This window comes from Kribbella sp. WER1 (genome assembly GCF_054189145.1).
Map to the genome: position 1 here is coordinate 57,672 of NZ_CM135186.1, position 113,377 is coordinate 171,048.

Below are 113,377 nucleotides of genomic sequence, written 5' to 3' on the forward strand. Positions count from 1 at the left end.
GCAGGCGCTGCGGGACTGGCAGTGGATGAACTGGCTGCCGCACGTCCAGGACCCCGAACGCCGGCAGGGCGCCGCGCCGTTCCGCCGGATCGCGGAGGACCCGCGGAAGCTGTCGCAGCTGCTGTCCGACGACCTGGCCGAGCGCGTCCAGTGGGCGACCGAATCGCGGCGCGGTTCGGTGAACTTCGAGGACCGGCGCAAGCTGACCCGTCGGCTGCTGGTGCTGCACGACACGTACGGCGACGTCTCGGCGGAGGTCCGTCCGGACGCCGACGACACGCTGGTCCCGGGTGAGCTCGGGGTGACCGTGCTGCACCTGGTCGCGGACCGGGTGCAGGAGCCGAGCGCGGTGACGATCCGGATCACGGTGTTCGGCGACGAGGTCCGGATCGAGGACCTGCGCGGGCAGTACCCGATGGTCGCCAGCGGTCAGGTGGACCAGCTGGACGCCGCGGTCGCCGAGGGCATCGCCCGCGAGCTGGCGCCGATGCGGCTGTCCGCGGAGTCGCTGGACCAGGACGGCCAGCACGACGACGTCGACTTCATGGGCCTGATCGGGATCCAGGACGTGGCCCGGCTCGACTTCGCGCACCTGTGGCAGCCGCGGTCGGAGCGGGCGTTCCTCCGGGTGCCGCTCGGCGTCGACGACAGCGGCGGCGTCGTCCAGGTGGACCTGAAGGAGTCGGCCCAGCTCGGTATGGGTCCGCACGGCCTCTGCGTCGGTGCGACCGGTTCCGGCAAGTCCGAAGTACTGCGGACGATGGTGATGGCGCTGATGGCCACGCACAGTCCGGAGGACCTGTCGTTCGTGCTGGTCGACTTCAAGGGTGGCGCGTCGTTCGCGCCGTTCGAGCGGGTGCCGCACGTGGCCGGCATCATCACGAACCTGCGGGACGACGCGAGCCTGATCGAGCGGGCGTACAAGAGCCTCGAGGGTGAGGTGCTGCGCCGGCAGCAGGTGCTGAAGGACGCGGGCAACATCGCCAACATCACCGACTACCGGCTGTACCGGCAGCAGCGGCCGGACATGGCGCCGTTGCCGCACCTGTTCGTGATCATCGACGAGTTCGGCGAGCTGCTGAACGAGCGGCCGGACTTCATCGACCTGTTCTTGTCGATCGGCCGGATCGGGCGGTCGATCGGCGTGCACCTGCTGCTGTCGAGCCAGCGCGTCGAGTCCGGCAAGCTGCGCGGACTCGAGACGTACCTGTCGTACCGGCTCGGTCTGCGGACGTTCTCCGAGGAGGAGAGCCGGACGGTGCTGGACAGTACGGACGCGTTCCACCTGCCGCCGCTGCCGGGCTTCGGGTTCCTCAAGGTCGACACGAGCGTGTACCAGCGGTTCCGCGCGGCGTACGTGTCCGGTGCGTACGTGCCGCCGAACGACGAGGTCGTCGAGGACGAGCACACGGACGTCCGGCCGCTCGAGATCCCGCCGTACCAGCTGTCCGAGGCGGAGGTGGACATGTCGAAGCCGATGGAGGCCACCGAGCGTACGACGGGGCCGACCGAGCTGAACGTGTTCGTCGACCAGGTCCGCAAGGCCGCGCAGCAGGTCCTGAAGATCTGGCTGCCGCCGCTGCCGACGGCCTGCACGCTCGACGGGCTGGCCGGGCGGACCGACTTCCTCGACGGCCGCGGCCTGCAGCTGTCCGTCCGGGCGCCGCAGATGCAGCCGCCGGTCGCGGTGGTCGACGACCCGGCCAACCAGCGGCAGTCGGTGTACCGACTGGACCTGACCCGGGCCGGCGGGCACGCCGCGATCGTCGGCGGCCCGCAGTCCGGCAAGACGACCGCGCTCCGCACGCTGGTCACCTCGCTGGCGCACACGCACACGCCGCAGGAGGTCGCGATCTACGCGCTCGACCTCGCCGGCGGCGGGATGCAGGCGCTGTCCGAGCTGCCGCACGTCGGTGGCGTCGCGCTGCGCACCGACCGGGAGCGGATCCGCCGTACCGTCGAAGAGGTCCGCGGCATGATCGACGAGCGCGAGCAGGTGTTCCGCAAGCACGGGCTCGACACCATGGAAGGCCTGCGCAAGGACCACGCCGCGGGGATGCTGCCGGAGCTGCCGGTGGCGGACGTGGTGCTGGTGATCGACAACTTCGGCGCGATCCGGACCACGTTCGACGAGCTGGACGAGCCGATCACCGACATCCTGCAGCGCGGCAGCAGCTACGGAGTGCACGTGGTGGCGTCGATGATGCGCTGGAACGACGTCCGGATGCAGAACCAGGCGATGTTCGGAACGATGCTCGAGTTGCGGCTGAACGACCCGTCCGACTCGAACATCGACCGCCGTCTGCAGGACGTACTGCGGAAGGCCGGTCCGGGCCGGATGCTGGTGCCGGGCAGCAAGCTGTTCGCGCAGTTCGCGCTGCCCCGGGTGGACGGCGTCGCCGACGACGAGAACCTGTCCGAGATCCTCGAGTCGCAGGCGGTGACGGTCCGGTCCACCTGGCAGGGCCCGCGGGCGCCGGAGGTCCGGATCCTCCCGCTGCAGTTGCCGCGCGCCCAGGTCGGCGACGACGTCCGGCGGCCGGCCGTCGTACCGATCGGTCTGGACGAGCGGGCGATGGCGCCGGTGTACCTGGACCTCGAGGGCCGCGACACCAACCTGGTCGTGTTCGGCGACAGCGCCTCCGGCAAGACCAACATCGTCCGGCTGATCGTCCAGCAGCTGGTCGAGCGGCACACGTCGGACCAGCTGGTGTTCGCGGTGCTCGACCCGCGGCGCGGGCTGCGCGAGTTCGTCCCGGAGCCGTACCTCGGTGGGTACGCGCCGACCGGGCGGGTCGCGGCCGGGCTCGCGGCGGGTGTGTCGCAGGAGCTGGCGAAGCGGATGCCGGACGACACGGGCGCGATCCCGGAGGCCGGGCAGGGCGGTCCGCGGATCGTCGTACTGGCCGACGACTACGACCTGCTGACGTCCGGCGGGCAGTCGCCGATGGACCCGTTCCTGCCGTACGTCGCGGCCGGCCGGGACATCCGGCTGCACTTCATCGTGACCCGGCGCGCGTCCGGGGCGTCGCGGCAGATGTACGAGCCGTTCCTGTCCGCGGTGATGGAGTCCGGCGCGGCCGGGCTGGTGCTGTCCGGCGACCGCAGCGAGGGACAGCTCTTCACCGGCGCGTACCCGGGCGACTACCCGCCCGGCCGCGGTTTGTTCGTACGACGAGGCGATGGACCCGAGCTGGTCCAGACGGCCCTGGCCGACGCGCCCCACCCCGCAAGCCGGACCGAAGGAGCGCTATGACCTACGACCTGGTGGCACTTGTCGACGGGCGGCCGTCGAGCGAGGACGTGCTGGCCGGACTGGCTGCCGCGGGGGAGGACCTCGGGGTCCGCGCGGTCAGCGGTGGCGCCGTCGTCCAGCTCTGCGGCGAGGACAACCTGCCGTTGGTGTCGATCGAGCTGCCGCTGCTGATCCAGGTGCCGGGCGAGGTCGAGCGGATGCTCGGTACGTCGGTCGGCGTTGTCGACACCCCCGCCTGGTGGGTGGAGATCCGGGCCACCTCGCACGACGGTGCCCGGGAGATCGCCCAGCAGTACGCGAGGACGTTGATCAAACGGCTCGGCGGCAAGGTGTGGACGTCCGAGGGTGTCCGGACCGCGGACGAGTTGCCGGCGAGCGCGACCGAGGGAACGAACTGAGATGCCGAACGACCTGATCTTCAGCCCGGGCGTCGACCTGATCACCGACAAGGTCGCCGTCGTCATGCAGGACCGCCCGGTGATCGGGATGTCCGCCTGGCTCAGCGACGCGCTGACGTCGGCGCGGATGGCGGACCGCGACGTACAGCTGGTGACCCCGAAGCACACGCACCTGACCTGGCCGGTGCGGTCCGCGCTGTTCACCGGCGTGTTCTCGACCTGGGTCGTGACCGGCAGCGACGGCGAGTACTTCGACGGCCTGAACGGCGTCCGGCTGAAATGGAACGGCGAGCAGTTCCTGGCCAAGGAGCCGGTGACCGCGGGTGAGCCGACCGAGGACATGCACCCGGACTACGGGGTCAACGAGGACGTGTTCGCGCACCTGCAGTTCACGGTCCGGGTCCGGCACAAGCCGGTCGACAACCTGATGCTGGGCGGTGTCGCGGAACGGCTGTTCACCTCCACGACCGGCAGTGGCCCGGCCGGGTGGTCCACCTCGGAGCCCGTGACGCAGCCGTGGAGCACGGAGGCGCTCACGGAGTACTGCCGGGACCGGGCGCCGAGCCCCACCTGGCTGGTCGTGTCGGGGCAGCCCGGCGACGAGTTCCGGCCGGCCGTCGGGACGCTGGAGGTCCGCCGGGTGAAGTCCGGCGTCGACGAGACGCTGACGCTGTCGGTCGCCCAGCCCGGGATGGACTTCCCGGACGTGAACAAGGTCGGCGAGTGGATCGACGACGTCGCCGACCACCTGGAGCTGATCTCCGCGATGGTGATCGGCGCGAACGGCGAGGCCGACGGGACGTACCGGCCGCGGTTCACCGGGATGGGCTGCCCGATCGGGATGGCCGCCGGCAACGAGGCCGTACAGGCGAACGGGCTGGACGCGATGCTCGCGCTCGAGCACGGACCCCGGGCGATGGCGATCGGCCCGGCGCACACGCCGGCCGTCTGGTACCCGATCGGCGACGGGCGGAACCCGCGCGACTGGGAGAAGTACACGAAGCTGATGCGCAGTCTCGTCCCGGCCGAGGCGCTGGCGGGCAAGGCGTGACGAACGACCAGGACAGGAGAAATCAGCGATGAGCACCTACAGCCGCGTGACGGTGATCGGTGAGCGCCGGCGGCTGGACGCCGTGCTGCCCGCCGACCAGCCGCTCGGCGTACTGCTCCCGGACCTGCTGCGGATGCTCGAGGAGCCGATGCAGCAGACCCCGCAGCGCCGGTTCCTCACCACCGCGACCGGAGTACTGGTACCGCCGGAGGGGACGCTGTCGTCGGCGCAGATCATCGACGGCACTGTGCTCCGGCTGGCGTCCGAGGGCGAGCTGCCCCCGCCGCCGACGGTGTACGACGTGACCGAGGAAGCCGTCGAGGACCTCAAGCGCCGGGGCGCCACGTTCAAGCCGAAGCACCGGCAGATCCTGGCCGGCGCCGGGCTGGTGTTCTCGATCATCGCCGGCGGCATCTCGCTGCTGGTCGCGGCGCCGCACGGCCTGACCTCGGCGATCCTGCTGGTGGTCGCGGCGATCTGTGCGTTCGTAGGGATCGCGCTCGGGCGCAGCAACAACAAGCTGGTCGCGATCCCGTTGGTCAGCGTCGCGACGGTGCTGCTGGCGCTCGCGGTCGGGTTCTGGGCGTTGCAGGCGGACTGGGAGATCGGTCTCGTCATCACGGTCGGTGCGTTGTGCCTGGCGTTCGGCCCGATGTTCTACGCCGCGGCCGGGGTGGCCGGCGGCGGGCTGGTCGCGGGTGCGACGTCGGTGCTGTTCGTCGCGGTCTGGATGGTCGGTGCCGGTACCGGACTGGCGATGGACCGGACCGGTGCGCTGGCCGGGCTGCTCGCCGTACTGCTGCTCGGGCTGTTGCCGCGGATGGCGCTGTCGTTGTCGGGGCTGTCGAGCCTGGACGACAAGCGGGCGTCGGGTGGCGAGATCATGCGCGGCGACGTCCAGAGCGCGCTGAACGCGGCGCACCTCGGGCTCGCGCTGGCGACCGTGCCGATCGCGATCTCGTCCGCGGTCGCCGGGATCATGCTGCTGAAGGCGGGCGGCCCGTGGGCGGTCGCGCTCGCGCTGGTGCTCGCGTTCCTGCTGGCGTCCCGGTCCCGGCTGTACCCGCTGGTGAGCGAGGTCGCGGTGCTGTTCGCGGCGGCGTTCACGATTGTGTCGGGGTGCGTGCTGATCGCCGCGGTGAACGGGCAGGGCGGGGCGTTCATCGCGCTCGGGCTGCTGGTCGTCGTTGCGATGGTCTGCGCGTTCGGTCTCAGTTTCACACCGGCGGAGTACGTCCGCGCGCGGCTCACGCAGCTGCTCGACTATCTTGAGGTGGGGGCCATCATCACGATGGTCCCGCTGGCGCTGGGAGTCTTCGGCGTCTACTCCAAGCTGCTGCACGCGTTCTGACGTTCGGATGGAATGACTGAATCGAACTGGCAGGGGGACATGCTGCGCCGGATGGCGGAGCAGTCTCCGGCCGATCACCCCGACCAGCCCGAGGCTGCCCAGGAACCCCCTGCGCAGCAGCCGCCTGCACAGCCTCCGCCTGCTCCGGCGCCCCCGCAACAGCCTTATCAACAGCAATATCCACCTCAGCAGTACCAGCAGCAGTACCCGCCGCCGGGCTACCAGCAGCCGCCGCCGTACCAGCACCAGTACCAGCCCCCGTACCAGCAGCAGTACCAGCCGCCGCCGTACGAGGAATACCCGCCGCAGGGCCAGCACAACCCCGGCCAGGTGCCCTACCAGGACTACTACGATCAGCTCCCGCCGGAGCCCTCCGGTGGCAACTGGTCGACGCCGCCGACCCCGCAGTCCGATCAGCTCGGGCGCCCGCAGGCCCCCGACGGCGACTCGGTGTTCCGCCGGTTCCGCCGGATCGCGTCCGAGGCGGCGTACGTCGTCGGCGGCTCCGGCCGGATGCGCCGCGACGTGAACCACCTGGCGACCGTCCGGCGCCCGATCGCGATCATGCGGCGCGTCGGCGTACTCAGCCCGATCACGAACGCCGGTACGTCGACCGTCAGCGCGCTGCTGTCCACGATGCTCAGCACCCAGCGCTCGGACCGGGTCGTCGTGGTCGACGCGGACCCGGCCGGTGCCGAGCTGTCCCGCCGGTTGGAGGTGAGCTTCGGAGCCGGCCCGGTCGAGGGCGTCTCGCTGGTCCGCAGCGACGCCACCGCCGAGGCGATCCGCGCGACGCTCGCCGAGGTCCAGGGGCAGGGTGCTCGCGACGTCGGCCTCGCGGTCGTCGACTGCCCGGGCAGCATGTACGACCCGATCGGCTCGGAGATGGCGGTGTCCGGCCACTGCGCGGTGCTCGTCGTACCGTCCGCGCAGCAGCTTGCGCAGTACTGCCTCGCCCAGCTCGACCAGCTGCCGCCGGAGGGCCAGGACGTCCTGCTGCACCGCGGCGTCATCGTGATCAGCGTGGTGGAGAACGTGCACCCGGGCTCGGTCGACTGGCTGGTGGAGGCGTTCCGGCAGCGCGGCTTGCAGCCGGTCGTGCTGCCGTACGACGCACACATCGTCACCGGCTGGCCGCTGCGCTCGGACCAGCTCCGTTCCGAGACCCGGGACGCGGTGCTCGAACTGGCGGCCCGGGTGGTCGGCACGGTCACCGGCGTTCCCAGCTGATTCACAGCAAACCCTCAAACGGCGGTGCAAGGTGAACCGTTCGGCGGTGCCGGTCGTTTGACCTGGTGTACTGCGTTCAACCACTTCGATCAGCAGGCTCCTGGAGGTCCAGATTCATGAGCGATGACACGACGGCACCAGCCACCACAGCAGCGGACGGCGGTCTGCGGGACCGCAGGACGGTGCTGCGCTGCGCGGCGATGGTCGCCCTGGCGGGTGCCGGCGCGCCGCTCCTCGCGGCCTGCGGTGGCAGCGACACCTCCGGGAGCGGCAGCACCGGCGGCACCGGCACCGGTACGGCGCCGTCCGCGACCGGCTCTGCGCCGAGCGCGAGCACGTCGTCCGGCGGCAGCGGTACGGTCCTCGGCCCGGTGTCCGACGTACCGGTCGGCGGGGGGAAGGTGTTCACCGACGCCAAGGTCGTGGTGACGCAGCCGACCGCCGGCACCTACAAGGGGTTCTCCGCGATCTGCACGCACCAGGGCAACCCGATCGGCTCGGTGCAGGACGGGCAGATCGTCTGCCCGTTCCACAACAGCCACTTCAGTATCACCGACGGCAGCGTGGTCAGCGGACCGGCGCCGTCGCCGCTGCCGGCCGTGAACGTGAAGGTCCAGGGCGGCAACATCGTCGAGTCCGCCTGACGCGTTGTCGGTGGACAGGGCGAAGGCCCGGTCACCGGGGGACCGGGCCTTCGGTCGAGTGGATCAGGACTGGTCGGAGGCCCCGACGTACAGCAGCTTGTTCGGCGAGCCGGTGCCCGGGTCACCCACCTTGTCCGCGGTCGAGTTGCCGACCAGCGCCTTCGCGACGTCGGCCGGGGTGGCGTCCGGGTGGTCGGCCAGGTAGAGCGCGACCCCGCCCGCGACGTGCGGCGTGGCCATCGACGTACCGCTCATCTTCGCGGTCGCGTCCGGGCCGGTGATGCCGACCGACGTGATGTCCACACCCGGCGCGAACAGGTCGACGCACTTGCCGTAGTTCGAGAACTCGGCACGCTTGTCCTGGTCGTCGGTGGCGCCGACCGTGATCGCCGACGGCTCCTTGGCCGGCGAGCTCTGGCAGGCGTCCGCGTTGTCGTTGCCGGCAGCAACGGCGTAGGTGACACCGGCGGCCACGGACGCCTTCACCGCGGCGTCCAGCGCGTCGTCCGCGCCGCCGCCGAGGCTCATGTTCGCGACCGCGGGCTTCTTCGCGTTCTTGGTGACCCAGTCGATGCCGGCCACCACGGACTCGGTCGAGCCGGAGCCCTTGCAGTCGAGCACCCGGACGGCGATCAGCTTCGCGGCCTTGGCCAGCCCGTACGTCGTACCGCCGATGGTGCCGGCCACGTGGCTGCCGTGACCCATGCAGTCGACGCCGTTCTGGCCGTCGCCGACCGTGTCGGTGCCGACCGACGCACGGTCGCCGAAGTCCTTGTGCTTGGCGTAGATCCCGGTGTCGATGATGTAGACGTTGACGTTCTTGGCGTCTGTGGACGGCTCGTACTTCTTGTCCAGCGGCAGGTCCCGCTGATCCGCGCGGTCCAGGCCCCACGGCGGGTCGTCCTGGGCGACGGTGATCTTCTGGTTCTGCTGGACGTACGCGACCCGGGTGTCGCCGGCCAGCTTCTTCGCCTGGTCCTCGGACATGTTCGCCGAGAAGCCCTTGAGCGAGGCGTCGTACTGGTCCTTGACCTTGACGTCGTAGCTCGCGGCCAGGCTCTGGGTGGCGACCCGGGTCTGGGCGCGGGTGTTCGCGTCCTTCAGGACGACGATGTAGCTGCCGGGGATCGCGTTCGGGGTGCCGACGCCGCGGATGCTCACCGGTGCGGACTGGGCCGCGTTGCTGCCGGTGGCCGCGGTGACGATTCCGGTGACGGCCAGCGCGGACGCTGCGACGACACCCAGTAGTGCGCGTGGTCTGCTGAAGGAAGGGGACATGGGCGGAACTCCCTCGAGTCAGCGCAAGGCCTTGTTGCCTCACGCAAAGGACCTGCACATCTACCCTTGTCCACCAGTAACGCAGCTCGCCCATCCCAGCCGGGGATAAATCTCGACTTATGAGCCAACCCGCAACGGGAACGCAATCTTCAGTTCGTTTGCCTGGCTTCGTGGTTGGCGTACTTCCTGACCGCGAAGCGGTACGCCTCCTCGATCAACGGCAGCAGCCGGTCCAGACCGGTGGGGTCGACGATCGCGACCCAGTACTGCGAGGCGTAGAACGGGTGTGGCATCAGGGTGTCGCGGGCGGTGTAGTCGTGGCCGGAGTCGAGAACCCAGTCGGCGTCGCGGTCGGTGGGCACCGGGCCGAAGAGCTCGGCGTACGTCGCCTTGGTGAGGCCGAGGTTCAGCCGCCAGGCGCCGGGCTCGTCGAGGTTCGACACCTTCTCGTAGTGGTCGCCGGTGACAATGGTGGCGAACGGTTGCTGCCGTTCGGGTGGCAGGTCGTTGGCGGGGTCGTACAGGTAGAAGAGGTCGTCCTGGGCCTCGAGCACCCGGACGCCGTCGTACTCGCGGATCGTCCGATCAATATCTGCGAATCTCATGCCTTCAAGTGTGTCATTGAAGTCGGAGTAGAAACTTTTGGACGATTCCGGATTTGTCGGCGGGCCGAACTAGGGTGGTTGGGTGGCTGATCCGTCCTCCTACCGTCCCGCTCCGGGATCGATTCCCGACTCGCCCGGCGTCTACCGTTTCAGCGACTCCGCCGGGCGGGTGATCTACGTCGGCAAGGCGAAGAACCTGCGCGCCCGGTTGTCGTCGTACTTCCAGGATCTGGTGAACCTGCATCCACGGACGCAGGCGATGGTGACGACCGCCTCCAAGGTCGAGTGGACGGTGGTCGCCACCGAGGTCGAGTCGCTGCAGCTGGAGTACTCCTGGATCAAGGAGTACGACCCGCGCTTCAACGTGAAGTACCGCGACGACAAGTCGTACCCGTGGCTCGCGATCACCCTCAACGAGGACTACCCGCGGGTGATGGTCGGCCGCGGCCAGAAGAAGAAGGGCGTGCGGTACTTCGGTCCGTACAGCCACGCCTGGGCGATCCGCGAGACCGTCGACCTGCTGCTCCGGGTGTTCCCGATGCGCTCGTGCAGCAAGGGCGTCTTCAACCGGCACCGCCAGATCGGCCGGCCCTGCCTGCTCGGGTACATCGGCAAGTGCGCGGCGCCCTGCACCGGTCAGGTGTCGCAGGAGGAGCACCGCAAGATCGTCGACGACTTCGCGGCGTTCCTGTCCGGGCAGACCGCGACGTACGTGCGCCGGCTGCAGAAGGAGATGCAGGCCGCGGCCGCGGAGCTGGAGTACGAGCGGGCCGCGAAGATCCGCGACGACCTGGCCGCACTCGACAAGGCGCTGGCGAAGAACGCGGTCGTCCTCGGCGACGGTACCGACACCGACGTGATCGCGCTCAGTGAGGACCCGCTCGAGGTCGCGGTGCAGATCTTCTACGTCCGCGGCGGCCGGATCCGCGGTGAGCGCGGCTGGATCGCCGACAAGGCCGACGGTACGGCGACCACCGGCGACCTCGTGTCCCGCTTCATCCAGCAGATGTACGCCGACGACTCGGTCGACGCGATCCCGCGCGAGATCCTGGTCCCGACGGTGCCGGACGACGCCGAGGCGCTGACCGAGTGGCTGGAAGGCATCCGCGGCGCGCGGGTGTCGATCCGGGTCCCGCAGCGCGGCGACAAGAAGGCGTTGATGGAGACCGTCGAGCGGAACGCGCTGCAGACGCTGACCATGCACAAGACCAAACGCGCCAGCGACCTGACCACCCGGAACCAGGCGCTGGAGGAGATCCAGGCGGCGCTCGACCTGCCGGAGGCGCCGCTGCGGCTGGAGTGCTACGACATCTCGAACCTGCAGGGCACCGAGGTGGTCGCGTCGATGGTGGTGTTCGAGGACGGCCTGCCGCGCAAGAGCGAGTACCGCCGGTTCGTGATCAAGGGCGTCGACGGCCAGAACGACGTCGCCTCGATCGCCGAGGTCCTGACCCGCCGCTTCAAACGCCTCCTCGACGAACGTGCCACGCACACCGAGGAGGACGACCCGTCGGCCACCCTCATCGACCCCGAGACCGGTCGCGCGAAGAAGTTCGCCTACGCGCCGGGGCTGGTCGTGGTCGACGGCGGACCGCCGCAGGTGGCGGCGGCCCGGCAGGCGATGGACGAGCTGGGCGTCGGCGACATCCCGGTCGTCGGCCTGGCCAAGCGGCTGGAAGAGGTGTGGGTCCCGGACGAGGAAGACCCGGTGATCTTCTCGCGCACCAGCGAGGGTCTGTACCTGCTGCAGCGCCTGCGCGACGAGGCGCACCGGTTCGCGATCACGCACCACCGCAGCCGGCGGTCGAAGTCGATGGTCGAGAGCACCCTCGACGAGGTTCCCGGACTGGGCGATGTGCGGCGGAAGACCTTGCTCCGGCATTTCGGGTCATTGAAGAAGTTGCGGGGCGCGACCATCGATGAGGTCGCCGATCTGCCCGGTTTCGGGCCGCGGCTGGCGGAGTCCGTCGTACTGGCGGTTAACGCTGCTGCAACGAAGGCGGAAACCGGCCGTGCTCCGGCGGTCAACACGGCGACAGGCGAGATACTGGGCGACGACGTCCCGGCGCCTGCCGAGGCGCCCGACGGGGATGCAGGGGAGAACTGAGAACTGATGGACGACACGGGCGGCAACCTGATCATCGTGTCCGGGATGTCGGGCGCGGGCCGGAGTTCGGTCGCTGACGTACTGGAGGACCTCGGCTGGTTCGTGGTGGACAACCTGCCGCCGATGTTCCTGACCACCATCGTCGAGCAGGTCGTCGGGACCGGCGCGGCACCGCGGCTCGCGGTCGTCGTCGACGTCCGGACCGGCCTGTTCTTCGACGAGCTGAGCTCCGCGATCCACGACCTGCGGCTGAAGGGGTACCGGCCGCTGACGCTGTTCCTGGAGGCGTCCGACGACGTGATCGTGCGCCGGCAGGAGAGCGTCCGCCGGCCGCACCCGTTGCAGGGCGAAGGCCGGCTGCTGGACGGCATCCAGCGCGAGCGTGAACTGCTCGGCGACATCCGGGCCGGCGCCGACCTGGTGATCGACACCTCCAGCCTGAACATCCACCAGCTGGCCGCGAAGATCGTGAACGCGTTCGGCGACGAGGAGAACGCCGAGCTGCGGGCGACCGTGGTGTCGTTCGGTTTCAAGTACGGCATCCCGGTGGACGCCGACGTGGTCGCCGACATGCGCTTCATCCCGAACCCGTACTGGCAGCCGGACCTGCGCCCGATGACCGGCCAGGACAAGCCTGTGTCAGACTTCGTGCTCGGCCATCCGCTGGCCCAGCAGTTCCTGCAGAACTACGTGGACGTGCTGGACACCCTGCGGACCGGCTACCTGAACGAGGGCAAGCGCTTCGTCACCGTCGCGATCGGCTGCACCGGGGGTAAGCACCGCAGCGTCGCGATGGCCGAGGAGATCGCCCGCAGGCTGCGCGAGAAGGGCTCACCGACGTTGGTAGTACACCGGGATCTAGGTCGCGAGTGAGCCGGACCGACTGGGACAGCCCTGCCCGCGGACAGCGCGGGCTGGGGCAGTCCGGCGTGCCCTCTGGGGCGCGACCCCCAGACCCCCTACGGGTCGTCGCTCTGGGTGGCGGACACGGGCTCGCGGCCTCGCTGTCCGCGCTCCGGCATGTGACCGATCAGCTGACCGCGGTCGTGACGGTCGCCGACAACGGCGGTTCGTCCGGGCGGCTGCGGCGCGAGCTGGGCGTGCTGCCGCCGGGCGACCTGCGGATGGCGCTTGCCGCGCTCTGCCGGGACGACGAGTGGGGGCGGACGTGGGCCGACGTATTGCAGCATCGCTTCCGCAGCAACGGTGAGTTGCACGACCACGCGGTCGGCAACCTGCTGATCGTCGCGCTGTGGGAGCTGCTCGGCGAAGCAGTCGACGGGCTCGACTGGGTCGCCCGGCTGCTTGGTGCGCAGGGCCGGGTGCTGCCGATGTCCGCCGTACCGCTGGACATCACGGCCCGCGTGCTCGGGCTGGACCCGGCGCACCCGGAGGCGATCACCGAGATCCGCGGCCAGGCCGAGGTGGCGTCCACCGACGGTCACGTGGTCGACGTCGCGCTCGACCCGGCCGACCCACCGGCCTGCCCGGAAGCGCTGATCGCGATCGCGGAAGCCGACTGGGTCGTGGTCGGTCCGGGGTCGTGGTTCACCTCGGTGATCCCGAACCTGCTGGTCCCCGAACTGTGCCGCGGCCTCGAGCAGACCAGCGCCCGTCGATTGCTGACGCTCAACCTCGGCGAGCAGAAGGGCGAGACCGACGGCTTCTCGCCCGAGACCCATCTCGAGGTCCTGGCCGGCCACGCCCCGGACCTCCGCATCGACGTCGTCCTCGCCGACGCCGGTCACGTGCCCGACCCCGAGTCACTGCGCCGTACCGCGCAGTCCCTCGGAGCCGAGCTCGTGATCGCCGACATCGCCGACGACGACCGCGACCTGCACCATGCCCCGGACAAGCTCGCCAAGGTCTACCGCGAGATCTTCAGCTAGTCCGCGTCACCGGCCCTGCGACTTGGGCTGGTTGACCTGGTCGTAGATCCGGCGGCCCTGGGCGTCGTACCCCTTGATTCGGGCCAGGATCTGCTGGCGCGGCATGTCCGTGGTGTGGTCGTAGGTGAAGAATCCGTCGGTGCCGACGAGCGCTTCGTGAGGTATCCCGTCGGTCATGTAGACCAGGACCCGAGTGACTCCGGGCGTCGTGATCCGCAGGCCGTTCTCTTCCGCCTGCGGCAGGTTGTGCGGGCTGTTCGGCAGCACCCCCGTCGTCGCGCTCCGCATGACCCCGGTCGGCTTGCCGTTGGCGCCGATCAGGCACTCCGACACGACCGACTTGTCCGGGGCCAGGAACATCACGGTGTTGGGCGCGGCCCCGCCGCTCTTCACGACGACCTTCCAGCGCGCGTCGAGCGGACCGCCCCTGCTCCACGGCTTCGTCCGGTCGGCCGCCTGCAGGAAGCTGCGGTCGTACGGCTGGCAGCGGGCGAGCAGGTCGGCATCGGACAGCGTGCTCTTCGGAGGAGCCGGAACGACCAACTTGCCGGTCTCGTCGTCGATGATCCGCCCGGTCCTCACGTCCAGCGTCAGCGTCATGCCGGGCGTCGGCGTACCGGCCGGGCCGTCGCCCTCGGTGCGGTTGGCGGACCAGGTGGTGATGCCGGCGATGATCACGCCGGCAGTCAGAACCGCTGTGGAAGCGGTGGCGATGCGGGTCCGGCGGACGGAGCGGCGGGCCTGCACGAGCAGGTTGTCGATGTCGGTGGTCGGCGGCTGGTCGGGATCGTCCGCGGCAGCGGCCAGCAGGCGTTCGATGTCGGTGCTCACGTGGCGCTCCGTTCGGGGTGGTCGAGGAGTTCGCGGAGGCGGGTGAGGGCGCGCGAAGTCTGGCTCTTGACGCCGCCGGTACCGATACCGAGGACGTCCGCGGTCTGTTCGAGGCTGAGGTCGGCGTAGTGCCGCAGGACGACGCAGGCGCGTTGGCTCGGCGGAAGCGCGGCGAGGGCTTCGACAACCAGCAGCCGGTCGTCGACGGCGCCGCCGGGGTGTGGCAGGTGAGCGGCCTCGTCGTCGGCGTCCACCAGCCGTTCGCGACGCCAAGGCCTCCGGGACTGGTCGAGCACCGCGGTCACCAGACACTTGTGCGCATACCCGTTGATCCCTTGCGTACGGTCGATCCGGTGCCAGCGCCGGTACACCTTCACCAACGCGTCCTGCGCGGCGTCCTCGGCGCGGTGCCAGTCACCACACATCAGGTACGCCGTACTCCGCAGCCGACGAATCGTCCCCGCCGCGAACTCGGTGAACTCCGCCTCGTCCGGTGCCTTCATGCCCCTCCTCCCAGGTTGTCGCCGAGGTAACGGGACCAGCCGCGCGGAAGGTTGCAACGTAACCGTGGCACCTGCCGCACGTTGCACCTCCGAGGGTCTTTGACAGCGGTGGGAGGATGCTTCTTATGGCGATGACAGCACAGGTGAAGTCCGAGCTGACCAGCATTCAGGTCACGAAACCGTGTTGCCGCAAGGCAGAGGTCTCGTCGATCCTGCGGTTCGCCGGCGGGCTGCACCTGGTGTCCGGGCGGATCGTCGTGGAGGCGGAGCTGGACAGTGGTGCCGCGGCCCGGCGGTTGCGGAAGGACATCGCCGAGATCTTCGGGCATCCGTCGGACGTCGTGGTGATCTCCCCGTCCGGTATTCGCAAGCAGACGAAGTACGTCGTGCGCGTGGTCCGCGACGGTGACGCGCTCGCGCGGCAGACCGGGCTGGTGGACAACCGCGGCCGTCCGGTCCGCGGGCTGCCGCCGGCGGTGGTGTCCGGTGCGTCCTGCGATGCGGTGGCGGCCTGGCGTGGGGCGTTCCTGGCGCACGGTTCGCTGACCGAGCCCGGCCGGTCGTCCTCGCTCGAGGTGACCTGCCCGGGGCCGGAGGCGGCGCTCGCACTGGTCGGCGCGGCCCGGCGGCTCGGGATCGGGTCGAAGGCGCGCGAGGTTCGCAACGTCGACCGGGTGGTGATCCGCGACGGCGACGCGATCGGGGCGCTGCTCACCCGGCTCGGTGCACACGAGTCCGTGCTGGCGTGGGAGGAACGCCGGATGCGCCGCGAAGTACGGGCGACCGCGAACCGGCTGGCGAACTTCGACGACGCGAACCTGCGCCGTTCGGCCCGCGCCGCGGTGGCCGCCGGCGCGCGGGTGGAGCGGGCGCTGGAGATTCTCGGCGACGACGTACCGGATCATCTGCAGGTGGCCGGCAAGCTCCGGCTGGAGCACAAGCAGGCGAGCCTCGAGGAGCTCGGCCAGCTGCACGAGCCGGCCCTCACCAAGGACGCCGTCGCGGGCCGGATCCGCCGCCTGCTGGCGATGGCCGACAAGCGTGCCGCGGACCTCGGCATCCCGAACACCGAGGCCAACCTGACCCCGGACATGCTCGACCCAGCCTGACCTGATCGTTATCTCCGCAGGCCTATGGGGCGCTTGCGATGTTGATTGGATCGGTGCAACGGGGGTTGCCATCCGATGAACAGGTGAGGACAACGATGGGTACCCAGGAAGAAGAAGCCGCCGCGCTGGCGGAGCTCGAGCGTGTACGGACCGAGAACGCGCTCAAGGAGATGCAGCGCGCGGAAGAGCTCCGGAAGCTCCAGGAGCAGCAGCAGAACAAGATGGTCGCCGACGGGCCGCAAGCCGTCGGCTGGCCGGACAACGAGGTGCAGGCGGCGCCGACCGGGCTGGACAAGGTAGCCGGCGCGCTGCGGGTCGGGAAGGCCGGCGATCTGGCGTTCGCGCACGATCTGCTGAGCAGCGGCCAGGCGCCGTTGGGTGCCGTCTCCAAGCCGGAGCAGGGCGCCGACGGGGCTCGGCAGCAGGCGTCCGGTGGACGCGCCGCCAACCCCGCACTGGGCCTCGGCTGAGCGTCCGCTCCGGCACCAGCTGGTCAACTGGTATTCACCACGCGGCAGGGGTCTGTTTCCGGGGCCTCGTCACGTGGGGGTGGTCTGCTCGGGCGACTACTGACCGGTCAGGGTGGTCTGATGTGGACGCTACCAGTTGGCCAGGTGGGCTGTTGGGCTAGTGTTCGGAATGTAGCGGCAGTGAAAAGCCAGTTCAGAGGAGACGCAGACCCGTGACCGTACGCGTAGGTATCAACGGCTTCGGCCGTATCGGCCGTAACTTCTTCCGCGCCGTGCAGGCGTCCGGTGCCGACATCGAGGTCGTCGCCGTCAACGACTTGACCGACAACCAGACCCTCGCTCACCTGCTGAAGTACGACTCGATCCTGGGCCGCTTCCCGGGTGAGGTCTCCGCCACCGACGACGAGATCACCGTGGCCGGCCACAGCTTCAAGGCCTTCGCCGAGCGCGACCCGGCCAACCTGAAGTGGTCGGACGTCGGCGCCGACGTGGTGATCGAGTCCACCGGTTTCTTCACCGACGCCACCAAGGCCAAGACGCACGCCGACAACGGCGCCAAGAAGGTCATCATCTCCGCCCCGGCGAAGAACGAGGACCTGACCGTCGTGATGGGCGTGAACCACGACCTGTACGACGCCGAGAAGCACACCGTGATCTCGAACGCGTCCTGCACGACGAACTGCCTGGCCCCGATGGCGAAGGCGATCCACGACGCGTTCACGATCGAGCAGGGTCTGATGACCACGATCCACGCGTACACCCAGGACCAGAACCTGCAGGACGGCCCGCACAAGGACCTGCGTCGCGCCCGCGCCGCGGCCCTGAACATCGTGCCGACCTCGACCGGTGCCGCGAAGGCGATCGGCCTGGTCCTGCCGGAGCTGAAGGGCAAGCTGGACGGGTACGCGCTGCGCGTCCCGACCCCGACCGGTTCGGCCACCGACCTGACCGTGAACGTCGGCCGTGAGACCTCGGTCGAGGAGGTCAACGCCGCGGTGAAGGCGGCCGCCGAGGGCCCGCTGAAGGGCTTCCTGAAGTACACCGAGGACGAGATCGTCTCCACCGACATCGTCACCGACCCGGCCTCCTGCATCTTCGACGCCGGCCTCACCAAGGTGCTCGGCAGCCAGGTCAAGGTCGTCGGCTGGTACGACAACGAGTGGGGCTACTCGAACCGCCTCGTCGACCTGGTCAACCACGTCGGCGCCTCGCTCTGACGTTCCGCTGATGCTCTGCGTCCGGGGAGGCTCGTTCCTCTCCGGACGCGGCGCCCGTTCACCCGAGGAAAGCTGACCGAGGAAGCTCAACTGTGAAGACCATCGAAGATCTCGGCGACCTGGCGGGCCAGCGGGTACTGGTCCGGTCCGACCTGAACGTGCCGATCAAGAACGAGGTGATCGGCGACGACGGCCGGATCCGCGCCTCGCTGCCGACCCTCGTCAAGCTGGCCAAGGCCGGCGCGAAGGTGATCGTCACCGCCCACCTCGGCCGCCCGAAGGGCACGCCGAACCCGGAGTTCACCCTGGCCCCGGTGGCCAAGCGGCTCGGCGAGCTGCTGCAGCCCGAGGGCATCACGGTGCACTTCGCCACCGACGTCACCGGTGACGCGGCCCAGTCGGCCGTGCAGGACCTGGACGAGGGTGAGGTGCTGCTGCTCGAGAACGTGCGGTACGACCCGCGCGAGGAGAGCAAGGACGAGGCCGAGCGGGCCTCGCTGGCCGAGGAACTCGCCGCGCTCGCGGACGTGTTCGTCAGCGACGGCTTCGGGGTCGTGCACCGCAAGCAGGCGAGCGTGTACGACGTCGCCCGCAAGCTCCCGCACGCGGCCGGCGGCCTGGTGCTCGCCGAGGTCGGCGTACTGAAGAAGCTCACCGAGGAGCCGGCCCGGCCGTACGTCGTGGTGCTCGGCGGCGCGAAGGTGTCGGACAAGCTCGCGGTGATCGACAACCTGCTGGCCAAGGCCGACAAGCTGCTGATCGGCGGCGGCATGGTCTTCACGTTCCTCAAGGCCCAGGGCCACGAGGTCGGCAAGAGCCTGCTCGAGGAGGACCAGCTCGACGTGGTCCGCGGGTACCTGAAGGAGGCCGGCGACAAGATCGTGCTGCCGACCGACATCGTGGTCGCGCCCGAGTTCAAGGCCGACTCCCCGGCGACCGTGGTGGCCGCCGACGCGATCCCGGCCGACCAGCTCGGCCTGGACATCGGCCCGGATTCCGGCCGGGCGTTCGCGGCCGAGGTCGGGACCGCGAAGACCGTGTTCTGGAACGGTCCGATGGGCGTTTTCGAGATGGCGGCGTTCGCCGGCGGAACCAAGGCCGTCGCACAGGCGTTGACCGAGGTGGACGGGCTGAGTGTCGTCGGCGGCGGTGACTCCGCGGCCGCCGTCCGGCAGCTAGGCTTCGCCGACGATGCGTTCGGCCACATCTCCACCGGTGGCGGCGCGTCGCTCGAATACCTGGAGGGCAAGGAGCTCCCGGGTCTCGCCGTACTGGAAGAGGACTGACAGAAATGGCAGACGCTGCCCGTACGCCACTCATGGCGGGCAACTGGAAGATGAACCTCAACCACGTTGAGGCCGTGCACCTGCTGCAGAAGCTGTCGTGGACGCTGCAGGACAAGAAGCACGACTTCGAGCGGGTCGAGGTGGCGGTGCTGCCGCCGTTCACCGACATCCGCAGCGTGCAGACGCTGGTCGACGGCGACCGGATGAAGATCAAGTACGGCGCCCAGGACGTGTCCACCAAGGACTCCGGGGCGTACACCGGCGAGATCTCGGCGTCGATGCTCACCAAGCTCGGCTGCACGTACGTGCTGACCGGGCACTCCGAGCGCCGGCAGTTCCACGCCGAGGACGACGCGACGGTGAACGCCAAGACCACGAAGGCGCTGGAGGCCGGGCTGGTCCCGATCGTCTGCGTCGGCGAGGGCCTGGAGATCCGCAAGGCCGGCGAGCAGGTTCCGTACACGCTGGCCCAGGTGGACGGCGCGCTGGCCGGGCTGAAGCAGGACGACGTCCGCAAGCTCGTGATCGCGTACGAGCCGGTCTGGGCGATCGGTACCGGTGAGGTCGCGACGCCGGAGGATGCGCAGGAGGTGATCTCCGCGATCCGGGGCCGGATCGAGGAGACGGTTTCACCGTCGGTCGCCGACTCGGTACGGATTCTTTACGGCGGATCGGTGAAGATGGCCAGTGCAGGTGGCATCATGGCCCAACCGGATGTCGACGGTTGCCTGGTCGGAGGCGCGAGCCTGCAGGCCGACGAGTTCGCCGGCATCTGCCGTTACCTGGACCTTCAGTTAGGCTACTCCTCGTGATTCTCGCTTTCTCGATCGTCGTGATCGTCTGCAGCCTGTTCCTGACGCTGCTGGTGCTGCTGCACAAAGGCCGCGGTGGCGGCCTCTCGGACCTGTTCGGTGGCGGTGTGTCGTCCAGCCTCGGCGGCTCGTCGGTCGCCGAGCGGAACCTGGACCGGATCACCATCGGTGTCGGTCTGGTCTGGTTCGCCGCCATCGTCGCGCTCGGCCTGCTCTACAAGCTCGGCTGAGGGGAGTAGGTTCCCGTGGCTGGTGGTGGCAGTGCGATTCGTGGCAGCCGGGTCGGTGCCGGGCCGATGGGCGAGGCGGAGCGCGGCGACACCGCGCCCCGGCAGCGCATCGTGTTCTTCTGTGCGAACGGGCACGAGACCGCGACCTGGTTCGCGGTCGAGGCGGCCATCCCGGAGGAGTGGGACTGTCCACGGTGCGGTCTGCCGACCAGCACCGATGTGAACAACCCGCCTCCGCCGCCGAAGATCGAGCCCTACAAGACTCATCTGGCCTATGTGAAGGAGCGCCGCTCCGAGCAGGAGGCCCAGGAGATCCTCGGTGAGGCGCTCGAGAAACTCCGTGCCCGCCGCGCGCGCGGCGAGGTCATCTACTAGCAGTACCGTGAAGGTCCGGCCCACCGCGGGTCCGGACCTTCACCCTTCCCGCTCCCCGTTTCAGTGGTGAACCTCTGAAACGGCCTTTGCCTGCTGCAGGCGGTGGGTGAAGGGGTCGTTTGAGGGGTGAACCTCTGGAACGGGTCCTTTGCCTGCTGCAGGCGGTGGGTGAAGGGGCCGTTTGAGGGGTGAACCTCTGAAAGGGGCGCGAGGCGCTAAGGTCGGCGGCATGAAGTCCTCGATCTCGCCGGTCCGCTGGACGCCGCCGCCCGCACCGCCGGTGCGGCACCCGAAGAACGTCGACGTCGAGGTCGTCGAGCTGCCCGGCGCCGGTCCCGAGGACACGCTGATCGACGCCGACGGCAGCGTCCTCACCGGCCTGTACGACGGCCGCATCCTGCGCGTCTCCGCGGACGGCCGGACGATCACGACCCTCGCCGACACCGGCGGCCGGCCGCTCGGGCTGGAGTGGCTGCCGGACGGCAACGTGCTGATCTGCGACGCGAACCGTGGCCTGCTCACGCTGGACGAGAACAACCGGATCGCGACGTTGCTGTCCGAGATCGACGGCCGCCCGATGCGGTTCTGCAACAACGCCGACGTCACCGAGGACGGCACGATCTACTTCACCGACTCGTCGACCCGGTTCGGCATCGACGAGTGGATGGCCGACCTGCTCGAGCATTCCACGACCGGCAGCGTGTACCGGCGGACGCCCGACGGCGAGGTGACCCGGCTGGCGACCGGGCGCGGCTTCCCGAACGGTGTGGCGTTGAGCGCCGATCGGCGGTCGCTGTTCTGGGCGGAGACCGCGACGTACGGGCTCTACAAGCTCGACCTCACCGCGGCGGGTGCCGAGCCGGTCCAGGTGGCGACGATCCCGGGGCTGCCGGACAACATCGCGCGCGGCTCGGACGGTCTGATCTGGGTCGCCGTCGGCTCGCCGCGGAACGCCGTACTCGATCTGCTGCTGCCGAAGCATCCGGTGTTCCGCAAGTTGGTGTGGGCATTGCCGGACGCGCTGAAGCCGAAGGCCGCGGACATCATCGAGATCCAGGCGTACGACGAGACCGGGACGCTGGTGCACGACCTGCGCGCGAAGCACCCGGCGTTCCACATGCCGACGGGCGTCCGGGAGCGCGACGGCAAGGTCTGGCTGGGCAGCATCGGAACCAGCTCCCTCGCCACGTTCCCGACGCCCAGCTGAGTTAGCGAGGTTCGAGCAGTTCCGCAGGGTCGAACGAGAAGGCGAACGGCTCGTCCGCTGTGAACAGTTGCCCGGAACGCGCCTGTGCCTGCAGGACATACTCCCCGCCAGCCAGGCGGAGCAGTTCGATCAGTACGTCGTTGGGCCGGATCTCGACGTGCATGTAGAACGGGATACCCAACGCGGCGCAGACGGCAGGCTTGTCGATGCGATCCCGATGGAAGGACGAGGGCGAGATGATCTCGATCGGGCACAGCACCTGCTCCGCCTCGATCCAGATCTGCTGCCGCACCGGCTGATGCAGTAGAACGAGGTCAGGCTCGATCCAGCCAGTAGGCTCGGTCCGGACGTTGAGGCTCAAGTACAACGCGTGCCCGGCCGCCGAGGCTTTCGGAGCCAGATGCCGCAAGAGCGCAGGAGCTGCCCAGCCGAGTTCGCTTCCCTCGCGCCGGCTGATCGCCAACTTTCCATCGGTTGCCTCGTAGCGGGCCGGTGCCATTCCGTCGATCGGCAGGTAGCGCCGTGCGAGCTCGATCGTCCACAGGCCATCGAGGTCGACCAACGGGTCGAAGGAACGCTGCCGTGCCGGGGCTGCCATGCCCACCTCCTTGTCCTGGATCACCTTAGGTCACGCTGTGCAAGCGTTTCGCGTAAGGTGCGGGCATGCGTTTCGGGATTGCGATTCTTCCGGAGTATCGGTGGCGGGAGGCCGCGCCGCGATGGCGGCGGGCCGAGGAGTACGGGTTCGACCATGCGTGGACGTACGATCACCTGACCTGGGCCGGGCTGCAGGACTCGCCCTGGTACGGGACGACGCCGACGTTGACGGCGGCCGCGACCGTGACGTCGACGATCAAGCTCGGCACGTTCGTGACGTCGCCGAACTTCCGGCATCCGCTGGCGCTGACCCGGGAGATCCTCGCGGTCGACGACGTGTCCGACGGCCGGTTCCTGTGCGGGATCGGCGCCGGCGGCAGCCTGGACGCGACGATCCAGGGCGGCCCGGACCTGACTCCGCGGCAACGCCAGGACCGCTACCAGGAGTTCGTGAAGCTGCTGGACATCCTGCTGACGACGGACGGCGTGGACTTCAAGGGCGAGTATTACGAGACCCGCAACGGCCGTACGCTGCCCGGTTGCGTCCAGCAACCAAGGGTGCCGTTCATCCTGGCCGGCAACGGCCCGCGCTCGCTCCGGTTCGCCGCGGAGCACGGCGACGGCTGGATGACGACCGGGGGAGCGGGCGACGACCTGGACAGCTGGTTCCAGTCGGTCGCCGACCTCAGTCACCGCCTCGACGACCTCGTCGGCGACCGCCCGTTCGACCGCTACCTGTCCCTCGACACCGCCGTCTACGCCCTCTCCAGCCCGACCGTCTTCGAGGACGCCGTAGGCCGCGCCGCCGCCCTCGGCTTCACCGACGTCATCACCCACTGGCCGCGCGCCGAGGGCGTGTACGGCGGCTCCGAGGACGTATTGGAGCAGGTTGCGACGGACGTCATCCCGAGACTGCGCCGAGCATGACGCTGTGCTGAACATGACGAAGGGGCCGCACGCCGGTCGGTGTGCGGCCCCTTCGTTGTGTGCTGGAAGGGCGATCAGGAACCGATCGCGCGGATGTTCTCCGCCTGCAGACCCTTCTGGCCCTGGGTGATCTCGAACTCGACCCGCTGGTTCTCGTCCAGCGAGCGGAAGCCCGACATCTGGATGGCCGAGTAGTGCGCGAACACGTCCGCGCCACCGTCATCCGGGGTGATGAAGCCGAAGCCCTTGTCAGCGTTGAACCACTTGACAGTACCGACAGCCATTTGTCTATCTCCTCGATGGCTATTAACAATCCGTGGCCCACACCTCATGGACCACGCGTCGCCGAAAGGCCCCAGACGACAGACCGGCCATGCAGCACAGCAAAGTCAGGGAGTCCAAAACTGCAACGCCATAACTGTAGCCGTTCTGCGGCGCGATGGTAGGGGTGACCACAAACACGTGTCGCTGATTGTCGCCAATCGCTACCCTCCGTGCTCGGCCCTCCTGGGGCATCCAGGGGCCTGCCCGGAACCAGAAATCCGGCGCCGACCTGCTGTTTCGCGGGCGGCACGGGTGCGGCACATTGGCAACGTCGGACAATTGACCGGTACGCCCGGTGATGGGCGCATGATTCTGATCGATTTTCCCGGCGTGTCGCGCGGCTGTGGACAGTTGCAGGAAGTGCAACACCAAGGAGACGGAAATGATAGTGACAGTGACACGGAGTGGTGGATTCGCCGGGCTCACCAAGCACGGCGAGCTGGACACCGCGGGCCAGCCGGACGCCGACCGCCTCGAGTCCGCGGCGCGCGCCCTGGCAGCCAAGGATCTCGGCTCCGGGCGCCCGCAGCCGGACCGGTACGTGTACCGGTTGGAGGTGCGTGACGGCCAGGACGCGACCGCCACGCAGCACACCGTCGCCGAGCAGGACGTGGACCCGACGACAGCCTGGCTGCTCGACCGGGTCCTCGACCGCTAGCGCCAGTCGATCTCCGGTGCCCGGTAGAAGTTGACGCCGAGCACCTCCCAGCGCGGCGCCTGCTCGGCCAACCGGGTCTTGTACGCCGTCCAGTCGAGCCAGTCCTCCGCCGACCACCCGAGCTCCGCGATTCCGGGCAGCCGCGGGAACACCATGAACTCGACCTTCGCCAGGTCGTCGAGCGTCTCCGTCCACAGCGGCGCCTCGACGCCGTCGATCGCGCTCGCCGGCACGTTCGGGATGAGCGTGGCCGGATTCCAGTCGTACGACTGCTCGATGCTGACGAGTCCCGCCCAGTCGAGCCCGAGCGGCGTCTCCGCGTGGTACTTCATGTCCAGGTACGACCGGTTCGCGGGGGAGAGGACCAGCGTCGCGCCCTGCTCGACGGCCTTGACCGCGAGCGCCTGCGCCTTCTCGTCCTCGGTACCCCAGTACTGCACGACCGTCCCGGCGGGCAGTGGGGCGTCGGCGATCTCGTGCCAGCCCATCACCCGCTTGCCCTGCTTCACGACCAGCTCGGCCGCCTTCGGCACGAACGTCAGGTAGTCCGTGTGCGGTGTCGAATGCGCCTCGTCGCCGCCCAGGTGGACCACGTCGGCCGGCGTCTGCTCGGCGACCTCACGGAACACGTCGTCCAGGAACTCGTACGTACGGTCCAGATCGACGGTCAGCGTGCTGAAGCCGACCTCGGTCTCCGTGTAGAGCTTCGGCGCGACCCCGTCCGCGTTCAGCTCCGGGTACGACGCCAGCGCCGCGTTGGTGTGCCCCGGCGTGTCGATCTCCGGTACGACGGTGACGTAGTGCTCCCCGGCGTACCGGACGAGCTCGGCGTACTCGTCCTTCGTGTAGGAGCCGCCCGTACCGCCTCCGACCTGCAGGCTGCCGCCGTACTCCGTGAGACGCGGCCAGGAGTCGACCTGGATACGCCAGCCCTGGTCGTCGGACAGGTGCAGGTGCAGCCGGTTGATCTTGTAGAGCGCGAGCAGGTCGATGACGCGCTTCACCTGGTCGACTGTGAAGAAGTGGCGCGTGACGTCGAGCATCATGCCGCGGTACCCGTACCGCGGGGCGTCCGAGATCGTCGTACCGGCGATCGCCCATGGGACGTCCTGCTGCGTGTCGGCCTCGGCCTGCGCGGGCAGGAGCTGGCGGAGGGTGGTGACGCCGCGGAAGACGCCCTCGGCGGTGCCGGCCGTGATCGTCACGCCGGACGCGTCGGCGCGCAGCTCGTACGCCTCACCCTCCTGCGGGCCGCTGGTGGACAGCATGATCGTGCCGGCGCCGTCCTGCACCGGGAGCGCGTACCCGGTCGAGCGCCGGAGCCGCGTCGCGAACTGCTCGGCGATCGTCCGGGCGGCGGGATCGTCGACGCCGACGGTGGCGTCGGGCGGCAGCGTGAAGATCTGGTCGGGAAGCGCCTGCTGCGCCGTGGGCTGCGGAATCATGATCGAAAGTGTTCGCGGCCCGGATGGTTACGTCAAGAGGCTTCAATATCGCCGGGCGACCTCGATCGCCCGCGCGACATACCCGCCGCCGAACAGCTCCGCGTGCACCAAGAGCGGATGCAGTTGGTGCAGCCCGACGCGGTCGCGCCAGCCGTCAGCCAGCGGGTGTACCTCGTCGTACGCGCGCAGTACGCGTTCCAGGTGCGGCAGGCCGAACAGTGCGAGCATGGCCAGGTCCGTCTCCCGGTGCCCGCCGTGGGCGGCCGGGTCGATGAGGTGTACGCCGTCCGGCGTCCAGAGCACGTTGCCGGACCACAGGTCGCCGTGGATCCGCGCGGGCTCGGCGTCGCCGTACACGCCAGCTTCTAACCGCTCACAGACGCGCTCCAGCTCCTTCAGGTGCTGGGCGTACGGGCGCAGGCGCAGGTTCGCGTAGAACGCACCCCACGACGCGGGCGGCTCCACGGCCCGTGGGAGTGACACGGTGCCGATGTAGCCGTCTGCTTCCCACCCGTCCGGTGGTACCCCGAAGTAGCGTGCGCCCGCGTCGTGCGTGACAGCCAGTCGCCGGCCGAACTCTTCCGCAGCAGCTGCCGTCGGCGGCTCGCTAGTCAGCCTGTTGGTGGTCAGATGCGTGGCAGAGACCTCAAGCGGCTCAACGACCGGCACACCGCCCGGTACTGCGAGCCACCGCAGCCCTGCGGCCTCGACCTCGAAGAAGCCGGCTGGTGCGTCAGGCCGGCTCTTTACAAAGGTCATGCGGCGACTCTTGCACGCCCGTACGCCGCCGAGTCAGCAGGGGCTCGCTCAACATCACAAGAGCCGCAGCCGCGGTCAGTACGCCGCCAACGAGCGCCACAGCTCGTACGGACGTGTGGTCGATCAGTGCGCCGCCGACGAACGCTCCCGCGGCGATGCCGATGTTGAATGCCGAGCTGGTTCCGGCTGACGCGATGTCCGTGCTGCCGGGAGCTACGTGCAGCGTCCGGCTCTGGGTAGCAACAGCCAAGCCGCTGAACGACAGCCCGAGCACCGTGGCCAGGACGACCGTAACGACTTGCAGTTGGCCCAGGGCGTACAGCAGGAACAGACAGGCCGTCAGCATCACCAACGGCACCACCACAGCACCCCACGGATACCTGTCGAGCACCCGCCCGACGATCAGCGTCCCGGCCAGCCCGCCGGTGCCGGACGCCAACAGCATCGGCCCGAGTGCTCCCGGCGAGAACCCGGTGATGTCCAGCAGGAACGGCGTGACGTACGTGTTGAACGTCAGGAACCCGGTCACCCCGATCGCCGACGTGACCAGCAGTACGACGTACCGCGTGCGGTCAGGGGCGCTGCCCCGACGCGACGGGTTGTCCTCCACCTCGGTCCGCGGCAGCAGGACGACCACGCCGACGCAGGCCGCCGCGCCGAGCACCGTCATCACCACGAACGGCACCCGCCAGCCGGCCTGTTCGCCGAGCCAGGTGCCGAGCGGAATCCCGAGGATCGGCGCCAGCGCCGTACCGATCGCGAGCCGCGCCACGACGCGACCGCGGAACGCCGGCGGGAACAGGCTGGTCGCGATCGGCGGCGCGATCGACCAGAACAGCGCCTGCGCGAGAGCGATCACCAGCCGCGCCGCGAACAGCAGCTCGTACGTCGGTGCGGCCGCGGACAGCGCGGTGGCGACGGCGAGGACGGCGAGCGTGCCGGACAGCACCAGCCGGCGGGGGAGATGGTGAGTCAGACGGGCGAGCGGGATGGACGCGAGTACGACGACAGCGGCGTACCCGGTGACGAGCAGGCCGACCTGCGAGCGGGAGCGGTGCAGGTCGTCGGCGATCACGGTCAGCAGACCGATCGGGAGTACTTCGACGGTCACGAAGGAGAAGGTCGAAACGCCGAGGAACACCAGGGCAGCGGTGGCGCGGCGGGACGAGAGGGGCATGGGTCACCTGATCCCGGCATGAGTAGGGTCACTGGTAGCGTCTCACCTATGGCCGACCGGTTTCACGGGGAATTCCGCATCGTGGGCGGGCACCCTGCCCTGGACCTGGTGAACACCGTCAGCCCGCGGTTGCGCGGCGGCGGGCCGGAGCACGACTACCTGATGTCGGCGGCCGAACTGCTCGGCTGGAGTCGTCGGGTCGAGCTGATCGACACCCGCGATTTCAGCTCGGTCGAGGGCACCTGGCGGACCGCGCCGGAGCTCGCCGCGAAGGCGTTGCGGGCCACGCTGGAGATTCGCGAGGCGACGTACGACGTGCTCGCGGCGCGCGCCGACGGGGCCGTGGTCGCGGGCGACGGCGTCAAGCGCAGCACGGGTTCTGCTTTCGAGCGGTTGATGTTGCGGTGGTCGGCGGCGGCCGCGCGGTCGATGCTGATCCCGGACCGGACCCGCGAGCGCGGCGTGGCCGAGCTGGTCGTCGGTACGTCGCCGGCGCAGCTGATCCCGGACCGGCTGGTGGTGGCCGCGGTCGAGCTGGTCCGGACGGTGGATCTGCGGCAGCTGAAGGCGTGCCCGGTCGACGAGGGCGGGTGCGGGTGGCTGTTCCTGGACCGGAGCCGGAACGGTTCGCGGCGCTGGTGCGCGATGGAGGACTGCGGCACGCGGGTGAAGATCCGCAAGCTGGCCGAGCGGCGGCGTGCTACCGCCGTACTGGCAGATCAGCGGTAGCTGTACGGTCAGCTACGGGCTCACTACGCGAGAAGGCGTGTCGAAAGGTGCGAAGTGTCCCCGCGACCTGTCATCGTAGGCGGCCGGGCCTTCTGACACGTGGGCCTCGGATCGTCCTGTCCCACCACGGAACAGGACGCGTGCACAGGATGTGGAGGACAGATGACGCAGGTGGCAGAGCAGCCGGGCAGTACTGCCGGGCGGCTCGGCTCGGTGGTGCTGGATTGCCAGGACCCACTCGAGCTCGCCCAGTTCTACTCGGCGCTGCTGGGGCTGGACATCGACGAGAACGGTGACGAGGACTGGCGGAGCCTGACCGGCCCCGGTTCCTCGCTGGGGTTCTCGACGCTGGCCTTCCGGCGCTCGGAGGAGTACGTGCCGGCGACCTGGCCGGGCACCGAAGCGCAGGACCTTCACCTCGACCTGATCGTCGAGGACATCTCCAGCGGACACGCGACGGTCGTCGCCCTCGGCGCCGAACCGCTCGACCCGCTGGACCCACCGCCCGCCGAGAACGCCCGCGGCTGGCGGATCTACGCGGACCCGGCCGGACACCCGTTCCGGATCTGCCTCGAGTGAGTCGTTGAACGAAAGGCCCGCCCTCTCCGGGGCGGGCCTTTCGCATGTCAGGCGCCCTGGAACGGGAAGTGCCTGCCCTCGACGTACTGCGGAACCGGCTGGTAGCTGTTCACCCCGGGCTCGCCGCGCAGGTGGAACGCGCTCGGGTACGGCGTCTCCGGGTCGGTGATCCGCGTCGACGTCGGGATGTACCGGATGGTCAGCCCGCAGCGCCGGTTCGGCGAGGTGTTCGCGTTGCTGCCGTGCACGATGTTCGGGTGGTGTACCTCGACGTCGCCCGGTGCGAGCACCATGTCGACGGCCCGCTCCTCGTCGACCTCGACCGCGATCTCCTTGCCGAGCACGCTTTCCACGTCGGTGTTGTCGCGCATGCTCAGGACGTCGGAGCGGTGGCTGCCCGGGATCACCCGGACGCAGCCGTTCTCCGGCGTCGAGTGGTCGACGGCCAGCCAGAGCGTCACCACCTTCATCGGGTCGAGCGGCCAGAACGCCGCGTCCTGATGCCAGAGCACCGGCTGGCCGGAGTACGGCGGCTTCGAGATGTAGTGCGATGCGAACAGTGCGATGTCCGGGCCGACGAACTTCTCGGCGATGTCGACCAGCCGGTCGTCGCTCACCAGCCGGACCCAGAACGGGTCGTCGCGCAGGTAGGTGTGCCCGAGCTGCTCGGGCCGTACATCGGGGTGCCGGGCCTGCAGCCATTCGACATGATCGTTCACTTCCTTGATCAGGTCTTGGTCGATGACGTCGCGGAAGATGACATAGCCGTCGGTTTCGAACATGCCTCCAGCGTGCGGGTCGAGCGGCCCTGGGGACTAGCAGCGGCACGACGAGAATTTGTACTGTGTTGATGTGGAGCAGGTACTGCGCTTCGAGGCGCACGCGTTCGGCCGGCCGTACCACGCGGCCCGGGTCCGGATCCCGGCCCGCGCCCGGGACACCGAGCTGCACACGCACGCGGACTTCCACGAGTTCATGGGAGTGGTGTCGGGTGGCGGCGAGCACCTGCTGACGACGGGCGTCGCGGAGCTTCGGGCCGGTGACGTGGTGCTGGTGCGGCCGAGCGACCGGCATGCTGTGCGTGGTGCGGCGCCGGACGGTCTGGAGTTCGTGAACGTCGCGTTTCCGAGCTCGCTCTGGCACGGTTTCCTCGACCTGACCCGGACGTCCCGCGGCCCGATCAGCGCGCACCAGCCGGCCGCGATCCCGGTCTTCGAGCACGCACTGGCCCGCTTCCAGGACGCCCCGACGACGTACGACCTGTTGCGGTTCTGGACGGACCTGCTCGACCTCCTCGTCCCGCACGACGCGGCCGTGCCCGGCGTACCGGACTGGCTGGCGAAGGCGTGCACGGCGATGCGCGCCGAGGAGAACCTGCGCGGGGGAGTGCCGCGGCTGCTCGAGCTGTCCCGCGTCAGCGCCGCGCACCTGTCCCGCTCCCTGCGCGCGGCGTACGGCGTGACCCCGACCGCCTTCGTCACCGACCTCCGCCTGGAACACGCCGCATCCTTGCTAGCAGCAACCAACACGTCGATCTCCGGCATCGCGACCCGCTGCGGTTTCAGCAGCCAGTCCTACTTCACCCGCTGCTTCACGACCGCCCACGCCCTCACGCCGAGCGCGTTCAGGCACCGTTCCCAGCGCGCGTTCGTGCCGTGAGGTAGGCGGCGACCTCGGTCTGCTGGAAGAAGCCGGCCCAGCCGGGGACGTCGACGTCGTACTGGGTGTCCTTCAGGCTGAGGTCCGCGCCGCGGTCGATCAGGAAGCGGAGCGCGCCGAGTTCGCCGGTGCCGGCGGCGAGGTGGGCGGCGGTCATGCCGCCGGCGGTCCGCTCGTTGACGCCGAAGCCGCGGTCGGCGAGTCGGCGTACGACGTCCCAGCGTTGGGCCGCGGCTGCCTCCGCGAGGAGTGCGGGGCGGTCGATCGGGGTGAGGTCGCCGGCGAGCGCGGCCGGGAACGGGTTGTCAGGGTGCTGGCCGCGGTACACGTCGCGGACGGTGCCGACCTCGGCGCCGTGGTGGATCAGTTCGTCGAGGATGTGCAGCGCGAACGAAGTGCCGTCGTTCTCGGCGTACGGGCCGGCGATCGGGCCCATCGCCCGGTCGAGGTCGTCCTGGCTGAGCGCGGCGAGTCGTCGGCGCCAGATCTCGTACGCGCGGTCCAGGGCGGCCAGCGCGTCCGCGGCGGACCCGGGGACGCCCGGTGACTCGTCGGTCGCCTCGTGCCCGAACCAGGTCGCGGTCCGTTCGGCCTGCAGGATGTCGACGATGTGCGTGATCCGCCAGGCGAGGGTCGTGAACGGCGCCGGCGCGGGCGGGATCCGCGATCCGTCGGCGGCGTACCCGCCGGAGGTCTTCCGGACCGACCAGCAGCCGTCGAACGGCTCCCAGAAGTACTCGTCGTCGGTCAGCCCGTCGACCCGCTGCCGCAGCCGTTGCCAGGCGAAGTCCGACAGGTCCAGGAGGTTCTGCGAGAGCGTCGTCATGTCCTCACCGTAGGACGACCTGCGGACAGGATCGGTCCGCAGGTTGCAGAATGTCGGCAATGGACACCGCCACCCGGCTGCTTCGGCTGCTCACACTGCTGCACTCGCGCCCCCGGTGGGACGGCGCGGAGCTCGCGACCCGGCTCGAGATCACGCCACGGACCGTACGCCGGGACGTCACGCGGCTGCGGTCGCTCGGATACCCGATCGAGGCGGCGGCCGGGATCGGCGGCGGCTACCGCCTCGGCCCGGGCGGACGGCTGCCACCGCTGCTGCTCGAGGACGCCGAAGCGGTCGCGATCGCGGTCGGCCTGCGGGTCGCGACCACCACGACCGTGTCCGGTGTCGAGGAGGCGGCGATCTCCGCACTCGCCAAGCTCCACCAGGTGCTGCCGGTCCGTCTGCGCGAACAGGTCGACGCGATCGGTGCCCACACCACGCAGCTCCCACAGGGCGAGCTGCCGCCCGTCGACGCCGGCGTACTCGTCACGCTCGCGGCCGGTTGCCGCCGTACCGAGGGGATCCGGTTCGGTTACCGCTCCCACGACGGCAGCGAGTCCGAGCGCAGCGTCGAGCCGCTGCAGATCGTCCACACCGGCAAGCGCTGGTACCTCGTCGCCCGCGACCGCGACCGGGACGCGTGGCGGACCTTCCGCGTCGACCGGATCACACGTCCCGAGCTGACCGGCTCGACGTATCGCTTCGACGACCCGCCGGACCCGGCCGTACTGGTTGCCGAGGGCACCGGAGTCGCCCCGTGGGACCTCGTCGCCCGGCTCCGCGTCCACGCCTCCGCGGAGACCGTCGCTCGGCTGATCCCACCCACCCAAGGTGTCGTCGAAGCCCTGGACGCCGGCACCTGCGAGGTCCGTTTCGCGGCGAACGACCTCGGCCCGCTCGTCGCCCAGGTCACCCGCATCTACTGGCCGTTCGAGATCCTCGATCCACCTGAACTCCGCGCCGCCGTTCACGAACACGCGCGCCGGCTACTGAACTGCTAGCGCCTTCCGGATCCGCTTCTCCGACACGGGGTACGGCGTACCGAGCGTCTGCGCGAACAGGCTGACCCGCAGTTCCTCGAGCATCCAGCGGACCTCCAGGAGTTCCGGGCTCGGGTACTTGCCGGTCGGGACCGCGCGGAGCTTCTTCCGGTACTCGTCGGTGAGCATGTCGACGACCGCCATCCCGGACCGGTCCCGCGCCGCGTTCGCGCCGAGCTTGTCCAAGCGCTGCTCCATCCCGCGCAGGTACCGGACCAGATCGGGCAGCCGCTTGGCGCCGGTGTCGGTGATGAAGCCGGGATGCACGAGCCCTTCGAGCTGCCCGCGTACGTCGGACAGCGCGGCGAGCAACGCCGGCGACGATGCGCGGGAGATCTGCTTGTCGACGGCCCGCGCGTGCCCGAGCACCTGCTCCACCTGCTGCAGGATCGTCAGCACGGTGTCCGCGAGCTCCGACCGTACGGCGTCGCGCAGGATCGAGAACGCGGTGAGATTCCACGCCGGCCCGCCCGCGGCCGCCATCAACTGGTCGACGGCGGCGGCGATCGCGTCGTCCAGCAGCTCGCCGACGTTCCGGTGCGGCCCCGCCATCAGCGTCATCTTCTGCTGGTTGCTGAGGTGACGCTGCACGACGTCGATCACCGACGGCATGGTCAGCAGCAACAACCGTCGCGTGCCGGCCCACATCGCCGCGGCCTGGTCGCGCTCGGTCTCCTGGAGACGGATCGCGACGGTTTTGCCCTCGTCGTGCAGTGCGGGATAGCCGGCCACGGTCAGACCGTTGCGGTGCTCGGAGAAGCTGCGGGGGAGATCCCCGAACGTCCAGTCGGTCAGCCCGGACTTCTCCAGCCCGCTGACCGCCTTCGACGCGACCTGCGAGATGGCGGCCGTCGTCTTGGGCTTCAGCTTCTCCTTCAGCCGGGCGAGATCCTTGCTCTCGGCCACCGTCTTGCCCTTGTCGTCCTCGACCCGGAACGTCATCCGCAGATGCTCCGGAACCCGGGTCCAGTCCCAGTCGGCCGGCTCGATCACCACGCCGCGGAGCTCCCGCAGTGCACGGGTCATCGCGTCGGTCAGCGGGCCGGACGCCGGGTCGAGTTCGGGCAGGATCTGCCGCGCGTGGTCCGGGGCCGGCACGATGTTCCGCCGGATGTTCTTCGGCAACGACTTGATGAGGGTCGTGACAAGCTCCTCGCGGAACCCCGGCACGGTCCACTCGAAGCCGTCCGCGGTGACCTGGTTCAGCACCAGCAGCGGGATGTGCACGGTGACGCCGTCCGCGTCGGTGCCCGGCTCGAACGCGTACGTCAGGTCGAACGTCATCCCGTGCTGCGTCCAGCGCAGCGGGAACTCGTCCTCCTTCACCTCGGCGCCCTCGCGGACCACCAGCGACCGCTCGAAGTCGAGCAGGTCGTGGTCGCGCTGCCGGGCCGTCTTCCACCAGGTGTCGAAGTGCCGCCCGGTGACCACCTCGGCGCCGATCCGCTCGTCGTAGAACGCGAACAGCGTCTCGTCGTCGACCAGCAGGTCGCGCCGCCGGGTCCGCTCCTCGAGCTCCTCGACCTCTTCGATCAGCCTGCGGTTCTCGTGGAAGAACTTGTGGTGCGTGTCCCAGTCGCCCTCGACCAGCGCGTGCCGGATGAACAGCTCGCGGGACACCTCCGGGTCGACCTTGCCGTAGTTCACCTTGCGCCGGGCAACGATCGGCACGCCGTACAGCGTGACCTTCTCGTACGCCATCACGGCGCCGGCCTTGCGCTCCCAGTGCGGCTCGGAGTACGAGCGCTTGATCAGGTGCGGGGCGAGGTCCTCGGCCCACTCGGGCTCGATCTTCGCGTTCACCCGGGCCCAGAGCTTCGAGGTCTCGACCAGTTCGGCGGCCATCACGAACTGCGGCGGCTTCTTGAACAGCCCGGAGCCGGGGAAGATCGCGAACTTCGTGCCGCGGGCGCCGAGGTACTGGTGCTGGTTCGCCGGATCCTTCATGCCGAGGTGGCTGAGCAGGCCCGACATCAGCGAGACGTGCACGGTCTGCGGGTCGGCCGGTTCGCCGGAGTTCAGCTTGACGCCGATCTGGGACGCGACCTGGCGGAGCTGCGCGTAGATGTCCTGCCACTCGCGGACCCGCAGGTAGTTCAGGTACTCGTTGCGGCACATCCGGCGGAACTGGTTGCCGGACAGCTCCTTCTGCTGCTTCTTCAGGTAGCCCCAGAGGTTCAGGTACCCGAGGAAGTCGCTGTTCGGGTCACGGAACCGGGCGTGCTGCTGAGTCGCCTGCGCCTCGGCGTCGGTCGGGCGTTCGCGCGGATCCTGGATCGACAGCGCGGCCGCGATCACCATCACCTCGCGGACACAGCCGTGCTTGTCGGCCTCGACGATCATCCGGGCCAGCCGCGGGTCGAGCGGGATCTGCGCGAGCTGCCGGCCGATCGGGGTCAGCCGGCCGCCCTTCGGGTTCTCGATCGCGCCGAGCTCGGTGAGCAGTTGCAGGCCGTCGGTGATGCTGCGCTTGTCCGGCTCGTCGATGAACGGGAACGCGGCGATGTTGCCGAGCCCGATCGCGGTCATCTGCAGGATCACCGACGCCAGGTTCGTCCGCAGGATCTCCGGGTCGGTGAACTCCGGGCGGTTCTCGAAGTCCTCCTCGGAGTACAGCCGGACGCAGATGCCGTCGCTGGTCCGGCCGCTGCGGCCCTTGCGCTGGTTCGCGCTCGCCTGCGAGACGGGCTCGATCGGCAGGTGCTGGACCTTGGTGCGGTGGCTGTAGCGCGAAATGCGCGCGGTGCCGGGGTCGATCACGTACTTGATGCCGGGGACGGTCAGCGAGGTCTCGGCGACGTTCGTGGCGAGCACGATCCGGCGGTTCGCGTGCGGCTGGAAGACCCGGTGCTGCTCGGCGTTCGACAGCCTGGCGTAGAGCGGCAGGACCTCGGTGGTCCGGCGCTCGCTGCGGTACTTGTCGTTGAGGGCGTCGGCGGTGTCGCGGATCTCCCGCTCGCCGGACAGGAACACCAGGACGTCGCCGTCCGCCTCGTACTCGAGTTCGTCGACGGCGTCCAGGATCGCCTGGGTCTGGTCGCGGTCGATCGTGCCCGGGTCCTCCGGGTCGTTGACCGGGCGGTACCGGACCTCGACCGGGTAGGTCCGGCCGGAGACCTCGACGATCGGGGCCGGCGTACCGTCGGCGGCCGCGAAGTGCGCGGCGAACCGCTCCGGGTCGATGGTCGCGGAGGTGATGATCACCTTCAGGTCCGGGCGCCGGGGGAGCAGGCGTTTCAGGTACCCGAGGATGAAGTCGATGTTCAGGCTGCGCTCGTGCGCCTCGTCGATGATCAGCGTGTCGTACCGGGTGAGGTCGCGGTCGCGCTGCAGTTCGTTCAGCAGGATGCCGTCGGTCATCAGCTTGACCAGCGAGCGCTCGCTCACCTTGTCGGTGAACCGGACGGCGAACCCGATCGTCTCGCCCAGCTCGGTGCCGAGCTCCTCGGCGATCCGCTCCGCGACCGTGCGGGCCGCGAGCCGTCGGGGCTGGGTGTGCCCGATCATGCCGTGGATGCCGCGGCCGAGTTCGAGACAGATCTTCGGGATCTGCGTCGTCTTGCCGGACCCGGTCTCACCCGCGACCACAACGACCTGGTGGTCGCGGATCGCGTCGGCGATCTCGTCCTTCAGCTGGCTGACCGGCAGCTCTTCCGGATACGAGATCTCCGGGACGGCCTGACGCCGTACCTCGACCCGCCGCTCAGCCTGCTCGACCGCCCCCACCAACGACCGCAGCTCAGCGCCCCGCTTGCCCGCGTCCTTAACCCGCCGAACCCGCTCAAGCCGCCGCCCGAGCGCCTCCCGGTCAGACGCCGTCAACCCACCCAGCCGCGCAGCAACCTCCCCCAAGCCGAGCACATCACCACTGCTGGAGGTGCTGCCGCCGCTGCCGCTGCCGCGGGAGCCGGCACTGGAGCTGCTGTTGGAGTTGCTGCTCGAGCTCGAACGAGGGCTGGCGCTGCCGCTGGAATGCCCGGCATCGGGTGCGGGGATGTCCGGCGCGGTTCGAGGAGTGTCGGACGACGGCTCGGCGGGGTTTCTGCGGCCCTTGCCGCCGCGGCGGCGTCGGCGGGACGCCGGGGCCGGGGTGGGGGCTGGGGAAGTGGACTCGGTCCGGGCATCAGGCATAACCCGACCAGTTTAGGCGGCCACCGCCAACCCCTCACCCGGATTACCCGGACGCCGACCCCATCACAATCGCCACACCACACCCAACCCACGCCTGAGCCGCACCACACCCGCGAATTGTGATGGCCTGGCGGACCGCGTCCTCGGCGAACGTCCGCGTCGGCGGATCCGCCGCGCACCGTCAGTCGTGGGGCGACGGCACCTTCACGGCGAGAACCGGGACCGGCGACTCCAGCAGCACGCGTTGGGCGGTGCTGCCGAGGATTAGCTTGCCGACGGGGCTGCGGCGGCGCAGGCCCAGCACGATCAGGACCACGTCCTCGGCGGCAGCCGCCTTCAGGAGCGCGCCGGCGACGTCGCCTTCGGAGAGCGCCTGCTGGATCGTCACCTCGACGCCGAGCGCGCGCAGCTTCGCCTCAGCGGCGGCCAGTTCGTCGGCTCCGGCGTAGCGGGCGTCGATGTAGGAGTCCCCGCGGCTGGTGTTCAGCAGCAGGATCGAGGCCCCGCGCAGCTCGGCCTCGGCCGCCGCCGCGGTCAGGGCCGCCTCGCCCTCGGGCGTTGGTACGTATCCGACGAGAATCTTCACGGCCCCCACTCTCCCATCAATCACCCGCTCCTTCGGACAGGCCGCCCCGCATAGGGTCGTGCCATGCCCGAACTCCAAGTGGTCCTCCCGGACGAGTCCGCCGCGATGCAGCCCGAGCGCCTCGTCGAGCTGGCCGTCGCGGCCGAGCAGCTCGGCTACGGTACGGCGTGGCTGCCCGACCACCTGCTCCCGCCGGGTGACTTCGGCTCGACGTACGGCGGTGTCTACGAGCCGCTGGTGACGATCGGGTATCTCGCCGCGCGGACGACCCGGATCCGGTTCGGTACGTCGGTGCTCGTGCTGCCGTTGCGCAGCCCGTACGTCGTCGCGAAGCAGGCCGCGACACTGCATCGGTTGTCCGGCGAGCGGATCGTGCTCGGCCTCGGCGCCGGCTGGGTGGAGGCCGAGTTCGCCGCGGTCGGTGCGACCTTCGCGGAGCGCGGGCGGCGTACGGACGAGTCGCTCGCGATCATCCGCGACCTGTTCGAGGGGCGGGACCGCGGCGGCGTGTTCGAGCCGGCGCTGCGGGCGCCGTTGCCGGTGATGATCGGCGGTACGACGGGACCCGCGCTGCGGCGGGCCGCACGGTACGGGGACGAGTGGCAAGGGCTCGGGCTGGACGGTCCCGGCTTCGCGGCGGCGGTGGCCGAGCTGCGGTCGTACGGCGACCGGCCGGTGCGGGCCGGGACGCGGCTCGACTGGTCCGGCGGTGAACCGGAGCCGGTTGTCGCGATGGCGCACGAGCTGGCCGCCGCAGGTGCGGAGACGATCGCGGTGTCGTTCGGGGAGGAGAGCGGTGCGCTCGATCGGATGACGCGGTTCTACGGCCTGTTCACGGCGGGGTGAGGCGGTTGCGGAGGACCTTGCCGGTGGCGTTGCGGGGGAGTTCGTCGAGGATCACGACCTGGCGCGGGGTCTTGTAGCGGGCCAGGTTCGCCTTCACCTGGGCGAGCAGCTCGTCCTCGGTGGCCGGCGCGGAGAGTACGACGTACGCGATCAGCCGCTGGCCGAACTCGTCGTCCGGTACGCCGGTGACGACCGCCTCGGCGACCGCGGGATGCGCCGCGAGGCACTGCTCGACCTCGACCGGGTACACGTTCTCGCCGCCGGACACGATCATGTCGTCCTCACGGCCGTCGACGTACAGCCGGCCCGCTGCGTCGAGGTGGCCGAGGTCGCCGGTGCTCATCCGGCCGTCGACGACGGTCTTGTTCGAGCCGTCGGAGTAGCCGCCGAACACCAGGCCGCCGCCGGCGAAGATCCGGCCGGTCGTCCCGGCGGGGACCGGGCGGTCGTGGTCGTCGAGGATCCGGATCGAACTGCCGAGACATGGCCGGCCGACGGTCCCCGGCGCTTCGATCAGGTCGGCGGCGGTGGCGATCGTCGCGATGCCGACCTCGCTGGAACCGTACGCGTCGCACAGCACCGGGCCGAACCGGTCGATGAACTCCGCGGCCAGTGGCGCGCCGAGCTGCGAGGCGCCCGAGACGACCGCGCGGAGCGACCGCAGGTCGTACGTCGCGGTCGCCGTCGGCCCGAGTTCCAGCAGCCGCCGCAACATCACCGGCACCGCGACGACCGCACCCGCCCGGGTCGCCTCGACATCCGCCAGCAAGGTCGCGGCGTCGAACCGCGGCCGCAGCACGAGCGGCGACCCGAGGAACAAGGCCAACATCGACGTCAACAACCCAACCCCGTGAAACAACGGCGGAGCAATCACCATCGGCTCTCCGGCCCGCAACCCGAACCGCTGCAACGCACTCCCGGTCAACCCCGCCAACCCCACCGCAGTAGGCACCCGAGGCGCCCCCTTGGGCGCACCCGTAGTCCCGGACGTCAACAACGTGATGTGCCCAACCCGCCCATCCACAGGCGCATCTCCCACCTGACCCTGCGGGAGATCGGAGGAGAGAAGCGAGCGGACGGCGCGTGGTGGGGTGAACTCGGGGTCGTGGATCAGAAGGTCGGGTTGATGTTGTTCGAGGACTGCCTGGAGTTGGGGTGGTGCGAATTCCGTGTTCGCGAACAGTACGTCGGCGCCCAGCCTCGACGCGGCCAGCGTCGCCTCCAGGAAGCCCGCATGATTCCGGCACAGGACCGCAACCTTGCTGCCGGCAACGATCCCGTGGTCCGCATGTAACCCCGCCGCGATCCGCTCGCACCGGGCGTCCAGCTCGGCGTACGTCAGCCGGTCGTCCCCGCAGATCACCGCCGCCCGGTCCGGGAACCGGATCGCCGCCACCGCACCCAACGTCGCCATCGACTGACCCCACCTCCGCAGCGCCCGTTCGATCCGGACCAACTGCGCCGGCCCGGCCGAGCGCCACACCCCGGAGCGGATCAGCGCGACCGACAACCCGCCGGCCTCGGCCGCGCCCTGCACCAGCCACTCGGGCGGGCGAAGCGGTCCGATCGGGTGGATCATCGCTTCTTCCCGCCTCCCGTCCGCCGGAAGTACTGCTCGAACAACCGATCCGTCGGCACCCGCAAAAGGTTGCCCACGGCATCGGCGGGGCGGACGAACGGCGGCGTGATGTTGTGCGGCCGGTCCGCCACCGCCGTACAGACCTGGTCCGCGGCCTGCTCCGGCGACAGCCCGGGCATCCGGTTCAGCAGCGGCGTCGGCTCGCTCATCCGCGTGTGCACCAGCCCCATGTAGACGGTCGACGTCGTCACCCCGTCCCCGCGGACCTCCTGCGCCACGCACCGCAGCCACACGTCGAACGCGCTCTTCGACGCCAGGTACGCCGACCAGCGCGCCATCGGCGGCGTCCGTACGCCGGCCGTCGACACGTTTACGATGTGCCCGGACCGCCGCTCCCGCATCGACGGCAGCAGCTCGAGGACGAGCTTGGCCGGGCCGAGGTAGTTGACCGCGTTGGTCCGTTCGATGTCGTGGAACCGCTGGTACGTGTCCGCGATCGATCGCCGGATCGACTTGCCCGCGTTGTTCACCAGTACGTCGACCCGCTCGTGCGCCGCGAGCACCGTCCGCACGAGCTCCTCGACCGCGGCCGGATCCGCCAGGTTCGCCGGATACACGTACGCCGACCCGCCGCCCGACCGGATCTCGTCGGCCACCACCTGCAGCTGCTCCTCGGTGCGCGCCACCAGCAGCACGGTCGCTCCGGCCACGGCCAGCCGCCGGGCGGTGGCCTCGCCGATCCCGTACGACGAGCCCGTCACCAGGACGACCTTCCCGCGGACGGCAGCAGCGAGCCGCTCGTCGGAGATCCGGGTCCGCCCGTTGGTCAGCGCGACGAGCAACGGCCATCCGATCGGGCGCTTCGCAGTCACCATGCCGCCGACATTACCCGCTGGTAGCCGTCGGCGGGAGCCCTCAACCCACCCTGAGCAACCACTCCCTGACGAACGCACGCAGCAGCTCCGGCTGCTCGATCTGCAGGTTGTGCCCGGCCACGTCGAGGACGGCGTACGTTGCCCGTGGATAGTGGGGGAGCAACGTGAACAGGTCCTCGAACCCGGTCACCTGATCCTGCCGCCCACACAGGATCAGCGACGGCCCGACGTACGGCGGCCCGCTCTCCGGCGCGATCGTCAGCGCCCAGTTCTTCTGGATCCGCTCCATCGCGGCGCCGTCGGCGACCGCCAGCCCCGGCGCGACGTCCTTGCGGTACGCCGCCAGCGCCGCGGCGGTCTGCACCACCGCGAGCTCCGTGAAGTCCTCGCCCTCCTCGAGCGATTCGAGCACGCCGGGCTCGGTCCGCAGTACGACGTGCTCGGGGAGCTTCCGGTCCGGGTGCCGGAGCTCGCCGACCGGGCAGATCATCGCCAGCCCGCGGACCTGCCCGGGTCTCTCCGCGACCAGCCCGCGCGCGAGGTACCCGCCGTACGACTCGCCGATCAGCAGGAACGGCTCGTCGCCGATCTGCTCGTCGACGAACGCCCGCAGCGCGGCCATGATGCCGTCCGAGCTGTCGATGTCCCCGGCCGGGCTCTGCCCCATCGCGGGCAGGTCCGGGTAGAGCCTTCGAAATCCGGTCAGCTCGCCGAAGATCGGCTCCAGACAGCCGGTCATCAGCCGGTGGTCCGGGGTCCAGCCGTGCAGCGCGAGAACTGGGACGCCGTCGCCGTGGGACACGAAGTGCAGTGCCATCGAAGTGCCTTTCGCCGAGCAGGGGTTTGAGCGAAACCCAGTTGTAGCAACCCGTTCCGACAGTTTTAGAGTCGGAGCATGGCCCGTCGCTCAGCACTCCCTCACGTACCCGATGCCGCCGTCCTCCGTGCCCGCCTGGACCGTGCCCGCGAGGTCGCGGCCGGCGCCGGTCTGGTGATCGCGCCGGGCTCCGACCTGCGCTACCTGATCGGTCAGCCGGGCGGTTCGTTCGAACGGCTCACCGCGTTGCTGATCCCGGCCGACGGCGCGCCGGCGCTCGTCGTACCGAAGCTCGAAGCACCCGGGTACGACGGCCTGCCGCTCGACGAGCTGGGCGTCGACGTCCTGACCTGGGTGGACGGCGTCGACCCGTACCAGCTGGCCGCCGAGCGGCTGGGCGGATCCGGCCGCGTCGCGGTCAGCGACTTCACGCCGGCGCTGCACGTGCTGGCGATCCGGGACGCGCTGCCGAAGGCCGAGCAGGTGCTGGCCGGCCCGATCGTCCGCGAGCTCCGGATGCGCAAGGACGCCGCCGAGATCGACGCGCTCCGGAAGGCCGGCGCCGCGATCGACCGCGTGCACGCCCGGGTCGGGGAGTGGCTGCGTCCCGGCCGGACCGAGGCCGAGGTCGGCGCCGACATCGCGGCCGCGATCGTCGAGGAGGGGCACACCGAGGCGGACTTCGTGATCGTCGCCAGCGGGCCGAACGGCGCCAGCCCGCACCACGCGCTGTCCGACCGGGTGATCGAGGCCGGCGACGTGGTGGTCGTCGACATCGGCGGGCCCGTTGCCGAGGGCTACAACTCGGACTCGACCCGGACGTACGCCGTCGGCGCGCCGCGGGACGCCGACGTGGCCGCGACGTACGCCGTACTCCAGGCGGCGCAGCAGGCGGCCGTGGACGCGGTCCGGCCGGGTGTGACCGCGGAGGCGATCGACGCGGCCGCGCGGGACGTGATCGCGGCGGCCGGGTTCGGCGACTACTTCATCCACCGGACCGGGCACGGGATCGGGCTGGACGTGCACGAGGACCCGTACATCGTCGAGGGCAACGACCTGCCGCTGGAGGCCGGGATGGCGTTCAGCGTCGAGCCGGGCATCTACCAGGCCGGTCGCTGGGGCGCGCGGATCGAGGACATCGTCGTCGTCACCGCGGACGGCGTCGAGCCGATGAACAAGCAGCCGCACAAGCTCGTCGAGGTCTAGGGCGTGTCTGGTAATCCCCCGCCTACTGCGGGGCGCCCGGCACGGCACCTCGCCGCACCGGGCACCTCCTCGCTACGGCGCGGAATTACCAGACACGCCCTAACCCGCCCGGAACGTCTTGCGGTAGGCGAGCGGGGACACGCCGAGCTCCGACCGCAGGTGATGCCGCAGCGAGGCTGCCGTACCGAGGCCGGCCTCCTCGGCGATCCGGTCGACGGACAGGTCGGTCGTCTCCAGCAGATGGCACGCGTGCCGCACCCGTTGCTGCAGCAGCCACGTCCCGGGCGACTGACCCGTCTCGGCCTTGAAGCGCCGGCTGAACGTCCGCACGCTCATCTGCGCGTACGCCGCCATCGCGGACAGGCTGATCTCGGTGTTCAGGTGCCGCAACGCCCAGGCGCGGGTCGGGGACGTACCCTCGCTGCCCTCCTCGGGTACGGCGTGCTCGATGAACTGGGACTGGCCGCCGTCGCGCCACGGTGCGACGACGCAGTGCCGGGCGGCCCGGTTCGCGACCTCGCTGCCGAAGTCGCGGCGGATCAGGTGCAGGCAGAGATCGATGCCCGCGGCCAGACCGGCCGAGCTGAGGACGTCGCCGTCGTCGATGAACAGCCGGTCCTCGTCGAGCTTCACCTGTGGATAAACGGAGCGGAACAGCTCGGCGCGTTCCCAGTGCGTGGTCGCCGGACGGCCGTCGAGGTATCCGGCCGCGCCGAGCACGAAGGCGCCCGTACAGATCGACGCGATCCGAGTGCCCGGACGGATGCCGGCGAGCGCCGCGGCGAGGTCGTCGGGCAGCGTGCCTTCGTACCGCGGCTGGCGGATGTACGTGCCCGGGACGATGACGGTGTCGGCCGCGGCGAGGGCCTCGGGGCCGTGGTCCGGAGTGAGCGTGAACCCGGCGCCCGCGCGGACCGGTCCGCCGAGGCCGCAGATGCGGACGTCGTACAGCTTGGTGCCGTCGGCGGTGGTGGCGGCGCCGAAGACGGTCGGCGGAATGGTCAGGTCGAACCCGACCACCGGCTCGAGGGCGAGCACCGCGATCACGTGCGGGCGTCCGGCGGACTGACGGCTCATGGCCACATCTTGACACATGTTGACTATGTGGCCACTAGTTCGATGGCTGTCGAACCGGCACTCTGGTTCGGTGACGCAGATTGTGGAGGCGAAGAAGGCTCCCCGGGTGCACCTGGCCTGGGCGGTCGCGGTGGTCGGGTTCGTGACGCTGATCGGGGCGGCCGGTTTCCGCTCGGTGCCGAGCGTGCTGCTGGATCCGTTGCACGAGGAGTTCGGCTGGTCGCACGCGACGATCGGGACGGCGGTGTCGATCAACCTGCTGCTGTACGGCGGCATCTCGCCGTTCGCGGCCGCGCTGATGGACCGGCTCGGGCTGCGCAAGGTGGTCGGCGGGGCGCTGGTCCTGATCGCGTTGGGCAGCGGGCTGACCGTCTTCATGACTTCCTCATGGCAGCTGCTGCTGTGCTGGGGTCTGCTGGTCGGCGTCGGCACAGGGTCGATGTCCATGACGTTCGTGGCGACTATTACCGGTCGGTGGTTCGTGCATCGTCGCGGTCTGGTGACGGGGATCCTCACGGCGGCCGGTGCTACCGGTCAGCTGATCTTCCTGCCGCTCATTGCGTCGCTTGCGGCGAGCTACGGCTGGCGTGTGCCTGCTCTTGTGGCAGCCGGTGCAGCGTTGGCCGTCGTACCGCTGGTGTTGCTGTTCTTACGGGACTTCCCGAGCGACGTTGGGTTGCGGGCGTACGGCGCTCCCGAAGGTAGTACTGCTGGGCAGCGCGTCGTGGCGACTGGTAGTAGCGCCATGCGGGCGTTGAACGCGTTGCGGATGGCTGTGCGTCGGCCGGCGTTCTGGATGCTGGCTGGTGGGTTCGCGATCTGCGGGGCGTCGACGAACGGTTTGGTCGGTACGCACTTCGTCACGGCCGCACACGACCACGGGATGCCTGCGACCACGGCTGCGTCGCTGCTGGCGTTGGTGGGTGTGTTCGACGTCGGCGGGACGATCTTCTCCGGGTACCTGACCGACCGGTGGGATCCGCGGTACCTGCTGATCGCGTACTACTCGCTGCGCGGGCTGTCGCTGCTGGTGCTGCCGTCGCTGCTCGGTCCGACCGCTGCGCCGAGTACATGGGTGTTCATCATCTTCTACGGGCTCGACTGGGTGGCGACCGTGCCGCCGACGGTCGCCTTGTGCCGGGAGTGGTTCGGGGAGGACGGGCCGATCGTGTTCGGCTGGGTGTTCGCGTCGCATCAGGTCGGCGCTGCCCTGGCGGCGACCGGCGCCGGCTGGATCCGGGATGCGCAGGGCAGCTACAACCTCGCGTGGTACCTCGCCGGCGGGCTGTGCGCCGGAGCCGCGCTGATGTCCGCGAGCATCGGGCGGCGCCGGGTCGTCGCCGCCTGAACCCGTCCGCTAGCCTCGAGATAAGTTGAGGTTGGAGGACAGGCGATGGACATCGAGCCGGGTGAGCTGACCGTCGGACAGCTGTCGGAGCGCAGCGGCGTGGCGATCTCGGCGCTGCACTTCTACGAGCGCCAGGGACTGATCGTGAGCCGCCGTACCTCCGGAAACCAGCGCCGCTACAAGCGCGACACGCTCCGCCGGGTCGCGCTCGTCCGGATCGCCCAACGCGTCGGGATCCCGCTCGCCGAGGTCGCCGCGATCCTCAAACTCCTCCCCGAGAACCGCACCCCCACCCGCGCCGACTGGGAACGCATCTCGGAATGCTGGCAGACCGAACTCGACCGCCGCATCCTCCACCTGGAACAACTCCGCGACGACTTCAAGGACTGCGTAGGCTGCGGCTGCCTCTCCCTCGACCGCTGCGCCCTCGCCAACCCCGGCGACACCCTGGCCACCACCGGCCCCGGCCCCCGCCGCCTCCTAACCCCCACCAACCAACCCTGCCACCCCACCCACTGCGCCTAACCCCCGCCACCGCACCCGCCACCGCACCCGCCGCCGCACCCGCCGCCGCACCCGCCACCGCACCCGCCACCGCACCCGCCACCGCACCCGCCGCCGCAGCACCCGCGTCGTCCGGCGCACAGGAGGGGATATCCCCTCATGGTGTGGGTTCTCTGCTCGTGTTAGAGGGGAGAACCCCCAACGGGAACGGATATCCGCTCGTGTGGGAGGCGGGCGGTGTGGGTTGTCCACAGGGACGGTGTGCGAGCAAGCGGATTGGGGGTGGGGGCGTCTAGGGTTTCGGGCATGGGTGAGACCGACGCGATGATGCTGACCGAGGAGCGGGCGAAGGTTGCGGGGGACGTGATCCGGGCGATCGCGGGGGACGACGCGCGGCTGCGGGCGGATCAGGAGACTGCGGTTGCGGCGTTGTGTGAGGCGGCGGCGCGGGTGCTCGTCGTGCAGGCGACCGGTTGGGGCAAGTCCGCGGTGTACTGGGCGGCGACCGCGATCCGTCGGGCGGAGGGGTTCGGGCCGACGCTGGTGGTGTCGCCGCTGCTGTCGTTGATGCGCGACCAGGTCGGCGCCGCGAGCCGGGCGGGACTACGGGCCGCGACGCTCAACTCGAACAACATCGACGCCTGGTCGGAGATCGAGCACGACCTGCGCTCCGGCGCCATCGACGTACTGCTGGTGTCTCCGGAGCGTCTGGCGAACCCGGGCTTCGGGCGGCGCGTGCTCGACGGGCTCGCCGGCAACATCGGGCTCCTGGTGATCGACGAAGCGCACGCGGTGTCCGACTGGGGACACGACTTCCGCCCGGACTACCGGCGCGTGTCCGACGTGCTCCAGAAGCTCAACCCCGACACCCCGGTGCTCGCGACCACCGCGACGGCGAACTCGCGTGTCACCGACGACGTCGCGAAACAGCTCGGCGCGTCGACGTTGGTACTGCGTGGTCCGCTGGCGCGGTCGAGTCTGCAGCTTGCCGTGGTGGATGCGCTGTCGCCGCTGGACCGGTTCGCGTGGGTGGTCGACGTACTGCCGCAGCTGCCGGGGTCGGGGATCGTGTACGCGCTGACCGTCGCGGATGCGCAGCGGTTGGCGGCGGTGATCCAGGAGGTGCACGGGCGGGACGTGCCGGTGGCGGCGTACACCGGGCAGTTGGAGGCGGGGGAGCGGGAGAGCCTCGAGGACGCGCTGCGGGACAACCGGCTGAAGGCGTTGATCGCGACGTCGGCGTTGGGGATGGGGTACGACAAGCCGGACCTCGGGTTCGTCGTGCATGTGGGTTCGCCGCCGTCGCCGGTGTCGTACTACCAGCAGGTCGGGCGTGCCGGGCGCGGGATCGACCACGCGGTGGTGGCGCTGCTGCCGTCGGACGCGGATTCGGGCGTGTGGGACTACTTCGCGACCGCGACGATCCCGGTGCCGGAGAATGTGCAGCGGTTGCTGCGTGCGCTGGAGGGTTACGGACCGGACCAGCCCGCGTCGGTGCCGGCGTTGGAGGCGGAGACCGGGCTGCGGCGTACGCGCGTGGAGTTGATGCTGAAGCAGCTCGCCGTCGACGGAGTCGTGGAGCGGGTCGAGCGCGGGTGGTTGCGGACCGGTGCGGAGTGGACGTTCGACGCGGCGCACTACGACGGGATCGTGTCGGTTCGGCGGCGCGAGGCGGACATCATGCGCGCGTACACCCGCGGTGACCGTTGCCTGATGCAACTGCTGCAGGAGTCGCTGGACGATCCGTCCGCGGAGCCGTGCGGGCGGTGCTCGGTGTGTTTGGGGAAGTTGCCGGAGCCGTTGGTGGCGCAGCCGGATCCGGAGACGGTGGCCGCTGTCACGCGGCTCCTGCGCGGTGAGGTGCATGTGCTGGAGCCGCGGAAGATGTGGCCGGGTGGGGCTTTTGGCGCGCGGGGCAAGATCCCGCCGGCGTTGTCCGCCGAGCCGGGACGGATCATCGTGTACGCCGATGCGCCGGAGTGGCGGGAGGTGTTGCAGGGCGCGTTCGGTGGTACGCCGACCCACGACGCCGTCGAGGCGCTGAAGGCCGGTGCCGTCGCGGCGCTGTCCCGCTGGCGTGGCTCGTGGTCGTCCCGCCCGGAGGTCGTCGTACCGCTGGCGGCGGGTGGTCACCCTGACCTGACGTCGGTGATCGCCGACCACGTGGCCGGGGTGGGTCGCCTCGACCGAGCCGAGCTGACGGTCAACCGCACCGGCTGGGCCGACGACCTCTCCTCGGCCGAAGAAGCCAAGGTGTGGCGGGACGGCATCGTGGTCGACCCCACCACAACCCAGGACGTGAACGACCGGACGGTCCTGCTGCTGGTCGACGCAACCTCTTCCCAGTGGCCCGTCACAGTAGCCACAGCCAAACTCCGCGAAGCCGGCGCACGAGCAGTCCTCCCGCTGGTAATCCACAAACGCCCCTAGCCAGCCGGAGACCGCCAAGCCGTGAGGGTTTTGGTCCAGACTGCGTTGGCGGCTTGGAGGGCTTTGAGGACTTCGGGGTGGGTGGCTGCGAGGTTGTGGGTCTCTGCTGGGTCGTTGGTGAGGTTGAAGAGGTGGGTGCCGGGGACTGTGGGGGCGCCTAGGTGTTCGGATGGGTTGGTGACGAGCTTCCAGGGGCCTCGGCGGACGGCCTGTTGGCCTACGTATTCCCAGGTGAGGGTGCGTTCGGGAGCCGTGCCCTCAACCAGCAGAGGGAGGAGGTTGGTGCCGTCGACGTTCGGTGGGAGGGGTACGTCGGCGGCGGACAGCACCGTCGGTAGGACGTCCATCATCGCGGCGGGCTCGGCGCATTCCACCCCGGCGGGGAGGGCGGCCGGCCAGGACCAGATGCCGGGGACGCGGATGCCGCCCTCGTAGAGCGACCCCTTGTGGCCGCGTAGCCCGCCGGTCGAGCCGCCGGCGTACGCGATCTCCTCGCCGCCGAGCCAGTTGCGGTCTTCCGCGGACGGGCCGTTGTCGGAGGAGAAGAAGATGATCGTGTCCTCGAGCCGCCCGGTCTCCTGGAGCGCGGCGACGATCCGCCCGACGCCGTCGTCGACCCGGGTGATCATCGCCGCCATCACCTGCTTGTCCCACGGGAGATGGTCGTACTGCGCCATCGCGTCGGCCGGCGCGTGCATCGGGTAATGCGGCGCGTTGTAGGCGACGTAGCAAAGGAACGGTTCCTCCGCCGCCGCGATGTACGACACCGCGCGATCCGTGATCAGGTCGGTCAGGTACTCCCCGTTGTGCCACACCTCGTCGTCCCCCGACCACAAGTCGTGCAGCGGGTTCCGCACACCCCAGTACATGATGTGCGAGTAGTAGTCGACGCACCCGGCGCGGAACCCGAAGTGCTCGTCGAACCCGAACCGCATCGGCGCCGACGCGGCGTCCACCCCCAGGTGCCACTTTCCGAACACCGCCGTACGCCATCCCGCTGCCGACAGCGCCGACGCGACCGTCTCCTGCGCGGGCAGCCCGTGCGTGTCCCGTGCCGCGCCGAGGATCGCCTCGACGCCGGCGTGCGCGGGATGCCGTCCGGTCAGCAGGGACGCGCGGGACGGCGAGCAGACGGGCGAGTTCGAGTACCAGTCGGTCATCCGGACGCCGCGGGCGGCGAGCGCGTCGACGTGCGGCGTTCGGATCTCGGGGCTGCCGTAGCAGCCGAGATCACCCCAGCCCAGGTCGTCGGTGTAGATGATCACGATGTTCGGGCGGGGCATAAGGCTCCCTAGGCAGCGGCTGAGGTCTCCAGCAAGGATTTCAGGTCCGACAGCAACGCCGGCCACCCGTCCTGGATCATGGTCCGGATCGTGCTGCCCGGCTCGAAACCGGTGTGGACGAGCGTCAGCTTCACCTGTTCGCCGGCCGGTTCGAGCTCGAACACCGCCGTCGACAGCGGCTCCCGGCTGGTCTGCTCGTACACCTCGCCGGAGAGCCCCACGGCGTCCGCGAACTCCCGCGTGATGTGGTGCCAGGTGTAGGAGAGCCGCGAGTACGGCGTGTGCTCGACGACGACCTGCCCCGGTCCGTCGATCGCGACGTCGCCCTGGTGCCAGACCATGCGCGATCCGGGTTCCCAGTCGGTCTCGTGATGCAGTCCCCAGTACTGCGAGGTGAAGGCCGGATCGGTGAGCGCCTGCCAGAGCCGCTCGGGCGTCGTCCGGATGTAGGTCGTGTAGACGAAGTCGTTCACAGGATTCTCCAAAGAGGTCTTGAGGTCGGCGAGCAGCTGGACCCGCCGCCGGTCGTACTGGTGGATCCACCGGTCCGCGATCGCGTTGATCGGTTCGGCGTTCAGGTGGTGCAACTTCTCCCGCCCGCGCCACACGGTGCTGATCAGGTTCGCGCTCTCGAGCACGGCGAGGTGCTTGCTGACGGACTGCCGGGCCATCGCCAGCTCGGCGCACAGCTCGCGCAGGGTCTGCCCGTTCCGCGCGTTCAGCAGGTCGAGCAGCCGCCGCCGGCTGGGGTCGGCCAGCGCCCGGAACACCTCGTCGTCCATCGCACTCCCGATCAAGAAAGGCAGCCAATCGGCTGCCTAACCACAATAGGCAGCCAAACGGCTGCGCGTCAAACCTGGTTGACGGATGGGTGAGGATGGCTGGGTGGAGATCACCAGCCTGGGCTTTCGGACCGACCTGTTGCTGCTCGAGCTGGGCGGCAGCGAGTTCCGCGACACCGGCGAGTACGTCGTCGTCCGGACCCCGGCGAATCCCGGCTTCTGGTGGGGCAACTTCCTGCTCTACCGGACGCCGTTCGCGCCCGACGACACCAAGCTCCGGCTGGACGACTTCCACCGCGAGTTCCCGGACGCGAAACATGTTGCGTTCGGCATCGACAGCACCGACGGCGACCCGGGCGCCGCGGACGAGCTGGCCGCGGCCGGGTTCGAGATCGAGCACAACGTGGTGATGACCGCGCAGAAGGTCGTCCCGCCGCAGCGCCCGAACGAGCAGGCGACGTACCGCTTGCTGGCCGGCGACGACGACTGGGAGCAGCTCTACCAGCAGAGCCTGGCGTGTACGGACATGACGGTCGACGACGAGTACAAGGAATTCACCCGGCGCAAGCTGGTCGCGAAGCGGGCCGTGGTGGAGGCCGGGAACGGGAAGTGGTTCGGGGCGTTCGACGGCGACCGGCTGCAGAGTTCGCTCGGGCTGATCTTCGACGGCAGCGGGCTGGCCCGGTTCCAGAACGTGCAGACCTCGCCGGAGGATCGCGGCCGCGGGCTGGCCGGGACGCTGGTGCACCACGCGTCCACGTACGGGCTGACCCAGGCGCGGACGCTGGTAATGGTGGCGGACCCGGAGTACCTGGCGATCCGGATCTACCGGTCGGTGGGTTTCGCCGATACCGAGACCCAGCTTCAGATCGTCCGCCCGCCTGCGTGAAAGAATGAGCGCATGAGTCGGGTTGTGCTGGTCACCGGAGGAAGTCGCGGGATCGGAGCGGCCGCCGCGGTTGCACTGGCCGCGGACGGCTGGGACGTCGGGGTGAACTACCGGACGCAGGCCGACGAGGCCGCGCGGGTGGTGAAGGCCTGCGAGGAGCTCGGCCGCCGCGCGGTCGCGGTTCAGGCGGACGTGGTCGAGGCGGACCAGGTCGAGCGGCTGTTCGACACCGTGACCGCCGAGCTCGGCCCGATCGGTGCCGTGATCAACAACGCCGGCGTGGTGTCGCCGTCCGGCCGGGTCGCGGAGTACGACGCCGCCCGCCTCGAGCGGGTGTTCCGGATCAACTCGATCAGCGCGTTCCTGGTCGCGGCCGCCGCGGTCCGGCGGATGTCCACGGCGTACGGCGGGACCGGCGGCGTGATCGTCAACGTGTCGTCGCGCGCCGCGGTGCTCGGGTCGGCCGGGGAGTACGTCGACTACGCCGCGAGCAAGGCCGCCGTGGACGCGTTGACGGTCGGCCTCGGCAACGAGGTCGCGAAGGAGGGCGTGCGGGTGCTCGGCGTCCGGCCTGGGCTGATCGAGACCGACATCCACGAACCGGGCCGGCTGGACCGGATCGGTACGACGCCGCCGCTGGCCCGTCCGGGGAAGGCGGAGGAGGTCGCCGACGTGATCGCGTTCCTGGCGTCGGACCGGTCGTCGTACATGACCGGGTCGACGGTTGACGTCGCCGGTGGCCGCTAAAGCGCTGCGCCCGGTCGACCTGGCGCGGCGTGCCGGGGTTTCGACCCAGCTTGTCCGCAACTACGAGGCGGACGGCATCCTGCCGCCGTCGCCGCGCTCGGACAGCGGGTACCGGCAGTACGGACCGGAGCACGTGCAGGCGCTGCTCACGTACCGGGCGCTCGCGCCGGGGTTCGGCGCGGAGACAGCGTCGGCGATCATGCGTGCTGTGCACGACGGCGACGAGGCGCTCGCGTACCGGCTGGTCGACGCCGCCCATGCCGCGCTTCACGAGCAGCGGCAGGCGACGGACGCCGCGAGTGATGCGCTGGCCGCGTTGGCCGCGGAGTACGTCGACGAGCAACCGGTGACCGGTCCGTCGTTGCTCGTGGGGGAGTTGGCGCATCGACTCGGGATCCGGACGTCGGCGCTGCGCGTCTGGGAGGCCGCCGGGCTGCTGGCGCCGGCGCGCGAGCCGGGGACGAAGTACCGCCGGTACGGTCCCGAGGAGGTCCGGGACGCGCGGATCATCCACATGCTCCGCCAGGGCCGGTACTACTTCGAGCAGATCAAGCCCGTGCTCGACGGACTACGCCGTACCGGCAGCACCGACGCGCTGCGCACCGCGATCGCCGAACGCCGCGCCGCCCACGACCGCCAGACCAAAGCCATGCTGTACGGCGCCGCGCTGCTGCACGAGCTGATCACTGAGTCTGATCACTGAGCCTGATCACTGAGGGACAGCGAGCCGCGTCGGCACCGACCGTCCCCGCACCGTGACCAGGTCGCTCTGCCGCCACTGATCCGACTCGGCCGTCTCCGCCTGCTCGACCGCGCTCATCGACGCGATCAGCCGCCCGGGCGCGGTCTTCGCCAGCTCGCTGAGCCGCGCGGCCTCGTTCACCGGGTCGCCGATCACCGTGTACTCGTGCCGCCGGACGTCGCCCACCGTGCCGGCCACCACGACGCCCGCGGTGATCCCCAGCCCGGCGGTTGCCTCGGGCAACTCGTCGGCCAGCCGCCGGGCCAGCTCCCGCCCGGCCGCCAGCGCGCTGCCCGCCGGGTCCGGCAGCTCGGCCGGCGCCCCGAAGATCGCCAGCGCGGCGTCCCCGGCGAACTTGTTCACGAACCCGCCCTGCCGGTCCACCTCGGCGACCACGATCGCGAAGAACCGGTTGAGCAGCTGCACCACCTCGGTCGGCGGCCGCTGGGTGGCCAGTTCGGTGGAGCCGACCAGGTCGACGAACAGGACGGCGGCGAACCGCTCCTCGCCGCCGAGGCTGTCGCTGGTCAGCGCCTCCCGGACGACGCCGGGACCGACGTACCGGCCGAAGACGTCGCGGATCCGCTCGCGTTCGCGCAGCCCGTCGGTCATCCGGTTGAACCCGGCCTGCAGCGAACCCAGCTCGGTACCGTCGAAGACCGGGATGTTGACGTCGAGGCGGCCCTCGCCGATCAGGCTGAGCGCGTCCCGCACCGAGCGGACCGGCGCGACCACGGACTTCGCCGACAGCCAGGTCAGCAGGTACCCGTTGCCGAGCGCCACGATGCCCAGGGCAAGGATCACGACGGCCATCCGGGTGATGGTCACGTCCCGCTCGATCAGCGCGAGCACCGCGGCCAGCATCAGCCCGGCGACCGGTACGGCGGAGCCGACTGCCCAGAAGAACAGCGTCCGCGCCTTCAACCCGGCCGCGAGCAGCCGTCGTGGTGGCGACGAGTCGGCCAGCGCCCGCGCCGCGACCGGGCGGAGCGCGAACTCGGTGAGCAGGTACGACACCGAGCAGGTGATGATCGCGCCGTCGATCACGGTCAGCGCGACCCGCAGCGCGTTCGCCGGCTGCAGCATCAGCGTCATCACGGTGAAGAACACGGCCGCGACCAGCCAGAGCAGTACCTCGATCAGCGTCAGCCGCAGCGGCAACTGGAGCGTGGCGATCTGTTCCTGCCGGGTCGCCGGGCGGCCCAGCTCGATCCAGCGGGTCACCCGCCGGGTCAGCCGCCGGCTCCAGACACAGCCGAGCGTCATCGCGCCCAGGAAGTACGCCGGGATCACGATCGCGTCGACGAACTGGAGCTGGTCGACCAGCGACGGACCGGGCAGGACGAACACCGCCAGCACGAACACGACCAGCGCGCCGATCAGGTTGGTGCCGATCGAGAACGTGGTCATCAGGATCTGTAGCCGGATCCGTAGCCGCCGGGTGCTCTGGTCGGCCGGTCCGAGCAGCCAGGAGCCGAACGGACGCCGCCTGAGAACCAGCTCAGGATTCGCGTGGGCCGTCCGCTGGATGGTCATGGACCCTAGTCTGCCAAGTCAGGAGTGAAGCCGGGTTTTGGCACGGTGGTGCGGGTGGCCCAGATTGGCCGCCCGAACAGGTCCTTACCTGGGTACTGTTCCCCGGACGCCTCACTCGGGGAGCTTCCCTTGACGCACGATCGCCACTCCTACGCCGAGCCGGAGCGGGTCCGGACGACCCACCTGGAGCTCGACCTCGCACTCGACTTCGGTCAGCAGGTGCTGTCCGGCAGCGCGACGCACACGCTGGCCTGGACCGGTGCCGGTGACCGGCTGGTTCTCGACACCCGCGACATCACGGTCCTCGGTGTCGACGGGCAGACCGACGACGGCTGGGAGCCGCTGGAGTACAGCCTCGCCGACGCCGATCCGGAGCTTGGTTCCGCTCTGACCGTCACGACCGCGGGCCATCCGCGGGTGAAGGTCAGCTACCGGACAGCGCCGACCGCGAGCGGCCTGCAGTGGCTCGAGCCGGCGATGACGGCCGGCGGCGTACTGCCGTTCATGTTCAGCCAGTCGCAGGCGATCCACGCCCGCAGCTGGGTGCCGCTGCAGGACACCCCGAGCGTCCGGTTCAGCTATGCCGCGCACGTCACCGCGCCGCCCGAGCTGATGGTGCTGATGAGCGCCGACAACGGTACGACGTCCCGCCGTACCGGCTCGTACGACGTGGTGATGCCCGAGCCGATCCCGTCGTACCTGCTGGCGATCGCCGCGGGTGACCTGGTGTTCGAGCCGCTGGGCGAGCGTTCCGGGGTGTGGGCCGAGCCCGCGACGGTACGGAAGGCCGCGACGGAGTTCGCGGACACCGAGGAGATGATGCGGGTCACCGAGGAGCTCTTCGGCCCGTACCGGTGGGGTCGCTACGACCTGCTCGTGCTCCCGCCGTCCTTCCCGTACGGCGGCATGGAGAACCCGCGGATGACGTTCGCGACGCCGACCGTGGTGATCGGCGACAAGTCGCTGGTCAGCGTGATCGCGCACGAGCTCGCGCACAGCTGGTCCGGCAACCTGGTCACCCAGGACAGCTGGGACGACATCTGGCTCAACGAGGGCTTCACGTCGTACGTCGAGAACCGGATCGTCGAGGCGGTGTACGGGACCGAGTTCGCCCTCATGGAGACCGCGATCAAGCAGCACGCGACCGTGGTGAAGCTGGACCCGCTGACCCCGGCCGAGCTCGCGGTCGAGCTGCCCGGGCTGCACCACCGGTCGGAGTACCACGGGACGACGTCGACCGGGCCGCTCAAGGGTTCGTGGTTCCTGTCCTGGCTGGAGGAGCGGTTCACGCGGGAGGTGTTCGACCCGTTCCTGCGCGGGTACTTCGACCGGTTCGCGTTCCGCAGCATCAACACCGACGACTTCGTCGAGCACCTGCGTGAGCACCTGATCGCGCCGCACCCGGACGTGGTGACCGACGACGAGCTGGCCGCGTGGCTGTACGAGCCGGGCATCCCGGCGTTCGCGGCGCGTGCGGTGTCGGCGCGGTTCCAGGTCGTGGACGAGGCCCGCAGTACGTGGCTGGCGACGGGGGAGCTGCCGCACGGCGCGGAGCGGTGGACGACGCAGGAGTGGCTGCGGTTCCTCGACGCGGCTCCCGACGTACTGAGCCCGTTGCTGTTGCAGCAGCTGGACCGGGCGTACGGTCTGACCGGTACGGCGAACGGCGAGATCGCACGCCGCTGGTACCAGATCGTTGCCGCGAGCAGCTACGAGGCGGCGTACGCCGAGATGGCCGAGTTCCTGACGAAGGTCGGCCGGATGAAGCTCGTCCTGCCTGTCTACCAGGCCCTCGCCGGCACCGACCGCGCGTTCGCCGCCGAGGTCTTCGCGAAGGCGCGCCCGGGCTACCACCCGATCACCACGGCGGCTGTCCAGAAGATCCTCGGCCAGTAGACTGGCGGGCATGACTCACATTCCTGACGGGAGGCTGGATCCCGCCGTTCGATGAGCGGGATCCGGGTGCGGAGCCGCAAGGAGCTCAAGCACCAACGCCGCCGCACGTCCCATTCGTGCTGGGACCATCTGCTGATCGCGCCGCTCTGGCCGCTGTACGACGTGAACCTCGGGACGCTGCTCCGCACGTGTGACGCCGTCGGTGCGTGTCTGGCCGTACCGAAGTTGCCCTGGGTGCCGGAGGCGCTTGCCAAGGGCAACACGTTGCGGCGGCGGACCTGCGTGCACTGGACCGGGCACAACCCGGTGCGCTGGCTGATCGACCAGCGGAGCAGACCGGACACCACGGTGATCGGGGTCGAGTTGGCCGACGAGGCGATCCGGCTGGCGGACCTGCCCGCGGCGCGGAACCGGACGATCGCGGTGCTCGGGCACGAGCGCACCGGCATCCCACCGGAGGCGGTCGACCAGCTCGATCTGGTGGTCGAGATCCCGATGATCGGGACCGGCGCCAGCCTGAACGTCGCCGTGGCCGGGTCGCTCGTGCTGTACCGCCTGGCCGGTCTGCTATAGGTCGAGCTTGCGCCGGTGAACGTGGAGGTACGGGCGGTAGCCGAGGCGTTCGTTGGTGCGGCGCATCGGGGTATTCGTGTCGACGGTGTCGGTGAGCAGGCCGTCGAGGTCGGGGAAACGGCGGCGGGTTTCGGTGATCTGGGCGGCCTTCATCCACAGGGCCAGGCCCCGGCCGCGGTGCTCGGGGAGGACGGCGGTGCCGTAGAGCTGGCCGTCGCCCTTGCCGTCACCCGGTACGACGACCTCGGTGAAGCCGGCCATCCGCCCGGTACCGTCCAGCGCCGCGACGACGAGCAGGCGGTCGCCGCGCTGCTCGATCAGCCTCGCGGCGTGCCGGGTCCGGTCGGCGTCCCACACGTCGACACCGGCCGCGATCGAGCCGGCCGGCGCGTCGGCCATCCCGGTCCGCGCGTCGGTGAACGTCGGCACGAGCTCCTCCGGCGCGACCCCTTCCCACGACATCAGCCGGTAGCCGGGCACCGACGGTACGTCGGGCGTGCGCTGCGCGAGGTCGAGCCGCGCGTAGATCAACGTCAGCCCGATCTCGAATCCGTGGTACTGCAGGAACCCGTCGCCGATCGAGCCGACGTCGACGTCGGTGATCACGGTCCGTACGTCGTGGTCGCGCGCGCCGCCGACGACCGCGCCGAGCAGTAGCGTGCCGATCCCGTGCCGGCGTTCGGCCGGATGCACGTTCAGCTCGAACTCGCCGAGATGGGAGTGCGTGGTCCGGCTGTCGAGGCGGAGGAACGCCGAGCCCACCGGCGTACCGTCGGCGTGCGCGGCCAGCCACGCGATCCGGCGGCTCAACGGCCGGAAGTCGGGGTCGTGGAGGGGAATCACTCTGATGCTCAAGCCGTCAACATAACCCGGTGCCGGATCACGTGTTCGTCCGCGCCCGGATCGGTTACGGTGACGCGGAACGGGACAGGGGTGGTGGGGCGTGGCCGAGTTGCCGGGGCCGGTGCGGTCGGTGGGTGCGAACCATGTGGCGCTGCGCGAGCAGGTGCTGACGGAGCTGCGCCGGCGGATCGTCGACGGCGAGTACCGCGAAGGTGAACGGCTGACCGAACTGCGGGTCGCGGAGGACTTCGGGGTGTCGCGGAACCCGGTGCGCGAGGCGCTGCGGGTGGTCGAGGCGGAGGGCTTCGTGGACATCCTGCCGCGACGGGGCGCGGTCGTCGCGACCCTCGACGAGGCGGCCGTCCGGGACCTGTTCGCCGTGCGGCAGCAGCTGGAAACTCTCGCCGCCGCCCAGGCCGCGGAACGTGCCGACCCCGTCGGCATTGCCGCCCTCCGTGCCCTGATCGCCGAGGCGACCGCGAGTGAGGACCTGGACCGGATCGCCGAACTGAACAGCGAGTTCCACCGCGCGGTGATCGACCTCAGCGGCAACCGCTGGCTGCAGTCGATGTCCACCGCGATGTACCACCACGTCCACCGGGTCTTCCGCACCGGCGCGGCGCACCGGGCGCCGCACTCGTCGGAAGAACACACGCACCTGGTCGACGCCATCGAAGCCGGCGACCCCGAAACAGCCCGCAAGGCCGCCCACACCCACGTAGCGGCAGCAGCGCAGGCGGCCTTCGCGCGTCGGGCCGACGCGACCCCGGCGCCGGGTCAGCGGCCGACGGCGTAGCCCTGCATGCCGCGGGGGTTGGCGGCGGCGGCCAGCACGCCGTCGGCTTCCTTGCGGACGGCGCACAAACGGCCGAGGCTCCACGGATCCGACTCCGTGACGACGTGCCCACGCCGTACCAGCTCGTCGCGGATGTGGGCACCGACCCGGCTCTCGATCACCAGCCCACCCGGCTCTGTCGCGCGCGGGTAGAACGACGACGGGAACCCCGTCGTATGCCACGCCGGCGCGTCGATCGCCTCCTGCAGATCCACCCCGGCACCAAGATGCCGCAGCAGGAACAGCAACTGCCACTGGTCCTGCTGATCCCCACCAGGCGACCCACACGCCAGCACCGGATCCCCGTCCCGCAGCACCAGCGTCGGAGTCAGCGTCGTCCGCGGCCGCCGACCGGGCGCCAGGGACGCCGGCAGCCCTTCCTCCAGCCAGAACATCTGCGCCCGGCTCCCGAGACAGAACCCGAGCTCCGGAATCGTCGGCGACGACTGCAACCACCCGCCGCTCGGCGTCGCCGAGATCATGTTCCCCCACCGGTCGACGACGTCCACATGGCACGTGTCGCCGCGCGTCTCACCGACCGGCGACACGGTCGGCTCACCGGTCGTCGCATCGCCCGTCTCGTTGCCGATGGCAATCGACGGCAGGACCGGCGTCCGCCCGTCCGGCCGCCCCGGACGCAGCTCCAGCGACGCCTCCGCCCCGACCAGCTTCGCCCGCTCGGCGGCGTACGCGGGGGAGAGCAGCGTCTCCAGCGGTACGTCGGCGCCGTCGCCGTACCAGGCCTCGCGGTCGGCGTACGACAGCTTCAGCACCTCGACCGTCGCATGCACCCCCTCGGCGCTGTCCAGGTCGACCTCACCGAGCGCCGCGAGGACGGCAAGCGACTGCAGCAGCCCCGGTCCCTGACCCCACGGACCCGTCTTCGCGACGGTGTACCCGTTCCACTCGTACGTCGCCGGCGCCTCCCAGCTCGCCTCGAACGCGGCCATGTCCGCCCCGGTGATCAGCCCGCCGTGATCCGCCCCGCTCGAATCCCGATGCGGGATCCGCGAGAACTTGTCCACCGCCTCCGCGACGAACCCCTCGCGCCATGCCTTCCGCGCCCGCTCGATCTGCTCCGCCCGCCCGCCGTCGCCCGCCTCCCGCACGAGTCGTTCGAGCGTCTCGGCGTACGCCGGATTGCTGAACCGCCCCGTCACCGGCCGCCCGCCCTGGAGCCACAACGCCGCCGACGTCGGCCAGTACTCCTCGAACAGCTGCTGCACCGTCCCGATCGTGTCCGCAACCCGCGGCACCAGCGGATGCCCGTTCCGCGCGTACTCGATGGCCGGCTCGAGTACGACGCTCAACGGCAGAGTGCCGTGGTCGCGCAACAACAGGAGCCACGCGTCGACCGCCCCCGGAACCGTCGCCGCCAGCGGACCGGATCCCGGGACGAGCGTGAGCCCGAGCGACCGGTAGTGCTCGATCGTCGCACCGGCCGGCGCGACACCCTGGCCGCTCAGCACCCGCGGCGCCGGGTCGTCCGCGGTCGCGATGATCGCGGGGACCTCACCGCCCGGACCGTTGAGGTGCGGCTCGACCACGTGCAGCACGAACCCGGCGGCAGCACCCGCGTCGAACGCGTTCCCGCCGAGCTCGAGGATCCGCATCGCCGACTGCGACGCGAGCCAGTGCGTGGACGAGACCATCCCGAACGTACCGCGCAGCGTCGGCCGGGTGGTGAAGGTCATCGGGCAGCTCCTTCTGTTGTGGTCCGTACGGCTGTGGTCCGTACGGCTGTGGTCCGTACGTCGGGTCCGGTGCCGTCGTCGTTCACGAGGTGGCAGGCGACCTGGTGTCCACCTTCGCCGATCGTCCGCGGTTCCGGCACGACCGTCCGGCATGTGTCCACCGCGACCGGGCAGCGGGTGTGGAAGCGGCAGCCGGGCGGCGGGTCGATCGCCGACGGGAGGTCGTCGCCGAGCAGCACCGGTCGCCGGGCGCGCTGTTCGGCCGGGTCGGGGACCGGCGCCGCGGACAGCAGCGCCTGGGTGTACGGGTGCGCCGGGTGCGCGAAGATCCGCCGCCGCGGCCCCTGCTCGACGAGCTGCCCGAGGTACATGACTGCGACCTCGTCCGCGAGGTACTCGACCGCCGACAGGTCGTGCGTGATGAACAGGCACGCGAACCCGAGGTCCCGCTGCAGGTCGGAGAGCAGATTGAGTACTGCGGCCTGCACCGACACGTCGAGCGCGCTCGTCGGCTCGTCCGCGACGAGCAGGCGTGGTTCGGAGATCAGCGCGCGGGCGATGCTGACCCGTTGCCGCTGTCCGCCGGACAGTTCGTGTGGTGCCCGCTGCGCGACTTCCGGCCGGAGCCCGACCCGGCGCAGCTCCTCGGCGACCCGGGCCGGGATGTCCTTCCGCCGTTGCTGCAGCCGGAGCGGTTCGCCGACGATGTCGCCGACCGACAACCGCGGGTCGAGCGAACCGGCGGGGTCCTGGAAGACGATCGACACGTTGCGCCGATGTGGCCTGAGCTGACGGCGGTTCAGATGCGTGATGTCGGCGCCCGCGAGCCGGACCGTGCCGCCGGACGGTTCGAGCAGCCGGACGATGCAGCGGCCGACGGTCGACTTGCCGGAGCCGCTCTCGCCGACGAGCGCGAGCACGGACCCTTCGCGGATCCTGAGCGTGATCCCGTCGACGGCACGCACCGGGCCGAAGTGCATGACCAGGTCCTCGACTTCCAGGGCGGTGTCCATGTCAGGCCTCCACTCGAGCGTTCCAGCAGGCCACGCGATGCGGTCCGTCGCTGAGCACGGGCTGGGACGCGGTACAGGTGTCGAGTACGCGCGGGCAGCGGTCGGCGAACGTACACGCGTCAGGCTGCTCGGTCAGGACCGGCACGAGACCGGGAATCTCGTTCAGCCGTTGGGATTCCGCGGTCCGGGCGGCCGCGGGGGAGGCGCCGAGCAGGCCGCTCGTGTACGGGTGCCGCGGCCGCGCGAACAGGTCGTGGACCTCGGCGGTCTCGACGACGCGTCCGGCGTACATCACCGCGACCCGGTCGGCGAGGTCCGCGACGACGCCGAGGTCGTGCGTGATCAGCACGACGCTGGTCCCGAGGCGTTCCCGGAGTCCACGCAGTACGTCGAGGATGCCGGCCTGGATCGTGACGTCGAGCGCGGTCGTCGGCTCGTCGGCGATCAGCACCTTCGGGTCGCAGGCGACGGCCATCGCGATCATCACCCGCTGCCGCATCCCGCCGGACAGCTGGTGCGGGTAGTCGTCGATCCGGCGGTCGGCGGACGGGATGCCGACCAGCTTGAGGAGCTCGACGGCGCGGGCCCGCGCTGCCCGGCGGTCCAGGCCGACGTGGGTCCGCAGTACCTCGATGATCTGGTGGCCGACGGTGAAGACCGGGTTCAGCGAGGTCATCGGCTCCTGGAAGATGTACGCGACCTCGCGGCCGCGCACGGACCGGAGCGTGCGCTTGTCGGCGCCGATCAGCTCGGTGCCGTCGAGGACGACGGAGCCGGTGACGGTCGCGGTTCGGGGGAGCAGACCGGCGATGCTCATCGCGGTGACGCTCTTCCCGCAGCCCGATTCACCGACGACCGCGAGGACTTCGCCGTCGCCGACGTCGAGGCTGACCCGGTCGACCGCGGACAGCGGCCCGTCCTCGGTCCGGAAGCTGACCGAAACGTCGCGCAGGGTGAGGACAGGTCTCATCGGCGGCTCGCCTTCGGGTCGAGAGCGTCGCGGAGGCTGTCGCCGACGATGTTGAACGCCAGCGTGAGCAGCATGATCGCGACCCCGGGCATGACCGCGGCCCAGGGCGCGCGGGCCGCGAACTGCTGGGCGTCCGCGAGCATGGTGCCGAGGCTCGGCGCGGGCGGCTGGATGCCGAGGCCGAGGAACGACAGCACCGCCTCGCCGAGGATCGCGGCCGGGATGCCGACGGTCGCCTGCACGATGATCGCCGAGCCGGCGTTCGGCAGCACGTGCCGGCCGAGCACCCAGGCGTCGCCGGCACCCTCGACGACGGCGGCCGCGACGAAGTCCAGCGACTTCAGCCGGAGCGTCTCGGACCGGACGATCCGGATCATCCCGGGAATCTGCGCGATCCCGATCGCGATCGCCGCGTTGCCGAGGCTGGCACCGCGGATCGCGGCCAGCCCGACGGCGAGGATCAGGAACGGGAACGCCAGCACCAGATCGGTCAGCCGGGAGATCAGCGCGTCGACGGTCCGGAAGTACCCGGCGATCAGCCCGAGCGGCACGCCGACCACGAGCGAGAACGCGACCGCGAGCAGCCCGACGTGCAACGAGGCCCGGAGCCCGAACATGATCCGGGACAGCACATCGCGCCCGAGGTCGTCGGTGCCGAGCAGGTAGCCCGCGGTCCCGGGCGGCGCGAACGCATGGTCGAGGTGGTTCTGGGTCGGCTCATGCGGCGCGAGCCAGTTCGCGAACACCGCGAGCACCACCGCGGCCGCGAGCACCGCGAGCCCGGTGAGCGCGAGCGGATTGTGGACAATCCTACGAAGGACCCGCCGGCGGTTGCTGCGGATCGGCGCCGGGGTGATTGCTTCCGCGACGGCCATCAGGCTTCACCTCGCACACGGATCCGCGGATCGATGACGGAGTACAGCAGGTCGACGAGCAGATTGATGACGATGTACGCCGTCGCCGTGACCAGCACGACCGCCTGGATCACCGGGTAGTCGCGCTGGAAGACCGCGTCCACGGTGAGTTTGCCGAACCCGGGCAGCGCGAAGATCCGCTCGGTGACGACCGCGCCGGAGATCAGCGCCCCGAGCTGCAGCCCGACGATCGTCACCACCACGATCAGACTGTTGCGCAGGGCATGCTTTCCGACGACGGCCTTGGGTGGCAGGCCCTTCGCCTCGGCCGTCCGGATGTAGTCGGCCGACAGCGCGTCGAGCATCGACGACCTGGTCTGCCGCATGATCACCGCGGCGAGGCCGGTGCCGAGGATCAGCGCCGGCAGGATCAGGTGGTGCAGGTTCGCGATCGGGTTGCTGAAGAACGGTACGAACCCGGACGCCGGAAAGAGGCCGAGGGCAACGGACAGGTACAGGATCGCCATCAGCCCGAGCCAGAAGTGCGGCACGGACAGCCCGAGCAGCGCGAGCGCGTTCGCGGCCCACTCCGCCGGACGTCCACGCCGAACGGCGGCGACCACTCCGGCGCCGACGCCGATCACGCTCGCGATCAGGATCGCCAGCGCCGACAGCTCGATCGTGACCGGCAACGCGTTCACGATCATCGACCGGACCGGCGCGCCCGTGCGGATCGACTGGCCGAGGTCGCCGCGCGCCGCATGGCTGACGAACTGCCAGAACTGGACCAGCCACGACTGGTCGAGTCCGTACTGCTCGCGGATCGCCCGCAACGACTCCGGATCCCGGTCCTCCCCGGCCAGCGCCAGCGCGGGATCCCCGGGCAACGCCCGTACTCCGGCGAACACCACGATCGTCGCGAGTACGAGCGTCACCGCCGACTGCCAGAGCCGGCCGAGCAGGTACCGCCTCACTGCGCGAACCCCGCGAACGCGGTGCGGATCACCCCGTCGGGGTAGACCTGGATGCCGAGCAGCTTCTTCGAGACGCCGGTCAGGTTGCGCTGCCGGTACATGTAGACAATCGGATTGTCTTCTTGCAGCTTGCCGGTCACCTCGCCGTACAGCTTCACGCGTTGCGCCTGGTCGGTGGACTCCCGGGCCTGGGTGAGGAGCTTGTCGACGTCAGGGTTGCTGTAGCCGGACACGTTCTGGCTGCCGGTGGTGCCGACGAAGTTGTAGATGTTCGCGTCCGGGTCGACGCGACCGGACCAGCCGAGCTGGAGGAGTTCGAAGTCGCCGCGGTCCTGCTGGTCGAGCAGAGCGGCGTACTCGACCGGCTTGATGACCAGGTCGAACCCGCCCTCCTTCACCATGCCCTGCAACGCCTGCGCGAGCCGCAGGCTGTCCGGGTTGTTCGACGTGATCATCTCGACCTTGTACGGCGTACTCACGCCGGCGTCGGCCAGCAACTGCTTCGCCTTCGCCGGATCGTGCGCCGGGCAGACCTGCGCCGCGTCCGAGGTGAACTCGCTCTTCGGTGAGATCGGCGAGCAGGCGACCGTGTTGAGGCCGTTGAAGATCGACTTCACCAGCGCCTCGCGATCGATCGACAACGCGAGCGCCTGCCGGACCTTCGGGTCCTTCGCGAGCGGGCTGTCGAGCTGCTTGAGCGGATTGCCGACACCGTTCGCGTTGCCGATGTTGATCGTCAGGCCCTGGTAGCCGAGCGACTGCGACTGCAGGACGCTGACGTCTGAGTCCTTCTGGAGTTCCGGCGCGTCCTGGGTGGACAGCGAGTCCGCGACCTGCGCGTCACCGGACTTCAGGTTCGCCGAGCGGATGCTGGAGTCGGTGATGATCCGGTACTCGATCGCGTCCAGGTGCACCTTCGCGGCGTCGTAGTACAGCGGATCCTTGACGACCTTGATCGAGTTCTGCGCGACGCGGCCGGCGAACTTGAACGGGCCGACACAGACGGGCGCGTTCGAGAAGTTCGCGCCGAGCTTCGTGACGGCGGCCGGGCTCAGCACCATGCCGGCCCGGTCGGCGAGCGCGGCCGTCAGCGGGGCGAACGGCTTGGACAGCTTGATCACGACCGTCTTCGGATCAGGCGTGTCGATCGCGGTGATCGGGCCGAGCTCGCTCTTCCGGGCGGAGCCGGCGAGCGTGAGGTGGCGGTTCAGCGAGAGCTTCACCGCGGTGGAGTCGAACGCGCCGCCGTCGGCGAACTTCACGCCTTCGCGGAGCGGGATCGTCAGGCTGCGGCCGTCGGCCGAGACGGTCGGCAACGCGGTCGCCAGCTGCGGGACGAGCTTCGCGTCCGAGTCCAGGTCGTACAACTTCTCGCACATCGTGTGGAAGACGTAGCGCGAGTACAGGCTGCGGGACAGCGTCGGATCGAGCTTGTCCGGATCAGCGGACAGTGCGACCGTCAACGTCCCGCCAGGCTTGACCTGCGCCGCGTCGGCCGCCTCGCCGAAGACGTCCTGCCCGGCGGACGACGGACCACCCGACGGGTTGTCGCCGGCCTGCTGCACGGGCGAGCACGCAGTACCGGCCAGAACCAGCGCGACCACAGCCGCGCCGGTCCCGACCGGCCGCCGGCGGCAGGTACCAGTGATGAAGCGGTTCAGTGCGAGTCGACGAGTCATCGCATGCTCCTGTGTAGGCGGGGTACTGTCGACTGTTTCATGTATACAAGGAGCCTGCGCAAGTGATTCGGCGAGTTTGACTGAACCTTTTACGACCTGCCGCCGGACGGCTCAGAGGTTGACCGGATAGGTCAGGTCCCCTTGAGGTACGGGATCGTCGCCGAGGGCGATCGCCATCAGGTTCGGTCCGTCGTACTGCGGATGGTGGATGCCGAACCCGGTCGCCTGCCGGAAACCGAAGCGCGGGTAGTACTCCGCGTGGCCGAGCACCACCGCGGCAGGCTCGGGCCGGTCACGCGCCGTCGCCAGCGCCGCCCGGATCGCGGCGCCGCCCGCCCCTCGACGCTGGTACGCCGGGAAGACGGCGACCGGCCCGAGCGACAGGACCGGTACGTCGCCGACGTGACAGCGGGTGAGCAACGCGTAGGCGACCGGCCGGTCGTCGGGGGTGGTGGCAACGAACATCAGCCCGGGAAGCCAGGCGATCGGGTCCGCACGATGCGCGTCGAGGAAGTCCACCTCGAACTGCCGCCCGAAGGCGTCGCGGGTCAGTGCACGGAGGATTTCACGGTCGGACGGAGTCTCGACACGGGTGTTCCAGGACAACGGAAATTCCTTCCGGAGAAGCGGATGAGGTGAATGACCGAAGGCGCTGCCGGACGTGCCGCAGCGCGGTCCTGCCGGGTCATCAACTCACCTCCTTCTCGAAGTCGGACCAACTTTAGCCGAGCACGGCGCGTCAATCATGCGAGTTTGCCGAGCGAGGGGAACCGCAATGAACGTTGACGCCCGGGGGAACCGCAAAGGTCCTGGCCGCTGGAGAACGTACGTCCTGGGAGCCGGCATCACCGCCGCCCTCCTGACCACCGCCGCCTGCGGCGCGAACCACCCGTCGACCGACGGCAGCAGGCCGTCGTCCACTGCGACTTCCGCAGGGAAGACGACCGCGAAGACACCGACCAAGCCACCCGCCACGGCACCCGTCAAGTCGACCGCGGCGCCTGTTGACGACTCCACCGACCTCTGCGAAATGAAGGACCTCACCTTCACTGTCACCAACTACGACGCGCCCGGCGACGACGTCCGGCACCTGATGCTCGTCGCCACCAACACCGCCACCAAGAAGTGCGACGTCCACAGCTACCCGCAAGTCACCCTCGGCGATGCGAAAGGCCCCGCCCCGGTGATGACCGGCGGCGTCGACGAGGTCCTCACCCTCGCCCCCGGCGACAAGGCGTACTCAGGAGTGCTCGCCACCGGCGGCCACCGCGACACCTACACCGTGAAGTTCGTGACCGTCGGCCTCGGCAGCCCCGGCGGTGAGACCGAGCCGGAGAAGCCGATCACGGTGAAGATGCCGGTCAGCTCCTTCGAGGCCGACGACGGTCAGCGCGTCACGGACTGGGCCGGCACCGAAGGCCTCGCGATGCGCCCGGTCACCCAGTCCTGACTCACCATTCGACGACGAGCGGATCCTTGGACGGCGGCCCGCTGGGCGTCCAGCTGCCGTCGACCAGCCGGTACGGATGCCATCGCCCGTCCCGGTCGAGCCGGAGTTGCAGGTCCGCCCCGAGCGTCAGCTGATTGTCCGCCGCGGTGACGACCACGTCGTCGTCGGCTGCCTCCAGCTCGGTCCGCGCCCGGTTCAGCTCGGCCGCGTCCGGCGTCCAGGTGTGTTCCAGTACGTCGAGACCGGCTGCCCCGCCGTACCGCCACGCTTGTACGCCGAGGGCAACCTCTTCGCCCGGGTCGAGTTCCGGGAAGTCCGCGGCCAGCCGGATCGAGTCCTGCCACTCGTCCAGCGGCTGCGGTACGGCGGTGTTGTGCAGCAGCGCGTTCAGGATCGAGCGCGCCCGGCGTGCCGCGTCGAGGACGAGCAGCTGGAACGTCGCCGGGCCGAACCCGTCCGGTGGTTCGATGCCCGCGACCGCGAGCTGATCGATCGTGACCTTCGTGGGCAGGTCGGGTGGTTCGGGCAGCGCGGCGGCCGGGGTACCGACGACGTCCGTGATCGCGACACCGGCCTCGGCAGGGCGGGTCGAGGACGCCTGCAATTCGTCGAGCAACGCCTCGCGCGTCCGCCCGCGGAGCAGGAGCAGCACGAACGGATCCGCGTCCAGCAGCCAGGCGACCTGGTAGCAGAGCCCTGCCGCGTGTTGGCAGGGGAGTTCCCAGGCGTCGCAGGTACAACTCGGATCGAGGTCGCCGATCCCCGGCAGCAGTGTGACGCCCGCGTCGGAGGCCGCCTCGACCAGATCGTGCGGCATCTCGCCGTCGAGCAGTGCCGCGATGTGCCCGGCCCGCGCGGCCATCTGTTCCTGGAACCGGGTCCAGTCGTCCGCGCTCAGCTCGTCGACGTGGACGACCGACTCGTACGTGTCCTCGGGGGAGTACACGGTGGCCGCGATCCGGCCCGGGCTGATCGTGATCGTGCCGACCTGCCCGGAGTTCGCGTACCGGCGGCCGCGGCGGAGCTGCTCGTTGTCGAGCGAGGTGTCCTCGAGCGCCTGCACCCATGCCTTCGCCCACCACGACCGGCCACGCGTACTGCGGCGCTGCGCGGAGAACGCCGGAAACCCTTGCGCCGCGGTCATCGCGCACCTCCCCGCAGTACGACGAGATCGGCCAGCTCGGAGTCGGACAGCTCGGTCAGCGCCGCCTCACCGCCGGACAGGACCGCCGCGGCCAGCTCCCGCTTGGTCGCGAGCATGCCGGCGATCCGGTCCTCGATGGTGCCTTCGGCAATCAACCGGTGCACCTGCACCGGCCGGGTCTGCCCGATCCGGTACGCGCGGTCGGTCGCCTGGTCCTCGACCGCGGGATTCCACCAGCGGTCGTAGTGCACGACGTGTTCCGCGCGGGTCAGGTTCAGCCCGGTCCCCGCGGCCTTCAGCGACAGCAAGAACACCGGCACCTCACCGGCCTGGAAACGGTCCACCATCTCCTCGCGCTGCGGGACCGGCGTACCGCCGTGCAGCAGTTGGGCGCCGATGCCGCGCGCGGCCAGGTGCCGCTCGAGCAGCCGGGCCATGGCGACGTACTGCGTGAACACGAGCACCGCGCCGTCCTCGGCGACGATCGTCCGGAGGAGCTCGTCGAGCAGCTCGAGCTTGCCGGACCGCCCGGTCAGCCGGGCGTCGTCGGGCTCCTTGAGGTACTGCGCCGGGTGGTTGCAGATCTGCTTCAGCGCGGTCAGCAGCTTCACGATCAGCCCGCGGCGCGCCATCCGGTCACTGGCCCGGACCTCGTCCATCAGCTCGCGGACCGTTGCCTCGTACAACACGACCTGCTCGCGGGTCAGCGACACCGGCTGGTCGGTCTCGGTCTTCGGCGGCAGCTCCGGCGCGATCCCTGGGTCGGACTTCTTCCGGCGCAACAGGAACGGCCGGACGAGTTTCGCCAGCCGCGCCGCGACTTCCTCGTCCTTGTCGGCCTCGATCGGCGTCGCCCACTGGTTGCGGAACGACCCGAGCCGGCCGAGCAGCCCGGGCGTCGTCCAGTCGAGGATCGCCCACAGCTCGGACAGGTTGTTCTCGACTGGCGTACCCGTCAACGCGACCCGGGCCTTCGCGGGGACGGTCCGCAGCGCCTTCGCCGTACCGGACGACGGGTTCTTCACGTGCTGCGCCTCGTCGGCGACGACCAGCGCCCACGGATGCCCGCCCAGTCGTACGGCGTCGCGCCGGAGGGTGCCGTACGTCGTGAGCACGAAGCCGTCCTGCGCATCGTCGAGCGAGCGGGACGTGCCATGGAACCGGCGGACCGCCGTCCCCGGGGCGAAGCGGTTGATCTCGCGCTCCCAGTTGCCGAGCAGCGATGCCGGGCAGACGACGAGCGTCGGGCCGGCGGTGTCGTCGGACTGCTGGCGGTGCAGGTGCAGGGAGATCAGCGTGATGGTCTTGCCGAGGCCCATGTCGTCGGCGAGGCAGCCGCCGAGGCCGAGCGACGTCATCCGGGACAGCCAGCGCAGGCCGCGGAGCTGGTAGTCGCGCAGCGTCGCCTCGAGGCCTGGCGGGGACTCGACCGGGTCGTCGGCGCGGTCCGGGTCGGCGATCCGGGCGCGGAGGTCGTCGAGCCACTTGGCCGGGGTGACCGCGATCTGCCGGCCGTCGACCTCGGTGCTGCCGGTGAGCGCGACGCCGAGCGCGTCGATCGCGGTGACCGGTTTGAGGATCCGCTCGCGGGCCTTGCGGGCGATCTCCGGGTCGATCAGCATCCACTGGTCGCGGAGCCGGACGACCGGGCGGGTGGACTCGGCGAGCTGGTCGAGCTCGTCCGCGGTCAGCGGGTCGTCGCCGAGCGCGACCTGCCAGCTGAAGTCCAGCGTCTTGTCGCCCTGGAAGAAGCCGGGCAGGTCGCTCGGCGGACCGTCGGCCGAGGTGATCGCGGCACGCGCGGTCAGCGACCGGCCGAGGCTGCGCGGCCAGTGCACCTCGACACCGGCTGCCGCGAGCCGCTGCGCCGACCCGACGAGCAGATCGGCCACGTCTTCGTCGGCCAGCTCCATCCGATCCGGTACGGCGGCGTCGAGCAGCCGCCCGAGCGACCGCCAGACCCGCGCGGCCCGGCGGATCGCCAGCATCGCGTCGATCCGCGCCCGCGGCCCGAAACCCGGTACGTCGGCCGACCACACGTCGGACGCGTCGCTGACCAGGGTCGGGTCCTTCAGGCTGTGCAGCTGAACGACGGCCGCGAACGACTGCTGCTCGCCCATCTCGACGCGCAGCGAGATCCGCACACCGGAGTCCAACCCGGCAGACACCTCGTCCGCCCACCCCCGAAGCCGCTCCGCCCGCTGCGGCGCGGCAGCCGCGAACAAGCTCGTCTGATGCACCTTCGCCGCCGCCGGCGACCGGGGCATCCCGTCAGCCACCCCATCAAGAAACTCCCGCACCAACTCCTCGGCCACCGGCAGCCGTACGTCGGCGCCCGGCGTACCGGCGAGGGGGAGTGCACGCGCGGACGCCGGCATGGCTTCGGCGAGGTCGAGGATTCGGGTGACGTCTTCGGGGTCGAGGGGGCCGACCCGCCAGGCGTCGTGGCCGGTGGGGGAGACGCCGGGGAGGAGCTTGCCGCGTGCAACCAACTGGAGGCCGACCAGCGACACCGCACCCCAGAACGCCGCCGACGGATGCGACCCGGCCGCCCGCCGCATCCGCCCGAGCACCGGCACCGCGTCCGCGATCGGCACCTCGATCGCCCGCACCGTGCTCAGCTGCCCGTCCCACCGCCCAGCCTCGTCCGGGACCGCGAGCGTCAGCTCGACCTGCTCCCCGACACCGAGGGGGAGTGGACCACCAGCAGGATCCCAGAAGGCCAACCGCCCTGTGCGTGGTGGATCGGCCGGCCGAAAGACCACCGCACATCCGGCCAGTTCCTGCCCTGCGCCCAGCACCCCGTGAACCTCCGTGTGTCATAGCGGAACAACAACCCCCACGCATCCTCCCGCACCACACAAGGGCGAGAGCTCAGACCGGCGCCTGGATCCCCGGCAGCTTCCCGTCCCCCTCGCAGGTGCGGCAGTCCTCGAGCACCCAGGCCGTCGCCGCCGGTCCGGTCGGCCGGTTCCCCTGCAGATGAACGATTCCGCGGGCTACCCGGATCCCGCCGCTGCCTTCACACGTCGGGCACACCGTGTTGATCGTCCCTTGCTCGTCCACAGCACAGTCTCTCCGGTCATCCCGCCGGCGACAAAGCGTCAGCGCCCCCGCGCGCCGTGTCGTACTGCGTCCGGTACAACTCCTCGTACCGCCCGCCGGCCGCGAGCAGCTCCGTATGCCGCCCCCGCTCGACGATCCGCCCGCCCTCGATCACGAGGATCTGGTCCGCCGCGCGGATCGTGGACAACCGGTGCGCGATCACCACCGCCGTACGCCCGGCGAGCGCCTCGGTCAGCGCCTCCTGCACGGCGGCCTCATTGGTCGAGTCCAGCGCCGCCGTCGCCTCGTCGAGGATCACGACCCGCGGCTGCGCGAGCAGCAACCGTGCGATCGTCAGCCGCTGCCGCTCACCACCCGACAGCCGGTACCCGCGCTCGCCGACGACCGTGTCCAGCTGATCCGGCAACGACCTGATCAGCTCACCCAGCCGTGCCCGCTCCAGCGCGTCCCACAGGTCCTCCTCGGCGGCCTCCGGACGCGCGAGCAGCAGGTTCTCCCGGATCGAGTCGTGGAACAGGTGCCCGTCCTGCGTCACCATCCCGAGCGTCTCCCGCAACGATTCCGCCGACACATCCCGTACGTCGGTCCCGGCCAGCCGGACCGCTCCGGAGTCCACGTCGTACAGCCGGGGAATGAGCTGCGCGATCGTCGACTTGCCGGCGCCCGACGATCCGACCAGCGCGACCATCTCGCCGGGCTCGGCGCGGAACGACACGTCGTGCAGCACCTCGACGCCGCCGCGGGTGTCCAGCTTCGCGACCTCCTCGAGCGACGCCAGCGAGACCTTGTCCGCCGACGGGTACGCGAACTTCACGCTCTCGAACTCGACCGCGACCGGCCCCTCCGGCACCCGCCCCGCGTCCGGCTTGTCCTGGATCAGGGGCTCCAGGTCCAGCACCTCGAAGACCCGCTCGAAGCTGACCAGCGCGGTCATCACCTCGAGCCGCGCACTCGCGAGCGCGGTCAGCGGCGAGTACAACCGGGTCAGCAGCAGCGCCATCGACACCACCGCACCGGCGTCGAGCTGATGCCGCAACGCCAGGAACCCGCCCAGCCCGTACACGACCGCCAGCGCCAACGCCGACACCAACGTCAGCGCGGTCACGAAGATCCACTGCACCATGGCCGTCCGTACGCCGATGTCGCGCACCCGGCGCGCCCGCACCGCGAACTCCGTCGACTCACGCGCGGGACGCCCGAACAGCTTCACCAACGTCGCGCCCGGCGCCGAGAACCGCTCGGTCATCTGCGTGCTCATCGTCGCGTTGTAGTCCGCCGCCTCGCGCTGCAGACCGGCCAGCCGGCGCCCGATCCGGCGGGCGGGCACGACGAAGACGGGCAGGATGACCAGCGCGAGCAGAGTGATCTGCCACGACACGGTGAGCATCACCCCGAGCGTGAGGCCGAGCATCACCAGGTTGCTCACGACGCCGGACAGCGTGTCGCTGAAGGCGCGTTGCGCCCCGATCACGTCGTTGTTCAGCCGGGAGACCAGCGCGCCGGTCCGGGTCCGGGTGAAGAACGCGATCGGCATCCGCTGGATGTGGTCGAACACCGCGGTCCGGAGATCCAGGATCAGCCCTTCACCGATCTGCGCCGACAACCAGCGCGTCAGCATGCTCAGTCCGGCCTCGGCGATCGCGATCACCGCGATCAGCACCGCGAGCCCGAGCACGACGCCGAACGGCTTCGCTCCGACGATCGCGTTGACGACCTTGCCGGCGAGCACCGGCGTGGCGACCGCGAGCACGGCTGCCCCGACACTCAGCACGAGGAACCAGATCAATTGCGTCCGGTGTGGACGGGCGAATGCGAGAATCCGCCGCAGGGTGGCGCGGGAGAACGGTCTCTTGTCGTCTTGGGCGTGCATCGCGTGGTACAGCGAGTTCCACGCGGTCATTTCCATGCTCACGGCAGTACTCCGCAGGTTCGGTCCGGCTGGGCAGGTCGATGATTCCGTACGCCACCGACAAAACCCGACCGTAGGACCTCGACATTACTTGAGGTCAAATAACGGAGTTGTGAGTGAGTACTCACTCAGTTACCTTGGTCGGGTGAGCCCACGAGCGACCCCACTACCTCCCGAAGAGCGCCGCGCCGCGATCATCGAGGCGACCCTGCCGTTGCTCGAGGAGTTCGGTCCCGAGGTCAGCACCAAGCAGATCGCCGAGGCCGCCGGCGTCGCCGAGGGCACGATCTTCCGCGCGTTCGGCAGCAAGGACGCGCTGATCAGCGCGGTGCTGGTGACCGCGCTGGACACCTCCGACCTGATCACCGGGCTGGCGGGCGTCGACCGGTCGCTGCCGCTGCGGGAGCGGACGATCGCCGCGGTCGACGTGACCCAGCGGCGTCTGAGCAGCGTCTTCAAGCTGATGCTGTCGATGCGGCTGCGGCAGCCGCCGGACTTCAAGCAGACGCCGCTCGACGAGGCCCGCCGCAAGCGGCAGGCCGACCAGGCGAACGCCGCGTTCGCCGACCTGCTCCGGCCGGACGCCGACCAGCTCCGGCGGACGCCCGAGGACGTGGTCCGGATGCTCCGGCTGATCACGTTCTCCGGCACCCACCCAATGATTTCCGGCGGCCAGGTGCTGACCGCCGAGGAGATCGTCGACTTCGCGTTCGACGGTGTCCGCAAGCACCACACCGGTCAGCAACCGGGCACCGAGGACGTCGTCGGACTCGCACCCGTCGGCGCCCGCCGTCACGACTCTGGGGATGATTGATGTTAGTTCGCGTCTTGCGTACGCACCTGCGTCCGTACGCGGGAAACCTGCTCCTGGTGGTGGTCCTGCAACTCGTCGGGACGATCGCCTCCCTCTACCTGCCGACCCTGAACGCCGACATCATCGACAACGGCGTGGCCAAGGGCGACACCGGCTACATCATGGGCACCGGCGGCTGGATGCTCGGCGTCAGCCTGCTGCAGATCGCCTGCACGATCACCGCGGTGTACTTCGGTGCCAAGACCGCGGCGCTGTTCGGCCGCGACGTCCGGTCGGCCGTGTTCCACCGGGTCGGGGAGTTCTCCGCCCGTGAGGTCAACCAGTTCGGCGCGCCGACACTGATCTCCCGCAGCACCAACGACGTACAGCAGATCCAGATGCTCGTGGTGATGACCACGACGATGCTGGTGGCGGCGCCGATCACGATGATCGGCGGCATCATCATGGCGGTCCGCCAGGACGTCGGCCTGTCCTGGCTGGTCGTCGTCGCGGTCCCGCTGCTGGCCGGCTGCGTCGGCTTCATCGCCAGCCGGATGGTGCCGCAGTTCCGCAAGATGCAGAAGAACATCGACGGCGTGAACCGGGTGCTGCGCGAGCAGATCACCGGGATCCGGGTGGTCCGGGCGTTCGTCCGCGAGCCGCACGAGACCGAGCGGTTCGGCGAGGCGAACGGCAACCTGACCGACACCGCGATCCGGGCCGGCCGGCTGATGGCGCTGGTGTTCCCGACCGTGATGCTGATCCTGAACGTGTCCAGCGTCGCCGTGCTGTGGTTCGGCGCCTCCCGGATCGAGGACGGCAAGATGATGGTCGGCGCGCTGACCGCGTTCCTCAGCTACCTGATCCAGATCCTGTTCTCGGTGATGATGGGCGTGTTCGTGATGATCATGGTGCCGCGCGCCTCGGTCTGCGCGGACCGGATCGCCGAGGTCCTGGACACCGAGTCGTCGGTGCGGCCGCCGGTCACGCCGATCAAGAGCTTCACCGGTCGGGGCCAGTTGGTCTTCGAGCGGGCCTCGTTCAAGTACCCGGGCGCCGCCGAGCCGGTGTTGCACGACATCAGCTTCGTCGCGTCGCCGGGGCAGACCACCGCGATCATCGGCAGTACCGGCGCCGGCAAGACCACGCTGCTCTCGCTGGTGCCGCGGTTGTTCGACGCGACCGAGGGACGCGTGCTCGTCGACGGCATCGACGTACGGGACATCGAGCCGGAGGCGCTGTGGGAGCGGATCGGGTTGGTGCCGCAACGGCCGTACCTGTTCTCCGGGACGGTCGCCAGCAACCTGCGGTACGGCAACCCGGACGCCACCGACGAGGAGCTCTGGGAAGCGCTGACGATTGCACAGGGCAAGGACTTCGTCGAGGCGATGCCGGAGGGCCTGGAGGCCCCGATCGCCCAGGGCGGTACGAACGTGTCCGGCGGTCAGCGGCAGCGGCTCGCGATCGCGCGGGCGCTGGTCCGGAAACCGGAGATCTACCTGTTCGACGACTCGTTCTCGGCGCTCGACCTGTCCACCGACGCCCGGCTCCGGGCCGCGCTCCGGCCGGTCACCCGGGAGGCGTGCATGGTGATCGTCGCGCAGCGCGTGTCGACGATCATCGACGCCGACCAGATCGTGGTGATCGAGGACGGCGCGATCGTCGGCAAGGGCACCCATGAGGAGCTGCTCGACAACTGTCCGACGTACCTCGAGATCGTCGAGTCCCAGCGTTCCGCGGAGGAGGCGGCATGAGCGACCAGAACACGCCGTCCCCGAACGGCGGCAACCCGAAGGACAGCAACCCGAACGGGAGCAGCCCGAACGGGAGCTCGCCGAACGGCGGCTCCCCGAACGGCGGTGCGGCTGCTGACGGGCAGCCGGCGAAGACGGTCAAGGCGACCGAGCGGCCGAACACCGGTCGCGCGTTCGGCCCGCCCGGCGGCATCCCCGGCGACAAGTCGCTGAACTTCCTGCCCTCGGCCAAACGCCTGCTCGGCCGGCTCCGCCCGCACCGGGTCCAGGTCGCCGGCGTGGTCCTGCTGGCGATCTGCAGCGTCGGCCTGTCCGTGGTCGGCCCGAAGATCCTCGGCCGCGCGACCGACGTGATCTTCGCCGGCGCGATCGGCAAGCACCTGCCCCGTGACATGACGAAGGCGGAGCTGATCGCCCAGTACCGGGCGTCCGGCAACGGCCGGCTCGCCGACCTGCTGCAGGGCATCGACCTGATCCCCGGCGTCGGCATCGACTTCGGTGCCCTGCGCAACGTCCTGCTGCTGGTGCTCGGGCTGTACGTCGGCGCGTTCTTCCTCTCCTGGGCGCAGGGCTACATCCTGAACGGCGTCGTCCAGCGAACCATCCTCGGTCTGCGGTCCGACGTCGAGGACAAGCTGAACCGGCTGCCGCTGAGCTACTTCGACGGTGCGCCGCGCGGTGAGCTGCTCAGCCGGGTGACCAACGACATCGACAACATCTCCACCAGCCTGCAGCAGACGCTGAGCCAGCTGCTCACCTCGCTGCTGACGGTGGTCGGCGTGATCACGATGATGTTCGTGATCTCCCCGGTGCTGGCCCTGATCGCGCTGGTCACGATCCCGATCTCGATGGTGCTGACCGCGGTGATCGCGAAGCGGTCGCAGGTCCGGTTCGTCGCCCAGTGGCGGCACACCGGCGCGCTGAACGGGCAGATCGAGGAGGCGTTCACCGGGCACGAGCTGGTCAAGGTGTTCGGCCGCCAGAAGGAGATCCGGGCGAACTTCGACGAGAAGAACGAGGAACTGTTCAAGGCCGCGTTCGGCGCGCAGTTCATCTCCGGGCTGATCATGCCGCTGATGATGTTCATCGGGAACGTGAACTACGTCGTGATCGCGGTGCTCGGTGGACTCCGGGTGGCGTCCGGCACGATGTCGCTGGGCGACGTGCAGGCATTCATCCAGTACTCGCGGCAGTTCACCCAGCCGCTCACCCAGGTGGCCTCGATGGCGAACCTGCTGCAGTCCGGGGTGGCGTCGGCCGAGCGCGTCTTCGAGGTACTGGACGCCGAGGAGCAGGTGCCGGAGGACGCGACGCCGGAGAAGGTCACCGACGCCCGCGGGCGGGTCGAGTTCGAGCACGTGTCGTTCTCGTACGACCCCGCGAAGCCGCTGATCTCCGACCTGAGCCTGGTCGCCGAACCCGGCCAGACGGTCGCGATCGTCGGCCCGACCGGTGCCGGCAAGACCACGCTGGTGAACCTGATCATGCGGTTCTACGAGCTGAACGGCGGGAAGATCACGCTGGACGGTGTCGACATCACCGACCTCACCCGGCACGACCTGCGCTCGCGGATCGGCATGGTGCTGCAGGACACCTGGCTGTTCGGCGGCACGATCCGGGACAATCTGCTGTACGGCAACCTGGACGCCACCGAGGAGGACATGCTCGCGGCGGCGAAGGCGACGTACGTCGACCGCTTCGTGCACAGCCTGCCCGAGGGCTACGACACGGTCATCGACGAGGAAGGCAGCAACGTCAGCGCCGGCGAGAAGCAGCTCCTCACCATCGCCCGCGCGTTCCTCGCCGACCCGCAACTGCTGATCCTGGACGAGGCGACCAGCTCGGTCGACACCCGCACGGAGGTCCTGGTCCAACGCGCCATGGCCGCCCTGCGCTCCGACCGCACGAGCTTCGTCATCGCCCACCGCCTGTCCACCATCCGCGACGCCGACCTGATCCTGGTCATGGAGAACGGCGCCATCGTCGAACAGGGCAACCACACCGAACTCCTCGCCCTCGACGGCGCCTACGCCCGCCTCTACAACGCCCAGTTCAGCGGCGCCGTAGTAGACATCGACGAGGAAGCCGCCGCCCTAACGGCCACCCCGGCCCCAGCCGGCCGCCCGATGGCCCGCTGACAATCCCCCAGGCGAGGGCGCCCCCCCAGCGCCCTCGCCTGTGGATAACTCCCACGGCAACACCGCAACACCGCCGTCTGCGAAGTACGTCGCGGTGCAGCACGACTCGCGGCAGCCCTGCTCTGGCCGGGGGTGCGAGCTCGCGCGGATGCGGCTGGCGCCGGACGGGATCGAGGTCGCGCTCTCGGACTCGGCCGACTACTCGGCCTTCATGGCGTGGCTGGAGCAGGCGCTGGTACGTCGCTGACGAAGCGGCGGAACGCGTCCGGCGCGGAGAACATCGGCATGTGGTCGGCTCCCGGCAGGATGGTGAGGTCGGCGTGTGGAGCCTGCGCGGCGAGGCGGTGGGCCCAGAGTTGGGTGCCGTCGAAGTCGGCGGTGCCGGTCAGGACGTTACGACCCGCCGACGACAGCCCGGTGTCGCGGTAGTCCCATGTGGTCACGCGGTGCGTCGCGGCGAGCCACGCGATCGTTGACGACCACATCCGTACGTCGGCCAGGCCGCCGTTCAGCAGGACGACGTCCGGGCCCGCGCCGTGCTGCTCGAAGTACAGGTATCCGTCGGGCACATCAACGAAAGGCATGCGGGCAGTCTGCGCGGTCGCGGACCGCCCGCCAATCGGGAATTCTCCCTAGGCCCGGTTCAACCGTCGTACTGCGAGTTCGGCCAGCAGGGCGGCGCCGTCGGGGAGGACGGAGTCGTCGAAGGTGGCCAAGGGGGAGTGGTTGTCGGCGGCTGCGTCCGGGTCGTCGGAGGCGCAGGCGCTGAGGTTCAGGTAGACGCCGGGCACCTCGTTCAGTACGTACGACATGTCCTCGGCGCCGCACCGTGGGTTCGGCCGCTCGCGGAAACGGTCGGCGCCGAACAGGTCCTCGATCACCTCGCGCGCGAACACGTACTCGTCCGGGTTGTTGACCGTGACCGGATACCCGACCTGGTACTCCGCCTCGACCTGCAGGCCGTGCGCCGCCGCGAGGTTCTCGACGAGCTGGATCGACGACTTCTGGATCTTCGCGCGGGCCTCCTCGGAGAACGTCCGCACCGTCGCGTCGATGAACGCGTCGTCCGGGATGATGTTCTCCTTCGTCCCGCCGGCGATCCGCCCGACGGTCAGCACCACCGGGTCGAACACGTCGAACTGCCGGGTGATCATCGTCTGCAGGGCGGTGACGATCTCGCACAGCACCGGGATCGGGTCCTTGCCGCGGAACGGCGTCGACCCGTGCGTCCCCTCGCCGATCACCCGCACGTGCAGCTGGTCCGCCGCGGCCATGAACGACCCGGGCCTGCTGCTCCACATCCCGAGCGGCTGCGACGACGCGCCGACATGCAGCCCGTACGCCGCGTCCGCGCGCCGGCCGGCCGCGTCGAGGACCCCTTCGCGGATCATGATCGGCGCGCCGCCGGACGTCTCCTCGCCCGGCTGGAACATGAACACCACGTCGCCGGGCAGCTCGTCCTTGAGAGCGCACAGCACCTTCGCCGCGCCGACCAGACCGGCGACGTGCAGGTCGTGGCCGCAGGCATGCATCATCCCGTCGTGCCGCGACGTGAACGGTACGTCGACGCGCTCGGTCACCGGCAGCGCGTCCATGTCACCGCGCAGCAGCACGACCGGACGTGTGGTTGACAGCTGCCCGCGACCGCCCCGCAGTACGGCGGTCACCGAGGACAGCTCCTTGCCGAGCGTGATCTCCAACGGCAGACCGTCGAGCGCGTCGAGGATCAGCTGCTGCGTCTTCGGCAGGTCCAGATCGAACTCCGGCACCTGGTGCAGCTCCCGCCGCAGCGCGACGATCTCTTCACGGAACCGCTCCGCGAGCTCACGCGTGCTCATTTGGGCCCCAGGTGGAGGGCGGACATCACACGCTGCGCGCTGCTGCCGAGTTCGAGCAGTTCGACGAGGTCGAGCCAGCGCTCCGGGTCCTTGATCGCGCGCGGCAGCGTCGCGTCGTACGTCCCGACCGGCGCGTCCTTCGCGACCGCGACCACCTTCGGCGCGACATCCAGGTAGTCGCTCGCGGCCAGGATCTTCTTCTTCACCCCGGGTGCCATCGGCGTACTCGGGTCGGCGGCCGCGGCGCGGATCGCGTCCAGGTCGCCGTACGCCGTGACCAGTGCGGCGGCCGTCTTCTCGCCGACCCCCTTCACGCCGGGCAGCCCGTCGGACGCGTCCCCGCGGAGCGTGGCGAAGTCGGCGTACCGCTGGGCCGGGACCTCGTATTTCGCGAGCAGCGCGGCCTCGTCGTACACCTCGGCACGCCCGACGCCGCGGGCCGCCGTGTAGACGACCCGGACGCCGCGGGTGTCGTCGATCAGCTGGAACAGGTCGCGGTCGCCGGTGACCACGTCGACCGGCATCGTCGCCTGGTGCGAGAGCGTGCCGATCACGTCGTCGGCCTCGTGGTCCGGGGCGCCGACGACCGTAATCCCGATCGCCTCCAGGCAGGCCCGGATGTACGGCACCTGCACCTCCAGGCGGTCCGGTACATCCTCGACCTGCTCGCCCTTCGGCGACACGAACTCGACCCGCTGCGCCTTGTACGACGGGATCAGCGCGACCCGCCAGGACGGGCGCCAGTTGTCGTCCCAGCAGGCGACCAGATGGGTCGGCCGGTGGTTCTCGGCGAGCCGGGCGATGAAGTCCAGCAGCCCGCGGATCGCGTTCGTCGGCGTACCGTCGGCGGCCTTCATCGTGTCCGGGACGCCGAAGAACGCCCGGAAGTAGAGGGACGCCGTGTCGAGCAGCATCAGCCGCTGTCCTGTCTCAGCCATGGGGAGATGCTTTCACAGGCGGCGTCCGGGGCAGTAGGGTCTTCGGGATGGAGGACCTGGACCGCAAGATCGTCGGGCTGCTCGCGACCGACGGCAGGATGAGCTTCACCGACCTGGGCAAGGCGACCGGCCTGTCCACGTCGGCCGTACACCAGCGGGTGAAGCGCCTCGAGCAGCGCGGCATCATCCAGGGGTACGCCGCCACCGTCGACCACACCGCGCTCGACCTGCCGCTGACCGCGCTGATCTCGATCCGCCCGATCGACCCGTCGCAGCCGGACGACTCCCCGGAGCGCCTCCGCGAGGTCCGCGAGATCGAGTCCTGCTACTCGGTCGCCGGCGACTCCAGCTACGTCCTGGTCGTCCGGGTCGCCTCCCCGGCCGCCCTCGAGAACCTGCTCGCCGTCATCCGCGGCCGCGCGAACGTCTCCACGACCACGACGATCGTCCTCAGCACCCCGTACGAGCGCCGCCCACCGGCGCTGTGAAGGTCCTGCTGACGGACCTGTTCAGCACGCTCGTCCCCGGCGGCGACGCGTCCCGCGACAAGGTCAACGCCCAGATGGGCACAATCCTCGGCGTCGACCCGACGGCCTTCCAGCAAGCCTTCGACGCGTCGTCCCACGACCGCTTCACCGGCGCGTACGGCGACGTCCCCGCCACCCTCCGCGTGATCGCCGAACGCTGCGGCGGCAACCCCACCGACGCCCAGGTGGAGCAGGCCACCGCCCTCCGCCGCACCCTCGCCCGCCGCCTCCTGACCGCAGCACCCGCGGCGACCCTCGACACCCTCGCCACCTTCAAGTCAGCCGGCTGGCGCATCGGCCTGGTCAGCAACATCACCGCCGAAACCCAACTCCAATGGCCAACCTCCCCACTGGCCGAGTACTACGAGGCCACAGCCTTCTCCTCCGAAGTCGGCGCCGCCAAACCCTCCCCGAGGATCTACCTGACCGCCTGCAACGCCCTTGGCGCCCACCCCACCGACTGCCTTTACGTCGGCGACGGCTGCGACGGAGAACTACCCGCCGCGGCAGCCCTCGGCATGCACGCCATCCGGACCGTGGAACACAGCGACAGCGCACCCACCTGGCAAGGCCCCACCGTCAAGACCTTCGCGGACCTGGCCACGTACCTGTCTCAGTAGCCCCCGGCATCGACGAGTTGGCTCTCATACGCCACGACCCGGATCTTGCCAGCCTTCGGCGGGATCGCCAGGACGACCTCATGCTGCGTCGTGGCGGTCAGGGCGCTCTCGTAGGTGGAGGTCCGGGGGCTGAAGGCAATCGCCTCACCAGAGTTCCACCACGCCCCGATGTGGAAGTTGGTGAGCGAGACGTCCTCGCTGGTCAAGGTCAGGAAGACCAAGGCCTCACCGGTGGTCGTCAGGAACGCGGCCGGTGTGCCGGTCAGCGTGTAGGTGAAGGTCTGCCCGCGCCAGACCTTCGGCGTCTTGGCGAGCTCCGCCTGTGACGCGGCATTGTTCTTTAACTCGGCGGTGATGGGCGGAGTGACCTCGAACGATCGGGCCTTCGGAGAAGTCGCTCCGGCAGTCAGGTACTGGGCGAGCGCGGTGGCGGCTGCGGTCGGTGCGGTCGCGAGACCGGTGGCGTGAGTTGGGTCGATCGCCCGGACACCGGCCACGGCCGGTACCTTGACGCCGCGCAGCGGCCAGACGCTGTGGGTCATCAGCCATGGGGCTCCTGCGGATTGGCGCTCCCAGACCGCCAGGGCGCTGTAGCTGGTGGTGCCTGAGACGGCTGACGCGGCGACGAACCGCATTGGGTATCCGCCGTACTGCGGCGCTCCGACGACGGGCTTGGTGTAGGTGACCGGGACGAAGCGACTCTGCCCGGGCTTGTCGAGCACTCGGCTGATCTTGTTCCGGGATTGACTCTGCCGGAGCAGGTTGCCGCCCTCGATGGTGGCGACCAACCTGTCGTCGCGTGCCTTGATCGCCTTGCTGCTGACCTCGTTGTACTGCTTCAGCACGGCCGCTGCGGTGTCGTCTCCGATCGCCGGCCGCGTCAGACTCGTCACGGTGTCCGCCGGCGGGATCGCCGAGCAGCCTGTTGCCAGCGCGATTGCCGACGCGAGGACCGCGACCCGCCGGACAGGCCCAGGGGCCGTAGTCGGTTGGCTCTCCTGGCGACTGGGCGGCGTGTGCGGGAGAGCAGTCCTTGGGTCCTGCGACTTGGGTCGGCGGCGACAGAGCGTCAGGAAGATGCCTACGGCCAGCAGGATCAGGCCGATCGCGAGGATTGCGAGCGAAGTCAGGAAGGCCTTGGGGATCTCGATGCCCAGGTCGGCCCGGACGTCGGGGGCGGTCTTGCCGTCGGCGTTCATGACGACCAGGTCGTACGGGCCGTCCTCGATCGGCCACGCGATGGACTGGGTGCCTGCGCCGTGCGCCTTGGTGACCCACCAGTCGAGGGTTGCGGGTGCGGCGAGCGGGCCGGCCGTACCCTTCTCGTCCTCGGTACTGAGCGCGATCGGGTACTGGACCTGCACCAGCTTGGTGTGGCCGGTGCCCTTGAGGTAGCTGGCGACGTCGAAGTCTCGCGCCACCCCTACGAACACCGGCTGATTCTTGGTGGACCGTACGTCGACGTGCAGGACCGGACCGTGCCGGTTGAGCAGCTCCGGGGTGGTCGCGATCGCGAGGCCCTTGCTGCTCAACTGCTGCTCGCCGGAGTGCACCGTGTCGTCCGGACCGATCAGCCAGAACGCGGCCGCCCCACCCACGACGGCGATCACCAGACCGGCCACAGCCAGCAGTACGCCGACAACCCTGCGGATCACCCGCACATGCACTCCCGAGGACGACAACCGGACGAGCCGTGATGCTATCGGTTGCCGTGTGCATCTATCTGCTCACGAAGAGCAGATTGCAGGTTGTTGCAGAACTAGTTGAGGTCGAGGAGTTTCTGGGACTCGGCGGCGGCGCGGGACGCCGCGGCGCGGGCTTCGGCTCCGGCGAGGTGGTTGCCGGCGTGTTCGCGCCACCAGTTCTGGCCCTCGACCGGCAGGGTGTCGATCGGGTCGTAGTACTCGTAGGTGCGGTTGAGCGCCTCGGGGTCCTGCTGCTCGATGCCGGTGCGGTAGTTCTTCTTCCAGTACGAGATGCCGCGGGTCTCGTCGTACTCGGACAGCTGGTGGACCCAGCGCTTGCCGACGTACGGGACGTCGCAGACGATGCGCGGGGTGGCGAAGCCGGGGAGGTAGCCGAGGATGCCGTGCTGCAGGTGCTGGGCGTCCTTCACCGAGACCCGCCAGTGCTCGGAGAACGGGATCATGTCGCACATGTAGAAGTAGTACGGCGTGATGTTGGCGCCGTCGAGCAGCGCGAAGCACAGGTCGAGGAGCTGCGGGATCGAGTCGTTGACGCCGCGCATCAGCACCCCCTGGTTGCGGACGTCGCGGAGGCCGGCCTCGAGCATCGCCTTGGAGGCCTCGGCGACCAGCGGGGTGACGGACTGGGCGGCGTTCACGTGGGTGTGCATCGCGAGCATCACGCCGCGGCTGCGGGCGATCGACGCGACCCGCTCGACGCCGGACAGGACGTCGGAGGACAGCCAGTGCTGCGGCATGCCCATCAGCGCCTTGGTGGCCATCCGGATGTCGCGGATGTTCTCGATCTCGAGCAGGCTCATCAGGAACGACTCGAGCCGCGGCCACGGCATGTTCGCCACGTCGCCGCCGGACACGACGACGTCCCGGACGCCCGGCGTACGGCGCAGGTAGTCGAGCATGTCGTCGAGCCGGGTCTGCGGCTTCGCGACGAACTTGAGCTTGTCGATGACCGGCGTCGAGTTGCCGACGAGGTCCATCCGGGTGCAGTGACCGCAGTACTGCGGGCAGGTCGGCAGGATCTCCGCGAGGACCTTCGTCGGGTAGCGGTGGGTCAACCCCTCCGTGGCCCACATCTCGTGCTCGTGCAGCGAGTCCCGGGTCGCGTGCGGATGCGACGGCCAGTCGGTACGGCGGTCACTGAACACCGGGAGCATGTACCGCCGGACCGGATCCGCGTAGAACGCCTCCGTGTAGTCGGCGGCACCCGTCGGAACGATCGTGTTCAGCATCTGCGGCGGCAGCAGCATCGACATCGTCGCGCGCTCGGCCTGGTCGCGGGTGAGGTCCTCGTAGAACCGCTCCTCGAGCAGGTCGCCCATCACGTCACGAAGCTGCTTCACGTTCTTCACGCAGTGTGACCGCTGCCACTGCACCGAGCGCCATTCCTCGGCCGTGACGTCCTTCCAGCCAGGCAGCCGGGTCCAGTCCGGTTCGACCAGCTCGGCCCGCCGGTACACGTACGGCTGGCCGTCGCCGGGCTCTTCCGAACGAGCCAGCTCCGGGATGATCAGGTCGGTCACGGGGGCCTCCGTGGCGTCAAGGGATGATGCTGTCAGGTGTGAGGATAGCGATAGAACTTCCCTCAGATCCAACAGTACGCCGTAAGAATTCTCGTAACGGGCTGTTTTGAGTAGTATTTTGCCTGACCGCACCGGCAGCACGAAGGAGGCCAAGTGTCATCGAGCCCGGTAGGACTGCATCGTGTCCTCGCCCCGTCCGGCGTGCTGCCGCAGGCGGCGCAGAAGCTCGACGCACGTCCCGAGATCTGGCCCGACGAGGTCCGGATCGCGGTCGAACGCCTGAACCTGGACGCCGCGTCGTACCGCCAGCTCTCCGAGGCACACGACGGCGACGGTGCAGCGATCCGTCGCGCCGTGCTGGACATCATCGGGACCCGCGGCAAGATGCAGAACCCGGTGACCGGATCCGGCGGGATGCTCGTCGGAGTGGTCGACGAGGCGGGCCCGGACTCGCCGCTCGGCGTCCGGAAGGGTGACCGCGTCGCGACCCTGGTGTCGCTGACGCTGACCCCGCTGCAGATCACCGACGGACTGCAGGACTGGGACGGCAAGAGCGAGCAGGTGCCGGCGCAGGGGCACGCGATCCTGTTCGCCCGGTCGATCGTCGCGAAGCTCCCGGACGACCTGAAGCCCGAGCTGTCGCTGGCCGTGATGGACGTCTGCGGCGCGCCTGCGCTGACGGCCCGGGTGGTGCGCTCGTATGTCGACAAAGGCACTAAGCCTGTCGTGTCAGTAATTGGCGGCGCAGGCAAGTCCGGCTCGCTCTCGCTGGCCGCCGCGCGGAAGGCGGGCGCGGCCCGGACGATCGGGGTCGTACCGTTCGAGGCCGAGCGCGACCGGCTGACCGAGGCCGGTCTGGCGGACGTCGTCGCGCTGGCGGACGCCCGCGACCCCGTCGCGCTGGCCGCGGCGGTGGGGGAGCCGGCGGACATCACGGTCGTGTGTGTGGACGTACCGGGGTGTGAGCACGGCGCCGTCCTGTCGACGGCCGCCGGTGGCACGGTGATCTTCTTCTCGATGGCGACGTCGTTCTCGGCCGCCGCGCTCGGGGCGGAAGGGCTGGCCGCGGATGTGACGATGCTGGTCGGCAACGGCTACGTGCCCGGGCACGCGGAGTACGCGATGGAGCTGTTGCGGGCCGAGCCGGGTGTCCGTGGTCTGTTCGAGAGCAGGCTGGCGGAGGATTAGGCCGTGCGCACACTTCTGACGAACGGTTCCGTCTACTCGCCCGCCGACCCCCACGCGACCGCGATCGCCTTCGACGACGGGGTGGTGACCTGGCTCGGCGACGACACCGGCGCCGGTTCGTACGCCGCCGGCGCGGACGAGGTGATCGACCTCGACGGCAAGCTGGTGACGCCGGCGTTCGTCGACGCCCATGTCCACGCGGCCGGTACCGGCGCGGCGCTGACCGGTCTCGACCTCGCCGGTACGATGTCGTTGACCGACGCGCTCGACAAGCTGGCGGCGTTCGCGGCGAAGCTGCCCGCGGATGCGGTGATCGACAGCGCAGGCTGGGACGAGACCAAGTGGCCGGAAGGCCGCCCCCCGACGGCGCAGGAACTGGACGCGGCGGCCGGTGGGCGGCGCGTGTACCTGTCCCGGATCGACGGCCACTCGGGTGTCGTCTCGTCGGCGTTGTTCGACGTGGCGCGGGGTGAGGGGTTCGAGGAGAGCGGGCGCGTCGAGCGGCACGCGAACCACCTGGTCCGGGACGCGCTGAGCGAGCTGGTCGGTCCGGAGCAGCGCCGGCTGGAGATCTCGGCGGCCCTGCGGGCGATGGCGGCCAAGGGGATCGGGGCGTTCCACGAGATGGCCGCGCCGCACATCGGGCCGCTCTGGGAGTTGCCGATCGTGCGCGACGTTGCCGAGGAGCTGGGCCTGTCGGCGACGTTGTACTGGGGCGAGCCGGGGACGTTCGAGCACATCGGGACGTACGGTCTCGCCGGGCTCGCGGGTGACCTGAACGCCGACGGCGCGCTCGGGTCGCGGACGGCCGCGTTGAAGGCGCCGTACGCCGATCGCGCCGACCACCGCGGGCACGCGTACCTGACGGCCGAGCAGATCGCCGAGCACGTGATCACGTGCACCGAGCGGAACGTGCAGGCCGGGTTCCACTGCATCGGGGACCAGGCGCTGGAGAACATCGCCCGCGGGTTCGAGCTGGCCGCGGAGAAGGTCGGCGTGCAGGCGCTGGTTGCCGCGCGCCACCGTCTCGAGCACGTCGAAATGGTCGACGAGGCAACGATCGCGACCCTCGCCCGGTGCGGCGTGGTGGCCAGTGTGCAGCCCGTGTTCGACGCGCTGTGGGGCGGCCCGGACGGCATGTACGCCGAGCGCGTCGGCGACCGCTGGCGGGGGATGAACCCGTTCGGCTCGCTGGCCCGCGCGGGCGTCGTCCTCGCGTTCGGTTCGGACGCGCCCGTGACGGAGCTCGGTGGCTGGGAGGCCGTACGGGCGGCGGCGTTCCACCACGAGCAGTCCGAGCGGATCACCGTCCGCGCCGCGTTCCAGGCGCACACGCGCGGCGGTTGGCGGGCGGCCGGGATCGACGACGCCGGTGTACTCGCACCGAGCGCGGCCGCGACGTACGCGATCTGGCAGACCGATGCGGAGCTGGTCGTGCAGACGCCGGACCAGCGGGTCGCCGCCTGGTCGACGGACCCGCGCGCCGGCGTACCGGTGCTGCCGGATCTGAGTGAAGGTACGCCGGCCTGTCTGCGGACGGTCGTCGGCGGCCGTGTGGTCCATGACGCCGAAGGATGGTCCCAGTGAAGAAGCTCGACCTCGATCCGGTCACCGTCCGGAAGGCGCGCAGCCTCGCGCGCAAGGCCGGCAAGCCGATCGTGAACCTCGCCCGCCGGCACACCACCGTGTCGGTGGAGCGTGCGGTACTACGGCTCGCCGGGCTGACCGGTGCCGACACCGAAGGTATCCCGTGGGTGAACCGCCTCGCCGACACCGTGCGCGCCGACGTCGGGCTGGAGCACGGTCTCGCGCTGCCGGTCTGGGACGCGCTGATCCGCGGCGAGGCCGAGGACCTCGCCGTACTGGCGCAGAAGGCAGCCTCGGGCTCCGTGACGTTCCGGATGCCCGAGGGGCGGGATGCGACGAAGGCCCGGACCGCGGCACGCCGGGCCGCGGCCGCCGGGCTGAAGCGGATCGACGGCCGGCGCCGCGAGCGGGACCGGCTGATCAAGCGGCACGGCGATCCGGAACAGCGGCCGTGGATCTACCTGATCGTTGCCACCGGCGACATCTACGAAGACATCCCGCAGGCGCAGGCGGCCGCCCGCGAGGGCGCCGACATCATCGCGGTGATCCGCTCGACCGGGCAGTCGCTGCTCGACTACGTCCCCGAGGGCGCGACCCGCGAGGGCTTCGCCGGGACGTACGCGACCCAGGAGAACTTCCGGCTGATGCGGGCCGCGCTCGACGACACGTCGAAGGAGCTCGGCCGCTACGTCCGGCTGACGAACTACGCGTCCGGTCTGTGCATGCCGGAGATCGCGACGCTGGCCGGCCTCGAGCGGCTCGACATGATGCTGAACGACTCGATGTACGGGATTCTGTTCCGCGACATCAACCCGATCCGGACGTTCGTCGACCAGCGCTTCAGCCGGCAGATCCACGCCCGCGCCGGGATCATCATCAACACCGGCGAGGACAACTACCTGACCACTGCCGACGCCGTCGAGGCCGCGCACACGGTCACGGTGTCGCAGCTGCTGAACGAGTACTTCGCGAAGGAAGCCGGGCTGGAGGACTGGCAGCTCGGGCTCGGGCACGCGTTCGAGATCAACCCGGACATCCCGGACTCGTTCCGGCTGGAGCTGGCGCACGCGATGCTGGCCCGGCAGCTGTTCCCGAACGCGCCGCTGAAGTGGATGCCGCCGACCCGGCACATGACCGGCGACGTGTTCCGCGGGTATCTGCTGGACGGGTTCTTCAACCTGGTCGGCGCGATGACCGGGCAGGGCATCCTGCTGGTCGGCATGATGACCGAGGCCGTGGTGACGCCCTGGATCTCGGACCGCGACCTGGCGCTGCAGAACGTCCGCTACGTGTTGGGTGCTGCCGGCAACCTTCACGAGGACTTCCGTCCGGAGCCGAACGGCTTCATCGCTTCAAGGGCTCGCCAGGTGCTGGGGGAGTCGGTGGAGCTGCTGGACCGGATCGTCGACGACGGCCTGCTGAACGCGATCGGCGACGGCACCTTCGGACTGATGAAACGTCCTCAGGACGCCGGCCGTGGACTGGATGGTGTCGCCCGCAAGTCGGCCGAGTACTACAACCCGGCCATCGAGCTGATGGAGGAGGGGTTGTGAGCATCATCCGGCCGTACGGCGACACCACCGGGGACGGGATGGTGCAGCTGTCGTTCACCCTGCCCGTCCCGCACGACAAGCGGGCCGAGGGCGCCGCCGTCCAGCTCGCGAACAAGATGGGCATGGACCCGGCGCTGGTCGTGCACGCGAAGGCGATCGGCCCGGACTTCACGTTCTTCGTCGTGTACGGCCCGGTGAACCACCTGGTCGACACCTCGAAGGTCGAGGTCGTCGAGCGCGACTACCCGTTGCTCGCGCCGAAGGAAGTGAACCTCGCGATCCGGAAGGGCCTGCGCCGCCGGCTCACCGTGGTGGGCGCGTGCATCGGCACCGACGCGCACACGGTCGGCATCGACGCGATCCTCAACATCAAGGGGTTCGCGGGCGAGAAGGGCCTGGAGTACTACCGCGAGGTGAAGGTGGTGAACCTCGGCGCACAGGTCGCCGTACCGGAGCTGGTCCGGCGGGCACGGGCCGAGAAGGCGGACGCGATCCTGGTGTCCCAGGTGGTCACGCAGCGCGAGGCGCACATGCTGAACACCAAGGAGATGTCGGCGGCGTTCCGGGAGGCGTACTCCGAGGACGCCCGGCCGGTGTTGGTTGCCGGTGGCCCCCGTTTCACCGAACAGATGGCCGGCGAGCTCGGCGTCGACCGGGTGTTCGGCCGCGGTACGACGCCCGGCGAGGTGGCGAGCTATCTCGTTGACGCACTGGTGACCAAACGCCACTCGTACAGAAAGATCGCATAAAGGTGTCGAAGGCAACTATCGGACTGACGGTCACGCACCGCAGGTATGTTCCCTACAGCCACGCGCACTACGCCGGCAATCTCGTTGACGGTGCCTACGTCCTGGCGCTTTTCGGTGACGTGGCAACAGAGGTGTGCATCCAGGCGGACGGCGACGAAGGCCTGTTCGCGTCGTACTCCGACGTCCAGTTCCTGCAGCCGTTGCGGGCCGGTGACGTGGTCGAGGTGACGGCCACGATCAGCCGCGTCGGCAACCGGAGCCGCGATCTCGATTTCAGCGCGTACGTCGTCTGCCGTGGTCGTCCGGACCAATCCGCGTCGGCGGCCGAAGTGCTTGCCGAACCGCTGGAGATCACCCGGGCCAAGGGAACCGTTGTCGTCCCGGTTGCGTGACGATTGGTTGCCCTGGGTAACGATCACGTGGAGTGCCGATCTCGCTCTGTAACGTGACTTGATTGAGCATTCCTCGTTTTCCCTTGTAGGGCAGGCGATAGTGTTACAACGGGCTCAAAGAGCCGGGGGAGAGGTTGACACCGCCGCCGCCAGCGAGCATCGTTTTGGGGGTCGTCATATCCCGTTTGTTCAACGGTCACACGAAGTTCGGCTACCGGATGATCCCGCGACGCTGACCAGGCCACAGCCAGGCTTGAGTCGACGGGGGCTGAGATCGCCGGTGGTGAGCCCCCCGCGGGGCAGAGGTGGAAGAGGCTCGGCGGCCAGTAGACAACAGCCGTGCGGTGCGCAGCCAGCGTATCGGCGGTTGGTCCGAAGGCACGCCGAGCCTCTTTCCTCTGTCAGAACCGGAATCCCAGCGGTGTGACTAGTTCAGGCGCGTGATCCGCCCGAGGGCCGGAACCTTCACCGGGGCGTTCTTCCCCAGGTAGCTCTCGAAGGCCTCCAGGTCGCGGACCTTCTCGACCCGATCGGTGCCCTCGGTGAGCACGCTGAACGCGTCGCCTCCGGTCGCGATGAACGAGTTCGCCGTCGCCCGGTACCGCCCGTCCGGGTCGATCGTGACGCCGTTCAGCTTGATGCTCGCCGGGTCGATCTTGTCGCACGCCGGTCGCGCGTTGTCATAGCTGAACGTGAAACCTCTCGAGACTCCGAGTACCCGAGCCGTCGTCTGACCGCACCACTGCTGTTCGAGCAGCCGGTGCACCTGCTCGCCGGTGAGCGTCATCGTCACCAGCATGTTGCTGAACGGCTGGACCCGGAGCGCCTCACCGTGGGTGACCACATTCGGCAGGTCGTTCCCGGTCGGGCTGACGATCAAGTCACCGCCGGCGGGGGAGGACAGCCCGTTCCGCGCGGGCGCGATGGCGGCGCGGCATCCCCAGATGCTCGTCCTGGACTGCTTGTACGTCGGGGTCGTGCAGCGCACCCACGAGGCCACGGACCTGCTGCTGACCTCGGCGACCGAGGCCATCGACCGGCACCGGTTGCCGCAACGGTGAACCCATGTGTTCCTTCACCGCGGAGTCCTCCGCTGGTCATCTTTCTGTCGGTGGCGGTCGCTACGATGTGATCAGTGAGGTGATACTCGGAGTGACCGGGTTGGTGAGGCGTTCGACGCGGCGACCGGCGTGCGGGGCGACTGGATACAGTGGCGCCTTGCACACGTTGCACGGGTCGTAGGACAAGGGGTACCGCGTGGACCGGTTGAAGGCGCTGGGGCGGCTGCTGCCGCGGCTGGTGGTGGCTGTTGCGGCCGGGGCGATGCTCGGGTTCGCGTTCCAGCCGCACGACCTGCCGTGGCTGACGATCGTCGCCGTACCGCTCTTCCTGGCTGCGCTGCACGGGATCTCGATGAAGGCCGGCTTCCTGGTCGGCGCCTGCTTCGGGATCGCGTACTACGCCGTCCTGGTGCCCTGGTTGAGCGTCATCGGCGGAGACGCCGCGATCGCGCTGGCCGTCCTCGAGGGGCTGTTCTACGCGGTCTTCGGGCTGTTCGCGACGCAGGTGCTGAAGCTGCGGTTGTGGCCCTTGTGGATCCCGTGCTTGTGGGTGGCGACCGAGTTCGCGACCGCGTCGGTGCCGTTCGGCGGCTTCCCGTGGGGCAAGCTCGCGTGGGCCTTTGCGGACGCGCCGCTCGGGCGGCTTGCGGCGTACGTCGGGATCGCTGGGCTGAGCTTCGTCATCGCGTTCCTCGGCGTGCTGGTGTACGCCGTTCTGCGCCGCGGGACTGTGCTGCGGATGCGGGCGGTCGCGCTGGTGGCGGGGCTGGCGATCGTGTTCGGGAGCATGCTGATCCACCTGTCGCTCTCGGGTGACGGGAAGAGCGTGACGGCCGCGATGGTGCAGGGGAACGTGCCGGGCAAGGGGCTCGAGTTCCTCGGCCGCGCCCGGACCGTGACGAACAACCACCTGCAGGCGACGCTCGACCTGGAGAAGGACGTGCAGGCCGGCAAGGTGAAGAAGCCGGACCTGGTGATCTGGCCGGAGAACTCCACCGACATCGATCCGTACAAGGACGAGGAGACCCGCGCCGACATCGAGGAGGCCGTGAAGGCGGTCGGCGTACCGATCCTCGTCGGCGCCGTCACCGAAGGTCCGGGGCCGAACGAGCGGCAGACGACCGGGATCGTGTGGGACCCGGTGACCGGGCCGGGCCAGCGGTACGCCAAGCGGCATCCGGTGCCGTTCGGTGAGTACATCCCGTTCCGCAACCAGCTGCTGCCGTACATCCACCGCCTGGAGATGATCGGCGCGCAGACCGTGCCCGGTGTCGGGCCCGGCGTGATGCCGATCCGCGGCGTCACGTACGGCGACGTGATCTGTTTCGAGCTGGCGTACGACAACGTGATCCAGGACGTCGTGAAGGGCGGCGCTCAGGTCCTGATCGTGCAGACCAACAACGCGACGTACAGCGGCACCGGGCAGCCGGAGCAGCAGTTCGCGATCACCCGGATGCGCGCGATCGAGACCGGCCGGACGGTCCTGATCGCCTCCACCAGCGGGATCTCCGGCGTCATCCGCCCGGACGGCACGGTCGAGCACAAGTCGGCGCAGTTCACCCGGGACGTGTACGTCGCGAACGTGCCGCTGCGGGACGTGCAGACGCTGGCGACGACGCTCGGCGGCTGGCCGCAGTGGGTGCTGACCGGGCTCGGGTTGCTCGGGCTGGTGCTCGCGATGGTGAGCCGGCGCCGTACCCGCGAGGACAAGACTCCGCCGCCGGCCGCGGACCCCACGCCGGAACGCGAGAAGGTGCCGGCCTGACGGTCGGGGAATCCCCTGATCGATCCCCGGCGCCCGGTGCGGAGCGTGGGAACGGCTGCCGCGACCTGTAACACTGGGGTGAACCTGCGGGAAAGGGACAGAACATGCCGTGGTTGATCTGGCTGGCACTGCTGGCCGTGCCGGTCGTGGAGATCTTCGTGATCATCCAGATAGGTCACGCCATCGGCGGCTGGCAGACGCTGGGCCTGCTGGCGTTGGAGACCGTCCTCGGCGCCTGGCTCATCAAACGCGCCGGCCGTCGCGCATGGGCCACCCTCCAGTCGAGCCTGCAGACCGGCAACCTCTCCGGCAGCAACGTGATCGACGGAAAGGCCGCGCCGACCCGGGACCTGACCGACAGCGGCATGGTCCTGATCGGCGGCGCCCTCCTGGTCGTCCCCGGCTTCATCACCGACCTCGTCGGCCTGTTCTTCCTGCTGCCGTTCACCCGCCCGCTGGCCCGCCGCCTGGGCACCCGCTTCCTCACCCGCCGCGCGGCCAACCTCACCTCGCCCAACTTCGCGCCGTTCATGCCCGGCGCCCCGCAGCCGCAGCCCCAACGCCCCGCCTCCGGCGACGTGATCCAGGGCGAGGTCATCGACCCGGAGAAGTAGGCCGGTAGATCGCCTTCGCGGACTGCAGGAACGACAGCGCCAGGGGAGTGCTCTCGGTCCAGGCGACGACGACCGGGCTCGGTGGCAGGTCGGTTACCGGGACGGTGGCGAACTGCGGGCCGGGGTCGTGATTGGTCAACGGGGTGAGGCCGATGGTGGCGTTCCAGAGGACGGACTGGAGGCATTCCTGGACGGCGCGGACGACTGGGCCTTCGCGGTGGGTGCCGCCGTTCCAGTAGGACTGCCATTCCGGGTCGGTGCCGGGTGGGAACTGGAACCAGCGGCGGTCGGCCAGGTCGGCGAGCGTGAGGGTGCCGCGGGCGGCGAGCGGGTCGTCGGCTCGGAGTACGGCGGCGACCGGGTCGGAGCGGAGTTCGTGGACGTACAAGCCCTTGCGGTTGAACGGGCCGCGGGTGAGGGCGACGTCGACGAGGCCCGCGCGGAGGCCGCAGGTCGGGTCGTCGAGGTCGGTCTCGCGGATGTGCACCTCGACGTTCGGGTGCCGGTCGCGGTAGGCGGCGGCGAGGCGGGAGATGTCGGGGTCGGTACTGTCGCCGAGGATGCCGACGGTGAGCGGGGCGGCGCCGGCGGCTGCGGCCACTCGGGTGCGGAGGCGGTCGGACTGGGCGAGCAGTCTGCGGGCTTCGGTGAGGAGCGCGGTGCCGGCGGGGGTGAGGGTGACGCCGGCGGCGGAGCGGTTGAAGAGCGTCGTACCGAGGTCGGCTTCGAGGTGGCGGATGGCGCGGCTGAGCGGCGGTTGGCTCATGTAGAGCCGGGTCGCGGCGCGGCCGAAGTGCAGCTCCTCGGCGACGGCGACGAAGTACCGGAGGGTGCGGAGTTCCATCAGCTGCGACGATACCCGTTGGGTATCGGTGATGCCGGAGCGGTCTTGGACGCGGCGCGGGGTGCGGTGGTGCGCTGGAGGCATGCTCGAAGAACCGATCGTTGAGATTGCCGACGTCCAGGAACTCGCCCGCGAGGTGGTGGTGATTCCGAATCGGAACGTCGACCTTGTCCCGAACATCACGCTGATCGGCGGGCGTGAGGCGGTGCTGGTCGTCGACACCGGGCTCGGTCCGGGGAACGCGCGGCGGGTGCTGGAGTTCGCGGTGGAGTACGCGGCCGGGCGGCGGGTGTATCTGACGACGACGCACTTCCATCCGGAGCACGCGTTCGGCGCAGGCGTGTTCGCGGGGGAGGCGACGTACCTGGTCAATCGGGCGCAGGCCGATGATCTGCGGTTGAAGGGCGAGGGGTATCTCGCGATGTTCCGCGGGCTGGGGGAGGCGGTGGCGCGGGCGCTCGAGGGGACGGTGATCCCGGTGCCGGAGCTGACGTACGACGCGGCGTACGAGCTGGAACTGGGTGGGCGGACCGTCGAACTGCGGGCGACCGGGCGGGGGCACAGCCTGGGGGATCAGGTCGTCGTGGTGCCTGATGCCGGGATCTTGCTGACGGGGGATCTGGTGGAGACGGAGCAGTTCGCGATCTTTCCGTGGTTCCCGCCGCATGATGTGGACGTTTCGGGGGTGCGGTGGATCGAGGTGCTCGATCGGCTTGCTGCTGGTGGGCCGCGGATCGTCGTGCCGGGGCATGGGGATGTGGGGGACGTCCGGCTGCTGGCGCAGGTGCGTGACTACCTTGTGGAGTTGCGGGACGAGACGTGGAAGCGGGTCGGCTCGGCGGTGCTTGAGGAGACGATTGCGGAGGAGATCCGGGCGCTGATGATTCGGCGACATCCCGACTGGCGGTTGCCTGAGTGGATCGAGCGCGGTGTTGGGTGCTTGTGCGCGGAATACCCGAGCCGTGCGTGACCGCGGGCGTCTGACAGGAGCAGACTGTTCGGGTGGTGGGGTTGCGGCGGCGGGATCCGGGGTTGGCGGCTACGCGGCGGGCGGGGCGGACCGCGGTGGTGATGCCGTTGTTGTTCGCGTTCTGTGCGGGGGTGCTGAAGGCGCCGACGGTCGCGAGCTTCGCGGCGTTCGGAGCGTTCGCGATGTTGTTGCTGGTGGATTTCTCGGGGAGCGTCGGTCAGCGGATCCGGGCGCAGGTGCAGCTCGCGCTGGCGTGGATGGTGCTGGTGTCGCTCGGGACCTTGGCGGGGTATTCCGTGTGGACAGCGGTCGTGGCGACAGCGGTCGTCGGATTCGCCGTACTGTTCGCCGGGGTCGTCAGCTCGGTCCTCGCCGGCGCCGGTACGTCGTTGCTGTTGTCGTTCATCCTGTCCGTCGCCACCCCGGGCTCGCTGTCGACCCTGCCCGACCGGCTCGCCGGCGTCGCGATCGCCGCCGTCGCAGCGGTCGTCGCGGTGACCTTCCTCTGGCCCCGCACCGCGGTCGATCCGCTCAGCGCCCCGGCCGCACGGGTCTGCCGAGCGGCCGCGGCGCAGCTCCGGTCCGAGGCGCTCGACTCGGTCGCCGTCTGCGCGGTACGAACCCGTGAGACCGCGACCCTCATCGACGAACTCCGCAGCACGTTCACCGGTACGCCGTACCGGCCGACCGGCCTGTCCACCGGATCGCGCGCCCTCGTCCGGCTCGTCGACGAACTCACCTGGCTGAGCGGCATCCTCGAGGAACCGGGGCCTGAGGCAACGACGTGCGACGCCGAGTCGGCGGCGGTGCACCTCGCCGCCGCCGACGTCCTCGAGCGCAGCGCCGAGCTTCTCGAGGACCCGTCGCAGGACGTCGACAAGCTGACGACCGCCGCGCAACTGCTCCGCGACGCCGTCGCCAAGCTCGAGGACGGCGCGGTCGACCGGCTCCCTTCGACGTACCGTTCCGAGTCAGATCTGCTCAGCAGCCTGAACGTCTCGTTCCGCGCCCAGGAGGTCGCGTTCGGCGTGCTGCTGATTGCGCAGAACGTCGAGACCGCGCGCCGCGCCGACCAGCGCCCGTGGACCGACCGCCTCCTCGGCCGCGAGCCGAGCGCGCTCGCGGGACCCTTCGCCAGCGCCACCGAACGCGCCGCCGCGCATCTCGAACCGCATTCGGTCTGGCTGCACAACAGCATCCGCGGCGCGGTCGGTCTCGCCGCGGCGGTCGCGCTCGCGAACCTGACCGGCGTCGAGCACGGCTTCTGGGTGATCCTCGGCACGCTCTCGGTCCTGCGGTCGAATGCGCTGAGCACCGGCCAGAACGCGTACCGCGCGATCGGTGGCACCGTCGTCGGTTCGATCGTCGGCGCCGTCCTGCTGCAGTTGATCGGCGACAACCGGACGGCGCTGTGGATCTTGCTGCCGATCGCCGTACTGTTCGCCGGGATCGTGCCGGCGGCGGTCTCGTTCGCGACCGGGCAGGCCGCGTTCACGGTGACGCTGGTGATCCTGTTCAACATCGCGCAGCCGGAGGGCTGGTCGCTGATCCTGTTCCGGATCGGCGACATCGCGCTCGGCTGCGCGGTGAGCGTCGCGGTCGGCCTGCTGTTCTGGCCGCGCGGCGCGTCGAAGGCGGTCGGAAAGGCGCTCGCCGAGGCGTACGTCGACAGCGCGCAGTACCTCGTCAGCGTCGTCGGGTACGCCGTGTCCTGCTGCGCGCCCGGTCCGCGGATGCCGCAGGACGGACGGCGCGCGGCCGCGGCGGCGCGGAGGCTCGACGACACGTTCCGCACGTACCTGGCCGAGCGTGGCGCGAAGACCGTGCCGTTGAGCGAGGTGACCGCGCTCGTCACGGGCGTGGTCGCGGTCCGGCTCGCCGCGGACGCCGTACTGGAACTCTGGGAGCGGTACGCCGACGGCCGGCCGCCGTCGGACGACCGCGCCGCGGCGCAGGCGGCGTTGCTCGCGTCCGCGGACCGCCTGCTCCGGTGGTACACGAGCCTCGCGGGCGCGCTGGACGCGCGGGCCGCCGTACCGGAGCCGCTGCCGCACGACTACCCGACGAAGACGCGCCTGGTGGACGCCGTACGGAACGACCTGCACGACGCCCACGACCAGGCGACGCCGACCGCGATCCGGATCCTCTGGACGAACGACCACCTGGAAGTCGTCCGCCGCCTGCAGCCCGGCCTCGTGGTCGCGGCGTCTAGGCGAACGGCCCCTTCGCGCTGAACGCGTGCTCGACGAAGCGGTCGGCCATCACCTGGTGCGTGTCCGCGTCCGGGTGCAGGTCGTCGAGCAGCGGATGCGCGAGGTTGTCGGCCTCGCCGTACAGCGTGCGGCCGTCGAGGTAGTGCAGGTTCGGGTCGGTGAGGGCGCGCTGCGCGACGATCCGGTCGAGTTCCGCGCGGATCACCGAGAGGGTGAGCTTGCCGGCCGGCACCTCGTCGGGGTTGCCGGTGGCGGTGAAGCCGATCTCGCCGGCCGCGAGGGACTCGAGGTTCCAGCCGGTCGGGCCGGGCGTGTCCTCGTGGATCGGGCAGAGGATCGCGGAGACGACCAGCAGCGGTGTGTCCGGGTGGCCGTCGCGGATCGTGTCGAGGAAGCCGTGCACCGCGGGCGTGAAGCTGCGCAGCCGGTAGCTGTCGCTGTTCACGATGTTGATGCCGAGCTTCAGGCTGATCAGGTCGGCCGGGGTGTCGCGGATCGTCCGGGCGAAGAACGGTTGCAGGTACGAGCTGCCGCCGAAGCCGAGGTTCAGCAGTTCGACGTCTGCCTGCGCGGCGGCGAGTGCGGGCCAGATGCCGGTGGGGTGCTTCGCGTTCGAGCCGTGGCTGATCGAGCTGCCGTGGTGCACCCAGAGCCGGCGGGTGGACGGCACCGGCTCGACCGGGGCATCGGTGCGCAGGGCAACGAGTTCGGTGGACTCGTCGTGTGGGAGCCAGATCTCGACGGTCTTCTCGACGGCGGCGAGACCGTCGACGCGGAGTGTCTGCGGGATGCCCTCGCGGGTGTCGGCGGCGCCGGTCATCAGGTCGATCGTGATCACGTCGCCGCCGGGAGCGGTCACCTGGGTGACCAGCCGGCCGTCGACGAGTACGTCGTACACGCCGTCGGGGCGCGGGGGAGCGCCGGTGTAGTCGCGCTTGGTCGGGAGCGTGTCGAGCTCGATCGCGGTGGCCGCCGTCCGGAGGACGAGGCGGACGCCGGAGGGCTGGGTGTCGACCATGTCCAGCTGGGCGTCCTGGTACTGCGTTCGCGCCCAGGCCGGGAGGCGGTGCGGCTGGACGCCGCGCGCGGTCGGCTCGAGATCGAGGGCGCCGCGGAAGAGGTCGAGGGTGAGCGGGACGGTGATCATGTCAGCTCCAGGTCCGAAGGAGGGCGTCGAGGGAGTCGAGGATGCGCGACCAGCTGCTGTCACTCGACGGGTCGCTGTAGGCGAAGGAGCCGGCCAGCTCGAGACTCACGTAGCCGTGCACGACGCTGCCGATCAGTCGCACGGCGTCCGTCTCGGCAGGTTCGCTCAGGTCGTACGCCCGGAGGACGGCGCGCCAGAGCTCCGAGTGACGCCGCGCAGCAGTCACGTACTCATCCGAGTTCAGGTCGGTGGGAACGTGGCGGGCGGCGGCGTAGCGGCCGGGGTGTTGGTGGGCGTAGGTGCGGTAGACGTCGGCCATCGCGGTGAGAGCGTCAGCGCCGGCCCGGCCCGCCAGGGCGGCGGCGGCCTGGTCGGCGAGCTCGGTCAGGGCGACGGTGGCGATCCGGGTCTTCAGGTCGTCGGAGTTGCGGACGTGCGAGTACAGGCTCGCGACCTGCACGTTGAAGTGCCTCGCCAGAGCAGACACGGTCACCTGGTCGAAGCCGACCTCGTCCGCCAGCTCCGCGCCCGCCTGCGCCAGCCGCGGGCGGCTCAATCCAACTCTTGCCATATCTCATTATGTATTTGCCTAAAGCCTATAGGCAAATCGGTGCAAGAAGAAACCCTCACCGCGCCATTGCGATGAGGGTTCCGGGGTGTGGCTCAGGCGGTGCGCTTGGTCCGGTGCAGGTGCGCCGGGCCGATCTCGCCCTTGCGGAGCAGCTCGACCCGCTCGGCCAGCAGCTCCTCCAGCTCCGAGATGCTCCGGCGCTCGCGCAGCATGTCCCAGTGCGTACGGGCCGGCTTCTCCTGCTTCGGTTCCGGCTTCTCGCCGGTGGAGCGAGCGGCCTCGCTGCCGCAGTGCGGGCACTCCCAGACCGCGGGCACCTCGGCGTCGTGCGCCATGGTCACCTCGACCACGTGGCCGCGGGGGCAGTCGTACGTGATCATCTGGCGCGGCGCGAACTCGACACCACGGTCATCCTCGAAGCTGACCCCACCCAGCCCCGAACCACGCAGTACGCGATTAGACATGTCAAACCTCCGAGATCGTCATCCGTGCCAACGGTCGGCCGGCCCGGATCATTCCCATTTTGGCATGTCCGAGCCATATGTACGCACCTGACAGCCCGTCGTGACCTGCTGTCATCGAGTGTTCACAGATGACGGTGTGTCGCAGGCCACGCGCACTACGGCGTGCCAAATCGATATCCGGTTCACAGCCGGTTGCCAGGAAGCCAGGATCTCCTCCTCAGTAATCGACCATAGCCTCTGCGTCCATGGTGCTACCCCGCCACAAGCTCCGTGGCCTCAGTTTCGTGAACGTGGCCCTGGTGGCCATCGTGCTCGTCATCGGCGTGACCGCCTACTTCCTGTTCTTCAAGAAGGATCCGCCGGCCGCCAGTGCGACCCGGCCGTCGGTCGCGGTGCAGCTCGGGACAGTGACCGCGAGTGTGAGCTCGAGCGGTACGTTGCAGAGCTCGACCACCGCGTCGCCGGCCTTCGAGACGTCCGGCACGGTCACCCAGGTCCTGGTCAAGGTCGGGCAGGTGGTGGCGAAGGGGGCGGCGATCGCGAAGGTCGACCCGTCGTCGGCCAACCGGCAGCTGGTGATCGCGCAGCAGAACCAGATCGCGTCCGCGAACTCGGTGACCGCCGCCGAGCAGACGCTCAGCGACGCGCAGACCGCGCTCGAAGCCGCCGAGGAGGCGTCGGCGTCCCCGTCGCCGACCCCGACGCCCAGCAACGGTCAGCAGCAGCAGACCCAGTCTCAAGGTCAGGGGCAGAGTCAGGGTCAGAGTCCGGAAGTTGCCGTGAGCAACGCCGAGGCGAGCCTGGCGAAGGCGAAGGCCGACAAGGAGCAGTCCGACCAGAATGTCGAGGCCGCCCAGGCCGCGGTCGACGCGACCACGCTGAAGGCGCCGATCGCCGGCACCATCACCGCGATCAACGGTGCGGTCGGTTCGGTGACCGGTGGTGGGTCCAGCTCAGGTTCAGGCAGCGGCGGCAGCAGCGGTCAAGGCTCGACCTCAGGTCAAGGTTCATCCTCTGCCTCCAGCAGTACGTCGAGCACCGCAGGCACCGGCTTCGTCGACATCGCCGACCTCAAGTCGCTCCAGGTGGTGGCCGCGTTCGCGGAGGCGGACGCGATCAAGATCAAGGCCGGCCAGTCCGCGACCGTCACACTGAACGCCGAGCCCGGTACGTCGCTGACCGCCTCGCTGGCGTCCGTGTCGCCCACTCCGACGACAACCAACGGCGTCGTCTCGTACTCCGCGACCTTCAGCCTCGCGAAGCTCCCGGCGAACGCCCGGATCGGGCAGACCGCCAACGTCACCGTCCAGACCGCGAAGGCGGCCAACGCGCTGTACGTCCCGAGCACCGCGATCACGACCAGCGGTACGACGTCCACCGTGACGATGGCCGACGGCAGCGGGACCCGTGAGGTGACGGTCGGCGTCCGCGGCGACAGCTACACCCAGATCGTGTCTGGGGTGAAGGAAGGCGACCAGATCGAACTGCTGCAGGGCAACATCGGCGGTACCCAGACCGGGCAGAACGGCCAGAACCGGCAGGGCGCCGGCGGCGGGCAGTTCCCGGGCGCCGGCAACGGCGGCGGACTCGGTGGTGGGGCGGGCGCGGGTGGCGCGGGCGGTGGAGGTTTCCGTGGCCGCTGACGCCCTGATCGAGATCCGGGACGTCACCAAGACGTACGGCCACGGCGAGACCGCGGTACACGCGCTGCAAGGCGTGTCGCTGCGGGTCGACGCGGGGGAGTACGTCGCGGTGATGGGTTCGTCCGGCTCCGGCAAGTCGACGTTGATGAACATCCTCGGGTGCCTCGACGTACCGTCGCGCGGGGAGTACTGGCTGGACGGCAGCGACGTGGCCCGGCTCAGCGAGGACCAGCAGGCGCTCGTCCGCGGCCGCAAGATCGGGTTCATCTTCCAGTCGTTCAACCTGATCCCGCGGACCACCGCGCTCGCGAACGTCGAGCTGCCGCTCACGTACGCACACCTGCGCCGGACCGAACGACGGCGCCGCGCGAACCGGGCACTCGAGCTCGTCGGCCTCGCGGACCGTACCGGCCACCGGCCGAACCAGCTGTCCGGCGGACAGCAGCAGCGGGTCGCGATCGCCCGCGCGCTCGCGACCGGCCCGCGGATCCTGCTCGCCGACGAGCCGACCGGCAACCTGGACGCGCACTCGACCGACGAGGTGCTCGGCATGTTCGACCAGCTGCACGCGGAGGGCCGGACGATCATCGTGATCACCCACGAGCACGAGGTCGCGGCCCGCGCCCGCCGGCTGGTGCACGTCTCCGACGGCCGGATCGTCTCCGACGAGGTGACCCGCTGATGTCACCACGCGACCTGATGGGCGCCGCCCTGCGCGGCCTCACCGCGAACAAGCTGAGATCCCTGCTGACCGTCCTCGGCGTCTCGATCGGCGTCGGCGCGGTGATCGTGCTGGTTGCGGTCGGCAACGGTTCCGGCAAGGCGGTGCAGCAGCGGCTGGAGGCGATGGGTACGAACCTGCTCACGGTCTCCACGACCGGTGGCGGTGGCGGCTTCGTCCGCGGCCAGGCCGGCCCGGCGAACCAGCAGTACAGCCTGACCCTCGAGGACTCGTCCGCGCTCGCGGACAAGCACCTCGCGCCCGACGTGGCGTCCGTCGCCCCGGTGATGACCAGCTCCGGTACGGCGACCAACGGCGACACGAGCTACACGGTCAACCAGGTGATCGGTACGACCCCGGAGTACATGCCGGCCACCAATACGCCGGTCCAGATCGGGCAGTCGTTCACGCAGGCGGACGTCGACACGTCCCAGCGGGTGATCCTGCTCGGGCAGACCGCCGCGACCGAGCTGTTCACGCGGCCGGCCAGCGCCGTCGGGCGGACGATCAAGCTCGGCGCCGTCGACTTCACCGTGCTGGGCGTCCTGGCCAGCAAGGACAGCACCGGGTTCAACGACCCGAACGCGACGGCGATCGTCCCGATCACCACGCTCCGCGCGACCCAGGCCGGGTACGGCGCCCTGAACCAGATCGTCGTCCAGGCAGCCGACAAGGATCGCGTCGACATGGCGCAGGCCGAGGTCACCCAACTGCTGACGGCGCGGCACCAGGTGCCGGCGACCGAGACGACGTCGCCGTTCCGGATCACGAACTCGGCGCAGATCCTGCAGACCAGCCAGGACACCGCGGCGACGTTCACCGCACTGCTCGCCACCGTGGCCGCGATCAGCCTGGTGGTCGGCGGGATCGGCGTCACCAACATCATGCTGGTCACGGTCACCGAGCGGACCCGGGAGATCGGCATCCGCAAGGCGCTCGGCGCCCGGCGGCGCACGATCCTCGGCCAGTTCCTGATCGAGGCGACGCTGCTCAGCCTGATCGGCGGCACGGTCGGCGTCGGCGCGGCGCTGATCGTCACCCGCTTCCAGCTCGCCGGTGTGCAGCCGGTGCTGGTGCCGTCGTCGATCGGACTCGCGCTCGGCGTGTCCGCGGCGGTCGGCCTGTTCTTCGGCAGCATGCCGGCGCACCGAGCCGCCGGTCTCCGTCCCATCGACGCACTACGACACGAGTGAGAGGCCCCCAGCTATGAGTGACCAGACGCCCGACGAGTTCGCCCAGATCGGGTCCGACGAGGAGGTCGAGGCGGCGCTGAAGCCGAAGAAGACCCTCAACCTGCCGCTTGCGACCGCGATCCTGGCCGGCATCGTGGTGCTCGCCGTCGGCCTCGCGGGCGGCGCCGGACTGCACGCCGCGTTCGCGTCGAACAGTACGTCCAACCAGCCGCAGGCCGGTCGCGGCGGCTTCGGTGGGTACGGCGGCTACCGCGGCCAGAACGGCGGGAACGGTCCCGGCTTCGGCGGCGGGCAGGGCGGAGCCGGCGGGCAGGGCGGCGGCGGAACGATCGGTACGGTCGTGTCCGCGAACTCGTCCCAGCTCGTCGTGAAGACCCAGTCCGGCAACGTCACGGTGAAGCTCACCGGCGACACGACGTACGAGATCACCTCGAAGGGCACCGCGGCCGACCTGAAGACCGGCGAGCAGGTCGTCGTCAGCGGGCAGAACTCCAACGGCACGATCACCGCGAACTCTGTCCGCCAGGGGAGTTTCGGCGGCTTCCGGGGGCCGAACGCGACGCCGTCCGGCCGGTGACGGATTCCCAGGCCATCACAATCGCTCGGGCCTGACGCGCCTGAGCGTGCCGGGGTAGTGCGGCAGCACATTGCGATGGCGTGGCGGTCCGCCCAAGAACCGTGCGCCCGGCCAGCACCCCGGCCGGGCGCACGCTCACGTCCGGGTCGCGAAGAGGGCGACGGCGGTCGAGTCGAGGGCGAACGAGCCGCCGTGGGCGTCGATGGCGGCGCCGGTGCGTTCGAGGAGGGTGGTGAGCCTGCCGGCGTCGGCGAGAGGTTTGGCGAGGCCGCTGGTGCGGAGTTGGTCGAGCCACTCGTCGCGGGTGTAGGTGCGGGACCACGGGAAGGTGGGGCGTTCGATTGCGGTGAACTCGTTGCCGAGCGCGTCGGCGGTGCGGTCGAGGAAGTGCTCGTACGCGCCGCGGGGTGATGCGGGAGCCTTGGGGAGTACGTCGCGCTGCACGGCGGCGAAGGCGGTGCCGAGTTCGGGCGGCGGCTGGAGGACGTACCAGAAGACGGCGAACGTGCCGCCGGGGCGCAGCACCTCGGCAGCCTTCGCGGCACCCGCGACCGGGTCGATCCAGTGCCAGGTCATGCCCGCGACGAGGGCGTCGTACGTCCGGCCCTTCGCGTCCCACGACTCGAACGGTGAGACCTCGACGTCGACCCCGGTGCTCCGTGCGTACGCCGCCATCCGCTCGTCGACCTCGACGCCGAGCACGTGGCAGCCGGTCGCCTGGAGCTGACGGGCGAGGATCCCGGTCCCGCAACCGACATCGAGGATCTCGTGGCCGGGGCTCTTGGCAACAATCGCGTCGATCAGCGCGTCCGGGTAGGTGGGACGAGCCCGGTCGTAGAGCTCGGGATCTGCACCGAAGGACTCCGCCATGTCCCGCCGCTGATGCGGCGCGACCTCGTGCGCTGCCTCCTGCTCGACCTCGTGTGTGTCCGGCTCTGCCGGGTGTGGGGGTGCGGCGGTGGCGCCGGTGGCGAACGTGGGTGGTGTGGGGGTGTTGGCGGGCTCGGGGGCGGCTCCGGCGGCTAGAGTGGGCATGTGCCCACGGTAGTGGGCGGTTGCCCACTCTTGTCAAGGACGGTGCGGATGCCTACCGGTGTCGCGATGCGGGATGCTCGGGAGTTGCTGTTCGACGCGGCCGAGCGAGTCCTGTTGCGCGAGGGCCCCGAGGGGCTGACCAGCCGGGCGGTGACGACCGAGGCGGGGTGTGCGAAAGGCCTGCTGCACAAGCACTTCACGGACTTCGACGGGTTCCTGGCGGAGCTCGTGCTGGACCGGATCCGGCGGCTGCGGACCCAGGGTGAGGTGCTGCTGGCGGCGGCCGGCCAGGGGAGTGTCGTCGAGAATCTGACCGAGATGCTGACCGACCTGTTCGGGTCGGTCGCCGTCGCCGTCGTCAGCCTGACGATCTCGCGGGACGGGCTGCGGGCGCGGCTCCGGGAGGACATTCCGACTGGCGTGCCGATCCTGAGCGAGGCGGGTCAGGTGCTCCGCGACTACCTGGCCGCGGAGCAGGCGTACGGCCGGATCCCGGCCGGTGCCGACACCGACGTTCTCGGGCTCACGCTGATCGGCTCGACGCACCTGCTGTTCGCCGACCGGACCGGCGTCCGGCCGACCGTGGACCAGGTCCGCGGCTTCGTCGGTTCCGTCGTCCCGGCCTGACCCGAACCCCGGCAGAGATCCGATGAGTCATTGACGTCCGCGCTTGGAAAGCGCTATCTTCCGACGAAATGAGGCCCAAAAAGTACAAATCTGGCCTCTCGAGACGGAAGTTGGCACGACTGTGATCAGGTCATTCAAAGTCCTGGCCGCGGGGGTGGGGGTCGCCCTGACGCTGGCCGCCTGCGGTACGAGCGGAGCCGCCAAGGCGGAGCAGGATCCGAAGGCGCCGCTCGAGCTGTGGGCCCGGACCACGCCGGGCGGTGACGGCGAGAAGGGCATGAAGAAGCTCGCCGCCGCCTTCGAGCAGCAGACCGGGCAGAAGGTCGAGGTCACCGCGATCTTCGACGACTTCGAGACCAAGCTGGCTCAGCGCGCCGCGCAGAAGGACCTGCCGGACATCGTGATGAACGACTCCTCGCAGCTCGGCACGATGGTCGGCCAGGGCATCGTCCGCGAGGTCGACATGTCCCAGATCAAGGGCAGCGACCAGCTGCTCGAGCCGGCCCTGGCCGCGGCCCGCGCGACCGATGGCAAGACGTACGGCGTCCCGTATTCCGCGCAGGCCTCCGCGCTGCTGATCCGCAAGGACTGGCTGAAGAAGGTCAAGCTGCCCGCACCAACGACCTGGGACCAGCTGGTCACCCTGGCGAAGGCCTTCACCACCCAGGACCCGGACGGCAACGGCAAGGCCGACACCTACGGGCTGGCCGTCCCCGGCTCGACCAAGCGCGGGTACGCCTCCTGGTACTTCTCGAACTTCCTCTGGGCCGGCGGCGGCGACTTCGTCGCCAAGGGTGCCGACGGCAAGTACAAGCCCGCGATGACGACGCCGGAGTCCGAGGCCGCGACCAAGTGGTTCCGTGACCTGGCCTGTACGTCGAAGGTGATCCAGCCGGGCGCCGCGACGATGGACACGCCGCCCACCAACGAGACGTTCGAGGCCGGCAAGACCGGCATGTACGTCGTCGGCCCGTACCTGATGCCGCGCTTCGACGCCTCGCTCGGCAAGGACAAGTACGAGGTCGTCGCGATGCCGCAGGGTCCGAAGGACTCGACGGTGCTGGCCGAGGGCGGCAGCGTCTACCTGATGGCGGGCTCCAAGAACGAGGCCGCGCAGAACGCGTTCGCGTCGTACGCGATCTCCGAGGCCGGGCAGAAGGTCGGCATGGAGGGCGAGAAGGCGTTCATCGTGCAGCTGCCGGTGAACAAGAACGTCGACATCAGCACGGTCCGCCCCGACCCCCGCTGGAAGCTGTACGCCGACGTGTACAAGGAGCACGGCCGCTACGCGCCGTCGGTGCCGAACTGGACGCCGATCCGGCAGAGCGCCGCAGACACCGTGAACGCGCTGATCGCGGACTGCGGCCTGGACCTGGACTCCGAGCTGAAGAAGCTCGACCAGAAGCTCGGTGACACGCTGAACCAGCAGGGCATCGGCGCGTCGTGAGTGTTCGGGAAGCAACGCGGTCGACGGCCCCGGCGCGCCCCGCGCCGGTGGCCGCCGGCCCGCGCGGTCCGCTGAGGCGGGGACACAGGCGCAACGGCCAGTGGTGGATCCCCTGGCTGTTCCTCGCCCCGGCGCTCGTGCTGTTCGTGTACTTCAAGTTCATCCCGATGGCGCAGGCGATCGGGATGTCGGTGCAGGAGGTCCGCCCGTACCTCGGCAACCGGTGGGTCGGCGGCGCGAACTACGCCGAGATCCTCGGCGACGACGGGTTCCGCTCGGCGGCCTGGAACACGGTGGTCCTCGCGGTCGGGCAGACGGCCGGCTCGATGATCCTCGGGTTCTGCCTGGCGCTGCTCGTCGAGGGACAGACCCGCAAGCTGAGCTTCATCCGGTCGGCCGCGTTCCTGCCGGTCGTCGTACCGCTGGCCGTCACCGCGGAGCTGTGGCGGATCATGTACCACCCGACCGGCGACGGGCTGATCAACCAGGTGATCGGGCTGATCGGGCTCGGGCCGTCCGGGTTCATCAACGACCCACACACGTCGCTGGCGTCGATCGCGGTGACCGGGATCTGGCGCGGGGCGCCGTACGACATGATGATCTTCCTGGCCGGGCTGGCGGGGATCGACCGCGGGCTGTACGAGGCCGCGACCGTCGACGGGGCGTCGACCTGGAAGCGGATCCTGCACGTCACGCTGCCCGGGTTGCGGCCGGTGTTCGCGATCCTGTTCGTGCTGGCCGCGGTGCGTGGGTTCCGGACGTTCACCGAGGTGTTCCTGCTGACCAACGGCGGGCCGAACGGCTCGACCGAGGTCGTGATGACGCTGATCTACAAGCTGGGCCTGGAGCAGAGCCGGCTCGGCGTCGGCTCGGCCGGTGCGGTGCTGCTGTTCGCCGCGACGCTCGTGCTGACCGTGTGCGTCCAGCTGCTGCGACGGAGGAGATCCGCATGAGTGCTGCCACCGAGACCGCGCTCGGGCTGACCGAGAGCAAGGGCGTCGGCGCCCGGATCGCGAAGTTCGTCGTCTACGTCGGATTGTTCACAATCTTCGCCGGGCCGTTGCTGGCGCTGCTGGTCGGCTCGTTCAACCACGTGTCGGACCCGACCCAGCTGAGCGTCGTACCGAAGACGCCGACGCTGGACAACTTCCGGATCGCGTTCGACCACGGGGTCCTGCGGTACCTGCTGAACTCGTTCTTCGTCGTCGGGTTCGGGCTGCTGCTGCAGGTGGCGGTGTCCGTGCTGGCGGGGTACGCGCTGGCGCGGAAGAAGTTCCCGCTGATGACGCTGGTGATGGTCGCGATCCTGGCCACGATGATGCTGCCCGAGGAGATCCTCGCGCTGCCGCTCACGCTCGTCCTCGCCGACCTGCCGCTCGTGCACCTGAACCTGATGGGCACGCTCGCCGGGATGATCGTCCCGCTCGGCGCGTGGGCGTTCTCGATCCTGGTGATGACCGAGTTCATGAAAGACGTGCCGCCCGAGCTCGAGGAGGCGGCGCGGATCGACGGCGCCGGCGAGTTCCGGATCTTCGGGCAGATCATCCTGCCGCTGTGCAAGCCGGCGCTCGGGGTGATCGGGGTGTTCGGGTTCACGATGATCTGGGACCAGTACCTGCTGCCGCTGCTGGTCGCGCAGAACTCGAAGGCGTACACGCTGCCGCTCGCGCTGCGGACGTTGCGGATCGACCCGGCGGTCACGCCCGGCGTGGTGCTCGCGGCGTCGCTGCTCGCCTTGCTTCCTTCCGTGCTGGTGTTCCTCTTCTTCCAACGTTCGTTCGCCCGGGGGCTGACCTCCGGCGCACTCAAGGGGTGAGACATGGATCGTCGTACCTTTCTGATGACGACCGGTGTGGCCGGCGTCGGTCTGACGGCCGCCGGAACGCTTCCGGCGATGGCCGGACCACGGCTGGTTCGTTCGGTGGAGGAGCTGCGCGCGGCGATCGCCGCGGCGACGGCTGGGGCGGTGGTGACGGTTGCTGACGGCACCTATGACGTCACGGAGCCGATTGCGATCACCGGGAAGCGCGGGACGTGTGACGCGCCGATCGTGCTGCGGGCGCAGTCGGTGGGCGGCGTGGTGCTGCAGGGCGCGGCCGGCTTCGTGCTGAGTGCGTCGTCGGACGTGACGATCAGTGGGTTCGCGTTCCGCGGGCAGACCGCGACGTTCGACGTGCCGCCGGACTGCAAGCGGATCCGGCTGACCCGGAACGACTTCCAGCTGGCCGATGTCGAGGGCCTGCACTGGGTGATGATCCGCGGCGACGAGACCGAGTTCGACCACAACGAGTTCCACGAAAAGTCGAGGCTCGGCATCTACCTCGGCATCGAAGGCGCGGGGACCGACCAGATGGCGGTCGGGGTGCGGATCCACCACAACTACTTCCGCGACCACACGTTCCCCGGAGACAACGGCGGCGAGCCGATCCGGCTCGGGGTCAGCCCGCGGGCGCTGTCGACGGCCGGGGCGGTCGTCGAGCAGAACCTGTTCGAGCGCTGCAACGGCGACCCCGAGGCGATCTCGGTGAAGTCGTCCGGGAACACCGTGCGGCACAACACGTTCCGCGACAGCATGGGCGGCATCGTGCTGCGGCACGGCAACGGAACCCGGGTCGAGGGCAACTACCTGCTGTCGGGCCAGAACGGGATCCGGATCTACGGCAACGACCACCTGATCGTCAACAACTACGTCGAGAAGATCAGCAACGCCGGCGTCGTCCTCGGCAGCGGCAGCGTCCGGGACCACTACCCGGGCGAGCCGTCGAAGTCCCGTACCGGCAACGACGCGCCGGACCGCGTGACGATCGCGCTGAACACCGTCCTGGACTGCGAGTCCGGGATCGTCGGCGAGAGCCACCGGACCCTGCCGCCGCTCGGCTGCGCCGTGACGGACAATCTGCTGGTGGCAGACAGCGGAGAGATGGTGAACATGCCGTTCCAGGACGGCATCGCCTGGTCGGGCAACATTCACTGGGGACAGGGCACGGACGGCAACGCCCCCGCCGCGGCCTTCACCCGCGTCGACCCGCGGCTCGCACCCGGGACGGACGGCGTACGCCGGCTGACGTCGGGCAGCCCGGCGATCAACGCGGCGTCTCGGGCGTACCCCGACGTACCGCGTGACCTGGACGGTGACCACCGGACCGGCCGGGCGGCGGACGTCGGCGCGGACGAGTACTCGCCGCGGCGTCCGGCGTACCGCCCGTTGACGCCGGTCGACGTCGGGCCGCACGCGCGATGAGCCAAGTGGTGGGAGAGCAGGAGATCATCCGGTCGTACCTGGACCGGTTGCGGCTGGACCTGGTGGTCGCGGCCCGGATCACGAAGGTGCACCGCGAGTGGTCGCGGGCTCTGATGCCGGATCCGTTCTCCCGGCTGTACCTGATCCTCGAGGGCGAGGGGCGCCTCGTCGTCGGGGATCGGGAGCTGTACCCGCAGCCGGGCGAGCTCGTGTACACGCCGGCCGACGTGCCGGTGTCGTACGAGACGATCAGCGACAACGTGTTCCGCAAGCACTGGCTGCACTTCTCGGCACTGATCGGCGACCGCGACATCGGCGAGCTGATGACGCTGCCGTACATCGTGCCGAGCAAGGCGCCGGAGGAGGCGGCGGCGTTGTTCGAGCAGGTCGGTGCGGCGGACCGGGATCCGCCCGGGCTGTCCACGCCGTTGCGGATGCGGTCCGCGCTGACCGCGTTGTTCGCGCACTTCCTGGACAGTGCGCCGCCCGGGTCGGTGCGGTTGTCGCCACAGCAGACGACCGAGTCCGGGATTGTCAAGTACATCCAGGACAACCTCGCCACGCTGCCGAGCGTGGAGGAACTGGCGGCGGTGTTCGGGTACGACCTGCCGTCGTTCCTGCGGCATTTCCGGACCGAGTTCGGGCTGTCGCCGAAGCAGTACATCAAACGGGCCAAGATCGAGCGGGCCCAGCGCGAGTTGTCGACGACCGCGCGCCCGATGGAGGAGATCGCGGCCGCGGTCGGGATGGACCAGTCCTATTTCTCGAAGGTCTTCCGACAGGTGAGTTCGGTGACCCCGAGCGAGTACCGGAAGTTGTACCGCCCAAGCAACTAAGGAGACTCTGATGGATCGTCGTACCTTCTTGATCGGTAGTGGAGCCGTTGCGCTCGCTGTTGGGGGTGCAACGCCGGCGTTCGCTGCCCCGGTGACGTCGTTGGCGCAGTTGCAGCAGGCAATCGACAGTGCGGCGGCCGGGACCACGATCACGGTCGCCAACGGTACGTACGCCGTACCGTCGGGGTCGCCGATCACGGTCAGCGGCCGGCCGGGGCCGATCACGATCGTGGCGCAGAGCCGTGGTGGTGTGACGTTCACCGGAGCGCAGAGCTTCGTGTTCAGCGGGTCCTCCGACGTCACGCTCAGCGGGTTCGCGTTCCGGCAGAGCACGACGCTGGAGATCCCGGCGGACTGCCCGCGGATCCGGCTGACCCGCAACGACTTCCAGCTCTCGACCGCGGACGGGCAGCACTGGATCGTGGTCCGCGGCGACGACGCGAAGATCGACCGGAACACCTTCCACGACAAGTCCACGGCCGGCGTCTACCTGGTGATCGACGGCCCGGGTTCGGAGGCGATGGCGCAGCGGACGTACATCCTGCGCAACTACTTCCGCGACCACACCTACGGCGGGGCGAACGGCGGTGAGCCGATCCGGCTCGGGGTGAGTGCCCGGGCGCTCAGTACGGCGGACGCGACCGTCGAGTACAACCTGTTCGAGCGCTGCAACGGCGACCCCGAGGCGATCTCGGTGAAGTCGTCCGGGAACACGGTCCGGTACAACACGATCCGGTCGTCGGTCGGCGGGATCGTACTGCGGCACGGGAACGCGAACCGGGTGGAGAGCAACTACCTGGTGGCCGGGAGCAACGGGATCCGGATCTACGGCAACGATCACCTGATCGTCAACAACTACGTGGACGGGGTCGCGAGCGCGGGCGTCGTCCTCGGGAGCGGGACCGAGCGGGACCACTACCCGGGCGAGCCGTCGAGCTCGCGGACCGGGAACGACGCCCCGGACCGGGTGACGATCGTGCTCAACACACTGCGGAACAACAGCCAGGCGATCGCGGGGGAGAGCCAGCGGACCGTCCCGCCGCTGGGTTGTGTGGTCGCCGACAACCTGCTGGTCGGCGAGAGCGGCCAGCTGGTGTCGATGCCGTACCTCGACGGGGTGAGCTGGTCGGGCAACATCCTGTGGGGCGGGGCGTCGAACGGGAACATCCCGTCGGGGTTCACCCGGGCCGATCCGAAGCTGGTGGCCGGATCGGACGGGGTCTACCGGCTCGGTGCGGGAAGCGCCGCGGTGAACGCGGCCGCGCTGAACCATGCCGGTCAGGTGACGGACGATCTGGACGGCGAAACCCGGACGGCGCCGTACGACGTGGGTGCGGACGAGTACTCGACGACGCAGCCGGTCCGGCGACCGCTGACTGCTACCGATGTAGGCCCGAACGCGGCCTAGCCACGTGAAATCCCGAGGCTAGACGACGGCCGGCTGGGTGTTGCCGGCCTCGCGGATGCCGCGGCGCATGTCAACGCGGGTGAGCAGCGCGAGGCCGATCACGAAGAAGATGCCCAGCGCGACGATCGCGGGGCGGTACGAGCCGGTGACCTGGTGGACGAGACCGAACACCAGGGTGCCGAGCCACGACGTCCCGCGCTCGCCGGCCTGGTAGAGCGAGAAGTACTCCGCCTCGCGGCCTTTCGGGATCAGCTGGCTGAAGGCCGACCGGGACAGCGCCTGCGTGCCGCCCAGCACGATCCCGATCGCGACACCCATCGCCAGGAACGGCGCGATCTGGTGCGCCGGCAGCAGGAACCCGGCGATCACGATCAGCATCCAGATCACCAGCCCGCCGGTGATCGTCCGGTGCGCGCCGTAGCGGGCCGCGACCCGCCCGAACACGATCGCCCCGAAGAACGCGACGAACTGCACCATCAGGATCGTCGCGATCAGCACCTGCGTCTGGAACCCGAGCTGCTTCTCCCCGTACGTCGACGACACCGAGATCACGGTCTGGATCCCGTCGTTGAAGAACAGGTACGCGACCAGGAACAGCAGCGTCATCGGGAAGGACCGGATGTGCCGCAACGTGGCCGCGAGCTGCCCGAAGCTCTGCCGCACGAGCCCGCGGCCGCCGGTCTGTTCGACGTTCACCGGCGGCCGGTTCCGCAGCCGGACGAACGGGATGATCGTGAACAGCCCCCACCACACGCCCGCGCTGAGCAGGCTGAGCCGTACGGCGGTGCCCTGGCTCATCCCGAGCGCGTCGTGCGCGGTGACGACGGCCAGGTTGATCGCGAGCAGCAGG

Annotated in this window: 106 protein-coding genes (2 of these 106 only partly in view); 62 read left to right on the forward strand and 44 right to left on the reverse strand. The window is 69.9% G+C overall.

Annotated elements, in window-relative coordinates; genetic code table 11:
- The 6 genes from eccCa to ACXJJ3_RS00280 form a co-directional block, all read left to right on the forward strand.
- Positions 1–3,256, forward strand: the 3' portion of a protein-coding gene (gene eccCa / locus ACXJJ3_RS00255; RefSeq protein WP_458167732.1) for a type VII secretion protein EccCa. Its footprint begins 689 nt before the window's first position; only the last 3,256 of its 3,945 coding nucleotides appear in the window; its start codon lies beyond the left edge, outside the window; it ends in the stop codon at positions 3,254–3,256.
- Positions 3,253–3,654, forward strand: coding sequence for a hypothetical protein (locus tag ACXJJ3_RS00260; RefSeq protein ID WP_458167733.1), 402 nt, complete (start codon positions 3,253–3,255; stop codon positions 3,652–3,654). The genes eccCa and ACXJJ3_RS00260 overlap by 4 nt, the downstream gene beginning before the upstream one ends.
- A 1-nt stretch (position 3,655) precedes the next feature.
- The gene (locus ACXJJ3_RS00265) at positions 3,656–4,705 is read left to right on the forward strand and encodes a DUF6177 family protein (RefSeq protein WP_458167734.1); all 1,050 of its coding nucleotides are present in this window, start codon (positions 3,656–3,658) and stop codon (positions 4,703–4,705) included.
- Between the two features lie 28 nt (positions 4,706–4,733).
- Positions 4,734–6,056 (forward strand): type VII secretion integral membrane protein EccD, encoded by a 1,323-nt coding sequence (eccD, locus tag ACXJJ3_RS00270; RefSeq protein ID WP_458167735.1) that lies wholly within the window; start codon positions 4,734–4,736, stop codon positions 6,054–6,056.
- A gap of 12 nt (positions 6,057–6,068) precedes the next feature.
- Positions 6,069–7,286 (forward strand): hypothetical protein, encoded by a 1,218-nt coding sequence (locus ACXJJ3_RS00275; RefSeq protein WP_458167736.1) that lies wholly within the window; start codon positions 6,069–6,071, stop codon positions 7,284–7,286.
- A gap of 116 nt (positions 7,287–7,402) precedes the next feature.
- Positions 7,403–7,930 carry a Rieske (2Fe-2S) protein gene (locus ACXJJ3_RS00280; protein WP_458167737.1) on the forward strand — a complete coding sequence of 176 codons (528 nt, stop codon included), beginning with the start codon at positions 7,403–7,405 and terminating at the stop codon, positions 7,928–7,930.
- A 63-nt stretch (positions 7,931–7,993) separates the two neighbouring features.
- Here ACXJJ3_RS00280 and ACXJJ3_RS00285 read toward each other — a convergent pair whose 3' ends face one another.
- Both ACXJJ3_RS00285 and ACXJJ3_RS00290 read right to left on the reverse strand, forming a co-directional pair.
- Complete coding sequence (locus tag ACXJJ3_RS00285) at positions 7,994–9,208, reverse strand: S8 family peptidase (protein WP_458167738.1); 1,215 nt, start codon at positions 9,206–9,208, stop codon at positions 7,994–7,996.
- A 149-nt stretch (positions 9,209–9,357) separates the two neighbouring features.
- On the reverse strand, positions 9,358–9,813 hold the full coding sequence (locus ACXJJ3_RS00290) for a DUF6194 family protein (protein ID WP_458167740.1): 456 nt from the start codon (positions 9,811–9,813) through the stop codon (positions 9,358–9,360).
- An 82-nt stretch (positions 9,814–9,895) separates the two neighbouring features.
- Between ACXJJ3_RS00290 and uvrC the strand changes: the two genes are divergently transcribed.
- Genes uvrC through ACXJJ3_RS00305 form a run of 3 tightly spaced genes read left to right on the forward strand, consistent with a single transcriptional unit; the run spans position 9,896 to position 13,809 of the window.
- Entirely contained in the window at positions 9,896–11,920 is a 2,025-nt protein-coding gene (gene uvrC, locus ACXJJ3_RS00295; protein ID WP_458167741.1) for an excinuclease ABC subunit UvrC, read from the forward strand.
- A gap of 6 nt (positions 11,921–11,926) precedes the next feature.
- On the forward strand, positions 11,927–12,793 hold the full coding sequence (gene rapZ, locus ACXJJ3_RS00300) for an RNase adapter RapZ (protein WP_325042102.1): 867 nt from the start codon (positions 11,927–11,929) through the stop codon (positions 12,791–12,793).
- A 56-nt stretch (positions 12,794–12,849) separates the two neighbouring features.
- Positions 12,850–13,809 carry a gluconeogenesis factor YvcK family protein gene (locus tag ACXJJ3_RS00305; RefSeq protein WP_458172005.1) on the forward strand — a complete coding sequence of 320 codons (960 nt, stop codon included), beginning with the start codon at positions 12,850–12,852 and terminating at the stop codon, positions 13,807–13,809.
- Positions 13,810–13,815: 6 nt separating this feature from the next.
- Here the strand turns inward: ACXJJ3_RS00305 and ACXJJ3_RS00310 are convergent, their stop codons facing one another.
- Together ACXJJ3_RS00310 and ACXJJ3_RS00315 are read right to left on the reverse strand one after the other, a co-directional pair.
- Entirely contained in the window at positions 13,816–14,640 is an 825-nt protein-coding gene (locus ACXJJ3_RS00310; RefSeq protein WP_458167742.1) for a hypothetical protein, read from the reverse strand.
- A complete protein-coding gene (locus tag ACXJJ3_RS00315) occupies positions 14,637–15,143 on the reverse strand; it encodes a SigE family RNA polymerase sigma factor (RefSeq protein WP_458167743.1) in 507 nt (168 codons plus the stop codon). Before ACXJJ3_RS00315 ends, ACXJJ3_RS00310 begins: the two co-directional genes overlap by 4 nt.
- A 125-nt stretch (positions 15,144–15,268) precedes the next feature.
- Between ACXJJ3_RS00315 and whiA the strand changes: the two genes are divergently transcribed.
- The 8 genes from whiA (at position 15,269) to ACXJJ3_RS00355 (ending at position 21,849) form a co-directional block, all read left to right on the forward strand.
- Positions 15,269–16,252: a DNA-binding protein WhiA gene (gene whiA, locus ACXJJ3_RS00320; RefSeq protein ID WP_396405986.1), complete on the forward strand. Its 984-nt coding sequence runs from the start codon at positions 15,269–15,271 to the stop codon at positions 16,250–16,252.
- A 95-nt stretch (positions 16,253–16,347) separates the two neighbouring features.
- Entirely contained in the window at positions 16,348–16,722 is a 375-nt protein-coding gene (locus ACXJJ3_RS00325; protein WP_458167744.1) for a hypothetical protein, read from the forward strand.
- A gap of 212 nt (positions 16,723–16,934) precedes the next feature.
- Positions 16,935–17,939: a type I glyceraldehyde-3-phosphate dehydrogenase gene (gap, locus tag ACXJJ3_RS00330; protein ID WP_458167745.1), complete on the forward strand. Its 1,005-nt coding sequence runs from the start codon at positions 16,935–16,937 to the stop codon at positions 17,937–17,939.
- A gap of 92 nt (positions 17,940–18,031) precedes the next feature.
- Entirely contained in the window at positions 18,032–19,225 is a 1,194-nt protein-coding gene (locus ACXJJ3_RS00335; RefSeq protein ID WP_458167747.1) for a phosphoglycerate kinase, read from the forward strand.
- A gap of 5 nt (positions 19,226–19,230) precedes the next feature.
- Complete coding sequence (tpiA, locus tag ACXJJ3_RS00340) at positions 19,231–20,037, forward strand: triose-phosphate isomerase (protein WP_458167748.1); 807 nt, start codon at positions 19,231–19,233, stop codon at positions 20,035–20,037.
- Positions 20,034–20,267, forward strand: coding sequence for a preprotein translocase subunit SecG (gene secG / locus ACXJJ3_RS00345; protein WP_393122316.1), 234 nt, complete (start codon positions 20,034–20,036; stop codon positions 20,265–20,267). The genes tpiA and secG overlap by 4 nt, the downstream gene beginning before the upstream one ends.
- 15 nt (positions 20,268–20,282) lie before the next feature.
- On the forward strand, positions 20,283–20,642 hold the full coding sequence (locus ACXJJ3_RS00350) for an RNA polymerase-binding protein RbpA (RefSeq protein WP_209695430.1): 360 nt from the start codon (positions 20,283–20,285) through the stop codon (positions 20,640–20,642).
- A 229-nt stretch (positions 20,643–20,871) separates the two neighbouring features.
- Complete coding sequence (locus ACXJJ3_RS00355; protein ID WP_458167749.1) at positions 20,872–21,849, forward strand: SMP-30/gluconolactonase/LRE family protein; 978 nt, start codon at positions 20,872–20,874, stop codon at positions 21,847–21,849.
- A 1-nt stretch (position 21,850) separates the two neighbouring features.
- On the opposite strand, the gene ACXJJ3_RS00360 is transcribed toward ACXJJ3_RS00355, so the two are convergent.
- The gene (locus ACXJJ3_RS00360) at positions 21,851–22,471 is read right to left on the reverse strand and encodes a Uma2 family endonuclease (RefSeq protein WP_458167750.1); all 621 of its coding nucleotides are present in this window, start codon (positions 22,469–22,471) and stop codon (positions 21,851–21,853) included.
- A 41-nt stretch (positions 22,472–22,512) separates the two neighbouring features.
- Between ACXJJ3_RS00360 and ACXJJ3_RS00365 the strand changes: the two genes are divergently transcribed.
- The gene (locus tag ACXJJ3_RS00365) at positions 22,513–23,373 is read left to right on the forward strand and encodes an LLM class flavin-dependent oxidoreductase (protein WP_458167751.1); all 861 of its coding nucleotides are present in this window, start codon (positions 22,513–22,515) and stop codon (positions 23,371–23,373) included.
- Between the two features lie 74 nt (positions 23,374–23,447).
- Here ACXJJ3_RS00365 and ACXJJ3_RS00370 read toward each other — a convergent pair whose 3' ends face one another.
- Positions 23,448–23,657: a cold-shock protein gene (locus tag ACXJJ3_RS00370; protein ID WP_130385526.1), complete on the reverse strand. Its 210-nt coding sequence runs from the start codon at positions 23,655–23,657 to the stop codon at positions 23,448–23,450.
- A 422-nt stretch (positions 23,658–24,079) separates the two neighbouring features.
- Here ACXJJ3_RS00370 and ACXJJ3_RS00375 point away from each other — a divergent pair, with 422 nt between their 5' ends.
- Positions 24,080–24,355: a protealysin inhibitor emfourin gene (locus tag ACXJJ3_RS00375; RefSeq protein ID WP_458167753.1), complete on the forward strand. Its 276-nt coding sequence runs from the start codon at positions 24,080–24,082 to the stop codon at positions 24,353–24,355.
- Here the strand turns inward: ACXJJ3_RS00375 and ACXJJ3_RS00380 are convergent.
- The 3 genes from ACXJJ3_RS00380 to ACXJJ3_RS00390 are packed head-to-tail and all read right to left on the reverse strand — an operon-like array spanning position 24,352 to position 27,736.
- Positions 24,352–25,800, reverse strand: coding sequence for a beta-N-acetylhexosaminidase (locus ACXJJ3_RS00380; protein WP_458167754.1), 1,449 nt, complete (start codon positions 25,798–25,800; stop codon positions 24,352–24,354). The genes ACXJJ3_RS00375 and ACXJJ3_RS00380 overlap by 4 nt on opposite strands.
- Positions 25,801–25,842: 42 nt before the next feature.
- Positions 25,843–26,559 (reverse strand): fructosamine kinase family protein, encoded by a 717-nt coding sequence (locus tag ACXJJ3_RS00385; RefSeq protein ID WP_458167755.1) that lies wholly within the window; start codon positions 26,557–26,559, stop codon positions 25,843–25,845.
- Entirely contained in the window at positions 26,534–27,736 is a 1,203-nt protein-coding gene (locus tag ACXJJ3_RS00390) for an MFS transporter (protein ID WP_458167756.1), read from the reverse strand. Before ACXJJ3_RS00390 ends, ACXJJ3_RS00385 begins: the two co-directional genes overlap by 26 nt.
- A 48-nt stretch (positions 27,737–27,784) precedes the next feature.
- On the opposite strand from ACXJJ3_RS00390, the gene ACXJJ3_RS00395 reads away from it, so the two are divergent.
- Together ACXJJ3_RS00395 and ACXJJ3_RS00400 are read left to right on the forward strand one after the other, a co-directional pair.
- Entirely contained in the window at positions 27,785–28,465 is a 681-nt protein-coding gene (locus ACXJJ3_RS00395) for a CGNR zinc finger domain-containing protein (RefSeq protein WP_458167757.1), read from the forward strand.
- A 162-nt stretch (positions 28,466–28,627) separates the two neighbouring features.
- On the forward strand, positions 28,628–29,044 hold the full coding sequence (locus ACXJJ3_RS00400) for a VOC family protein (protein WP_458167758.1): 417 nt from the start codon (positions 28,628–28,630) through the stop codon (positions 29,042–29,044).
- Positions 29,045–29,091: 47 nt separating this feature from the next.
- Here the strand turns inward: ACXJJ3_RS00400 and ACXJJ3_RS00405 are convergent, their stop codons facing one another.
- On the reverse strand, positions 29,092–29,826 hold the full coding sequence (locus ACXJJ3_RS00405; RefSeq protein WP_458167759.1) for a phytanoyl-CoA dioxygenase family protein: 735 nt from the start codon (positions 29,824–29,826) through the stop codon (positions 29,092–29,094).
- 70 nt (positions 29,827–29,896) lie between these two features.
- Here ACXJJ3_RS00405 and ACXJJ3_RS00410 point away from each other — a divergent pair, with 70 nt between their 5' ends.
- On the forward strand, positions 29,897–30,703 hold the full coding sequence (locus ACXJJ3_RS00410; RefSeq protein ID WP_458167761.1) for a helix-turn-helix domain-containing protein: 807 nt from the start codon (positions 29,897–29,899) through the stop codon (positions 30,701–30,703).
- Here ACXJJ3_RS00410 and ACXJJ3_RS00415 read toward each other — a convergent pair.
- Complete coding sequence (locus ACXJJ3_RS00415; protein WP_458167762.1) at positions 30,669–31,529, reverse strand: DinB family protein; 861 nt, start codon at positions 31,527–31,529, stop codon at positions 30,669–30,671. The genes ACXJJ3_RS00410 and ACXJJ3_RS00415 overlap by 35 nt on opposite strands.
- Positions 31,530–31,588: 59 nt before the next feature.
- Between ACXJJ3_RS00415 and ACXJJ3_RS00420 the strand changes: the two genes are divergently transcribed.
- Positions 31,589–32,530, forward strand: a complete 942-nt coding sequence (locus ACXJJ3_RS00420; RefSeq protein WP_458167763.1) for a helix-turn-helix transcriptional regulator — start codon at positions 31,589–31,591, stop codon at positions 32,528–32,530.
- On the opposite strand, the gene hrpA is transcribed toward ACXJJ3_RS00420, so the two are convergent.
- Together hrpA and ACXJJ3_RS00430 are read right to left on the reverse strand one after the other, a co-directional pair.
- Positions 32,516–36,430 carry an ATP-dependent RNA helicase HrpA gene (hrpA, locus tag ACXJJ3_RS00425; RefSeq protein ID WP_458167765.1) on the reverse strand — a complete coding sequence of 1,305 codons (3,915 nt, stop codon included), beginning with the start codon at positions 36,428–36,430 and terminating at the stop codon, positions 32,516–32,518. The genes ACXJJ3_RS00420 and hrpA overlap by 15 nt on opposite strands.
- 451 nt (positions 36,431–36,881) lie before the next feature.
- The gene (locus ACXJJ3_RS00430) at positions 36,882–37,286 is read right to left on the reverse strand and encodes a universal stress protein (RefSeq protein ID WP_458167766.1); all 405 of its coding nucleotides are present in this window, start codon (positions 37,284–37,286) and stop codon (positions 36,882–36,884) included.
- Between the two features lie 63 nt (positions 37,287–37,349).
- Between ACXJJ3_RS00430 and ACXJJ3_RS00435 the strand changes: the two genes are divergently transcribed.
- Positions 37,350–38,132, forward strand: a complete 783-nt coding sequence (locus ACXJJ3_RS00435) for an LLM class flavin-dependent oxidoreductase (RefSeq protein ID WP_458167767.1) — start codon at positions 37,350–37,352, stop codon at positions 38,130–38,132.
- On the opposite strand, the gene ACXJJ3_RS00440 is transcribed toward ACXJJ3_RS00435, so the two are convergent.
- Genes ACXJJ3_RS00440 through ACXJJ3_RS00450 form a run of 3 tightly spaced genes read right to left on the reverse strand, consistent with a single transcriptional unit; the run spans position 38,119 to position 41,403 of the window.
- Positions 38,119–39,711, reverse strand: coding sequence for an AMP-binding protein (locus ACXJJ3_RS00440; RefSeq protein ID WP_458167768.1), 1,593 nt, complete (start codon positions 39,709–39,711; stop codon positions 38,119–38,121). The genes ACXJJ3_RS00435 and ACXJJ3_RS00440 overlap by 14 nt on opposite strands.
- Positions 39,708–40,586 carry an SDR family NAD(P)-dependent oxidoreductase gene (locus tag ACXJJ3_RS00445; protein WP_458167769.1) on the reverse strand — a complete coding sequence of 293 codons (879 nt, stop codon included), beginning with the start codon at positions 40,584–40,586 and terminating at the stop codon, positions 39,708–39,710. The genes ACXJJ3_RS00440 and ACXJJ3_RS00445 overlap by 4 nt, the downstream gene beginning before the upstream one ends.
- Before the next feature lie 40 nt (positions 40,587–40,626).
- Positions 40,627–41,403, reverse strand: coding sequence for an alpha/beta fold hydrolase (locus ACXJJ3_RS00450; protein WP_458167770.1), 777 nt, complete (start codon positions 41,401–41,403; stop codon positions 40,627–40,629).
- 78 nt (positions 41,404–41,481) lie between these two features.
- On the opposite strand from ACXJJ3_RS00450, the gene ACXJJ3_RS00455 reads away from it, so the two are divergent.
- Complete coding sequence (locus ACXJJ3_RS00455; protein ID WP_458167771.1) at positions 41,482–42,609, forward strand: M24 family metallopeptidase; 1,128 nt, start codon at positions 41,482–41,484, stop codon at positions 42,607–42,609.
- 99 nt (positions 42,610–42,708) lie between these two features.
- Here ACXJJ3_RS00455 and ACXJJ3_RS00460 read toward each other — a convergent pair whose 3' ends face one another.
- Positions 42,709–43,686 carry a GlxA family transcriptional regulator gene (locus ACXJJ3_RS00460; protein WP_458167773.1) on the reverse strand — a complete coding sequence of 326 codons (978 nt, stop codon included), beginning with the start codon at positions 43,684–43,686 and terminating at the stop codon, positions 42,709–42,711.
- Positions 43,687–43,756: 70 nt separating this feature from the next.
- Between ACXJJ3_RS00460 and ACXJJ3_RS00465 the strand changes: the two genes are divergently transcribed.
- The 3 genes from ACXJJ3_RS00465 (at position 43,757) to ACXJJ3_RS00475 (ending at position 47,968) form a co-directional block, all read left to right on the forward strand.
- Positions 43,757–45,034: an MFS transporter gene (locus ACXJJ3_RS00465; RefSeq protein ID WP_458167774.1), complete on the forward strand. Its 1,278-nt coding sequence runs from the start codon at positions 43,757–43,759 to the stop codon at positions 45,032–45,034.
- A gap of 45 nt (positions 45,035–45,079) precedes the next feature.
- Positions 45,080–45,559, forward strand: a complete 480-nt coding sequence (gene soxR / locus ACXJJ3_RS00470) for a redox-sensitive transcriptional activator SoxR (protein ID WP_458167775.1) — start codon at positions 45,080–45,082, stop codon at positions 45,557–45,559.
- A gap of 285 nt (positions 45,560–45,844) precedes the next feature.
- On the forward strand, positions 45,845–47,968 hold the full coding sequence (locus ACXJJ3_RS00475; RefSeq protein ID WP_458167776.1) for a RecQ family ATP-dependent DNA helicase: 2,124 nt from the start codon (positions 45,845–45,847) through the stop codon (positions 47,966–47,968).
- Here ACXJJ3_RS00475 and ACXJJ3_RS00480 read toward each other — a convergent pair.
- Together ACXJJ3_RS00480 and ACXJJ3_RS00485 are read right to left on the reverse strand one after the other, a co-directional pair.
- Positions 47,965–49,251, reverse strand: coding sequence for a sulfatase family protein (locus tag ACXJJ3_RS00480; protein WP_458167777.1), 1,287 nt, complete (start codon positions 49,249–49,251; stop codon positions 47,965–47,967). The two genes, ACXJJ3_RS00475 and ACXJJ3_RS00480, sit on opposite strands and share 4 nt — an antisense overlap.
- 8 nt (positions 49,252–49,259) lie before the next feature.
- Complete coding sequence (locus ACXJJ3_RS00485) at positions 49,260–50,033, reverse strand: ArsR/SmtB family transcription factor (protein WP_458167778.1); 774 nt, start codon at positions 50,031–50,033, stop codon at positions 49,260–49,262.
- A 103-nt stretch (positions 50,034–50,136) separates the two neighbouring features.
- Here ACXJJ3_RS00485 and ACXJJ3_RS00490 point away from each other — a divergent pair, with 103 nt between their 5' ends.
- The 3 genes from ACXJJ3_RS00490 to ACXJJ3_RS00500 are packed head-to-tail and all read left to right on the forward strand — an operon-like array spanning position 50,137 to position 52,372.
- Positions 50,137–50,922, forward strand: a complete 786-nt coding sequence (locus tag ACXJJ3_RS00490; protein ID WP_458167779.1) for a GNAT family N-acetyltransferase — start codon at positions 50,137–50,139, stop codon at positions 50,920–50,922.
- A gap of 12 nt (positions 50,923–50,934) precedes the next feature.
- Positions 50,935–51,669, forward strand: a complete 735-nt coding sequence (locus tag ACXJJ3_RS00495) for an SDR family oxidoreductase (RefSeq protein ID WP_458167780.1) — start codon at positions 50,935–50,937, stop codon at positions 51,667–51,669.
- Positions 51,659–52,372 carry a TioE family transcriptional regulator gene (locus ACXJJ3_RS00500; RefSeq protein WP_458167781.1) on the forward strand — a complete coding sequence of 238 codons (714 nt, stop codon included), beginning with the start codon at positions 51,659–51,661 and terminating at the stop codon, positions 52,370–52,372. Before ACXJJ3_RS00495 ends, ACXJJ3_RS00500 begins: the two co-directional genes overlap by 11 nt.
- 6 nt (positions 52,373–52,378) lie before the next feature.
- On the opposite strand, the gene ACXJJ3_RS00505 is transcribed toward ACXJJ3_RS00500, so the two are convergent.
- A complete protein-coding gene (locus ACXJJ3_RS00505; protein ID WP_458167782.1) occupies positions 52,379–53,947 on the reverse strand; it encodes an adenylate/guanylate cyclase domain-containing protein in 1,569 nt (522 codons plus the stop codon).
- Between the two features lie 129 nt (positions 53,948–54,076).
- Here ACXJJ3_RS00505 and ACXJJ3_RS00510 point away from each other — a divergent pair, with 129 nt between their 5' ends.
- Together ACXJJ3_RS00510 and ACXJJ3_RS00515 are read left to right on the forward strand one after the other, a co-directional pair.
- Complete coding sequence (locus ACXJJ3_RS00510; protein WP_458167783.1) at positions 54,077–55,843, forward strand: M1 family metallopeptidase; 1,767 nt, start codon at positions 54,077–54,079, stop codon at positions 55,841–55,843.
- Between the two features lie 51 nt (positions 55,844–55,894).
- Positions 55,895–56,416, forward strand: a complete 522-nt coding sequence (locus ACXJJ3_RS00515) for a TrmH family RNA methyltransferase (RefSeq protein WP_458167785.1) — start codon at positions 55,895–55,897, stop codon at positions 56,414–56,416.
- Here ACXJJ3_RS00515 and ACXJJ3_RS00520 read toward each other — a convergent pair.
- Positions 56,411–57,271 carry a GNAT family N-acetyltransferase gene (locus ACXJJ3_RS00520; protein WP_458167786.1) on the reverse strand — a complete coding sequence of 287 codons (861 nt, stop codon included), beginning with the start codon at positions 57,269–57,271 and terminating at the stop codon, positions 56,411–56,413. The genes ACXJJ3_RS00515 and ACXJJ3_RS00520 overlap by 6 nt on opposite strands.
- 88 nt (positions 57,272–57,359) lie before the next feature.
- On the opposite strand from ACXJJ3_RS00520, the gene ACXJJ3_RS00525 reads away from it, so the two are divergent.
- Entirely contained in the window at positions 57,360–58,055 is a 696-nt protein-coding gene (locus tag ACXJJ3_RS00525) for a GntR family transcriptional regulator (protein ID WP_458167787.1), read from the forward strand.
- Here the strand turns inward: ACXJJ3_RS00525 and ACXJJ3_RS00530 are convergent.
- The 7 genes from ACXJJ3_RS00530 to ACXJJ3_RS00560 all read right to left on the reverse strand — a co-directional run bounded on the left by ACXJJ3_RS00530 (position 58,037) and on the right by ACXJJ3_RS00560 (position 65,884).
- The gene (locus ACXJJ3_RS00530; protein ID WP_458167788.1) at positions 58,037–59,788 is read right to left on the reverse strand and encodes a gamma-glutamyltransferase family protein; all 1,752 of its coding nucleotides are present in this window, start codon (positions 59,786–59,788) and stop codon (positions 58,037–58,039) included. The genes ACXJJ3_RS00525 and ACXJJ3_RS00530 overlap by 19 nt on opposite strands.
- Complete coding sequence (locus ACXJJ3_RS00535; protein ID WP_458167789.1) at positions 59,785–60,801, reverse strand: ABC transporter ATP-binding protein; 1,017 nt, start codon at positions 60,799–60,801, stop codon at positions 59,785–59,787. Before ACXJJ3_RS00535 ends, ACXJJ3_RS00530 begins: the two co-directional genes overlap by 4 nt.
- A gap of 1 nt (position 60,802) precedes the next feature.
- On the reverse strand, positions 60,803–61,771 hold the full coding sequence (locus ACXJJ3_RS00540) for an ABC transporter ATP-binding protein (RefSeq protein ID WP_458167790.1): 969 nt from the start codon (positions 61,769–61,771) through the stop codon (positions 60,803–60,805).
- Positions 61,768–62,646, reverse strand: coding sequence for an ABC transporter permease (locus tag ACXJJ3_RS00545; protein WP_458167791.1), 879 nt, complete (start codon positions 62,644–62,646; stop codon positions 61,768–61,770). The genes ACXJJ3_RS00540 and ACXJJ3_RS00545 overlap by 4 nt, the downstream gene beginning before the upstream one ends.
- Entirely contained in the window at positions 62,646–63,599 is a 954-nt protein-coding gene (locus tag ACXJJ3_RS00550; RefSeq protein ID WP_458167793.1) for an ABC transporter permease, read from the reverse strand. The genes ACXJJ3_RS00545 and ACXJJ3_RS00550 overlap by 1 nt, the downstream gene beginning before the upstream one ends.
- On the reverse strand, positions 63,596–65,278 hold the full coding sequence (locus tag ACXJJ3_RS00555; protein ID WP_458167794.1) for an ABC transporter substrate-binding protein: 1,683 nt from the start codon (positions 65,276–65,278) through the stop codon (positions 63,596–63,598). The genes ACXJJ3_RS00550 and ACXJJ3_RS00555 overlap by 4 nt, the downstream gene beginning before the upstream one ends.
- A 111-nt stretch (positions 65,279–65,389) precedes the next feature.
- Positions 65,390–65,884 carry a GNAT family N-acetyltransferase gene (locus ACXJJ3_RS00560; RefSeq protein WP_458167795.1) on the reverse strand — a complete coding sequence of 165 codons (495 nt, stop codon included), beginning with the start codon at positions 65,882–65,884 and terminating at the stop codon, positions 65,390–65,392.
- Between the two features lie 169 nt (positions 65,885–66,053).
- Between ACXJJ3_RS00560 and ACXJJ3_RS00565 the strand changes: the two genes are divergently transcribed.
- Positions 66,054–66,728, forward strand: a complete 675-nt coding sequence (locus tag ACXJJ3_RS00565; RefSeq protein ID WP_458167796.1) for a DUF4232 domain-containing protein — start codon at positions 66,054–66,056, stop codon at positions 66,726–66,728.
- A 1-nt stretch (position 66,729) separates the two neighbouring features.
- Here the strand turns inward: ACXJJ3_RS00565 and ACXJJ3_RS00570 are convergent, their stop codons facing one another.
- From ACXJJ3_RS00570 to ACXJJ3_RS00585, 4 genes are all read right to left on the reverse strand, one after another.
- Positions 66,730–67,872, reverse strand: coding sequence for an SWIM zinc finger family protein (locus ACXJJ3_RS00570; RefSeq protein ID WP_458167797.1), 1,143 nt, complete (start codon positions 67,870–67,872; stop codon positions 66,730–66,732).
- Positions 67,869–70,673 (reverse strand): DEAD/DEAH box helicase, encoded by a 2,805-nt coding sequence (locus ACXJJ3_RS00575; protein WP_458167799.1) that lies wholly within the window; start codon positions 70,671–70,673, stop codon positions 67,869–67,871. The genes ACXJJ3_RS00570 and ACXJJ3_RS00575 overlap by 4 nt, the downstream gene beginning before the upstream one ends.
- Positions 70,674–70,746: 73 nt before the next feature.
- Entirely contained in the window at positions 70,747–70,938 is a 192-nt protein-coding gene (locus ACXJJ3_RS00580; protein ID WP_458167800.1) for a hypothetical protein, read from the reverse strand.
- 16 nt (positions 70,939–70,954) lie between these two features.
- Positions 70,955–72,844: an ABC transporter ATP-binding protein gene (locus tag ACXJJ3_RS00585; RefSeq protein ID WP_458172006.1), complete on the reverse strand. Its 1,890-nt coding sequence runs from the start codon at positions 72,842–72,844 to the stop codon at positions 70,955–70,957.
- A gap of 148 nt (positions 72,845–72,992) precedes the next feature.
- On the opposite strand from ACXJJ3_RS00585, the gene ACXJJ3_RS00590 reads away from it, so the two are divergent.
- From ACXJJ3_RS00590 to ACXJJ3_RS00605, 4 genes are read left to right on the forward strand one after another with little or no spacing between them, the layout of a single operon-like run.
- Positions 72,993–73,661 (forward strand): TetR/AcrR family transcriptional regulator, encoded by a 669-nt coding sequence (locus ACXJJ3_RS00590; RefSeq protein ID WP_458167801.1) that lies wholly within the window; start codon positions 72,993–72,995, stop codon positions 73,659–73,661.
- A complete protein-coding gene (locus ACXJJ3_RS00595) occupies positions 73,661–75,394 on the forward strand; it encodes an ABC transporter ATP-binding protein (protein WP_458167803.1) in 1,734 nt (577 codons plus the stop codon). The genes ACXJJ3_RS00590 and ACXJJ3_RS00595 overlap by 1 nt, the downstream gene beginning before the upstream one ends.
- Positions 75,391–77,532 (forward strand): ABC transporter ATP-binding protein, encoded by a 2,142-nt coding sequence (locus ACXJJ3_RS00600; protein WP_458167804.1) that lies wholly within the window; start codon positions 75,391–75,393, stop codon positions 77,530–77,532. Before ACXJJ3_RS00595 ends, ACXJJ3_RS00600 begins: the two co-directional genes overlap by 4 nt.
- A gap of 40 nt (positions 77,533–77,572) precedes the next feature.
- Positions 77,573–77,779: a hypothetical protein gene (locus ACXJJ3_RS00605; protein ID WP_458167806.1), complete on the forward strand. Its 207-nt coding sequence runs from the start codon at positions 77,573–77,575 to the stop codon at positions 77,777–77,779.
- Here the strand turns inward: ACXJJ3_RS00605 and ACXJJ3_RS00610 are convergent.
- The 3 genes from ACXJJ3_RS00610 to ACXJJ3_RS00620 are packed head-to-tail and all read right to left on the reverse strand — an operon-like array spanning position 77,742 to position 80,284.
- A complete protein-coding gene (locus ACXJJ3_RS00610; RefSeq protein WP_458167807.1) occupies positions 77,742–78,116 on the reverse strand; it encodes an alpha/beta fold hydrolase in 375 nt (124 codons plus the stop codon). The genes ACXJJ3_RS00605 and ACXJJ3_RS00610 overlap by 38 nt on opposite strands.
- A 48-nt stretch (positions 78,117–78,164) precedes the next feature.
- Positions 78,165–79,370 carry a M20 metallopeptidase family protein gene (locus tag ACXJJ3_RS00615; RefSeq protein ID WP_458167808.1) on the reverse strand — a complete coding sequence of 402 codons (1,206 nt, stop codon included), beginning with the start codon at positions 79,368–79,370 and terminating at the stop codon, positions 78,165–78,167.
- Positions 79,367–80,284, reverse strand: a complete 918-nt coding sequence (locus tag ACXJJ3_RS00620; protein WP_458172007.1) for a 5'-3' exonuclease — start codon at positions 80,282–80,284, stop codon at positions 79,367–79,369. Before ACXJJ3_RS00620 ends, ACXJJ3_RS00615 begins: the two co-directional genes overlap by 4 nt.
- A 71-nt stretch (positions 80,285–80,355) precedes the next feature.
- On the opposite strand from ACXJJ3_RS00620, the gene ACXJJ3_RS00625 reads away from it, so the two are divergent.
- Positions 80,356–80,796, forward strand: coding sequence for an Lrp/AsnC family transcriptional regulator (locus ACXJJ3_RS00625; protein WP_458167809.1), 441 nt, complete (start codon positions 80,356–80,358; stop codon positions 80,794–80,796).
- A complete protein-coding gene (locus tag ACXJJ3_RS00630) occupies positions 80,793–81,455 on the forward strand; it encodes an HAD family hydrolase (RefSeq protein WP_458167811.1) in 663 nt (220 codons plus the stop codon). Before ACXJJ3_RS00625 ends, ACXJJ3_RS00630 begins: the two co-directional genes overlap by 4 nt.
- Here ACXJJ3_RS00630 and ACXJJ3_RS00635 read toward each other — a convergent pair.
- Positions 81,449–83,110 carry a hypothetical protein gene (locus ACXJJ3_RS00635; protein ID WP_458167812.1) on the reverse strand — a complete coding sequence of 554 codons (1,662 nt, stop codon included), beginning with the start codon at positions 83,108–83,110 and terminating at the stop codon, positions 81,449–81,451. The two genes, ACXJJ3_RS00630 and ACXJJ3_RS00635, sit on opposite strands and share 7 nt — an antisense overlap.
- A 104-nt stretch (positions 83,111–83,214) precedes the next feature.
- Entirely contained in the window at positions 83,215–84,681 is a 1,467-nt protein-coding gene (locus ACXJJ3_RS00640) for a KamA family radical SAM protein (RefSeq protein ID WP_458167813.1), read from the reverse strand.
- A 153-nt stretch (positions 84,682–84,834) separates the two neighbouring features.
- On the opposite strand from ACXJJ3_RS00640, the gene kdd reads away from it, so the two are divergent.
- From kdd to kal, 5 genes are read left to right on the forward strand one after another with little or no spacing between them, the layout of a single operon-like run.
- Positions 84,835–85,869: an L-erythro-3,5-diaminohexanoate dehydrogenase gene (gene kdd, locus ACXJJ3_RS00645; protein ID WP_458167815.1), complete on the forward strand. Its 1,035-nt coding sequence runs from the start codon at positions 84,835–84,837 to the stop codon at positions 85,867–85,869.
- Between the two features lie 3 nt (positions 85,870–85,872).
- Entirely contained in the window at positions 85,873–87,456 is a 1,584-nt protein-coding gene (locus ACXJJ3_RS00650; protein ID WP_458167816.1) for an amidohydrolase, read from the forward strand.
- Positions 87,453–89,009: a lysine 5,6-aminomutase subunit alpha gene (kamD, locus tag ACXJJ3_RS00655; RefSeq protein WP_458167817.1), complete on the forward strand. Its 1,557-nt coding sequence runs from the start codon at positions 87,453–87,455 to the stop codon at positions 89,007–89,009. The genes ACXJJ3_RS00650 and kamD overlap by 4 nt, the downstream gene beginning before the upstream one ends.
- On the forward strand, positions 89,006–89,758 hold the full coding sequence (gene kamE / locus ACXJJ3_RS00660; protein ID WP_458167818.1) for a lysine 5,6-aminomutase subunit beta: 753 nt from the start codon (positions 89,006–89,008) through the stop codon (positions 89,756–89,758). The genes kamD and kamE overlap by 4 nt, the downstream gene beginning before the upstream one ends.
- 2 nt (positions 89,759–89,760) lie before the next feature.
- On the forward strand, positions 89,761–90,150 hold the full coding sequence (gene kal / locus ACXJJ3_RS00665) for a 3-aminobutyryl-CoA ammonia lyase (RefSeq protein ID WP_458167820.1): 390 nt from the start codon (positions 89,761–89,763) through the stop codon (positions 90,148–90,150).
- Between the two features lie 427 nt (positions 90,151–90,577).
- Here kal and ACXJJ3_RS00670 read toward each other — a convergent pair whose 3' ends face one another.
- The gene (locus ACXJJ3_RS00670) at positions 90,578–90,937 is read right to left on the reverse strand and encodes a 5'-nucleotidase C-terminal domain-containing protein (RefSeq protein ID WP_458167821.1); all 360 of its coding nucleotides are present in this window, start codon (positions 90,935–90,937) and stop codon (positions 90,578–90,580) included.
- Between ACXJJ3_RS00670 and ACXJJ3_RS00675 the strand changes: the two genes are divergently transcribed.
- The 3 genes from ACXJJ3_RS00675 (at position 90,927) to ACXJJ3_RS00685 (ending at position 93,590) form a co-directional block, all read left to right on the forward strand.
- Positions 90,927–91,211 carry a hypothetical protein gene (locus ACXJJ3_RS00675; RefSeq protein ID WP_458167822.1) on the forward strand — a complete coding sequence of 95 codons (285 nt, stop codon included), beginning with the start codon at positions 90,927–90,929 and terminating at the stop codon, positions 91,209–91,211. The two genes, ACXJJ3_RS00670 and ACXJJ3_RS00675, sit on opposite strands and share 11 nt — an antisense overlap.
- A 196-nt stretch (positions 91,212–91,407) precedes the next feature.
- Entirely contained in the window at positions 91,408–92,976 is a 1,569-nt protein-coding gene (gene lnt, locus ACXJJ3_RS00680; RefSeq protein WP_458167823.1) for an apolipoprotein N-acyltransferase, read from the forward strand.
- A gap of 104 nt (positions 92,977–93,080) precedes the next feature.
- Positions 93,081–93,590 (forward strand): FxsA family protein, encoded by a 510-nt coding sequence (locus ACXJJ3_RS00685; protein ID WP_458167824.1) that lies wholly within the window; start codon positions 93,081–93,083, stop codon positions 93,588–93,590.
- On the opposite strand, the gene ACXJJ3_RS00690 is transcribed toward ACXJJ3_RS00685, so the two are convergent.
- On the reverse strand, positions 93,571–94,434 hold the full coding sequence (locus ACXJJ3_RS00690; protein ID WP_458167825.1) for a LysR substrate-binding domain-containing protein: 864 nt from the start codon (positions 94,432–94,434) through the stop codon (positions 93,571–93,573). The genes ACXJJ3_RS00685 and ACXJJ3_RS00690 overlap by 20 nt on opposite strands.
- Before the next feature lie 82 nt (positions 94,435–94,516).
- Between ACXJJ3_RS00690 and ACXJJ3_RS00695 the strand changes: the two genes are divergently transcribed.
- Positions 94,517–95,404 (forward strand): MBL fold metallo-hydrolase, encoded by an 888-nt coding sequence (locus tag ACXJJ3_RS00695; RefSeq protein ID WP_458167826.1) that lies wholly within the window; start codon positions 94,517–94,519, stop codon positions 95,402–95,404.
- A 32-nt stretch (positions 95,405–95,436) separates the two neighbouring features.
- Positions 95,437–97,638 carry an FUSC family protein gene (locus ACXJJ3_RS00700; protein ID WP_458167827.1) on the forward strand — a complete coding sequence of 734 codons (2,202 nt, stop codon included), beginning with the start codon at positions 95,437–95,439 and terminating at the stop codon, positions 97,636–97,638.
- Here ACXJJ3_RS00700 and ACXJJ3_RS00705 read toward each other — a convergent pair.
- From ACXJJ3_RS00705 to ACXJJ3_RS00715, 3 genes are all read right to left on the reverse strand, one after another.
- Positions 97,613–98,764, reverse strand: a complete 1,152-nt coding sequence (locus ACXJJ3_RS00705; RefSeq protein WP_458167828.1) for a GDSL-type esterase/lipase family protein — start codon at positions 98,762–98,764, stop codon at positions 97,613–97,615. The two genes, ACXJJ3_RS00700 and ACXJJ3_RS00705, sit on opposite strands and share 26 nt — an antisense overlap.
- Position 98,765: 1 nt before the next feature.
- Positions 98,766–99,335 (reverse strand): TetR/AcrR family transcriptional regulator, encoded by a 570-nt coding sequence (locus ACXJJ3_RS00710; protein ID WP_458167830.1) that lies wholly within the window; start codon positions 99,333–99,335, stop codon positions 98,766–98,768.
- Between the two features lie 92 nt (positions 99,336–99,427).
- Positions 99,428–99,799 (reverse strand): RNA polymerase-binding protein RbpA, encoded by a 372-nt coding sequence (locus tag ACXJJ3_RS00715; RefSeq protein WP_130448290.1) that lies wholly within the window; start codon positions 99,797–99,799, stop codon positions 99,428–99,430.
- 245 nt (positions 99,800–100,044) lie between these two features.
- On the opposite strand from ACXJJ3_RS00715, the gene ACXJJ3_RS00720 reads away from it, so the two are divergent.
- Genes ACXJJ3_RS00720 through ACXJJ3_RS00735 form a run of 4 tightly spaced genes read left to right on the forward strand, consistent with a single transcriptional unit; the run spans position 100,045 to position 103,933 of the window.
- On the forward strand, positions 100,045–101,442 hold the full coding sequence (locus tag ACXJJ3_RS00720; RefSeq protein WP_458167831.1) for an efflux RND transporter periplasmic adaptor subunit: 1,398 nt from the start codon (positions 100,045–100,047) through the stop codon (positions 101,440–101,442).
- Positions 101,432–102,124: an ABC transporter ATP-binding protein gene (locus ACXJJ3_RS00725; RefSeq protein WP_458167832.1), complete on the forward strand. Its 693-nt coding sequence runs from the start codon at positions 101,432–101,434 to the stop codon at positions 102,122–102,124. The genes ACXJJ3_RS00720 and ACXJJ3_RS00725 overlap by 11 nt, the downstream gene beginning before the upstream one ends.
- A complete protein-coding gene (locus tag ACXJJ3_RS00730; protein ID WP_458167833.1) occupies positions 102,124–103,356 on the forward strand; it encodes an ABC transporter permease in 1,233 nt (410 codons plus the stop codon). The genes ACXJJ3_RS00725 and ACXJJ3_RS00730 overlap by 1 nt, the downstream gene beginning before the upstream one ends.
- A gap of 13 nt (positions 103,357–103,369) precedes the next feature.
- Positions 103,370–103,933, forward strand: a complete 564-nt coding sequence (locus tag ACXJJ3_RS00735; protein ID WP_458167834.1) for a hypothetical protein — start codon at positions 103,370–103,372, stop codon at positions 103,931–103,933.
- 135 nt (positions 103,934–104,068) lie between these two features.
- Here ACXJJ3_RS00735 and ACXJJ3_RS00740 read toward each other — a convergent pair whose 3' ends face one another.
- On the reverse strand, positions 104,069–104,968 hold the full coding sequence (locus ACXJJ3_RS00740) for a class I SAM-dependent methyltransferase (protein ID WP_458167835.1): 900 nt from the start codon (positions 104,966–104,968) through the stop codon (positions 104,069–104,071).
- A gap of 48 nt (positions 104,969–105,016) precedes the next feature.
- Between ACXJJ3_RS00740 and ACXJJ3_RS00745 the strand changes: the two genes are divergently transcribed.
- The 7 genes from ACXJJ3_RS00745 (at position 105,017) to ACXJJ3_RS00775 (ending at position 112,527) form a co-directional block, all read left to right on the forward strand.
- Entirely contained in the window at positions 105,017–105,595 is a 579-nt protein-coding gene (locus ACXJJ3_RS00745; protein ID WP_458167837.1) for a TetR/AcrR family transcriptional regulator, read from the forward strand.
- Positions 105,596–105,716: 121 nt separating this feature from the next.
- Positions 105,717–107,042, forward strand: coding sequence for a sugar ABC transporter substrate-binding protein (locus ACXJJ3_RS00750; protein ID WP_458167838.1), 1,326 nt, complete (start codon positions 105,717–105,719; stop codon positions 107,040–107,042).
- Positions 107,039–107,995, forward strand: a complete 957-nt coding sequence (locus ACXJJ3_RS00755) for a carbohydrate ABC transporter permease (RefSeq protein WP_458167839.1) — start codon at positions 107,039–107,041, stop codon at positions 107,993–107,995. The genes ACXJJ3_RS00750 and ACXJJ3_RS00755 overlap by 4 nt, the downstream gene beginning before the upstream one ends.
- Positions 107,992–108,858: a carbohydrate ABC transporter permease gene (locus tag ACXJJ3_RS00760; protein WP_458167841.1), complete on the forward strand. Its 867-nt coding sequence runs from the start codon at positions 107,992–107,994 to the stop codon at positions 108,856–108,858. The genes ACXJJ3_RS00755 and ACXJJ3_RS00760 overlap by 4 nt, the downstream gene beginning before the upstream one ends.
- Before the next feature lie 3 nt (positions 108,859–108,861).
- A complete protein-coding gene (locus tag ACXJJ3_RS00765) occupies positions 108,862–110,283 on the forward strand; it encodes a polysaccharide lyase 6 family protein (protein WP_458167843.1) in 1,422 nt (473 codons plus the stop codon).
- An 8-nt stretch (positions 110,284–110,291) separates the two neighbouring features.
- Positions 110,292–111,119, forward strand: coding sequence for a helix-turn-helix domain-containing protein (locus ACXJJ3_RS00770; protein ID WP_458167844.1), 828 nt, complete (start codon positions 110,292–110,294; stop codon positions 111,117–111,119).
- 10 nt (positions 111,120–111,129) lie between these two features.
- Positions 111,130–112,527 (forward strand): polysaccharide lyase 6 family protein, encoded by a 1,398-nt coding sequence (locus ACXJJ3_RS00775; protein WP_458167845.1) that lies wholly within the window; start codon positions 111,130–111,132, stop codon positions 112,525–112,527.
- Positions 112,528–112,545: 18 nt separating this feature from the next.
- Here the strand turns inward: ACXJJ3_RS00775 and ACXJJ3_RS00780 are convergent, their stop codons facing one another.
- Positions 112,546–113,377, reverse strand: partial view of an MFS transporter gene (locus ACXJJ3_RS00780; protein ID WP_458167846.1) — the 3' portion only. It continues 542 nt past the right edge of the window; 832 of the gene's 1,374 nt are visible here — the last part of the coding sequence; its start codon lies beyond the right edge, outside the window; its stop codon occupies positions 112,546–112,548.

Coding starts and splice junctions, on each gene's coding strand:
- ACXJJ3_RS00365 (WP_458167751.1), top strand. CDS start 22,513: ATGCGTTTCGGGATTGCGATTCTTCCGGAGTATCGGTGGCGGGAGGCC.
- ACXJJ3_RS00595 (WP_458167803.1), top strand. CDS start 73,661: ATGTTAGTTCGCGTCTTGCGTACGCACCTGCGTCCGTACGCGGGAAAC.
- soxR (WP_458167775.1), top strand. CDS start 45,080: ATGGACATCGAGCCGGGTGAGCTGACCGTCGGACAGCTGTCGGAGCGC.
- ACXJJ3_RS00775 (WP_458167845.1), top strand. CDS start 111,130: ATGGATCGTCGTACCTTCTTGATCGGTAGTGGAGCCGTTGCGCTCGCT.
- rapZ (WP_325042102.1), top strand. CDS start 11,927: ATGGACGACACGGGCGGCAACCTGATCATCGTGTCCGGGATGTCGGGC.
- ACXJJ3_RS00390 (WP_458167756.1), bottom strand. CDS start 27,736: ATGCCCCTCTCGTCCCGCCGCGCCACCGCTGCCCTGGTGTTCCTCGGC.
- ACXJJ3_RS00710 (WP_458167830.1), bottom strand. CDS start 99,335: ATGGCAAGAGTTGGATTGAGCCGCCCGCGGCTGGCGCAGGCGGGCGCG.
- ACXJJ3_RS00555 (WP_458167794.1), bottom strand. CDS start 65,278: ATGACTCGTCGACTCGCACTGAACCGCTTCATCACTGGTACCTGCCGC.
- ACXJJ3_RS00685 (WP_458167824.1), top strand. CDS start 93,081: ATGCCGTGGTTGATCTGGCTGGCACTGCTGGCCGTGCCGGTCGTGGAG.
- ACXJJ3_RS00565 (WP_458167796.1), top strand. CDS start 66,054: ATGAACGTTGACGCCCGGGGGAACCGCAAAGGTCCTGGCCGCTGGAGA.
- ACXJJ3_RS00745 (WP_458167837.1), top strand. CDS start 105,017: ATGCCTACCGGTGTCGCGATGCGGGATGCTCGGGAGTTGCTGTTCGAC.
- ACXJJ3_RS00415 (WP_458167762.1), bottom strand. CDS start 31,529: ATGACGACGCTCTCGCAGAACCTCCTGGACCTGTCGGACTTCGCCTGG.
- ACXJJ3_RS00260 (WP_458167733.1), top strand. CDS start 3,253: ATGACCTACGACCTGGTGGCACTTGTCGACGGGCGGCCGTCGAGCGAG.
- tpiA (WP_458167748.1), top strand. CDS start 19,231: ATGGCAGACGCTGCCCGTACGCCACTCATGGCGGGCAACTGGAAGATG.
- ACXJJ3_RS00265 (WP_458167734.1), top strand. CDS start 3,656: ATGCCGAACGACCTGATCTTCAGCCCGGGCGTCGACCTGATCACCGAC.
- eccD (WP_458167735.1), top strand. CDS start 4,734: ATGAGCACCTACAGCCGCGTGACGGTGATCGGTGAGCGCCGGCGGCTG.
- ACXJJ3_RS00420 (WP_458167763.1), top strand. CDS start 31,589: ATGGACACCGCCACCCGGCTGCTTCGGCTGCTCACACTGCTGCACTCG.
- ACXJJ3_RS00545 (WP_458167791.1), bottom strand. CDS start 62,646: ATGGCCGTCGCGGAAGCAATCACCCCGGCGCCGATCCGCAGCAACCGC.
- ACXJJ3_RS00375 (WP_458167753.1), top strand. CDS start 24,080: ATGATAGTGACAGTGACACGGAGTGGTGGATTCGCCGGGCTCACCAAG.
- ACXJJ3_RS00695 (WP_458167826.1), top strand. CDS start 94,517: ATGCTCGAAGAACCGATCGTTGAGATTGCCGACGTCCAGGAACTCGCC.
- ACXJJ3_RS00570 (WP_458167797.1), bottom strand. CDS start 67,872: ATGACCGCGGCGCAAGGGTTTCCGGCGTTCTCCGCGCAGCGCCGCAGT.
- whiA (WP_396405986.1), top strand. CDS start 15,269: ATGGCGATGACAGCACAGGTGAAGTCCGAGCTGACCAGCATTCAGGTC.
- ACXJJ3_RS00625 (WP_458167809.1), top strand. CDS start 80,356: ATGGAGGACCTGGACCGCAAGATCGTCGGGCTGCTCGCGACCGACGGC.
- ACXJJ3_RS00435 (WP_458167767.1), top strand. CDS start 37,350: ATGCCCGAACTCCAAGTGGTCCTCCCGGACGAGTCCGCCGCGATGCAG.
- ACXJJ3_RS00740 (WP_458167835.1), bottom strand. CDS start 104,968: ATGCCCACTCTAGCCGCCGGAGCCGCCCCCGAGCCCGCCAACACCCCC.
- ACXJJ3_RS00445 (WP_458167769.1), bottom strand. CDS start 40,586: ATGGTGACTGCGAAGCGCCCGATCGGATGGCCGTTGCTCGTCGCGCTG.
- ACXJJ3_RS00730 (WP_458167833.1), top strand. CDS start 102,124: ATGTCACCACGCGACCTGATGGGCGCCGCCCTGCGCGGCCTCACCGCG.
- ACXJJ3_RS00380 (WP_458167754.1), bottom strand. CDS start 25,800: ATGATTCCGCAGCCCACGGCGCAGCAGGCGCTTCCCGACCAGATCTTC.
- ACXJJ3_RS00610 (WP_458167807.1), bottom strand. CDS start 78,116: ATGCCTTTCGTTGATGTGCCCGACGGATACCTGTACTTCGAGCAGCAC.
- ACXJJ3_RS00690 (WP_458167825.1), bottom strand. CDS start 94,434: ATGGAACTCCGCACCCTCCGGTACTTCGTCGCCGTCGCCGAGGAGCTG.
- ACXJJ3_RS00515 (WP_458167785.1), top strand. CDS start 55,895: ATGAGCGGGATCCGGGTGCGGAGCCGCAAGGAGCTCAAGCACCAACGC.
- ACXJJ3_RS00670 (WP_458167821.1), bottom strand. CDS start 90,937: ATGACGCTCACCGGCGAGCAGGTGCACCGGCTGCTCGAACAGCAGTGG.
- ACXJJ3_RS00765 (WP_458167843.1), top strand. CDS start 108,862: ATGGATCGTCGTACCTTTCTGATGACGACCGGTGTGGCCGGCGTCGGT.
- ACXJJ3_RS00475 (WP_458167776.1), top strand. CDS start 45,845: ATGGGTGAGACCGACGCGATGATGCTGACCGAGGAGCGGGCGAAGGTT.
- ACXJJ3_RS00720 (WP_458167831.1), top strand. CDS start 100,045: ATGGTGCTACCCCGCCACAAGCTCCGTGGCCTCAGTTTCGTGAACGTG.
- ACXJJ3_RS00405 (WP_458167759.1), bottom strand. CDS start 29,826: ATGTTCGAAACCGACGGCTATGTCATCTTCCGCGACGTCATCGACCAA.
- ACXJJ3_RS00455 (WP_458167771.1), top strand. CDS start 41,482: ATGGCCCGTCGCTCAGCACTCCCTCACGTACCCGATGCCGCCGTCCTC.
- ACXJJ3_RS00620 (WP_458172007.1), bottom strand. CDS start 80,284: ATGCTGCTCGACACGGCGTCCCTCTACTTCCGGGCGTTCTTCGGCGTC.
- ACXJJ3_RS00705 (WP_458167828.1), bottom strand. CDS start 98,764: ATGATCACCGTCCCGCTCACCCTCGACCTCTTCCGCGGCGCCCTCGAT.
- ACXJJ3_RS00275 (WP_458167736.1), top strand. CDS start 6,069: ATGACTGAATCGAACTGGCAGGGGGACATGCTGCGCCGGATGGCGGAG.
- ACXJJ3_RS00480 (WP_458167777.1), bottom strand. CDS start 49,251: ATGCCCCGCCCGAACATCGTGATCATCTACACCGACGACCTGGGCTGG.
- ACXJJ3_RS00355 (WP_458167749.1), top strand. CDS start 20,872: ATGAAGTCCTCGATCTCGCCGGTCCGCTGGACGCCGCCGCCCGCACCG.
- ACXJJ3_RS00315 (WP_458167743.1), bottom strand. CDS start 15,143: ATGAAGGCACCGGACGAGGCGGAGTTCACCGAGTTCGCGGCGGGGACG.
- ACXJJ3_RS00385 (WP_458167755.1), bottom strand. CDS start 26,559: ATGACCTTTGTAAAGAGCCGGCCTGACGCACCAGCCGGCTTCTTCGAG.
- ACXJJ3_RS00615 (WP_458167808.1), bottom strand. CDS start 79,370: ATGAGCACGCGTGAGCTCGCGGAGCGGTTCCGTGAAGAGATCGTCGCG.
- ACXJJ3_RS00325 (WP_458167744.1), top strand. CDS start 16,348: ATGGGTACCCAGGAAGAAGAAGCCGCCGCGCTGGCGGAGCTCGAGCGT.
- ACXJJ3_RS00760 (WP_458167841.1), top strand. CDS start 107,992: ATGAGTGCTGCCACCGAGACCGCGCTCGGGCTGACCGAGAGCAAGGGC.
- ACXJJ3_RS00540 (WP_458167790.1), bottom strand. CDS start 61,771: ATGAGACCTGTCCTCACCCTGCGCGACGTTTCGGTCAGCTTCCGGACC.
- ACXJJ3_RS00585 (WP_458172006.1), bottom strand. CDS start 72,844: ATGGAAATGACCGCGTGGAACTCGCTGTACCACGCGATGCACGCCCAA.
- ACXJJ3_RS00530 (WP_458167788.1), bottom strand. CDS start 59,788: ATGACCTTCACCACCCGGCCGACGCTGCGCGGTACGTTCGGGATGGTC.
- ACXJJ3_RS00485 (WP_458167778.1), bottom strand. CDS start 50,033: ATGGACGACGAGGTGTTCCGGGCGCTGGCCGACCCCAGCCGGCGGCGG.
- ACXJJ3_RS00290 (WP_458167740.1), bottom strand. CDS start 9,813: ATGAGATTCGCAGATATTGATCGGACGATCCGCGAGTACGACGGCGTC.
- ACXJJ3_RS00400 (WP_458167758.1), top strand. CDS start 28,628: ATGACGCAGGTGGCAGAGCAGCCGGGCAGTACTGCCGGGCGGCTCGGC.
- ACXJJ3_RS00535 (WP_458167789.1), bottom strand. CDS start 60,801: ATGGACACCGCCCTGGAAGTCGAGGACCTGGTCATGCACTTCGGCCCG.
- ACXJJ3_RS00715 (WP_130448290.1), bottom strand. CDS start 99,799: ATGTCTAATCGCGTACTGCGTGGTTCGGGGCTGGGTGGGGTCAGCTTC.
- ACXJJ3_RS00600 (WP_458167804.1), top strand. CDS start 75,391: ATGAGCGACCAGAACACGCCGTCCCCGAACGGCGGCAACCCGAAGGAC.
- ACXJJ3_RS00495 (WP_458167780.1), top strand. CDS start 50,935: ATGAGTCGGGTTGTGCTGGTCACCGGAGGAAGTCGCGGGATCGGAGCG.
- ACXJJ3_RS00285 (WP_458167738.1), bottom strand. CDS start 9,208: ATGTCCCCTTCCTTCAGCAGACCACGCGCACTACTGGGTGTCGTCGCA.
- ACXJJ3_RS00395 (WP_458167757.1), top strand. CDS start 27,785: ATGGCCGACCGGTTTCACGGGGAATTCCGCATCGTGGGCGGGCACCCT.
- ACXJJ3_RS00280 (WP_458167737.1), top strand. CDS start 7,403: ATGAGCGATGACACGACGGCACCAGCCACCACAGCAGCGGACGGCGGT.
- ACXJJ3_RS00735 (WP_458167834.1), top strand. CDS start 103,370: ATGAGTGACCAGACGCCCGACGAGTTCGCCCAGATCGGGTCCGACGAG.
- ACXJJ3_RS00370 (WP_130385526.1), bottom strand. CDS start 23,657: ATGGCTGTCGGTACTGTCAAGTGGTTCAACGCTGACAAGGGCTTCGGC.
- ACXJJ3_RS00505 (WP_458167782.1), bottom strand. CDS start 53,947: ATGACCATCCAGCGGACGGCCCACGCGAATCCTGAGCTGGTTCTCAGG.
- ACXJJ3_RS00440 (WP_458167768.1), bottom strand. CDS start 39,711: ATGATCCACCCGATCGGACCGCTTCGCCCGCCCGAGTGGCTGGTGCAG.
- ACXJJ3_RS00450 (WP_458167770.1), bottom strand. CDS start 41,403: ATGGCACTGCACTTCGTGTCCCACGGCGACGGCGTCCCAGTTCTCGCG.
- ACXJJ3_RS00460 (WP_458167773.1), bottom strand. CDS start 43,686: ATGAGCCGTCAGTCCGCCGGACGCCCGCACGTGATCGCGGTGCTCGCC.